The sequence below is a fragment of the Streptomyces sp. NPDC047108 genome (assembly GCF_040643575.1).
Lineage (GTDB): Bacteria > Actinomycetota > Actinomycetes > Streptomycetales > Streptomycetaceae > Streptomyces.
The window spans coordinates 112,205-224,881 of record NZ_JBEYUP010000008.1 but is presented as its reverse complement, the minus strand read 5'-3'; the positions used below and the strand labels follow the sequence as shown (position 1 = coordinate 224,881).

The window sequence follows — 112,677 nt, the reverse complement described above, 5'->3', positions numbered from 1 at the left end:
AGGTGCACGGCCCCGGCGACCGGCCCGCAGGCGAGCGAGAGCGGTACGCAGAGGGCGAGGGCGATCAGGGCCGCGTTCCGTACGAGCCGTACGGGCACCGCGCCCGAGGCCACCGGTTTGGCGGAGCGGCCCGCCGCCGCGTCGCGTGCGGCGTCGATCGCGTCGTTGGACCAGCCGACCGAGAGCTGGCCCGCCGCCACCGCGCCCGCCACGAGGGCGCATCCCGCCCCGCTCTGCCCCGCGCTCACCGCGAGTCCGGTGGCCATGACGGTCACCGCGGCGGCGGGCACGGGGTGGCAGGCGGCGGACAGGGCGGCGGCCCGCCGGAGCGCGCCCCTCACAGGGCGACTGCGGGCCACGTCGGGTGACGGTACGTCATGGATACGGAGGTCGTCGGAGGCCACCGGAGGATCGTAAGGACCGTGAGCCCGGCCGGAGGTGAGGCGGCGTCGGACACTCGTCGTCCCTACGTCATCGGGAGCGGGAGTCCCCGCGCCCCGGACGGCAACCGGAGCCGGTGAATACCATCGTCGCGGCCCTCCCGGCGGGATGTTGCCCCGGACGAGTGACCGACGGCATGGCCCGCGAACAGGCGGGGGAATCCGTTGACGTCGATCCATGCCGCCCCATCGGAGAAGCCGGATGAGCCGTATCGCCGCCGTGCACGGGGTCCTGGCACCGCACCGCCATCGGCAGCGCGAGATCACCGACCTCATGGCCCGTACCTGCCTGCCCGACGGCGCGGACCGGGCCGTGCTCGACCGATTCCACACCTCCGCCAAGGTCCGCACCCGACACACCGTGCTGCCCCTCGACGCGTACGCCGGGCTCGACGGATTCGGGGAGGTGAACGACGCGTTCATCACCGCCGCGGTCGAGCTCGGCGCCGAGGCCGTCGACGGCGCGCTGCGCGCGGCGGGGATCGCGCCGCGCGAGGTGGACCTGCTGGTGTTCACGTCCGTGACGGGCATCGCGGCGCCGTCCGTCGACGCCCGGCTCGTCGGGCGGCTCGGCCTGCGTCCGGACGTCAAACGCCTCCCTGTGTTCGGACTCGGCTGTGTCGCCGGCGCCGCCGGGCTCGGCCGCCTCCACGACTACCTCCGCGGCTGGCGGGACCATGTCGCGGTGCTGCTCTCCGTCGAGTTGTGCTCGCTGACGTTCCAGCGCGACGACCCCTCCCCCGCCAACCTCGTCGCCGGCGGGCTGTTCGGCGACGGCGCGGCCGCGGCCGTCTGCTGCGGCGAGGAGCGGGTGCCGGCGCCCGGTGGCCCGGTCGTCGTGGCGACGCGCAGCCGCCTCTACCCGGACACCGAACAGGTCATGGGGTGGGACATCACCGGCAGCGGGTTCCGGGTGGTGCTCGACTCCACGGTCCCCGACGTCGTACGGCAGCACCTGGCCGACGACGTCGACGGCTTCCTCGGCGACCACGACCTCAAGCGCCACGACATCGCCGCCTGGGTGTGCCACCCGGGCGGCCCGAAGGTGCTGGAGGCGGTCGCCGAAGCGCTCGACCTCCCGGACGGCGCGCTGGACGTCACGTGGCGGTCCCTGGAGCGGATCGGCAACCTGTCGTCCGCCTCCGTCCTGCACGTCCTGCACGACACGCTCGCCGACCGGCGTCCGCCACCTGATACCCCCGGGCTGCTGCTCGCCCTCGGCCCCGGCTTCTGTTCCGAACTCGTGCTGCTGCGCTGGTAGTTGAGGGGACGCCATGATCTGGTACACGGCTCTGGTGCTCGGCGTCGCTGCGGAGCGCATGGCCGAACTCGTCCTCGCCCGCCGCAATGCGCGCTGGAGCCTGGCGAACGGCGGATCGGAGTCCGGGCGTTCGCACTATCCCGTCATGGTGCTGCTGCACACGGCCCTCCTCGCCGGCTGCCTCCTCGAAGTGTGGGTAGGGCAAGGGGAGTTCGTGCCACTGGTCGGCTGGGCGATGGTCGGGGTCGTCCTGGCGGCGCAGGGCTTGCGCTGGTGGTGCATCGCCACGCTGGGCCGCCAGTGGAACACGCGGGTGATCGTGGTGCCGGACCAGCCGCTGGTGACGGGCGGGCCGTACCGCTGGCTGCGCCACCCCAACTACGTGGCGGTGGCCGCCGAGGGCACCGCCCTCCCCCTCGTGCACGGCGCCTGGGCCACCGCCGTCGTGTTCACGCTGTGCAACACCGTGCTCCTCAGCACCCGCATCCGCTGCGAGGAGGCCGCTCTGGCGGCCGCGAAGGGCGCCCGCGCGTGATCGACGTGCTGGTGGCGGGCGGCGGCCCGGCCGGTCTGGCCGCGGGCGTCCACGCGGCCCTCGCCGGTATGGAGGCGGTGGTGGTCGAACCCCGGGCCGTACCCGTCGACAAGGCGTGCGGCGAGGGCATCATGCCGAGCGGCGTGGCGGCGCTGCGGGCGATCGGCGCGCCCGTCGACGGCCACGGTCTGCGCGGCATCCGCTACCTGGACGCGCGCCGCTCCGCCGACGCCCCCTTCCACGGCGCCCCCGGTCTCGGCGTCCGCCGGACCGTGCTGCACGCCGCTCTCGCGCGCCGCGCCCGCGAACTCGGCGTCCGCGTGGTGGAGGGCAAGGTCGACGGAGCGGACCAGGGCGAGGGGTGGGTGGCGGCGGCGGGACTGCGGGCGCGCTGGCTGATCGCGGCGGACGGCCTGCACTCCCCGCTGCGCAGGTCGCTCGGCCTCGACCTGCCGGACCCTGCGGCGCCCCGCCGCTACGGCCAGCGGCGCCACTACCGCGTCCGCCCCTGGACGGACCACGTCGAGGTGCACTGGTCACCCCGCGGCGAGGCCTATGTGACGCCCGTGGACGAGGACTTGGTGGGGGTCGCCGTCCTGAGCCGGGAGCGGTGCGGTTACGCCGAACACCTCGCGCGCTTCCCGCGCCTGGCTCCGCTGCTCGACGCGCGCCCCGCCACTCCGGTGCGCGGCGCGGGCCCGATGCGCCAGCGCGTACGGGGCCGGGTCGCGGGGCGCGTCCTGCTCGTCGGCGACGCCGCCGGCTACGTCGACGCGCTGACGGGTGAGGGCATCGCCCTCGCCCTCGCCTCGGCGGACGCGGCCGTACGCTGCCTGGTCCGCGGGCGGCCGGAGGTCTACGAGGGCGCCTGGCGCAGGCTGTCCCGCCGGCACCGTGCGCTCACCTGCGCGCTGCTGGGGCTGAGCGGGCGGGCGGGGACGGCGCGCCTGATCGTGCCCGCGGCCTCCGTGCTGCCGCCGGTGTTCCGCGCCGCGGTACGCGCCCTCCAATAGCAACCCGCCCCGCAGTCCCCGGACTCCGGCCTCCCCGCGGACACGGCGGCGCGCATCCGCGAGTACATCGCGGCGCGCGGCGGACTCACGGCACCGTGACGCCGGGGCCGGCCGGGACGCCGTCCCGTCAGCGGCGTGGCAGCCGGTGCACCTCGACCTGGCCCAGTGCGCCGCCCGTCACCTCGGCGGTCATGTACGTGCAGTACGGCTGGCGCCTTCGGTCCGTCGGCGAGCCGGGGTTGAGCAGGCGCAGCCCGCCCTCGGCCGTGGTGTCCCACGGGATGTGGCTGTGCCCGAAGACGAGCACGTCCAGGTCGGGGAAGCGGGCGGCGCAGCGCCGCTCCCGCCCGCGGGACGGACCGGTCTCGTGGACGACGCCGAAGCGCAGGCCGTCCAGTTCCGCGTACGCCACCTCCGGCAGCCGGGTCCTCAGTTCGGCGCCGTCGTTGTTGCCGTACACCGCGATGAGCCGCTTCGACCGCGCTTGGAGGAGGTCGAGCGTCGCGGCGTCGATCCAGTCACCGGCGTGGACGACCACGTCGGCCGCGTCGACGGCGGCGAGGAGCGGGGCCGGAAGGACCTTGGCCCGGGAGGGGAGGTGGGTGTCGGAGGTCAGCAGCAGATGCACGCGCCCACGGTAGAACGGACGCCGCACATGCGTCCGCGAAGCGCGGGGAACGGTCACCGGGCGGGGAACGGTCACCGGGCGGCGGCCGCCCGTCCTCTGTTCCCTGCGCTCGTCCGGCGACCGGATGAACACCGCGCCCGGCGGCGGCCGCCCTGCGCGGCGCAGCCGCGGCGCGTGCCGGTCCTTCGGTGATGATGGCGGACATGGCGTCCACCGGCCCCGACCGCGCGTACGGTCCGCTCCTCGACAGCAACGTGCATCTGTGGGACCAGGCCGAGAACCCCGTCTTCTGGCTCTCGGACCGCACGATGCTCCGGCACGTCATCGGCGACTACGACGACCTGCCCGACCGCTACACCCTCACCGACTACGAGCGCGACACCGCCGGCCGTGGCGTGACCGGTGTGATCTGGTCGGACGCCGGTGCCGCCGACCCGATCGCCGCGGCCGCCCGGGTGGCGGGCGAACAGGGCGCAAGGGGCGGACACGGGCTGGTCAAAGGGCTGGTCACCCTCGGGGACCCCACCTCGCCCGGATTCGCCGACCTCCTGCGCCGCTGCCGTGAGGTGCCGCTGATCACGAGCGTGCGGGTGCGACTGGCCGGGACCCTCGCGGCCACCGCCGCGGCCGGAGGCGTGTCGTCCGCGGGCGATGCCCATCTCGTCCGTTCGCATCTGGCGCTTCTCGCGGAAAGCGGCCTGGTCGCCACCCTGGAGGCCACGGGCGACCAGCTCGGCGAGGTGGCCGCGATCGTGGAGCAGCACCCCGGGCTCCGCGTGGTCGTGGACCACTTCGGCTGGCCGACCGACCTCGGCCCCTCCGGGCGCCGGGAGCATATGGCGCGGCTGGCCCGCATCGCCCAGCATCCGAACGCCGCGACCCGCATCGACGCCCTGGGCACGGTCTTCGGCAACTGGACGACGGGACAGCTCCGTTCCTGGCTGCCGGCCGTCGTCGAGACCTTCGGTCCGGACCGCTGCATGCTCGGTTCGGACCTTCCCGTCGAGCATCTCCGGTCCGGTTTCGACGCGGTGTACGAGGCGTACGACACGGTCTTCTCGGACCTCTCCGCGGCCGAGCGGAGGCGGTTGTTCCACGACACCGCGGAAGGCTGGTACACGCCCGCCTGAGCTGCGGGGAAAACGGTTTCGTTGCACGCTTGAGCAACCGGCGCCCCTGCCCCGTACCTCTTCACAGCCGGCCGAATGGACCGGCCGAGAGGAGAGGAGCCCTCGTGTCCGTGCAGCGGAGCCCGGCACAGCCCGTCCTGGTGGAGCCCCGGAAGATCGTGGTGGACGGAGAGGTACGGGAAGTCTCCGTCCCGCCGCTCGCACCGCCGGCCGCCACCGGCAGTCTCGCCGACATTCCCTTCGACAACGCGGCCGAGGCCCCGGCCGACGTCGTCCTCAGCAGGAAACAGCCGGACGGCACCTGGCGGGACGTGACCGCCGCCGAGTTCGCCGCCGAGGTGCTCGCCACCGCCAAGGGCCTGATCGCGCACGGCCTGCAACCCGGCGACCGGCTCGCCATCATGGCCCGTACGACCTATGAGTGGACGCTCCTGGACTTCGCCGCCTGGGCCGCGGGGCTGATCACCGTCCCCGTCTACCCGACGTCGTCGGCCGAGCAGACGCGCTGGATCATCCGGGACACCGGGGCCGTCGGCTGCGCGGTCGAGGGGGTGGACGAGGCGCTGCTGATCGACGCCGAACTCGACCGGCTCCCGGGCTTCGCCCATCTCTGGCAGTTCGACGCGGGCGCCATCGACGAACTCGCCCAGGCGGGGCGGCACATCCCCGACGGCGAGGTGGCGGCCCGCCGCGCCGCGCTGTCCCCCGCGTCGGTCGCCACCCTCATCTACACCTCGGGAACCACGGGCACACCCAAGGGCTGCGTGCTCACGCACGGCAACTTCCTGGCCGAGGTGGACAACGCGATCGAGCTGCTGCACCCCTGCTTCCGGTCGGTGACCGACGAGCCCGCGTCCACGCTCGTCTATCTGCCGCTCTCGCACGTCTTCGGGCGGATGGTGGCCGTCGCCTGTCTGAGGGCCCGCGTACGGCTCGGGCACACCCCGAGCCTCAAGACCGAACCCCTGCTGGCGGACCTCGCCGCCTTCCAGCCGACGTTCCTCCTGGTCGTGCCCTACGTCCTGGAGAAGGTCTACAACACGGCGCGGGCCACGGCCGAACGCATCGGCCGCGCCGCCTCGTTCGACCGTGCCGCGCGGATCGCCGGGCGCTGGGGCGAGGCCCATGAGGCGGAGGAGCACGGCACGGGCAGCGGCCCCGGCGTCGGGCTACGGGCGGCCCGCGCGCTCTACGACCCGCTGGTCTACCGCCGGATCCGCGCGGCCCTCGGCGGCAAGGTCAAGTACGCCATCTCCGGCGGCTCCCCTCTCGGTCACCGGCTCGCCGCCTTCTACGCGGGTGCGGGCATCGAGATCTTCGAGGGCTACGGCTTGACGGAGTCGACGGCCGCGGCGACCGTCACTCCTCCGCTGAAGCCGCGCCTCGGGACGGTCGGCTGGCCGCTGCCCGGTACGGCGGTCCGGATCGCCGACGACGGTGAAGTCCTCGTCCGGGGCGGCCAGTTGTTCTCCGGCTACTGGAACTCCAAGCTGCGCGCGGCCGTGCCGTTCACCGTCGGGCTTCCTCCGTCCTCGCCTTCGCTGGAGTCCGACGCCGACGCCGCGCTCCTGGACAACCGTCAGCAGTGGTTCCCCACCGGTGACATCGGCGCGCTGGACGCGGACGGCTATCTCACCATCACCGGACGCAAGAAGGAGATCATCATCACCGCGAGCGGCAAGAACGTCGCTCCGGCACCGCTCGAGGACCGGCTGCGGGCGCACTCGCTGGTCGGCCAGTGCATCGTCATCGGTGACAACCGGCCGTACATCATCGCCCTCGTCACGCTCGATCCCGACGGTCTGAAGCACTGGCAGATCATCCGCCGCAAGGAGCACCTGTCGCGGGAGGAGCTGGCCTTCGACACCGCCCTGTGCGCCGAGGTGCAGCAGGCGGTTGCGGAGGCCAACGCGTCGGTCTCCCGCGCCGAATCGATCCGCCGCTTCAGCATCCTGCCCGTCGACTTCACGGAGGAGCGCGGGCATCTGACGCCGTCGATGAAGGTCCGGCGCGAGGCGATCACCCGGGACTTCGCCAAGGAGATCGAGGCGCTCTACGAACCGTAGGGACGGTACGCGGTACGAGCCCCGGGGTGCGCGGCGTTCCGGCCCCGGGGGCACGAGCGGGGCCCGCCTGCCCATCGGCCGGCGGGCCCTGCCGTTCAGCCCGTCAGAGCCCGCACCGGCCGCTGCGGCTCCTCGTAGTCGTACACGGGAGGCGCTTGATAGAGCGTGGCCTGCAGCGCGGTCATCAGCCGCTGCACGTCCTCGTACGGCCTGACCACGAGGCGCAGGAACTGGCTGCTGCTGCCCAGCTTGTTGCCGCATTCCCGGATGAACACCCCGTGCTCGGCGAGGAGCCGGTCGCGCAGCATCGCGCCGTCGACACCGTCGGGGAGCTTGACCAGGAGGAAGTTGCCCTGGGAGAGGAAGACCACGACACCGGGGAGGCCGGCGAGGGCGAGGGACATGTTGGCCCGGTCGCGCGAGACCAGGGTGAGGCTGTTCCGGTAGGGCACGGCGTAGTCCCTCAGCATGAAGACCACGGTCTCCGCGAAGGAGTTGAGGTTCCACTTGGGGAGGGCCTTGCGGACGGTGCCCGCGAGCGCCGGGTTGGCGACCATGTAGCCGAATCGGATGCCGTGCAGCCCGAAGTTCTTGCCGAGGCTCTTCAGCACGATCACGTCCGGCCGGATCGCCGCCTCCGATGCGACGGACGCGGACCGCTCGGCGTCGACGAAGTCGATGAACGACTCGTCGATGACGACCAGGTCCAGATCCACCAGCTCGTCGAGGAGCCAGAGGATCTGCTGCCGCCTGAGATAGCCGCCGTCGGGGTTGTTGGGGTTGCACACCACGGCTACGCGGGAGCCGCGGCGGCGGATGAACTTGACGTACTCCTGGAGGTCGAGCGCGAAGTCCTGGTCCTCGCGCAGCGGGAACATGTCGACCCGTTTCCCGGTCTCCATCGGCTGGTCGGTCCAGCGGCCGAAGGTGGGGATCGGGACGGCGAGGCTCTCCTTGACGAGCAGGTGGTCGATCCAGGTGATCAGCTCCGTGGAGCCGTTCCCCATGGCGACCGTCTGCGGGTTCAGTCCCAGCACGCCGCACAGTTCGGCGGTGATGGTGTCGGTGTCGCTCGGGTAGTACGTGAGCGTCGACTCCAGGGACTCCCGCAGCCGCGCGAACATCTCCGGGGTGGGGAAGTAGGGGTTGCACGGGATGCAGAAGTCGAGCCGCTCCTGCGGCTCACCGCGGCCGGGCGGCCCCGACCGGCTGGCGCCGGAATCCGGCGCCAGCCGGTTGAGCATGGCCCAGGACGGGCTGTGCGCGGTGCTGCGCAGCAGCCCCATGTCGAAGGGCTGGGACACCGTCCGGTCCCTTACGGCAGCAGCCCGCCGTCGGCGGCCTCGCCGCCACCGGCCTCGTCGCCACCACCGATCTGGTCGCCACCGGCCTGGTCGCCGCCGGCCTGGTCACCACCGGCCTGGTCACCACCGGCCTGGTCACCCGCGCCGGCCTCGCCGCCGCCCTGACCCGCGCCGCCGGCGCCGATCTCGGCACCCGTGGCCTCCAGGGCCGTGGTCACCGGCTGGAAGAAGGTCTCGCCGCCCTGCGTGCAGTCGCCGCTGCCGCCGGAGGTGAGGCCGACCGCCGCGTCGCCGGAGAACAGCGAACCGCCGCTGTCGCCCGGTTCGGCGCAGACGTCCGTCTGGATCAGACCGTTGACGATGTCGCCGTTGCCGTAGTTCACCGTGGCGTCGAGACCGGTGACGGTGCCGGAGAAGACACCCGTGGTGCTGCCGCTGCGGGTCACCTCCATACCCACGCTCGCCTCGGCGGCCTGCGTGATCTCCTGCTGGGTGCCGTCCTGCAGGTCGACCGAGCTGGGTGCCTCGGTGTTGGGGTCGTCGTAGGTCACGAGGGCGAAGTCGCTCTCGGGGAACTGCGAGTCCGCGACCGTGCCGAGCGGCTCCTGGCCGCCCTGGTCACTCGTCCACGTCTCCGAAGCGTTGCCGCAGTGGCCCGCGGTGAGGAACGCCGGCGCGCCCTGCACGGTGACGTTGAAGCCGAGCGAGCAGCGGGAGCCGCCGCCGAAGATCGCGTCGCCGCCCTCCGCGAACGGCTTGAACTCACCGGCCGACCGCTTGACGGAGACCATGCCGCCCATCTTGTCGGTCGCCGAGGTGAGGGTGTCCCACTTGTCTCCGGTGACCGTTCTGTCGGCGGTCACCACGACCTTGTTCGTCTTCGGATCGATGGACCAGGCCGTGCCGGGCACGGAGGCCGTGGAACCGAGCGTGCGGGTGGCGCCCCGCAGCTCCGCGGTGCTGTTCTCGACGACCCGCGCGACGGCGCCCTTGGCCTGGGCGGCCTCCGCCGACTTGTCGTCCAGCACATTCATGACCAGGCGGTCCTTGCCGCCGTCGTAGTACCAGCCGGCTGCGTCCTGCCCGAGGTCCTGGGCAAGGGTGGAGCCCAGCAGCGCCGCGGCCCGGGGAGCCAGAGCCTTGGGGCTGGGCTCGTCGTCCGTGCTCGCGTTGGCGTTGGGCAGCAGGATGGCGGCTGCCACAACGGCGATCGCGCCGGCTCCGGCTATCGCGCCGGTCCGCTTGTTCACGCGTCGGTGGTTCAACTCACTGACCTCCAGTGGGGGACGAGTCGTGCCCCCACTCATACGGACGAGAACCGCCAGATCTTCAATCCGAACTGAAATCCGCTCTTCGGGCCGCCGTGCGGGGAGCTGGACGGCCCGGCTCCGCACCGCCGCGACCGCGCGGAGGACCAGCCCCGCGCAAGGCGTCGGCCGGCCGACGGTTTCGCGCACGCGGCCCCCTACCCACCGCTCCGACGGCGGCCCGAAGAACCGGTGTGTGGACGGCATCTGGCGGTCCGTCACCCGTACGACGCGCAGGACGCGCCAGGGCCGGGCCGACGTGCCTACGTTGCCCGCAAGGCCCGCCGCGAGAGAGCACGGAGCGCTCACTGTGAGAAGACCGATGGCCGCGATCGCCGCCGGCGTGATGGCACTCGCCCTTGTCCCGACGACGGCGACGGGTGCGGGTGCCGCACCCGCCCCGACGCCTTCCGCCGCACCGGCCGGGTACGACGCCACGCGCTGCGGCAACACCTCGTCGCGCACCCTGCTGACCTTCGACGACTGGCCGTACGCCGACCCGGACCGCGCGACGCGCATCGGCGCGGACCTCCACGCGCGCAAGATCCGCGCCGCGTTCTTCCTCATCGGCGAGTACGCCGGCCGCCGCCCCGACATCGTCACCACCCTGCGGGAGCAGGGCCACTGGGTGGCCAACCACTCCTTCTCTCACCCGCATCTGCCCGTGCTCTCCGACGACGAGGTCGACATGGAGATCCGCAACGGGGTGCGGAGCAATCTGCTGCGGCCCCCGTACGGCGCGTTCGGCCAGCGGGAGGAGTCCGCGGCAGCGGCGCTCGGCTACCGCATCTGCACCTGGACGGTCGACACCCTGGACTGGGAGAAGCCGGACGGCGACGCCTTCCGCAGCGTCGCGAGCATCCGCTCGATCGTGCGGAACGCGCCGGTGGAGGACAAGTACGGCGGCGTCGTCCTCGGCCATCTCGACTACAACTTCCCCGACGCGGTGCCCGGCATCATCGAGGACCTGGAGAAGGACGGTTACCAGCTCTGCGCGAACAACGGCCCCGTCGCCGCCGATGCGCCGCTCCCGCTCGACTGCGGCTGACGCGTCCTTCCCGCTCTCCGCCTTGCTCGAATCCGGCTCGCCGGAGACACCGACCCGTACGGGCGTGCCGGACTGGACCGCCGCGGAACCCCCGCCGAGGCTGGAGCGGGACGGACCGGAACGGCAGGAGCGCGCACGTGGCGAGACGGACCGAACCGCGCAGGGCCCAAGGGCGCGGCGTCATGCGCTGGGTGCGGCTGCTCCCCCTCCCGATCCTGCTCGGCGGCGCCGCGGTGGACTACTTCACCTCGCCCGAGTTCAGCGGTGCGGCCTTCTACTCGGCGGCGCCGATGGCCGGGGCACCGGTCCTGTCCCTGCCCGCGCTCGTCCTCACCGGCCTGGCCGCCTGCGGAACGGACGTCGTCCTGCTCCTGCACTTCGACTCTCTGGACTCGCCGGGCGGCCGCAGCGAACTGGCGTCCGTGGTGACGGTCTCCGCCGTCGCGATCGTCATCAACCGTCTGCTCTACCGCAGTGACGTGCGGCTGCGCTCTGCGCGCATGATCGCCCTGGCCGTGCAGCGCGCCGTCCTCCCTCAACCCCCGCCCCGCGTGGGCACGCTGAGGATCGCGGCGCGCTACGAGGCCGCCCATTCGGGTGCCCGTATCGGCGGCGACCTGTACGCGGTCCAGGACACGCCGCACGGGGTGCGCGGCATCGTCGGGGATGTGCGCGGCAAGGGGCTCGAAGCCGTCGAGACGCTGGACGTCGTGCTCGGGGCGTTCCGCGAGGCAGCGGCGAGCGAGCGCACCATCGCCGATCTCGCGGGACGTATCGAACGGTCCCTCAGGCGGGAGGCCGCGCAGCGGGTGAACCTCGACGAGGTCGAGGGGTTCATCACGGCCGTGCTGACCGAGATCCCGCACGACGGCGGCGAACTGCGGCTGTTCAACCGCGGCCACCCCGCCCCGCTGGTCCTCTTCGAGGGCGGGGTACGCCGCGCCGATCCGTCGCACCCCGAACTGCCGCTGGGGCTGGGCGGGCTGATCCCCGAGCGGCCCCTCGTCGACACGGTGCCCTTCCCGGACGGCGCGACACTGCTGCTCCATACGGACGGACTCACCGAGGCCCGGGATCGTGACGGGAGCTTCTACGACCCGGTCGCCGGACTCACCGGCCACGACTTCCGGGACCCCGACGCGTTGCTGTCCGCCCTGCTGGCGGACGTCCTCCGGCACACGGGCGGGCGCACGAGCGACGACATGGCGCTGCTGGCGATCCGACGCGGTGGCGCGGGCGGATGACAGCACGTCAGAGGACCACCCGTTCGGTGGTGTTATGCCGTTTATGTCTTGTGGCGGGCTGGAATATGCATATGCGCCATGTGGTGCAAGGAGTAGGAGAGAACACGATGTCCACAGTCCTGAACAAGCGCAGCGCGCGGCTGACCGCGGGCTCCGGCGCCTTCGCAGCGGCGATCGCCCTGGGCGGCTCGCTGCTCGTCGCGACCCCGGCACACGCCTACCCGCCTCCCGCCCCCGCCCGGCCGTACGGCACGGTGATCACCCCGTCCGGCGTGAACGAGCGGCAGTACCCCAGCACCGACTCGTCGGTGCGCGGCTTCCTCAAGTACCGGTCGCAGGTGGGCCTCAAGTGCAAGGTCCGCGCGCAGAACATCAACGGCAACCAGATCTGGTACCTGCTGCGCGACCGGCCGAACTGGGTCTCGGCGAAGTACGTCGACAACACGGGGTTCGTGAAGTACTGCAAGGACGTGCAGCGCAGCCCGCTCAACGACACCGAGCAGTCCAAGGCCGCGATGGGCTGAGCACCGGCCCCGGCGGCGGCACCTCACACCGGAGCCACACCCCGCCGGAGCGGCCCGTAGCCCTGACGGAGCGTCCTGCCGTCAGGGCTACGGGCTTGTCCGGGCACCGTCCCGGCCGGTGCGCGGAGCGGCCGGCGCACGGGCCCCCGGCCGTCGGTCAGCCGGTGAGCTGCCAGCTCATGGTGTTGTCGGCCGCGACGAGAGCGGCCAGGACGATCAGGTCGGCGACGCCGAGCCCCATACCGAGCAGCGCGCGTCCGCGCCGGTCCGTGCCCCGGGCGAGCGCGATGCCGCCCAGGACGAGAGCGCAGGGTCCGAGGATCAGGTTGAAGGCCAGCAGGCCGACGAGCCCGAGGACGAACGAGGCGACGGCCATGTCGTCGGCCTGGCGGCCGCGCGTGGCCGGGCGGCGCCCCACGGTGGCGGAGAGATTCACGGTTCAGCTCCCTTGCTGGTGGTCGACGGCACCGGCCAGGGGTCGCCTGCCGTGTGCGATGCGCTCGCGGATTCCGAAGGCGAGCAGCCAACCGCCGATGACGGTCGCGACGATGAGGGTGACCGGGAGCGGGAGGTGGGCTGCGGCGCCGACGAGGACTCCCAGGAGAAGGAGGGCTGCGACTACGAACAGCATGTCCGGCCTTTCTGTGGAAAGCCTCGAAGGATTCTTGGTGAACAGTTGGAGTTACAACTGTTCACTGACTCGATAGTACAGTAGACCAGCCCGGAGAACGGTTGTTTACTGAATGGCATGAGTCACACCTCCGGGGTCCGGCAGGCCCAGAAACTGAAGACCCGTCAGGCGCTCCTGGACGCCGGGCTGCACCTGCTGGAGGAGCAGAGCCTGAGCAGCCTCGGACTGCGCGAGGTCACCCGCGAGGTGGGCGTCGCCCCGGCCGCCTTCTACCGCCACTTCCGGGACATCCCCGACCTCGGTGTCGCCCTGGTCCACGAGTCCTTCAGCAGCCTGCACACCGCGATCCGGGCGATACTCGCCGAGCAGGAGGAGACCGGCGGCCGCATCGACAGCGCCGTCGACGCCATCGTCCGCTACGTACGGGACCACCGCCCCCATATGCGCTTCATCGCCCGCGAGCGCCATGGCGGCGTACGCGACGTACGCGAGGCCATCGCCGCCGAACTCGAACGGTTCACGGACGAGGTGGCCGGATCGCTCTCCCCGCGCCCCGTGTACGCGGGCTGGACGGCCGGCGACATGAGGATGCTGGCGGAGCTGTTCGTGGACCACATGGTGACCACGGCCGCGGCGCTCCTCGACGCCGGACCGGGTGCGTCCGCGGACACCGGGCCGGATGCGCCACCCGTCGACCGGCCGCACGTGTCCGCGGATGAGGTGTCCGCCGCGGAGGAGCGGATCGCGGCGACCGCGCGGCGTCAGCTCCGGCTGATCAGCGTGGGCTGCCGCCACTGGCAGAGCGGATGACGGCCCCGACCCCTGCCTTCGTACATTCCTCAACTTCCTTGAAAACAAGGGTGGTTGAGGGCTGCTTCCGGCCCCGTCCGCCTCCTAGGATGTCGGCCCCGCGGCCGTTTCGAGGCGGCCGCATGTGATTCCTGTGAGGGCTGATGGACCAGGGCGGCGAGCCGTTGTCCCGCGATGTCGACACCACCGTGCCCAGTGTGGCCCGGATGTACGACTACTTCCTCGGCGGGAAGGTCAACTACCCCTCAGACCACGAGGCCGCGGAGAAGCTGCTCAAGGTGGTGCCCAGCACCCAGGTCCTGGCGATCAACAACCGCCGGTTCCTCCAGCGGGCCGTACGCGTCCTCGCCCAGGAACACGGCATCCGGCAGTTCGTCGACCACGGCTCCGGGCTTCCCACCCAGGACACCGTCCACCGGATCGCCCAGCGCGTGGACGAACGGTCACGGGTGCTGTACGTCGACAACGACCCGATCGTCCACGCGTACGGCCGGACGCTGCTGGAGGAGAACGAGAACACCGCCGTCCTCCAGGCCGACTTGCGCGACACCGACGCCGTCCTCGGCAGTCCCGAGGCGCGGCGGCTGCTCGACCTCGGCCGGCCGCTCGGTGTCCTGTTCGTCTCGGTCCTGCACTGCATACCCGACCGCGACGACCCGGCCGGACTGATCCGGCGCGTCGCCGAACGGGTCGCACCCGGCAGCGTCTTCGTCATCTGCCAGCTCGTGAGCGAGGACCGGTCGACGCGGGACTCCGTCACCGACTTCATGAACACCAGCACGCACGGGAACTGGGGCCGGGTGCGCCAGGAGCACGAGGTGCGGCGCTACTTCGACGGGCTGGAGATCCTGGACCCGGGTCTGGTGGAGGTGTCGACCTGGCGGCCCGACGGGGACCGCACCCTGAAGCAGCTCACCCGCGAATGGATCGAGTGGGGCGGCATCGCGGTCAAGCCCTAGGAGCCCCCGCGCTGGCGGGAGTTGAGGCGGTCGCCTCGCCATGTCGGGTCTTGGAGCGGACAGTTGGACACCACGGAGGCCCGTCCGGCGTGATCCGCCGGACAGGCCCCTGGTCCGGAGAAGGGCTCAGCGCTTGAGCCAACGCACCTGCTTCCGCTCCAGGACCGTGAGCTTCGCGGTCTCCCCGCAGCTGGTGCAGAGCGGGGCAGGCCCTTAGGCCGCCTCGTCGTCCGACGGGGCCGTGGGCAGCGCCCGCCAGAAGCGGTGCACGATCTCCCGGAACCCCGAGTGGGCGGGATAGCCGACCGCATGACGAACGGCCCACTCCTCCACGGCCGTTCGCTCCTCCGCGGGCCCCGAGGCATGACCGCAGGTCGTGCACTCCATCTCGAACACGACGGACGGGGCCTCGGGAGCCGGTTCACGCACCATCGACCAGCCGCCACGGCCGCCGTCGGTGGTGTGCACGCTCACTGCGGCCTCCTCGGCGACGGGCTCGTACCGCGGCCCACCGTACGCCCCCGTTCCACCGGACGCCCGCAGTCCGCCGTACGTCCCCGGTCCGCCGCACGACCGTGATCCGTCGTACGCCCGTGATCCGTCGTACGCCCGTGGTCCGCCGTGGGGGCGGGGCTCACATCCTCGGGTGAGACCTCCCACTCGCGCCCGCCTTCGGGGCGCCGCAGGTAGACGCGACCGCCCTGGGCGTCCATCACGATGCCGACACGGCCGTGCCGCGCATCGAAGGCCAGTTCACCGACGACCGGCGCCTCACGTGGCCTGAGCATCCCGCTGACGGCTGTTCACTCCCCTGGCATGCGGTTACCGGTGGGTTCCTGACTTCTTGTCACTATCCCCGCATCCGACCATCAACTGCAAGTGCGTCTGCATGAACACTTGCAATTGCACGCGGGGGCGGATTGAGTGCTCCCTGACCCTCAACACCCCACCCCCCGAGGACCGGTCACCGTGCACGACTTCGAGAACGGCATACCCGCGACGCAGATCAGCGGCGTCGAGTGGACGAAGAGCACCTACAGCAACCCCAGCGGCAACTGCGTAGAACTCGCCCGGCTTCCCGGCGGCGACGTCGCACTCCGCAACTCCCGCGACCCGGGCGGGCCTGCGCTCGTGTACACCCGGGAAGAGATCGCGATGTTCCTTCATGGCGCAAAGGACGGCGAGTTCGACGGCATGGTCGGCCAATCCTGACCGTTCAGTAGGGATTTACAGAGCGCTGCTGTACGAGTCGGCCCCGCGGGTGGAACACTGTGCTCTCACCTCAGCACTCAGGGGAGTCAGTATGACCGCCGCTCAGCCCAACCATGAGCGTCGTCCGATCCAGCGCTATCTCGAGCACGCGCGCAGCGGGCCGACGGCCCTCCGCATCGTGCTCGGCACGCAGCTTCGGAAGCTACGCGAGGCGAGCGGCATCAGCACCAAGGTCGCCGCGGACACGATCCGCGGCTCTCACGCCAAGATCAGCCGACTCGAACTCGGCCGCGTGGGCTTCAAGGAGCGGGACGTCGCCGACCTGCTCACGCTGTACGGCATCAACGATCCCGAGGAGCGTGCCGACTTCCTCGCGCTCGCCCGGCAGGCGACCGCGCCCGGCTGGTGGCACCAGTACTCCGACGTGCTGGCGCCCTGGTTCGAGACCCACCTGGGCCTGGAAGAGGCAGCCTCCGTCATCCGTACCTTCGAGAACCAGTTCGTGCCCGGTCTGCTGCAGACCGAGGCGTACGCCCGCGCCGTGACCCAACTCGGACACCCGCGGGCGACGTCCACCGAGATCGAGCGCCGCGTCAGCCTGCGCCTCGCGCGGCAGGAGCTGCTAGGGCGGGAGGACGCTCCCCGGCTCTGGGTCGTCCTCGACGAGGCGGTGCTCCGGCGTCCGATCGGCGGCCCCGAGGTGATGCGGGCCCAGCTCCACCATCTCATCGAGATGACCCAACTCCCGCACATCACACTGCAGATCGCGCCGTTCAGTCTCGGTGGCGTGGCGGCGGCGGGCGGACCGGTCACGATCCTGCGCTTCCTGGAGCCCGACCTCCCCGACGTGGTCTACCTGGAGCAGCTCACCAGCGCGCTGTACCTGGACAAGCGCGACGACGTGGACAACTACCTGTCCGTGATGGACCGGCTCAGCGCCGAGGCCGAACGGCCCGTGGCCACCCTGCCGTTCCTGGTGAAGATGCTCGACGAGCTGGACGCACGCCAGGGCTGACGCCTCTCCCCCATCCCCGCCTGCGCCCGGCTACTGTTCCCTTCGTCCCAGTTTCACCGAAACACAGGCGCGGTGGCCGCGGCTGGCGTAGAACACGTTCAACCGCCGCCACCTGCGGCCGGGGAGCGATGCACGCGAACAGTGGGGGGCACTGGCGATGAGCGACAAGGGCGGGGAAAGCAGCGGCAGACGGAGAACCAGGCGGGTGCTGTGGGGGGCGCTGATTCTGCTCTGCGCCGGCGTCCTGATGGCGGGCGGCACCGGGTGGTGGGCCCTCGAGCACTACACGGGCAAGGTGAACCGCGTTCCGCACGCCTTCCCCACCGGCGTACCGGCGGATCAGCAACCGGCCCCGAACCAGGGCGGGCAGAACTTCCTGCTCGTCGGGGTCGATTCCCGCTCGGAGCTGCCGACCACCGGGACGAATGCCAAGGCGCCGCCGTGGAAGCCCGGGGCGCAGCGCAGCGACACGATGATGCTGGTGCATCTGCCGTCGAAGGGCTCCACGGCGTACGTGGTCTCCCTGCCGCGGGACACCTGGGTCACCGTGCCCGGCCACGGCAAGGCCAAGCTCAACGCGGCGTTCTCCTGGGGCGGTCCGCCGCTGCTGATCGACAGCGTGCAGCGTCTCACCAAGGTGCGCGTCGACCATCTCGCCGTGATCGACTGGAGCGGGTTCCGGAAGCTGACCGACGCGGTGGGCGGGGTCGATCTCTCCGTGGGCGGCGCCCCTGCGCGGCACATGAACGGCGAACAGGCCCTCGCCTACGTCCGGGAGCGCCACGATCTGCCCCGCGGCGACCTCGACCGCACCCACCGCCAGCAGAACTATCTGCGCGCGGTGCTGTCCAAGGTCCTCTCCGGCGACAACGCCTCGCATCCGCTGCGCACCAAGCGCCTGCTGGACCGGCTGACCGAGACCGTCAGCGTGGACGACCGGCTCTCCGACGACGGGCTTCGGGATCTGCTCTGGGACGCGCGGAGCCTGCGCGCCTCCCGCATGACCTTCATGAACGCCCCGGTCGCGCGTACCGGCATGATCCAGGGTCAGTCGGTCGTCCTGCTCGACGGGCGGAAGGCCGCGGCGCTGTGGAAGGCGCTGCGCGAGGGGACGATGGACGACTACGTCGCCGAGCACTCCGTCGACCGGCTCAGGCCCGTCGTGCAGTAGCCACGCCCCGTACGCCCTGCCGTACGCCCCGTACGCCCCGTACGCCGTGATGCAACGGCCCCCGCGGCCCGGTGCGGGCCGCGGGGGCTGTGAGGGTGGTGGCGTGAAGAAGCGCCAGGAGTGACGTCAGTCCGCGGGCTGCTCGGTGCGGTCACCGCCCCAGAGCGTGTGGTAGCTGCCCTCGCGGTCGGTGCGCCGGTAGGTGTGGGCGCCGAAGTAGTCGCGCTGCCCCTGGGTGAGGGCGGCGGGCAGGCGCTCGGCCCGCAGCGCGTCGTAGTACGCGAGCGCGGCGGAGAAGCCGGGGGTGGGGATGCCGCGGACGGCGGCGGTGGAGACGACGGCCCGCCACGCCTCCTGGGCGTTGCCGATCTCCTCGGCGAACTCCTTGTCGGCGAGTAGGGTGGGCAGGTTCGGCTCGGCAGCGAAGGCGGCGCGGATGCGGTCGAGGAAGGCGGCCCGGATGATGCAGCCGCCGCGCCAGATGCCGGCCACGGCACCGAGGTCGATGTCCCAGCCGTACTCCTGGCCCGCCGCGCTGATCATGTTCCAGCCCTGCGCGTACGAGACGACCTTGGACGCGTAGAGCGCCTGCTCGACGTGGGCGGCGAAGGCGTCGCCACCCTGCTCGCCCAGCGTGCCGCCGGACGGCCCGGGCAGCGTACGGGCGGCCTCGCGCAGTTCCGCGTGGCCGGACACCGAGCGGGCGAAGACGGCCTCGGCGATACCGGAGACGGGGACGCCGAGGTCGAGAGCGGTCTGGACGGTCCAGCGGCCGGTGCCCTTCTGCTCGGCCCGGTCCTGGACGACGTCCACGAACGGCTTGCCGGTCTCGGCATCGGTGTGGGCCAGGACCTCGGCGGTGATCTCGATGAGGTAGGAGTCGAGGCGTCCGTTGTTCCAGGAACGGAAGGTCTCGGCGATCTGCGCGGGCTCGTATCCGGCGACGTGCCGCAGCAGGTCGTACGCCTCGGCGATGAGCTGCATGTCGGCGTACTCGATGCCGTTGTGGACCATCTTCACGAAGTGGCCGGCGCCGTCCGCACCGATGTGGGTGCAGCAGGGGGTGCCGTCCTTGGCCTTCGCGGAGATGTCCTCCAGCAGGGGGCCGAGCGCGGCGTAGGACTCCTTCGAGCCGCCGGGCATGATGCTCGGACCGTGCAACGCACCTTCCTCACCACCGGAGATGCCGGTGCCGACGAAGTGGATGCCGCGCTCGCGCAGCGACGCCTCGCGGCGGCGGGTGTCCTCGAAGTGCGCGTTCCCGCCGTCGATGATCATGTCGCCGGCTTCGAGCAGGGGCGCGAACTCCTCGATGACCGCGTCCGTGGGACCGCCCGCCTTCACCATGATGACCAGGCGCCGTGGCCTCTCCAGCGAGGCCACGAAGTCCTCGGCGGTCTCCGCCGGCACGAAGGTGCCCTCGTGGCCGAACTCCTCAACCAGGCTGCGTGTCCGGGAAGGAGTGCGGTTGTGGACGGCCACGACGTGACCGTGGCGCGCGAAGTTCCGGGCCAGATTGCGACCCATCACGGCCAGGCCGGTGACGCCGATGTGTGCCGACGCTGTGGACATGTCTCAACTCCGTAGATGAATGGCGCCGATGCGAGCAGCGGCTGTTCGAACTCTTGATACGCGAGTATGGTGCGCGGCGCTCAGCGGGCCGCGACGCCCCCTGGCGATGTGCGACGCCCGTTCACCACCACTCGTCGCGCTCCTCGGAGGCGACCACGTGCACCGCGGCCTCCTCGGCGGACGCGGCGGCGCCGTCGATGCCGATGTCCTGCGCGACGAGATCCTTCTCCTCGTCGGAGTGGGCCCCCTCGTCCGGGGCCACGAGCCGGCCGGCCCGCTCCTCCCCGACCTCCTGGTCCAGCGGCTCGCCCTCGCCGTCCGGCAGGTCCCCGACGCCGTCGCCGTCGGGCGCGCTCAGGTCCGGCGTCTCCCGGGACAGACGGCCTTCCAGGCTCTCCCCGTCGTGCTGCTCCCCGGCCGTCGTGCCGCAGGTCTCGACGGCCCACGGCCGTTCGGGAGGGGAGTAACCCTCCTCGTAGACCTCGGGCACGCCTCGTGTGTCGAGGGTGTCCTCGGGCTCCAGGAGACTCACGTCGTCCTGCTGCTCCGAGCCGTCCGGCTGGTAGACCTCATCACCCATCATGCTGTCGCTCATCGTCGGCCTCGCTGACTTTGCCGCCTTCCGGATGGGTGCTCGCGTTCCCTTTCCAGCATGGCTCAGTCCGGTGCGTGGGGCCAAGGCGGGGCGATCCGGCGGCCGAGGCCGTACGCCGCTCCCGTCCGCACCCTGCCGGATCAGCCCTCAGCGCTCCGCGTCCGACGAGCAGGTGGAGTCGGTGGCCGCCTGGACGAGGTTCCTCTCCAGACGTTCGAGGGTGTGCAGGGCGGCTGTGCGCTCGTCGTCCGTGAGACCGGCCGTCGAGATCTCTTCGAGTTGGCTCCAGACCTGCTCGACCTGACGACGCAGGGCATGGCTCGCTGCCGTGGGCTCGATGAGTGACGCGCGCTTGTCGGTGGGGGAAGGCCGACGGCGGACGAAGCCGGACTGCTCCAGGCGTCGGACGGTACGGGTCATGGTGGCCGCGTCGGAGTCCATCAGCCGTACCAGGTCGATCTGCCGCTGGGGACCCAGTTCCCACAGGTGCATCATGACCAGCTCCTGGCCCGGGTGCAGGCCGATGCGGCGCAGCAACTGGCCGGCGAACATGCGGTGCAGACGGGCCAGGCGGAAGATCGCGTGACTGACAGGCCCGCCGCCGGCCGCCGCCGGCACGGGCACGGTGGCTTGCTGCCCCGTCACCACGGGCTCGTCCCCGGTGCCTGGCGTGGGCGGTGCCATCACTTCCTCCCCTTGACCGCTCGGCTCCCATTTACTGCTTGGTCAAGGTAACCCTACCGCCTGCTGGCAGCCAGATGGGCCTCTCCGATATCTCCTCGGATGAACCCAGCTCAGAGCCCATTCCCTCCACCGTTCCCCGTCCTGTGTCGCGCTTCACACATGAGCCTCGGGAACAGATCCGGGTTAGTTACCTGTTCGGACAAGTGATTTACTTGTTCAGACAGGCATCTGCTTGTCGGTCCGGGCGCCCCGTCGTGCCCGTGCCGTGCAGCACCACCCACCCCGAGGGAGCTCACCATGACCACCGCGACCTCCGCGTTCGATCCGATCGACCTGGGCGGCAGGCGCCTGGCCAGCCGCATCGTGATGGCGCCGATGACCCGCAGCCGTGCCTACGGGACCGGCGCCGAGCCGACCGAGCTGATGGCGACGTACTACGCGCAGCGCGCCGCGGCCGGGCTCATCGTCACCGAGGGCATCCAGCCGTCGCCGATCGGCCAGGGCTACCCCGACACCCCCGGCCTGCACACCGCCGCCCAGGTGCGGGCGTGGCGGAAGGTGACCGACGCCGTGCACGACGAGGGCGGCGTGATCTTCGCGCAGCTCATGCACACCGGGCGGATCGGCCACCCGAGCCTGCTGCCCGACGGTCTGGCGCCGGTGGCGCCCTCGGCCGTGACCGCCGCTGGCCGGGTCCACACCCACGACGGGCCCCAGGAGTTCGTGACGCCGAAGGAGCTGAGCGAGACGGAGATCCGGCAGACCGTCGCCGACTTCGCGGATGCGGCGCGCAACGCGATCGAGGCCGGATTCGACGGCGTGGAGCTCCACGGCGCCAACGGCTATCTGATCCACCAGTTCCTCTCCGACCACACCAACCGGCGCACCGACGCCTGGGGTGGTGGCATCGAGGGCCGGATCCGCTTCGCGGTCGAGGTCGTCACCGCCGTGGCGGACGCGATCGGCGCAGAGCGCGTCGGCCTGCGGATCTCACCCGGAAACGCGTACAACGACATGTCCGAGTCCGATCCCGGCGAGGTCTACGAGGCGCTCCTGGCGCGGCTCGCCGGATGGGACCTGGCCTATCTGCACCTGATGGAGGGCCCCGACGCCGAGCTGACCCCGCGGCTGCGCAAGGCGTGGCCCGGCACGTTCGTCCTCAACCCCTTCACCTACCCGGACACCACCGGCCCGGGCGCGCTGAAGCTGGTCGAGGACGGGAGCGCGGACATGGTGGCGTACGGAGCGCTGTTCCTGGCCAACCCCGACCTGCCGCGCCGCCTCGCCGCCGGCGGCCCGTTCAACACACCGGACCGGTCCACCTTCTACGGCGGTGACCACCGCGGCTACACCGACTACCCCGCCCTTCCCGGCCCCACCGGCTGACGCCCCGGTCTGTCGCCGACAAGACCTCTACCTGGGAGTTCCTGATGTCCACAGCGATCACCTTCTCCGAGTACGGCACGCCCGACGTGCTGCAACCGTCGGAGGTCAGCCCTCCGGAGCCCGGTCCCGGCCAGGTGCGCATCCGCGTGCGGGCCGCCTCCGTGAATCCCCTCGACCTGAAGATCCGGTCCGGGCTGATGGCCGGCACCATCCCGGCCCGCTTCCCCGTGACCCCCGGCCTGGACGCGGCCGGTGTCGTCGACGCCGTCGGCGAAGGAGCCGGCGCGTCCGTCGGCGATGCGGTGCTCGGTGCGACCACCGGCGGCAGCTACGGCGAGTACGCCCTGCTCGACCGGCCGGTGTCCAAGCCCGACGCCCTGCCCTGGGACGTCGCCTCCTCACTCGTCACGGTCGGTCTGACCGCCGCCCGGGTCCTGGCGGAACTGGATGTCCGGGCCGGGCAGACCCTGCTCGTCCACGGCGCCGCGGGCAGCGTGGGCATCATCGCGGCCCAGCTCGCCGTCGCCCGGGGCGTCACCGTCGTCGGAACGGTCGGCGAACACGACATCGAGCGTCTCACCACACTCGGAGCCTTGGCAGTCAGCTACGGCGACGGCTGGGTGGAGCGGGTAAGGGCCGCTGCGCCGCAGGGAGTCGACTCGGTCTTCGACGCCTCGGGCGCCGGCGTGCTCGCCGACTCCGTCGCCCTGACCGGCGACAGCGAACTCGTCGTCACCATCGCCGACATGGCCGCCGCGCGGCACGGTGTCCGTTTCAGCGCGGGCGGCGGCGATCGCTCCGGAGAGTCCCTGGCGGAGCTGGTCGGCCTGGCCGCCACCGGAGGACTCACCGTCCCGGTGTGGCGCACCTACCCCCTCGCGGAAGCCGCGAGGGCGCACGCCGACCTCGAAGCCCACCGCAACCGGGGCAAGGCCGTCCTGCTGCCCTGAGATCCGGTGCCGCCGCCCCGTCGAGGCGGGGCGGCGGCCCGCCCACCGGACCCCGCACGACCGAGGGCAGGAGAACAGACTCACGACGCGAGAGGAAGCAGCAGCATCTGCCGCCGTCGCCGGGCGAGAGGGCAGCCCCTCACCGCCTACGCAGGTGTGCAGCCGCAGCTTCGGCGCAGGACCAGCGAGGCGCGTGCCGGAGGCTGGGGGGAGACGCCGTTGAGGAGGAGGTCGACGGCCTGCTGAGCCATGGTGCGCAGGGGTTGTTCGGTGGCGGTGAGGGCGGGGGCGGTGTAGGCGGCGTCGGGGGTGCCGTCGAGGCTGATCAGGGCGAGTCGTTCGGGAACGGGGAGTCCGGAGGCTCGGGCTCCGGCGAGGACTCCGATGGCTTGTTCGTCGGTGGCGGCGATGAGCGCGGAGGGCATGGCGTCCTCGCTGATCAGACGCCTGGTCATGGCCGCTGCGTCGGCGCGCGCGTACTCGCAGCGCAGGAGGGGGGCGTCGGCGCCGGCGAGGGCCGTTTCCCAGGCGGCGCGGCGTCGGCCGACCGGGCCGGCGTCGTGCGGTCCGGCGAGGAAGCCGATGCGGGTGTGCCCGTGGCTGCGCAGGTGGGCGACAGCCTGCTGGACGGCGGCGTCGTTGTCGGCGTCCACGTCCACGACCTGCCCGTTCTCGGGCCGGTGGTGGACGTATACGACGGGGGCGCCGGCTCGCTCGGCCTGGGCGGCGACGTCGACGCCGCCGTCCGCGGAGACGATGATGAGCCCGTCGGCCTGGGCGGCGAGGAACTTGTCGGCGAGATGCTTCTGCCGGTCCGGGGAGTACCCGGCGTTGCCGATCAGCGTGAGCTTTCCGTGCTGGTCCAGCGCCTGCTCGATGTGCCGGGCCAGTGCTCCGAAGTAGGGGTTGGAGGCGTTGGTCAGGATCAGGCCGACCACGCCTGTGGTGCGGGAGCGCAGGGCCCGGGCGATGCGGTTGGGGCGGTAGTCCAGCTCGGCCGCGGCTGCTAGGACCCGCTCGCGGGTCCTGGCAGCGACCGGTCGGGGTCCGTTGTTCATCACATAGCTGACCACCGCCGTCGAGGTCCCGGCCGCGCGGGCCACGTCCGTCAGCGTGGGCGCCTTGTCTGCTCGCTTCGTCATAACCCTTGCATCCTCTCATCTAAACGATTAGACAGGAAGGGTGAACGGATTCTCCCCAGGCCGGGTGATGGCCTTCGGCTCGGTGAACATCGACCGGATTCTGCGCTGCCCCGTCCTCCCCTCCCCGGGCGAGACGGTGCTGGTGACCTCCCTGACGGAGGGCTTCGGCGGCAAGGGCGCCAATCAGGCCGTGGCCGCCGCCACCGTGGGAGCACCTACGCACTTGGTGGCCAAGGTCGGTGGTGACGCCGCCGGGCTCAGGGCACTCGCCAACCTGCGCGGCGCCTCGGTCGACGTCGACACGGTGATCACCGACGTGTCCGCGCCGACCGGTCAGGCGCTGGTCATGGTGGACCCGGACGGCGAGAACAGCATCGCTGTGATCAGCGGCGCCAACGCCCTGCTGTCGCCCCAGGACGTCACCGATGCCCTGACGGTTCTTCACCCACGGGCCGCGGATGTGATCCTCACCAGTGGCGAGGTCCCCCAGCCCTGCTTCCTGGCGGTCGCCGACCGTCTTCCGCCGGGCACACGGTGGGTGCACAACGCGGCCCCGGCCGGGATTCCGCCCGTATGGCCGGAGCATCACCGGCCGCTGCTCGTGGTCAACGAGGTCGAGGCCCGGCAGCTCACCGGAGCCGCCGACGCCCGGGACGCCGCCCGAACCCTGGCGCAGGCGGCCTCGGGTGCAGTGGTCACGCTCGGCGGTGACGGGGCGCTGGTCGCCGAGGAGGGACGGTGTGAGCACATCCCCGCCCCTGCCGTGACCGTCGTCGACACCACCGGCGCCGGAGACGTCTTCTGCGGCGTGCTCGCGGCAGAACTCACCCGGGGCCGCTCCCTCGCCCGCGCGGCAGCCACCGCCACAGCCGCGGGCGCATTCGCGGTCACCGCACTCGGAGCCCGAGGCGGCCTGCCCCGCCCGCGCGACCTCGTCCGCCTCCAGGCCCGCTGACCGCCACGGATTCGCACCCTCATCTCGCACGACTCGCACGACTCGCACGACTCGCACGAACGGAGCACGGCCATGCCTGCCCTTCCCTTGATCATCGACACCGATACCGGATCCGACGACGCGGTCGCGCTGCTGCTCGCCGCCGCCAGCGGGCTGGGTGACATCCGGGCGGTGACCACCGTGGCGGGCAACGTGCCCGTGGAGACCGGCACCCGCAATGCGCTGATCTTCCTGGAGACCGCGGGCCGCACCGGCATACCCGTCCACCCCGGCTGTGCCCGGCCGATGACGCGGACGCTTTCCGGCGCGCAGCACGTGCACGGCGAGGACGGCATGGGTGACATCGGCCTGCCCGACCCGGTCACCGCCTGCCAGGACACCCACGCGGTCGAGGTGCTGCTGTCGCTCCCCCGCGCTCGCCCGGGGGAGCTGACCCTGGTCACGCTCGCGCCGCTCACCAACATCGCCGCCGCCCTGCTGCGGGACCCCGAGCTGTTCACCAGCTACCGGCACGTGTACTGCATGGCCGGCGCCGCCGACTTGCGCGGCAACATCTCACCGACCGCCGAGTTCAACGTCTGGGCCGATCCCGAGGCCGCCCGGATCGTCGCCCGGGCCGCCACACCGGAGAAGGTCACGTGGATCGGCTGGGACGTCTCCCGCAAGGACGCCGTCATGACCGATGCCGACCAGCGGCGCCTGGAGCAACTCGGCACCCCGATGGCGACGTTCGCGCACCGCATCAACCGCACCGTGGCGGACTGGGCCCGCGACGTCACCGGACTGGCGGGCTACGACCTGCCCGACCCCGTCGCCATGGCCGTGGCGCTCAAGCCCGACCTGGTCACCGAACAGGAACAGGCCCACGTCGACATCTCCGTCACCGACGACACACGCGGCCAGATGATCATCGACCGGCGCGTGTCCGCTCCTTCCCCCAACATCACCCTGGTCCGCCGCGTCGACGAAACCGGCTTCAAGAAGCTCCTCTTCGACACCGTCGCCGCACCCGTTCCGGCCGGCCCGCCACGCGCCGACTCCGCTCCTTCCGCCCGGTGAACCGGACCGACGTCATCGGCACCCTCACCGGGCGGACCCCGCGCTCCTCCTCGCACCCCCAACCGCCGACGGGGAACACGGCACACCCGGACCAACTACCCACTGATCCCGACGCATTCGCCTAGGTGCCCAGTACTTCCCCGAGGTCGTAGCGGACCGGTTCCTCGAGCTGCGCGTAGGTGCACGACTCCGGTTCGCGGTCGGGGCGCCAGCGGCGGAACTGGGCGGTGTGCCGGAAGCGGTCCCCCTGCATGTGGTCGTATGCCACTTCCAGGACGCGCTCGGGCCGCAGCGGCACCCAGGACAGGTCCTTCGTACCCGTCCAGCGGCTCGGCGCACCGGGCATCCGGCTGTTCGCGTGTGCCTCCTCCTGCGCCCACTCCGCCCAGGGGTGGCCCTCCAGGGTGGGCATGCGCAGCGGCTCCAGTTCGGTCATGAGTTCCTCGCGGCGGCGCATCGAGAAGGCGGCGCAGACCCCGACGTGCTGGAGGCGGCCGTCGGTGTCGTTGAGACCGAGGAGGAGGGAGCCGACCACCGGGCCGGACTTGTGGAGCCTGAGGCCCGCCACGACGCAGTCGGCCGTCCGTTCGTGCTTGACCTTGACCATGACGCGCTCGTCGGGGCGGTAGCCCAGCTCGGGCCGCTTGGCGACGACGCCGTCCAGTCCCGCGCCCTCGTACTGCTGGAACCAGCGCTGGGCCACCTCGTGGTCGTCGGTGACGGGCGCGGTGAACACCGGGTCCGCGGCGTCGCGCAGGGCGCGGGTCAGCCCGTCCCGCCGCTCGCGGAACGGGGCGTCCATCAGGGAGGTGTCGCCGAGCGCGAGCAGGTCGAAGGCGACGAAGCTCGCGGGGGTGGTCTCGGCGAGCATCCGTACGCGGGAGTCGGCTGGGTGGATGCGCTCCAGGAGCGGGTCGAACTCGAGACGGCCTCCGCTGATGATGACGATCTCGCCGTCGAGCACACAGCGCGGCGGCAGGTTCTCGCGGAACGCGGTGACCAGCTCGGGGAAGTAGCGGGTGAGCGGCTTGCCGGTGCGGCTGCCGATCTCCACCTCGTCGCCGTCGCGGAAGACGATGGCGCGGAAGCCGTCCCACTTGGCTTCGTAGTGCATGCCGGTCGGGATCTTCGCCGCGGACTTGGCCAGCATCGGCTTGACCGGAGGCATCACCGGAAGGTCCATGCCTCCTCATTGTGGTCGGGGCGGCGGTCGCGCGCCTGCCGGAACGGCCGTACCCCCCGGAAAATCGGCCTCACGGCCGGGTGCGGAGGGCCGCGGACCGGCCTAGCGTGGCCGTATGCGAGAGACGGTTGAGCTCACGGTGGGCGAGCGCGCGGTGCGGCTGTCCAACCCGAACAAGGTGTACTTCCCGGAGCGGGGATTCACCAAGCTCGACCTCGCGCGCTACTACATGGCGGTCGGCGACGGCATTCTGCGCGCGCTGCGCGACCGGCCGACGACCATGGAGCGCTACCCGGACGGCGTAGAAGGCGAATCGTTCTTCCAGAAGCGCGCCCCGAAGAACCTCCCCGAGTGGATCCCCACGGGACGCATCGCCTTCCCCAGCGGGCGGTACGCGGACGAGATCTGCCCCACCGAACCCGCGGCCGTCGTGTGGGCGGCGAACCTCGGCTGCCTGACCTTCCACCCCTGGCCTGTACGGCGCGAGGACACCGAGCACCCCGACGAGCTGCGCATCGACCTCGACCCGCAGCCGGGCACGGACTACGGCGATGCGCTGCGGGCCGCCGAGGAGCTGCGCGACGTCCTCGACGGGCTGGGGCTGCGCGGCTGGCCGAAGACCTCCGGCGGCCGCGGTCTGCACGTCTTCGTCCCCATCGAGCCCGCCTGGACCTTCACCCAGGTACGGCGGTCCGCCATCGCCATCGCGCGGGAACTGGAGCGGCGTGCCCCCGAGCGGATCACGACCTCCTGGTGGAAGGAGGAGCGCGGCGAGAAGATCTTCGTCGACTACAACCAGACCGCCCGGGACCGGACGATCGCCAGCGCGTACTCGGTACGCCCCAAGCCCAACGCCACGGTGTCGGCGCCGCTGCTCTGGGACGAGCTGCCGGACTCACGACCCGAGGACTTCGACCTGGCGACGATGCCGGTGCGCTACGCCGAAGTCGGCGATGTGCACGCCGACATGGAGGAGCACGCGTTCCGTCTCGACGAGGCGCTGGAGCTGGCCAACCGGGACGAGCGGGAGCACGGTCTCGGCGACCTCCCCTACCCGCCGGAGCACCCGAAGATGAAGGGCGAGCCCAAGCGCGTACAGCCCAGCCGCGCCAAGCACTGAGCGGCGCGGCCGGGCCGGACGGTGTACGAGGGGGCGTCCCGCCTCCTCGTACACCGGGACATCAGAGGGGCGTCAGAACTGGGGTTTTCTGGCCACGCACAGCGCCCAGATGACGAACGCGTCCAGGGCCATCAGCACGATCGCCCAGAACGGGTAGTACGGGATCGACAGGAAGTTGACGATCAGCGCCAGCCCTGCCAGCGCCACACCGCCGATACGGGCCCAGAGCGCGCCGGTGAAGAGGCCGAAGCCGACGAGGACGGCCAGTGCACCGATGACCAGGTGGATCCAGCCCCACCCCGTCACGTCGAACTCGAACGCGTAGTTCTGCGTGGTGACGAAGATGTCGTCCTCGGCGATGCCCATGATGCCCCGGAAGACGCTGAGCAGGCCTGTCAGGATCAGCATGACGGCGGCGAACACCACCAGTCCGGTGGCCAGCCCCTCGCGCTGAGTTCCGTGCTGGGGAGGGCCGGGGGCGGCGGTACGGCCTTCGGTCATTCCGCTCATGGTGCTACCTCGATTCCTGATGGGACCGAGAGGGTCCGGGAGAGGGGGTCAGCTCAGGATCCGTTCCTTGGCGCGGGCGTACTCCTCCTCCGAGATGTCGCCCTTGGCCTTGAGGTCGGAGAGTTTCGCGAGCTCCTCGGCCGTGCTCGTGCCACGTCCGGAGGCCTCCTTCACGTACTGGTCGAAGGCCTTGCGCTGTTCCTGGGCGTGCTGCGCCTCGCGGATGCCCATCTCCTGGCCCCGCGCGACGACGTACACCAGCACACCGAGGAAGGGCACGATGAGCACGAACAGCAGCCAGGCGGTCTTGCCCCAGCCGTTCATGTCCCGGTCGCGGAAGATGTCGACGATGACCCGGAACAGCACGGTGAGCCACAGCACCCACAGGAAGAACCACATCACGGTCCAGAAGACACCCAGGACCGGATAGTCGTAGGCAAGGTTCACGAAGCCGTCCATGTCTCCTCCTGCCACTCGTGTCCGATCACAGCGTCTGCCTACCGGGGCCCGGGGTCCTCACCCTTCGCGGGTGAAGTCGCCCGGCGGGGCGGAAGGCCGGTGGTGCCGGGGTTCCCCGGGTCCGAGTTGAGGGCCCGGGGAGGCGGCCATACCGTGGAGACATGGGCGAAAGACGTGGTCCGCGCTCCACGGGGGTGCGGATTCCGTCGGAGAAGATCACGGTTCCCGGGACGACTCCCACCCTGATCACCCGGGAACGGCTGCATGCCGCCCTCGACGCGGCGGCGGCCCAGCCCGTCACCCTGGTCTGCGCACCCGCCGGATACGGCAAGACCATGCTGCTCTCCGCATGGGTTTCCACCACCGGCTCCCCCGTGGCCTGGGTGCGCGTCGACAGCGACGACAACGACCCCCGCCACCTCTGGCACGCCGTACGGTCGGCGCTGCTGGCGACCGGGGCCGTACCGGAACAGGCGCTGGCCGCACTGGCCGTGCCGCCCGGCGACATCGCGGCACCCGCGGCGCAGGCGCGCGTCGTCCTCGTCCTCGACGGGCTCGAGGCCCTGAACGACCCGCTCGCCCTGCACGGCCTGGAACTGCTGATCCGCCACCAGCCAGCGTGGCTGCGGCTGGTCCTCGCCTCCCGCCGCGACCCTCCGCTCCAGCTCTACCGCCTCCGGCTCGCCTGCCTGCTGCACGAGATACGCGAGGAGGAGCTGCGCTTCACGGAAGGAGAGGCGGCCGAGTTGCTGCGGGGATACGGGCTGGAGCCCGCGCCGCGCGATCTGACACGGATCATGCAGCTCACCGAGGGCTGGCCGGCCGGACTCCGGCTCGCCGCCGTCTCGATGCGGCTGGCGCCCGACCCGAGCGCCTTCGTCGCCGGGTTCAGCGGCGACGAGCGCAGCGTGGCGGACTACCTGGCGGGCGAGATCCTCTCCCGGAGCCCGCCCGCGGAGCGGGAGTTCCTGCTCCTGACGAGCGTCTGCGAACGGCTCTCCCCCGACCTCGCCCGGGTCCTGACCGGGCGGGACGACGCGGCCGCGGCGCTCGACCGGCTCTACCGGGGCAACGTCCTCATCGGCCGCACCGGCCCCGGCGGCGCCTGGCACCGCTGCCACCCGCTGCTGCGCGGCCATCTGTACGCGGAGCTGCGGCGCCGCCACCCCCGTACGGTCCCCGGGCTGCACCGCACCGCCGCCGACTGGTACGAGGCCCATGACCTGCCCGTCGACGCCGTACGGCAGGCACTCGCCGCGTCCGACCTCGCGCGCGCCTCGACGCTCATGGAGCGGCACGGCACCGGGCTGGTGATGTCCGGCCGCGGCGGGACCGTACGGCGGCTGCTCGGGGAACTGCCCGAGGCCGCGATGGCCGCCGAGCCCGGCCTGCTGCTGGCCGCTGCGCTCGCGGACCTGGACGCGGGCGACGTCGTCAGCGGCAGCCGCCATCTCGCTCTGCACGCGCGGACGGACCCGCACCCCACCGATCCCCAGGTGCGGGCGCTGCGCCAGATCGCGCGGCTCAAGCGGGCGCGGATGGACGGCAGTCTGTCGGAGGCGCTGCACATCGCCGAGCGGATTCCCCTGGCCGTACTGGAGGGTGACGACCTGTCAGCGCTGGCGATGGCGGACCGCGGCATGGTCCACGTCGAGCTGGGGCATCTGGGGCAGGGCAAGGCCGACCTGGAGTCGGCGCTCACCATCGCCGTACGGCGCGGCCTGGACCACCTGACCGCGCAGTGCATGAGCTGTCTCGCCGCGGTGGCTGCCGCGGAGTGCAGCTTCGCGCGCGCCGCGCACCTCGGCGAGGAGGCCGCGGCCTTCGCGCTGGCCCGCGGCTGGGAGCGGACGGCGCTGTGCGCTCCGGCCTACGAGGCCGCCGCCTGGGCCGAGTTGCAGCAGGCGGACTCCGCCCTCGCCGAGCGCTACTCGCGGCTGGCCCGGCAGTCCGTCCGTGGACAGGCCGATCCCAGCATGGAGTTCGGCGCCCGTATGGTCGGGGCGGTCACCGCCTACGAGCGCGGCGAGCGGCACCAGGGGCTGCTCGATCTCCGCCGCGCCTGGGCGGGGTGCGCGGACCGGCCGCTCATGCCGGAGCTGGTCGCCTTCGGCGCGGTGGCGGAGGTCGAGATGGCGCTGGCCTCCGGACGCCACCCGTGGGCGGTGGAGGCGCTGGAGCGCGCCCGCGTCCGGCTGGACGACAGCGCGGAGACCACCGTCCTGGAAGCCGCCGTGCTCGCGGCCCGGGGGCAGGGCGAGGCGGCACGGTCGGCTCTGCGAGCGGCCCTGGACGGATCGGCGGAACCGGTCGTCGTCAGCACGCTCATCGAGGCCTGGCTGCTGGAGGCGCGGCTGTGCGCGACGTACGGCGAGGAGCCCCGCGCCGCGCACGCGCTGCGGGAGGCGGTGGCGCTCGCCGGACCCCGCCAGGCCCTGCGGCCCTTCCGTGTCTCGGCGCCCGGCCTGCGCAAGCTGCTCGTCCGCTCGCTGCCGGGCGCAGGACCGCTCGAACCGTTCGCGGCGGAGGTCCTGCGGATCATGCCCACCGGCGGGGAGACCACCGCGGCCGTGTCCCTGACGCCGCGGGAGACGGCCCTGCTGCAGCAGCTCCCCTCGCTCCACACGCTGGAGGAGATCGCGGCGGACCTGTTCGTCTCCGTCAACACCCTGAAGACCCATCTGCGCAGCATCTACCGGAAGTTGCAGGTGGGCAGCCGCCGCGACGCGGTCGCGGCGGCGCGCGAACAGGGCCTGCTGTGACGGCCGTACGGCTGCTGTGACGGCGCGGCCGTCAGAGAGACCGGGCCGGTGTTGCCCGGTCTCTCTGCCGCCCCGTCAGGCGGCCAGCGGTGGCGGTGTCGTCGGTGCGCCGACCGCGGTCCGCTCGGCCCGGTTGAGCATGGCGTCGAGCGTGATCGCTGCGTCGATCAGCCCCAGGTGCGTGAACGCCTGCGGGAAGTTGCCCAGTTGCTCGCCCGTGATGGCGACCTCCTCGGAGAACATCCCGAGGTGGTTCGCGTAGGTGAGCATCTTCTCGAAGGCCAGCCGTGCCTGATCGAGCCGGCCCGCACGGGCGAGCGCGTCGACGTAGTAGAACGTGCAGAGGGAGAACGTCCCTTCGGCGCCGCGCAGACCGTCGGGCGAGGCCGACGGGTTGTAGCGGTAGACCAGGCTGTCGGAGACCAGCTCCTCGTCCATGGCCGAGAGCGTGGAGACCCACATCGGGTCGTGCGGGGCGAGGAAGCCGACGGTGGACATCCGCAGCAGCGAGGAGTCCAGCACGTCGCTGCCGTAGTGCTGCACGAACGCCTGCCGTTCGGGGTTCCAGCCCCGCTCCATGATCTGCTGGTAGATCAGATCGCGTTCGGTGGTCCAGCGTTGCAGGGACGCGGGGCGGCCGCGCTCGGTGGACAGCCGCACCGCCCGGTCGAAGGCCACCCACGACATCAGCCGGCCGTACGTGAAGTCCTGCCGCCCGCCGCGGGTCTCCCAGATCCCCTCGTCGGCCTGGTCCCAGTGCTCGGCGAGCCAGTTGATGATGGTGCTGAGCGAGGTCCATGCCTTGTGGTCGAGCTGGATGCCGCGCTGGTCGGCGAAGTAGATACTGTCCAGCGCCTCGCCGTAGATGTCGAGCTGGAGCTGGTCGGAGGCTGCGTTGCCGATCCGTACGGGGCGCGAGCCGCGGTAGCCCTCCCAGTGGTCGAGCACGTCCTCGGTCAGATCCGAGGAGCCGTCGACCCGGTACATGATGCTCAGCGGGCCCTCCTTGCCCCCGGCCTGCTCCGAGACCCGGTCGCGCAGCCAGCCGATGAACGCCCCGGCCTCCTCGGTGAAGCCCAGCTTGAGCAGGGCGTAGACGGAGAAGGAGGCGTCACGGATCCAGGTGTACCGGTAGTCCCAGTTCCGCTCGCCGCCGAGCTGCTCCGGCAGCCCCGCCGTCGGCGCGGCCACCAGCGCTCCGCTCGGGGCGTACGTCATCAGCTTCAGCGTGATCGCCGACCGCTCCACCGCCTCGCGCCAGCGGCCGATGTACTGCGAACGGCGCAGCCAGCTCCGCCAGTAGTGGACGGTGTCGTCGAAGAGCTTCTGGAACTCCGCGGTACCGATCTCGCGGGGCGGCCCGTCCGCGAAGGACTCCAGCACCAGCCCGCGCTGCTGCCCGGCCTTGAGGGGGAGCCAGGCCTGGATGCCGCCGCCCCCCTCGGTCTCGACCCGGTTGATGCGTGCGGGGCGGGAGTCCTCGGGCTCCCGCACGGTGTGGACGGTCAGCTCCATGCCGTCGCCGGAGAAGACCGCGCCACGCTCGAAGGCATGGATCTGGTGCGGCTTGCGCCCGTAGTCGAACCGCGGGATCAGCTCCACGGCGAACTCCATCTCGCCCCGTACGCAGCGCAGCATGCGGACGATCCGGTGGTTGCGGGTCGCCGTGCGCTCCGTGGAGACGGGCATGAAGTCGACGACCTCACCTGCGCCGTCCTCGGTCATGAAGCGGGTGATGAGGATGGCGGTGTTGGGGTGGTAGAGCTGCTTGACGGAGTACGTGTCCTGGACGGGGCGTACGCGGAAGTGGCCGCCGTTCTTCGCGTCGAGCAGCGAGCCGAAGACGCTGGGCGAGTCGAAGCGGGGGCAGCAGTACCAGTCGATGGTCCCGTCCGTGGAGACCAGGGCGGCCGTCTGCAGGTCCCCGATCAGTCCGTGGTCGGCGATCAGCGGGTAGTCGTCCATGCGCTTACCGTCGCCACGCGGGGGCGGGCACGGCTTCACCCGGGAGGGGTGAGATCGGGCGGACGGCCCGGTGCCGCCGTTCGCCCTTCGTGAGGGTCCCGGACCGGACTCCCCGCCTCCCTGCGCGGCAAAATGTGATCTATTGGGTAATTTGCCACTGAGCATGCTGGATGTCCGGTTCTCGATGAGGAGGTTCCGGGATGGGCGACGCAGGGTCCGCACTGTGGTTGTCGGAGGCGTTCGCGGCCATGGCGGAGGCCCTGCACGGGCAGCCCTCACGCGACCAGGTCCTGCAGGAGATCACCGAGCTGGCCGCGACGACCGCGGACGGCGCCCAGTACGCCGGTATCACCCTGCTGCGGCGCGGCAAGCCGCTGGAGAGCCCCGCGTACACCCATCCGCTGGTGCAGGCCGTGGACCTCGCCCAGGCCGAGGCCGGTGAGGGCCCCTGCCTGCAGGAGAGCGGCGACGCCGACGGGGCCGTGGTCAGGATCGAGGACATGTCCGGAGAGGGGCGCTGGCCCCGGTTCGCGCGCGAGGCGGCGCGTCTGGGCGTCGGCTCGATGCTGAGCTGCCGCCTGACGCAGGAGCGGGACGTGTCGGGCCGCCTCAACCTGCTCTCCGGCGAGCCGGGCGCCTTCGGCGTGGAGACCGCCAAGACCGTGGCCGTGCTGGCCACCCACGCGGCGATCGCCCTCTCCGCCGCGACCGCCATCGAGAACCTCTCCAACGCCGTCGCCAGCCGCCAGGTCATCGGGGAGGCGACCGGCATCCTCATGGAGCGCCACCGGGTGCCCTCACGCGAAGCCTTCGGCATGCTGGTGCGAGCGTCCCAGAGCCTCAACGTCAAGCTGCGCGAGATCGCCCTGCACGTCGTCTCGACGGGACAGAACCCGGCGGAGCTGGGCCCTGCGGACTTCGCGGGCGCGGCCCGGTCGTAGGAGGTACGCGATGGAGCCGGTGGCAGCCCTCGACCGGATCGCGTTCCTCCTCGAACGCTCCGGTGCACCCACCTACCGCGTCCGCGCCTTCCGCACGGCTTCGGGTGTCGTGGCGGACCTGCCGGCCGAGGAGGTGGAACGGCGCGCCAGGACCGGCGCGCTGGAGTCCCTCAAGGGCGTGGGCCCGAAGACCGCCAAGGTCGTCGTCGAGGCCCTGAGGGGCGAGGTGCCGGACTATCTGGCGAAGCTGGAGGCGGAGAGCGAGCGGGAGCGGGAGCCGCCGGAACCGGGCGCGGCCGCGATGCGTTCGGCACTCCGCGGTGACTGCCATGTGCACTCGGACTGGTCGGACGGCGGCAGCCCGATCGACGTGATGGCGCGGACCGCCGCCGAGCTGGGCCACGACTGGACGGTGCTCACCGACCACTCCCCCCGGCTGACGGTCGCCCGCGGCCTGTCGGCGGACCGGCTGCGCGAGCAACTCGACGTGGTCGCCGCGCTGAACGAGGAGCTGGCCCCGTTCCGGCTGCTCACGGGCATCGAGGTGGACATCCTCGCCGACGGCTCGCTGGACCAGGAGCCGGAACTCCTCGACCGGCTCGACCTGGTGGTCGCCTCAGTGCACTCCAAACTCCGCATGGAACGCCCGTACATGACGCGGCGTATGGTCGCCGCCGTGCGCAATCCGCTCGTCGACGTCCTGGGGCACTGCACGGGACGGCTCCGCAGCAGCCGGCCGGAGTCGCAGTTCGACGCGGACGCGGTGTTCGCCGCCTGCGCCGAGTCGGGGACGGCGGTGGAGATCAACTCCCGCCCCGAGCGCCTGGATCCGCCCCGCAGGCTCCTGCGGGAGGCCGTGGACGCCGGGGTGTTCTTCGCGATCGACAGCGACGCCCATGCTCCGGGGCAGCTCGACTGGCAGATGAACGGCTGTGCCCGGGCGGCCGAATGCGGCGTCCCGGCCGAACGGGTCATCAACACCTGGCCGGAACAAGGGCTGTTGACGTGGACGCGCACACGCGAGGCCCCGTCCGACGCATGACCGGAACGACGTCCCGCACGTGACCGCGTCGACGTCCCGCGCGTGACCGGACGGACGTTGCGCTCATGGTCGACGCCCAGCGCAGGACCGCGTCGACGTCTCCGCGCACGACCGGGCCGACGGCCGCCCTCAGCACCTCGGCCGCGTTTCGGCGATTCGTACACTTGCCGGTCGTTATCACCATGTCGGGCGAATCCCTGAGGTACGGCCATGTTCCGCACCTGCGCGGACAGCAGATGTGATCAGCTTGGTAAGGCATCGCAGACACGCTGGTGAGGTGCTGCGGCGTCCCGCACGACTCCTGTCCCGGCCGGAGGAGACGACCCGCGGTCACGGCGAGGGCCCTCCCGCTGCATCACGGGACTGCTCCAGGCGCACCCCCCTGCTGCCCGCTCCTGGCCGGGACAGGAGCTGTCACCCCGTCAGAACCGCCGCGCACGACGGTGACCGGGCCTCACCGGCCCGGCGGCAGTTCGAGAAGTCTGCCGAACTCGCCTTCGCAGGCGAGGCGTTCGAGTTGGTCGAGCGCGTCCCGTGCCTGCTCCGCGGCCACCGGGTCACGCTCGGGGAGGCCGCTCTCCAGGAACTCGTCCTCGTCCAGGCGCAGCACGGTCGCGCCGTCCGCCGACACCCACAGGTCGAGATACAGATCCGCGGCGACGAGCGTGTCCCGGTGCGGGTCCCGCTCGACGCGGGCGGGGCGGGTGACATCGCAGTACCACCCCTTGAGCCCGCCGTCCGCGCTCCGCACCTCCTTGACCGAGTACCAGCGGTCGCGCCAGTAGTGCTCGGTGAAGACGTCGCCGTGCGTGAACCGTACGAATCCGAAGTCCCGCTCGGTGGCGCCGGCCCAGGGCGCGCGGACGACCGCGTGCGTACCGTCGTCGCCGGTCACGATCGCCGGATAGGACACGTCACGGGGATGCTTGACCAGCCGGACGGTCACCTCGCTGCCCGGGCGCAGACGGTCGCCGGAGGGGCGTTCAGGATGCTGCATGCCCACAGCCTGGTGCACGGCGCGGGGCGGCAGCCACGCAATTGTTCCCCCGTGCCCCTCTCCCTGTGCGCTCGGCTCCTCGCCCCCGGCGCTACGGGTCGGCGGTGCCGCGGTCCGGTTCACCTCTCCGCGGAGAGCGACAGCGGCAGGTCGTCCAGCGGCTGGTCGGTGAAGAACCGCAGCAGCAGATCGGTGAACTCGTCCGGGGGTTCCAGCGGAATCATGTGACCCGCCGCTTCCATGACGGCCACGCGAGCGCCGGGCAGCGCGGCCGCCATCTCCCGGCCGTGGCCCGGCGAGGAGAAGCGGTCGTGCTCATCGTGGACGAACAGGGTCTCGACGGGCGGCGGCACCGGGACCGGGTCGTACAGCGGATGCCGCAGCAGCCGTTCGGTGTTCTTCACGAACCGGTCGGCCTGACCCGGTGTCATCTGCTCGAACTGCCGCTCCAGCAGCCGGTACACCGCACCGCGGCGGCGGATCAGCGCCCGGTCGGCGAGCGGCGCGAACAACTCGGCGGCGCGCCGCGCGAACTCGTGATGGTCATTGCCGCGCAGCAGTTCCACACCGGAGCTGAACGACTCGCGGAGCTGCCGCGGCAGCGTCCGCCGCGTCCCGACGAGAGCCAGGCGAGCGACGCGGTCCGGGTGGCGCTGCGCGAAGCGGAGACCGATCACGCCCCCGTAGCAGGCGCCCATGACATTGGCCGTACGAACCCCGGTGGCGTCGAGGGTGTGCCCGACGGCGTCGGCGAGGAAGTCCATCCCGTACTGCGCCGGGAGAGCGTCGGCCCCGCCCCAGCCCGGCAGGTCCACCGTGACGACCGTGGCGATCCGCGCGAGCCGGGTCTCGTGCCTGGCCCAGGCGTACTTGTCCTGTGCGGCCCCGCCGAGGAGCAGGATCGGCACGGTACCGGGATGGGGCTGCCGCAGCACCCGGCAGTCGTACCGGAACCCGCCGAAGGACAGCCTGCTCAGCTCCGCCTCCGGCCGCCCGGGCCCGCACCGTTCATCGGCGGGCGGGCGCGCGGGGCGCGCGGTGTCGGCGGACTCGGACACGGGGCCGACGATCAAGAGATGCTCCAAGCCAAGGGGACAACTCCGGCGATCCGTACCCGGTTACCGCGACAAGCGCGGGGAACGTCACTCGTCCAGCCGCGTGCCGTCGGCCCGGCCGCCACTCGTTCGTGAGCAGACCGAAACCTCACCGCCACGGGCACGTTGAAGGAGCGACGGCCGGTCGGCGGCGCCACTGCCGACCGACGTGAGCGGGCAGGGCGGGAAGGGCCGGAGCAGCCCCCGGCCCTCCTGCCCCGCCCCCTGTGGCGCCCGTTCCTTCTTCCGGCGGGCGCCACAGGTGTGTCTACCGGTTCGGGGCCGTACGGGTTCCCGGGCGGGACTCGTGCCGCGGTGTACGTGCTCCGGGGCGTACCTGTGCCGGGCCGGCCGGCGGCGGGCGTCACGCCGTGGAGGTGTACGGCGACAGTTCCAGCAGGCGCGTACGGGCGGCCTGCAACCGGTGGGCGAGGATCTCCGCGACCGTACGCATGACGACCAGCCCCAGCGCCGGATCGTCCTCGCACAGCGATCGCACCTGCGCCCCGTCGAAGGCGTACGTCCTCACCGGGCTCAGGGCTTCGGCCCCGAAGTCCCATTGGTAGGGCGGGAACAGCCAGGACCAGCCGAGCAGATCGCCAGGACCGAGCGTGGCCACGGCCGCGCGGCGCCGGTCGGCCACGCGCAGATCGAGGGTGACCGCCCCGGAGCGGATGATCCAGAAGCCGGTCGCCCTTCCCCCCTCCCGGAAGATCTCGGCGTCCTGCGGGAAGGACACCTCCCGGGCGAGTTCCATCAGGCGGTCGCGGACGTCGACCGGAAGAGACCGCAGAAACCGGGGCGCAGTAGTCATGAGCGCGAGCCTCCTCGCCTCCGAAGCCACTGCCAGGGCCGCCGGGCGACGAGCACCTGGTTACCCCTATTGGACCCACGATCCTCCGCCGCCGCCATCCCGGCCCGCCGGATCCGGGCGGGCGCGGGGCGGCCGGGCCCGTACGGGGGCGGGCTCACGCCGGAATCAGGGCGGATGAAGGGAGCCCGGGTACGGGAATCGGCGGGGATCAGGCGCCGGCGTAGGTCCCGAAGCTCCAGAAGACGCCCTCGGGATCACGGACGGTGAAGCCGCGGGAGCCGTAGTCGGTGTCCTCCAGGCCCTGGACGACGACGGCTCCGGCGGCCGTCGCACGGGCGTAGGCGGCGTCGGGCTCGTCGGTGACCACGTAGACGGATCCGGTGCCCGGGGGCAGGGCGCAGATGACGCTGTCCTGGCGGATGCTGCCCAGCATGATGCCCGCGCCGTCGGGGCGGCGGAGCTCGGCGTGGACGACCTCGTCCTCGGTCTCACCGGTGTAGAGCGCCGTCGTCTCGAATCCGAGGGCCTCGGTGAGGAAGCGGATGGCGGCGCGGGCGTCCCGGTAGGTCAGGGTCGGCCACAGCGTGGTGGGGGTAGGCGGACGGGTGCGATGGCGTTCGAGCGTTTCGTCGGTCATACGGCCAGGATGCGCGGCGGGACGCGACCGTGGCTTGGACGAATGGGAACTCGGCAGGCCGGGAGACGGGCACGGGTTCCGTCGCGGCCGGACGGGCACGGGTTCCGTCGCGGGCCGGGAACGCGGGATTCCGTCGTGGCCGGGAGACGGGCACGGGCTCCGCGGCCGGTTCCCGCGGACCAGCGGCCGGTCCCCGCGGACCATCGGCCGGTCCCCGCGGACCATCGGCCGGTCCCCGCGGGCCAGCGGCCGCTCCCCGCGGGCCAAGAGGCACCTGCGTTCGCCGTATCAGGCGGCCTCGGGGCCGAACTCCACCGGCGGGAGATCCCCGGCGGCGAGCCAGGCCGAGGGCGGCATACCGGCCAGCTCGCGCCAGTCACGGGCCAGATGCGCCTGGTCGTAGTAGCCGCAGGCAACCGCCGTCTCGGTCAGCGTGGGCCGCACCGGACCGCTCAGCAGGCGCTTGGCGCGCTCGAAGCGGACGACCCGGGCGGCGTCCTTCGGCGTCAGCCCGAACTCGGCCGCGAAACGCGAGGTCAGGTGGCGGCGGCTCCACCCGACGTCGGCCGCGAGCGCGGCGATGCCGACAGCGCCTCCCGTGGCCCGTACGCGCCGCCAGGCCCGCTCGACCTCGGCAGCCGGGGCCGGCGCCTCGCCGCGGACCGCCCGCCCCAGCACCTCGTCGAGCACGGCGAACCGGCTCGCCCACGAGTTGCTCTCCGCCATCCGCTCCGCCAGCTCCCGGGCCGGAAGCGGCCCCAGCAGATCGGAGAGGTCGGCGACGGTGCGGGCGAGTCCGGCGGCGGGCAGCCCCAGCAGCCCACGGCACCCCAGCGGGGACAGTTCGAGCTGTACGCCGTACTGGTCGCCGTGGTGGGCGATGGCGACCGGCCGCGTGTCCAGCCCTCCGGCCAGCGCCTCGTACGCCGTGACGGGTGCCCCGGGGGCCCGGCCGACGCGTGTGGGCTCGTCGAGGCTGATGACCACCGTCAGCCAGGCCGACGGCAGGCCCACATGGATGCCCGGAGGGAACCCGAGGTAGCGATAGCCGAGATACCGCCGCACATATGGCCGCACCGCGGGCGCCGGAAGCCCGGCGGCGGCGTCGACGGTCGGCGGCGTTGCGGCCATGGCGTCAGCCTAGGACGGGGCACCGACAGACGCCGGGGGACGATTCGGCCCCCGGCCGGGACCGGCCCCGGTGCCCGTGTTCCGCTGGGAGGCCGCGGGGCGGGGTACGCGTCGTAGAGGAAGATCGTTCGACGTCCGGGACCGAGGACTGCCCGAGGAGCGGCCCGCATGGAGTGGTTCGGAGACACCGGTTACTGGTTCGGCAGGCTCGTCTTCCAGCGCTCGCTGGCGGCGCTCTACCTGGTCGCCTTCGTCGCCGCCGCCCTCCAGTTCCGCGCGCTGATCGGTGCCCGCGGGATCCTCCCGGTGCCGTCCTTCACCGCGCGTGTGCCGTTCCGGCAGTCGCCGAGCGTCTTCCACGTCCACTACTCGGACCGGTTCTTCGCCGTCCTCGCGTGGAGCGGCGCCACTCTCGGCGCCGCCCTGGTCGCCGGTGCGGGCGACGCCGTGCCGCTGTGGGCGTCGATGCTGCTGTGGTTCGCGCTCTGGCTGCTGTATCTGTCGATCGTCAACGTCGGCCAGACCTGGTACGGATTCGGCTGGGAGTCGCTGCTGCTGGAGGCGGGCTTCCTCGCCGTCTTCCTGGGCAACGACAGCACCGCCCCACCCGTCCTCGTGCTGTGGCTGCTGCGCTGGCTGGTCTTCCGCGTCGAGTTCGGCGCCGGACTGATCAAGATGCGGGGCGACCGCTGCTGGCGGGACCTGACCTGTCTCTATCACCACCACGAGACGCAGCCGATGCCCGGACCGCTGAGCTGGTACTTCCACCGTCTGCCGAAGCCGCTGCACCGCGTCGAGGTGGCCGCCAACCATGTGGCCCAACTCGTCGTCCCCGTCGCCCTGTTCACCCCGCAGCCGGTGGCGGGCATCGCCGCCGGGCTCATCATCGTCACCCAGCTCTGGCTGGTGGCGTCCGGGAACTTCGCGTGGCTGAACTGGGTGACCATCGTCCTGACGCTGCCCGCGATCGGCGGCGCGCCCACCGCCGACGCGCTCGGCCTGCCCTCACCGCCGGAGACCGCACCGGCGCCCGTGTGGTTCGAGGTACTGGTGATCGCGGCGGCCACACTGATCGTCGCGCTCAGCTACTGGCCCGCCCGCAACCTCCTCTCGCGCCGCCAGCAGATGAACCGCTCGTTCAATCCGCTCCATCTGGTCAACACCTACGGCGCGTTCGGGAGCATCAGCCGTACGCGCCGCGAGATCGTGGTGGAGGGGACCGACGAGCCGGAGGTCACACGGGACACGGTGTGGCGGCCGTACGAGTTCAAGGGCAAACCCGGCGACCCGGCGCGGCTGCCGCCGCAAGTGGCGCCGTACCACCTGCGCCTCGACTGGATGATGTGGTTCGCGGCGCTGTCGCCGTCCTACGCGCAGTCGTGGTTCCTGCCGTTCGTGGAACGGCTGCTGCGGGGCGACCGGGCGACGCTGAAGCTGCTGCGCCGCTCGCCGTTCCCCGACGAGCCGCCCACGCACATCCGCGCGCGGCTCTACCAGTACCGCTTCACGACGTGGCGGGAGCGGAGGGAGACGGGCACGTGGTGGCACCGGGAGCCGGTGGGCGACTTCCTCCCGCCCGTGGCCCTGGACCACGACGACCGCACCCCCGCGGGGCGCTGAGCGGACGCCCCGGGCCGGGCCCGCCCCTGAGGGACCCGCGCATCGTCCCGGCCCGCCTCAGGACGCGGGAGCGCCCCGACCCGCGCTCCGCCGTCGCGCCCGGCTCACGGCCACGGCGACGAACGCGGCCGGCGCGAGCAGCAGCCCGGCCCCCACGGTCGCCATCCAGGCGGGCACGCCCCCGACGGTGAGCAGTTCACCGTTCCACACCACGGTGCGGTACGGGGTGTCGCGATCCGCGCGGCGCAGTTCGTGATCCCCCGCGATGTCCCGCGGCTCCGGGAACCGCTGCGTCGTCGCCGTGAGGAAGGTCGTGCGCCCGGAGGCGAGTTCGCGCAGTGGCGTCTCTCCGACGCCGGGTCCGCGCTCCCCCGCACCGGGTCCGCTCTTCCCGGCATCGAGGCGTCCCGCCCACGTCACGGCGGGCGGGCGTCCGCCGATGGCACCGCGGGCCTCCATACGGTGCGGTGCGAGCACGAACAGCTCAAGGAACTGGGGGGTCTTGGCGAGCCGCGACAGCCGCATCGGATAGACGAGCCGGTCGGAGGCGAAGGTCAGGTGCAGCGGGTCCAGCTCCCCGCCGAGCGTGGGCCGTCCGGCGGACGAGGACGACCCGCCGCCGCCCTGCCCCTCCGCCGGTACGAGCCGGACGGCGACGTACTCCCACTTCTCCCGGACGTACGGTTCGAGCCCTTCGGCCAGCCGGTCGGACAGCTCGAAGCCGTTGTCCTCGAGCCAGCCGCTCAGGGCGTGGGGGTCCGTCGCGGTGAGCCGTGCGACCTCGAAGGGGCCCAGCCGCTCGCGTCCGACGACACCGACCGGTGGTGCGGACGCGCCCGCGGCACCGCCGGGTGCCGCTGCGGTGCCGTCGTGCCTGTCGAACGGCCAGTCGCCCTCACGCGGCCAGAAGTGGTGGCGGGTCCGCCGGACGGGCGCGGTGACGCGGCGCAGCTCCGTGAACAGCGCGCGGTCGCCCAGCCGGGCCGTGGCCCGGTGCGGCACGGGCATGATCCAGGCGGCTTCCGGCGCAGTGCCGTTGACCGTCAGGCTCATCACGATCTGTTCGGTACGGCCGTCCCAGACGACCGCCGAGGTCTCACGCTCCACCCCCAACCATGATTCGCCGTCCGTCACCATCGCGCCGCAGCCGCACGCGTAGGCCGGACGGATCAGGGAGCCGACCTGAGTGAGCATCAGCAGTACCGCCACCAGCAACGCCCGGCGCCACGCAGGCGGCGCCCCTCCCCCGATGCACCGCACCCGACCGTTCCCCCGTTGTCATCGCTGTCGTGCTCCCGCTCGCGCCCCGGCGGGGCCGCTCCCGCCACCCGGCGGACACAGCTTCCGACGATCACCACCGCGATCCGGTTCCACGCCGCGGGATCCCTCGGTACCGCCGGTCGGCTGAACACCCGTGACATCAGTGGCCGATCCGGGGACACGGGCTACGCGCAGCGACCACGGCAGCGAGCCGTGCCCCGAGAGAGGCGGTTACGACATGGCAGAGTTCCTCACCGACATCGAGACCATCAGGGAGCGGGCCCGCACCGAGATCGACAAGGGCCCGGTGACGGATGTGTACGGCGCCGACATCGACCGGGTGCTCCAGGTGCTCAACGAGGCGCTGGCCACCGAGATCGTCTGCACGCTGCGCTACAAGCGCCACTACTACACGGCCACAGGGCTGTACTCGGAGCCGGTGGCGGCCGAGTTCCTGGAGCACGCCCAGGAGGAGGAGCACCACGCCGACATGCTGGCCCAGCGCATCGTCCAGCTCGGCGGCGAACCGGACTTCAACCCCGAGACGCTGACGACCCGCGCGCACGCCGAGTACGACTCCAGCCCCGACCTCATCGAGATGATCAAGGAGGATCTGGTGGCCGAGCGCGTGGCGATCGCCGCGTACACCGAGATCGCCCAGTGGATCGGTGCGGGTGACCCGACCACGCGGCGCATCTTCGAGGACATCCTCGCGCAGGAGGAGGAGCACGCCGACGACATGCGGGCGCTGCTGGAGCGGATCCCCCGCGACAAGCCGGGCGTCTGACACCGGGGCACAGGGTCCGGCGGCCCGCGGGGCGGGCCGCACGACCGGACGGGGGCGGCGCGACCGGCGTCCACCGGTCGGCCCGCCCCGTCCCTCACATCCGCCGGCGGAAGGGGCGGAACGGGCCGCGCCTCATCCGCAGCAGCAACACGCCCCCGCACAGCGCCACGACCCCGGCCCCGCCGGCCAGCCACACCGCGCCGCCCCCGCCGGGCACATGAGCGGTCACGTCGTTCGCCATGCCGGCCTCCTCCGCACGGGGTGGGTGCACCGCGTGCGGAGCCGCCACGCTGGGCGGACTCTGCAGGCGGCCGACGGCGGAGACCCTCCCCGCGGAGGCGAACCCCCAGTCGAGCAGCGAACGGGCCTCCTCGTACACGGCGTTCGGGACGCCCGACTGGGGATTCATGACGGTGGCGACCAGCGTCCGCCCGCCCCGCTTCGCCGCGACGACCAGGGTGTTGCCCGCGTGGCTCGTGTAGCCGTTCTTGACGCCGATGAGCCCGCGGTACGGGTCGAGGCCGGGCGCCCCGGTCAGCAGGCGGTTGGTGTTCTGGATCTGGAAGTGGCGCTTCACCGTGCCGTTCGCCTTGCGCCCCTCGGGGAACTCGGCGACCTCGGTGGAGCTGTAGCGGACGAAGTCGGGGTTGGCGAGACCCGCGAGGGCGAAGAGGGACAGGTCGTACGCGGACGAGACCTGACCGGGGGCGTCGTACCCGTCGGCCGAGACCACGCGGGTGTCGTAGGCGCCCAACGCCTTTGCCTTGGCGCGCATTTGGGCGATCGTCTCGGTCATCGACCCGTTCATCGAGGCGAGGGCGGACACCGCGTCGTTACCCGAGCGCAGGAACACCCCGCGCCACAGATCGGAGACCCGGTACGACTTGCCGGGCTGGATGCCGACCTGGCTGCTGCCCGCGCCGAGGCCGGCGAGGTCGGCGTGGGTGACCTTGTGCAGCGCGGTCTGCGGCAGGTTCGGGAGCACCGTCACCGCGAAGAGGGTCTTGAGGGTGCTGGCCGGTGCGAGCCTGCGGTGCGCGTCCTTCGCGGCGAGCACCTGCCCCGTCCGGGCGTCGGAGACCATCCACGACAGGGACGAGAGCTCCGAGGGGATTTCCGGTGCGCCCTTGCCCGGCAGCACCTGGATCCCGGACCGGCTCAGCAGAGGGCCACCGACCGCGGCCGGCACGGCGTGGTGCTGTCCCTCGCCGTCCGCATGAGCCGGTGCCGCAGGACCGGCGACCACCAGACACGCGGCGGCGACCGCCGCCGCGCCGGCCCGCGTGTTCAGTCCAGACATCGTGTCCATATCCGCACGGTAGGAAGGGTTGACGGCGGGTGCCGCGTGTTCCTGCTCCATCCGGGGATCACCCGACGCACCGTCAGTTCTCTTGTCCCGTAAGAGAACTGACGGTTCTCGACGAGAGGACGGATCAGATCGGGGCGAGGAGCGGCCCCAGCCCCGAGGGCGTGGCGGAGTCCGCGACCCAGCGGACGGCACCGTCCAGCACCGAGGTGTGCGGCGAGTCGACGAGATGGACGGACATGCCCACAGTGCGGCTCAGGTGCTCGCACAGTCCGCCGAGCAGCGCCCCGCCTCCGGTCAGCACCAGACCGCGGCCGACGATGTCGTCCGCGACGCTCGCGGGGCAGCGACCGATGACGGCGCTCACGGATGAGGCGATCCGTCTGACCTCCGGGGCGACGATCCGCAGGAGGTCCCCTGCCGAGAGGATCGCGGTCTTGGGGAGGTCGTTGATGCGGTCCCGCCCGCGTACGTCCACGCATGTCGTCCGGCCCGTGGCGGCCGCACGGCTGAGGCGGATCTTGAGCTCCTCGGCCGCCTCGAAGCCGAGGGCGAGGGTGTGCTCCTGGTGGAGATAGTTGCGGAGCGCTTCGCAGAACGCGTCGCCGGCCGTGGTGATGGACTCGGCGGCGACGAGGTTGCCGAAGGCGAAGGCGGCGACCTCGGTCGTGCCCCCGCCGATGTCGACGACCATCGTCCCCGTCGCGTCCCACACGGGAACCCCGGCGCCGATGGCGGCCAGTGTCACCTTCGGCAGCAGGTGGACCGAGCGCGCGCCGGCGAACTCGAACGCCTCCTCGACGGCCCGCTGCTGTACCGCGGTCGCCTGTGCCGGGACGCCCGCCACGACGCGCGGAGGCAGCCAGGACCGCAGCCGGCCGCGCCTCTGCTGTCCGATGGCGTGCCAGAGCAGCCGGGTCGCGGCGTCGAAGTCGGTGATGACTCCGCGGCGGATGGGGGTGACGGTCTCGATGGCGGGGGGCGTACGGCCGGCCATCCGCTTGGCGGAGTCGCCGACGGCCACGATCTTGCCGGCCCGCGTGTCCACGGCCAGCATCGAGGCGCCCTGGAACGACGCCCCTCGGGGACCGCGCATCCGGGTGCAGGAGGTGCCGAGGTCGACGGCCAGATGGGTCGTGCCGAGAGCCTGAGGCAGAGGCATGGGGGGTCCTTTCGCCACTGGCGACGAGTTGTCGCTCCAGACTCGGTCCGCGGCCCGTGCCCACCCGTGCACCACCCGCCGCCCTCCCTCGAAAGAGTGTGACGATCCGCTCGTCGTATCCGCCGTCCAGCCGTCACCGGGTTTCACATCGGTACGCGATGTCTGGCCGGCCTCTTGGCCGGGACCCGCCGCGGACCGACACTGAAGCCATGACGCAGCGCGCGCAGCTCACGGGACTCCTGGACCGGCTGGCGATCGACGACCTGATCACGGGATACGCCCGTGCTGTCGACGACGGCGACTGGCCGGCCTACCGGGCGCTCTTCACCCCGGACGGCCGCGCCGACTACCGCGGGTCGGGCGGGATCGAGGGGCCGGCCGCCGGTGTCTCGGCGTGGCTGGAGGAGACCATGCGCCTCTTCCCCGTACGGCAGCATCTGATCGTCAACCGGCAGGTCCGTATCTCCAGCGTGGACGGCGAGGCCGGGGACAGTGCCGAGGTCCGGGCGGACTACATCAATCCGATGCGTCTGGACACGGCTCGTACGGACGGCGAGCGGGCGGACGCGGGCCATGCCCTCATGGCGCCGAACTTCACCTCGGGCGGCCGGTACACCTTCGGTCTGCGCCGCACGGACGCAGGATGGAAGGTGCACGAAGTCGTGGTGCACGAGAAGTGGCGCCGGGCCTCGGAAGACCTCGTACCGCACCCCCGCTGACGCCCCGTCGGGCCGCGCCCCAGCGGTTGCGGGGTCTCCCGCGCTCGCCCATAGATGGCATATGAGCGTGATCCACCGATGTGTGTCGATCGCGGCTGCCGCCGGGGCCGTCGCAGTGGCGCTCACCGCCGCGCAGGCCCTGGGGGACGCCGAACCCGGCGGCCCGGGTGCCGTGTCGGCCCCCGAGCCCGTCGACCCCGCCCCGGCACCCACCGCCGAGCAGCTGTCCTTCGACTTCGGCGACCAGGCCCTCACCCAGTCGATCGGCACCCCCCGCGCGGGGATCTGCTATCCCCTCGGCGACGGCTCGGCGACCGCCTTCCGGAACAACACCGAACTCAGCGCCGAACTCCACCCTTCCCCCGGCTGCGGCGGATCCCCGGGCACCACCCTGAAGCCGGGCGGGAAACGCACGGACGGGCCGCGCAGCGCGAGTGTGGTGTTCGGCGTCGCAGGCGCGGACCCGGCATCGCCCGGCACGGACTCATCCGCGCCCGCGAGATGACCGGCCGCCGTGCCACCGCGGCCCGGCGGCTGGGTCGATGACGTGTACGAGGGAGCGCCGGTGCGGGTGAGCGCGGAGCCCCGAAGGTGACCGGACCGCCCGGACGGCGTTGGTCGACTGTGACAACGATGCAGCTTCGACGGGTGACGGCTCGGCGCAGGACCCTGATCAGGCCGTCGGATGGTGAAATGGTTCCCCTGCTCGCGGACGCTCCGATCTACGCGGCTCTGGCCCGGAGCTGGGCGGCCGCGGGCAAGGCTGTGCCGGGGCAGTACGATCGCGAATGGATCAACCTGACGCGCCGGCCGGCCTGGCCCGACCGCTGAGCGGTGATGTACGGCCCGTGGCGTACGGCGCGCCGGGAACCGTCGGCCGTGCTCGCGCACGGCCGGGGTGACATTCACCCGCACCACAGGAGGGATTCATCGTGGCCACGACGCGCACCGCGCACACGGTCTGGGACGGCAATCTGCTGGAGGGCAAGGGCACCGTCTCCTTCGACTCCTCGGGGATCGGCGACCACCCGGTCTCCTGGCCCGCGCGCGCCGAGGAACCGAACGGGAAGACCAGCCCCGAGGAACTGATCGCGGGCGCCCACTCCGCCTGCTTCTCGATGGCCCTGTCGAACGGTCTCACCAAGGCCGGCACTCCCCCCACGCAGTTGCGGACGCAGGCCGAGGTCACGTTCCAGCCCGGCACCGGCATCACCGGCATCCACCTCACGGTGCAGGGTGAGGTACCGGGCCTCGACGAGGCGGCGTTCACCTCCGCCGCCGAGGACGCGAAGGCCAACTGCCCGGTGAGCCAGGCACTTTCGGGCACGACCATCACGCTTACCGCGAAGCTGGTCTGACACCCGGAGCCGGACCGGTCCGGGGCGGCACGGTCCGTGAGCCCCGTACGACGGTCCGGCCCGTAAGCCCCGTACGAACGGGGAGATCCGCGTGACGCGACAGGCGCCGCCGACCGGTGATCCGGCCGGCGGCGCCTGTGCGGGGGCGTCGCGCCTGCGCGCTCTCAGAGGCGGACGCCCTTGCTCGCCAGGTACGACACGGGGTCGATGTCCGAGCCGTACTTGGCCGTCTTGCGCACCTCGAAGTGCAGGTGCGGGCCGGATGACCGGCCGGTGTTGCCGGAGTAGCCGATCAGGGTTCCGGTCGCCACGCGCTTGCCGGGCTTGACGAGCACCTTCGAGAGGTGGGCGAAGAGGGTGTAGCGCCCGTCGTCCATGCGCATCAGGACCATCGTCCCGTAGTCGCCTCCGCTGCCGGCCTGCTTCACGACACCCGACCCGACGGAGCGGACCGGGGTACCGACCGGCACAGCGAGGTCCACGCCCGTGTGGTGCCCGGCGATCCAGTCGCCCGGGATGCCGTACGCGGCGGAGACCTCACCGGAGGTGATGGGCTTGGTCCAGGCGCCCTGCGGTCCTTCGAGCGGTTCGTCCGAGGTCTGCTCCGCGTCCTGCTCCTCGGTCTCCTGCTCCTCGGTGCCCTGCTCCTGCGCGCCCTCCTCCTCGTCCGTCTCCTCACCGGTGACGTCGGCGGGGTCCTCGGGGCCGGAGTCGTCCTCCATGCCGTAGCCGCCGACGTAGGGCAGCCCGTCGGGGAAGAGGTCGCGGACGGGGTCGTAGTCGTCCGCCTGGGATTCCGGCACCCAGGGGCTGTCGGGGAAGGCGTCCGTGGCGGTCACGCGGGCGTTCGCGGGCGGCGCCTGCCGCTCGGGGCCGAGCAACTGGTGCGCCGGGGGCGGCTCCTGGCTCCGCGCCCACGCCGTACCGGCGGCGGGCACGAGGCCGAGCGTCCCCGCGACACCACCGCACACGAGGAGTCGGCGGACGTAGCCGCGACGTGCGGTGCTGCGGCGGGTGCCGGGAGATTTTCGGCGACGTATGTCTACGGGGCTCACGGGGGTGTCCTTTCCGTACGGGGACGGGGTGGCCGGGTCCGCGGCGGGCCCGGCGGCGCCCCTCGCACGCCGCGGGCCTCCGGCCCCCGGACGACCGCTGGGGTCCGTGTCCGGGGGTCGGAGGCCGGCGACTGCGGAGGCCATGTGCTCGCGACTCAGACGGGGTTGCCGATCCGGCGGCGGACGGTGGCGTCCGGACCGGCCGGAACGACGGCCTGGGCGGCGGTCGGCGGACGCGATGCGGTACGCATGGAGACCTCCTCCGGCACGGCTGCTGGGGTGCCTCGCCGCGACGGGGCGGCGTCCGCGCCTGCCCCCATGCCACCCCGACACCCCGTCAAGCGCACGCGCCGCGACGGCGGGAGACGTCCCGCCAACGGAGCATCAGGTGTCCCGCGAATGCCGCAACGGCCCAGGTGACGAGCGCAACCGACGGCCCCGCGCAAAGACCGCCCCGGCGCCCCCCATCGGGTGAGCAGGTGCGCGTCGGAGGAGACGGGGCGAGAGGGCGGGCCGCGCGGGGCAGGGCGCAGGGCCGGGTGCTCCGCGCGGATGCGGTGCGATGCTGGAGAGATGGACGGCGCGGACGACACACGCGGCGCGGACGGCTCGTACGAGGAGTGGCACTCCCGGCCGACGGGAGCGGTGCTCTGGACGCGCACGGCCGACGACGGGCCGCACCGCGTCCTGCCCGACGGCTGCACCGACCTGATCTGGCTGGACGGCGAGCTGATCGTGGCGGGCCCCGATACGCACGGGTACGTACCCGCCGCCGTCCCCGGTGCGCACTACGCCGGTCTGCGCTTCCCGCCGGGCCGCGGCCCCGACTTCCTGGGCGTGCCGGCGGACGAGCTGCGCGATCTCCGGGTCCCGCTGGGCGCCATCTGGCCGGGCGCGCAGGTCCGGCGCCTGGCCGAAAGCGTGGCGGACGCGGCGGACCGTACCGCCGCGCTGGAGAGGATCGCCGTGGACCGGCTGGCGGAGACTCCGCGCCCCGACCCGCGCCTCGCGGTCGTGGTGGCGGGCCTGCGCGCGGGCGAGCCGGTGTCGGCGGTGGCCGCGGGCGCCGGGCTCGGAGAGCGCCAGCTCCACCGCCGCGCTCTGGCCGCCTTCGGCTACGGGCCGAAGACGCTCGCACGGGTGCTGCGGATGAACCGCGCGCTGGACCTGGCCCGTAGCGGGACGCCGTTCGCCGAGGTCGCGGTGGACACGGGGTACGCGGACCAGGCCCACCTCGCCCGTGAGGTCAAGGCCCTGGCCGGAGTGCCGCTGCGCGAACTGCTGGTCTAGGCCGTTCCGGAGCGGGACGGCACCGCCGGCCGGCGCCGGACGGGCGTTCGTCGCGGCACCGCGCCGGGGGCGGTCGTCCGCGTCACGGGACAGAGTGAGGGGTGTCGCGCCGCCGGGCCGGGCGCCGGTGTCCCGCACGCGCGCGCGGCGGCCAGCGGCGGACGCGGCCGTTACGGGTTCGGGGCAGCCGGCAGCGGGGCGAATAGGTCGACGCCGTTGCCGTCGGGATCGAGGACGGCGGCGTAACGCATCCCCCAGAACGCGTCCCAGGGCTTGAGGTGCCCCTCATGGCCCGCCTCCACGAGGGCGTCGTACGTCCGGTCGACATCGGCGGGACCGTCGCAGGCGAAGGCCAGCGAGACGCGTCCGCTGTCCCGCGGCGGTGTCCACGACGGGTCGAAGGAGCGGACGGTGTCCTCGGTGTCCCAGGCGATACGCAGCCCGCCGGGCAGTGCGGCCTCCACGTGCGGCTCGCTGTCGGCGTCGCTGGGGATGTCGAGGCCGAGCCGGCGGTAGAAGGCGAGCGATGCGGCCATGTCGGAGACGACGAGGCCGATGAGGTCGAATCGAGGTGCCATGACTCCACCGTAGGCAGCGGTCGGGCAGCGGTCTTGTACGAATCGGACGCCCCCGGCGATCAGCCGGACCGCCCCCTTCCCCGGCCACCGTCCGCGCGCGGTCTCCCCGGAGCCGAACCGCCGACGACGGCGGCGGGCATGTGAGCGGCAGCCGCCGGCGCGGCTGCCGCTCGGGAGGCGGAGAGGTCACCGGTGGGGTGGCCGGATGCCCTCCGCAGTGTCACGTCTCGCGGCCGGCCCTCATGGCCGCGCCCGCGATGATCAGGCCGAGGAGGCACACGACCGCGCCCACGACCACGTTGTTCCAGATCATCCCCGTGTCGGGGAAGCGGGTGACCACCCAGGGAGCAATGATCAGCCAAGCCCCCAGCGGGGCCAGAGTCCAGCCGAGCCCTCCTATCCTCTCCGGCACGGCGGCCAGTCCGACGGCCATCAGCGCGATGGCGATTCCGAGAACGAGGTTGTTGAGTGTCAGCTCGGGGCGGGCACTCGAGAAGTGCACCGTCCAGGGGGAGATGGCGCAGTAGACGCCTGCGAGGAACGCCAGTCCCTCGATGGCGGGCGCGCTCCGCCCTTCGAGCATGTGTGCGTACCGGTCCCGCATTTCGTGTACGTCCGGGTGCGTGGAGATGTCACCTGGGCGATGCGAGAGGTCGGCCATTCCTGCTCGCCTCCTTCGGTTCATACACCGTTGATTCGCGCAGTACCCGGTCAAGGGCAAGCAGTTCCATTGTGCTCTTTGGAGTGCTTTATCGGTAGATTCCGCTTCAAATACTTCGAACCTGCGCAGCACGGGGCCGGCTGAGGATCACAACCGACCGGTAGCGCGCCGCCGACCGGCCCGTACGGACACCTCCGGAACCGGCTCGGAACCGTCCCGGGCGGGGGCGCGTTCCGTGCCCAACAGGCGCGTACGGGGCGGGATCACGGCCATCGTCCCTGCCGTATGGGGGAAACTGAACCCATGTCTACTCCGCGCCGCGCCTGCCCCGTCTGCCGCCGTCAGATCGCCGTCGTCGGGGGCCGGCTGGCCCGGCACGACCCTCCGGGCCGGCGGACGGTCCTGGAGTTGATCTCGTGTCCGGGGTCGCGGCGCCTCACGCCGGTCGGCGACAGCCAGCCGCCGCTCATCGACCTCGACGCCCCGCCCTTCCCGGGCCAGATGCCGCTCTTCTGACCCCCGCCGGACAGCCGTCCTGGCTCCGAGGGCAGCGCGTACGGCCCGGTCCGGCCGCGCGTACGGCGCCCGCCCTCCCGGCGCGTCACTCCGCGCCGAAGCGCTTCAGCAGCTCGTCCTTGCCGAACATACGAGCCGTGTCCACGGCGGAGGGCGTGCCGGACCGCGGGTCCGCCCCGGCCGCGAGCAGCGCGTGGATCACCTCGTCCTCCCCCTTGAAGACCGCCCCGGCCAGCGGCGTCTGGCCGCGGTCATTGGTCCGGTCCGGGTCGGCGCCGCGGCTCAGCAGTGCCTCCACGACCTGCGCGTGACCGTGGTACGCGGCGAGCATGACGAGCGAGTCGCCCTTGTCGTTGGTGAGGTTCGCGGGGACCCCGGCATCGACGTAGGCGGCCAGGGCGGCGGCGTCGCCCGACCGCGCCAGGCCGAAGAGCTTCGTGGCCAGGTCGACGACCTCGGGGTCGATCCGGTCCTTGCCTTCACCGGTCTCCGGAGCACCCATCCGGCGATCCACCTCCCGCAATCCACGTGCACGTCCGGGTGATTCGTCAGCCTACTGCCGCGTCCCCGCACCGGACGGGACCACCTGCGGCGATGATCGGTTCCGCCCGGTACCACGGCCGCACGGGGGTCGGACCGATCGACCAACCGGGCCATTTCCATGACAAATCGCCCGTTTGCACCTTTCCCGTCCCGGATACATGCTGCGATTCTCAAGCCACTCATGGTGACGGAGAACGTCCCCCATCACTCAGGAGAACCGCATGATCCTGTCCATCTCCGGCGTCGTCCTGCTCGCCATCATCGTCTTCCTGTTCCTCAGGAAGGACGGGCTCAAGGCCTCGCACGCCGTCGTCTGCGCGCTCTTCGGCTTCTTCCTCGCGGGCACGGCCATCGCGCCCAGCATCAAGGCGGGCAGCGCGAGTCTCGCCAGCCTCCTGGGCGGCATCAAGTTCTAGGCCGCACGTTCCAGGCCGAACCCTCAGCCCGCGCCCTTCCGCCGCCGCGCATCCGCGCCGCAGCACGCCCGTAGCAGGCCCCCTCCTCAGGCATCAGGAGAACGACCGTGGCCCGGCGTCCACTGCCCCGCATCCTCACCGCCAGCGCGCCGATCGCCCGTGGACGCTCCTTCGCGCGCACGACGGCGGACAGCGTCACCGACGTCCTGCATCCCCTGATCGTCATCGGGCGGGGGATGCGCCGGCTCGCCGCCGCGGGCCGGCGCCGCTGGTCGGCGACGCCGAGCGAGCGGCGCGGCACCGCGTCCCTGACCGTGGTGGCCGGTGTCGTGGCCGTCGCCCTGCTGCCGTACGGGCCCATCGTGGCGCTGGTCGCGCTGATGGGCGCCGCGGCCTGGGCGGGCCACGACCGCACCCCGGCCGCGTCCGGCCCGGGTGAGCCCGAACTCCAGCGGCTGCGCGTGATCTACGAGGCCCTGGTCCCGTACTTCTCCACCTCCGACGACCCCAGCCCGCTCTACGCCCACGGCGCCGAGTGGCAACAGGCGCTGTCCGCCTACGAGTTCGACGAGGACGGACGACTGACACGCTGTCAGCTCGCCTACCCGCCCTACTTCACGGACGGCGAGCCCGAATCCCGCGCCCGTATCGAGCAGTTGCTGTACGCCAAGTGCGGGCGGGACCGCGAGTACCGGTTCGCGTGGGACGAGGAGGCCAACGAGCTGTCCCTGACCGTGCTGCCGCCGCTGCCCACCGACATCTGTGCCCAGCGCTTCGTCACGGCACCCGGGGAGACCGTGCTGGGCTTCACCGACGAGGGCGAAGTCCAGCGCACCGTCCCGGTGTCGGGCGCGGAGGAGCGGCGCGACGCCCCGCCCGTGGTGTGGCGGACCGGTCCGCGCTCCACCGAGCCGCACCTGCTCGCCCTCGGCCACAACGCAGCCGGTGTCACCACGCTGCTGCGTTCCATCGCCCTGCAGGCCCTCCCCCACGGCGACGTGCTGGTCGTGGACGGCAGCGGCGCGGGCGAGTACGCCTGCCTGATCGGGCGGCCCGGCGTCCTGGCCGTGGAGTGCGGTCCCGGTGGCGTCCTGGCATGCCTGGAGTGGGCCGCCAACGAGACCGAGCGCCGGCTGGTCTCCGCCAACCGCGCCCGCCAGGCCGGGCTTCCGGCACCCGACGACACGCGCCGCGCGCTGTGGATCCTGCTGGACCGGCCCGCCGCGCTCTCGCTCCTGGCGTCCGCCGAGGGCCGCCGGGATCCGCAGGAGCTGCTGCAGGTCCCGTTGCGCCACGGCCGTGCGGCCGGTGTCACCGTCGTCGTCGGTGAGCAACTCGACCACCTGGAGGCGCTGTCCGAGACCGTGCGCTCGCACACGCGGGCGCGCGTGGTCCTGGGGTCGGCGGATCCCGGGCAGGTGCGCGCCGCGCTGGGCGCTCCGCCGCACACCACACCGGTCCCCGGCATGCCGCCCGGTCGCGGTTACGCGCGTCTGGGTTCCGGCCCCGTCCACCGTCTCCAGGTGCCCGACACCCCGGACCCGTACGACGACAACGCCGACGAGGCGAACCGCCGCGCGGTGCTGGAGCTTCTCCCGGACCGTCCCGACACCGTTCCTCCCGCGGCCCGCCGGGCGGATGCCGGGGTGGACGCCTGCCCCCCGAATGGACCCACCCAGCGCGCGGACGCGGGCCCCCGGAGCACACGATGAGCCGGATGCAGGCCTTCACGGCCGTCCTCCACACCCCGAGAAGGCGGGAATTCAATGGCTGAGAACACCGGACAGGCTAAGTCCAAGAGATCGGCACTGGTCGGGGAACTCTGCGCCGAGTTCGCCGGGACCATGGTCCTGATCCTTTTCGGTTGCGGCGTGGTCGCGCAGGTGGTGGCGGGCGGTGCGCTGACGGATCCTCCGGGCGGCCTCGGCGACCACGACAGCATCGCCTGGGCGTGGGGCCTCGGTGTCACGCTGGGCATCTATGTCGCGGCGCGGCTCAGTGGCGCGCACATCAACCCGGCGGTCACCCTCTCCCTGGCGGCGTTCAAGGGCTTCCCGTGGAGCAAGGTGGCGCCCTACGCCCTCGCGCAGACGGCCGGCGCGTTCGTCGCCGCCCTGCTCGTGCGCTGGAACTACACCGAGGTGCTGGCAGGCGCCGACCCGGGGCACACGCTCAAGACCCAGATCGTCTTCTCCACGCTTCCCGGCAACGGAGGGCTGCCGGTGAGCGAGTGGGGCGCGTTCCGGGACCAGATCATCGGTACCGCGATCCTGGTGATGCTGGTCTTCGCGGTGACCGACCTCCTCAACACCCCGCCCGGCGCCAACCTCGCCCCCTTCATCATCGGTCTCGTCGTGGTGGCGATCGGTATGGCCTGGGGTACGGACGCCGGCTACGCGATCAACCCCGCCCGTGACTTCGGCCCGAGGCTGGCGAGTTTCATCACCGGCTATCACGATGCCTGGCGGGATCAATACGGAAATCTGTACTTCTGGGTGCCGATCGTCGCTCCGCTGATCGGCGGTCTGATCGGTGCCGCGTTCTACAAGTTCGTCATCGGCCGCTTCCTGACCGTGCCCCCGCCGCAGGAGCCGGGCCGGGTCCCCTCGCCCGAGGGCGAGCAGGTCTGACCCGACTGCCCGGCAGGGCCCAGGAAATCCCGTACGACCTTACGAGAGGCGGCAGCGATGCCAGAGTTCGTCGGTGCGGTGGACCAGGGAACCACCAGTACCCGTTTCATGATCTTCGATCACTCGGGCAACGAGGTGGCGAGGGATCAGCTGGAGCACCGTCAGATCCTGCCGCGCGCGGGATGGGTGGAGCACGACCCGGTGGAGATCTGGGAGCGCACCAACACGGTGATCCAGAACGCGCTGCGGAACGGCGGTCTGCAGGCCTCCGACCTGGTCGCGATCGGCATCACCAACCAGCGTGAGACCACCGTCATCTGGGACCCGCGGACGGGCCGCCCGTACCACAACGCCATCGTGTGGCAGGACACGCGGACGGACTCGATCGCGGCGGCCCTGGAGCGCGAGGGCAAGGGCGACGTCATCCGGAACAAGGCGGGTCTGCCCCCGGCCACGTACTTCTCCGGTGGCAAGATCAAGTGGATGCTGGAGAACGTCGACGGTCTGCGCGAGGCCGCGGAGTCCGGCAACGCCCTCTTCGGCACCACCGACTGCTGGGTGCTGTGGAATCTCACCGGCGGGCCCGACGGCGGCATCCACGCCACCGACGTGACCAACGCCAGCCGGACGATGCTGATGAACCTGGAGACCCTCGACTGGGACGACGAACTCCTGGGCTTCTTCGGTGTCCCGCGTGCCATGCTGCCGCGCATCAACCCCTCGGCGCACGCCGAGGCGTTCGGCCGGACGCGTTCCTCCCGGCCGCTGCGCACCGCCATCCCCATCGCCGGAGTGCTGGGCGACCAGCAGGCCGCGACGGTCGGCCAGGTCTGCTTCACGCCGGGCGAGGCGAAGAACACCTACGGCACCGGCAACTTCCTGCTGCTCAACACCGGTACGGAGCCGGTCCGTTCGCAGTCCGGGCTGCTGACCACCGTGGCCTACCAGTTCGACGGCAGCCCGGCCGTCTACGCGCTGGAGGGCTCGATGGCCGTCACCGGCGCGGCCGTTCAGTGGCTCCGCGACCAGTTGAAGATCATCGGCAACGCGGCGGAGAGCGAGAGCCTGGCGCGGTCGGTGGAGGACAACGGCGGTGTCTACTTCGTCCCGGCGTTCTCCGGCCTCTTCGCGCCGTACTGGCGGTCCGACGCGCGCGGCGCCATCGTCGGACTCACCCGCTACAACACCGGCGGCCACATCGCCCGGGCCACGCTGGAGGCCATCTGCTACCAGAGCCGCGACGTGGCCGACGCCATGGAGCGGGACTCCGGAGTACACCTCGACGTCCTCAAGGTGGACGGCGGTGTGACGGCCAACGACCTGTGCATGCAGATCCAGGCGAACGTCCTCGGCGTGCCGGTCAGCCGGCCGGTCGTCGCGGAGACCACCGCGCTCGGCGCCGCCTACGCGGCCGGGCTCGCCACCGGCTTCTGGCAGACCCAGGAGGAACTGCGGTCGCACTGGCAGGAGTCGAAGCGCTGGGAACCGGAGTGGAGCGAGGAGCAGCGCGCCGAGGGCTACGAGGGCTGGAAGCGCGCCATCGATCGCAGCCTCGACTGGGTGACGGTGAAATGACGCCCCGTCATCTGGCGTAGACGTCGCGACCGCCGCCGGTCGCCCGGGCCCAACGCCCGTGCGACCGGCGGCCGTTGTTCATGCAGGCCGGACGGCGGGCGTCAGGCCACCAGGCTGCGAGGCGTGTCCGCGGCGGCGGGCGCACCGGTCTCCACCAGGTGCACCGCGGCGGCGAGCCGGCCGGCCGCCGTCTCCGCCAGAGCGCCGCCGACGGTGAACGGCAGCCGGACGTACCCCTCGAAGGCCCCGTCGACGCCGAACCGCGGCCCGGACGGCACCCGGACGCCGAGCCGCTCCCCCGCCTCCGCGATCCGCGAGCCGGACAGCCCGCCGGTGCGGGCCCAGAGCGTGAGGCCGCCGCTGGGCACGGTGAACTCCCAGCCGGGCACATGGCGGCGGAGGGCGGCCACGAGGTCGTCCCGGTTCGCGCGTGCCTGCTCGCGGCGGATGTCACCGGCCGCGTCCCAGCCGCCGTCCCCCAACAGCCAGGTCACGGCGAGCTGTTCGAGGACGGGCGAGCCGAGGTCGGCGTAGGCGCGGGCGGCGACGAGGCTGCGGATGACATCGGGCGCGGCACGGACCCAGCCGATCCGCAAGCCCGCCCAGAACGCCTTGCTCGCCGAGCCGACGGTCACGACGGTGCTCCCGGCGGGGTCGAACGCCGAGACGGGGCGCGGCAGCCGGGTCTCCGGGTCCAGGCGCAGCTCGGACATGGTCTCGTCGGCGACCAGGACCGTGCCGGCCGCGCGGGCCGCGGCGACCAGCTCCCTCCGCTGCTCCTCGCTCGCCAGCGCCCCGGTGGGGTTGTGGAAGTCCGGCATCACGTACGCCATGCGCGGCGCCGCGTCCCGCAGCACCTGCCGCCAGGCCGGGATGTCCCACCCCGCGAGGCCGTCGGCCATGGCGACCGGGACGAGCCGGGCCCCGGCGTCCCGCATGAGCTGCAGCACATTGGCGTACGACGGTGCCTCCACGGCCACCCGCTCGCCGCGGCCCGCGAAGAGATGGCAGATGGCGGCGACGGCGCCCATCGCGCCGGTGGTCACCATGATCTGTTCGGGCATCGTCGGGATGCCGCGTGCGGTGTAGCGGTCGGCCAGGGCCTGGCGGAGGTCGGGGAGTCCGGCCGGGTAGTCGCCGTGGGTGCGGGCGTACGGCGGGAGGGTTTCGAGGGCGCCCTGGAAGGCCCGGCCGAGCCACGGCTCGGGGGCGGGCAGGGCCGCGCACCCGAGGTCGATCATCGACTCGGCCGCCTCGGGCGGAAGGGGGTCGAGTCCGCGGGTCGGCAGCGGGCTGCCTGCCGGGACTGCGGTCCAACTGCCCGCTCCCCGGCGCGACTCGAGGAATCCCTCGCCGCGCAGCGCCTCGTACGCGGACGCCACCGTCGTACGGCTGAGGGACAGCGCGCCGGCCAGCTCGCGCTCTGCGGGCAGGCGGGCCGCCACGGGAACCCGGCCTTCGAGCACGAGCAGGCGTACGCCGTCGGCGAGCGCGCGGTACGCGGGCGGCCGGCGGCCCGCTGCCGTCTCCCGCGCTGTCAGGGTCTGGGAGCGGAGCAGCCGGGCGAGCTGCGCGGCACCCACCGCCGAGGTCCAGTCACCCATCGCTTCGGTCCACCTTCCCGTAATTGGCCATGGAAGCAGTCCACTCCCGTGCCCCAGAGTGACATGGGTCAGGCCACTTTCACCACAGGGCTCCGCAAGGCACCGTGAGACATCCGCACCGCGGGGCGCAGCGCAGGGCACCGTGAGACATCCAGGGGAGGGACCGTTGTCGGCACAGAACCGGCCGCCCGAAGGCGGCGCGTCGCCGGAAGAGGTCAGGCCGCGCGGAGGGTGGCGGGCGCGGCGCGTACCCCGGCGCCTCGTCCAGCTCTACGCCGGTCTCGCGCTGTACGGAGCGAGCGCGGCGCTGCAGGTGGAGGCGGCGTTGGGGCTCGGCCCGTGGGACGTGCTCCACCAGGGGATCTCGGAGCGCACCGGACTGTCGATCGGCGTGGTGTCGATCATCGTCGGCGCGCTCGTCCTGCTGCTGTGGGTCCCGCTGCGCCAGCGCCCCGGCCTCGGCACGGTGTCCAACGTGGTCGTCGTCGGCGCCGCGATGGACGCCACGATGGCGCTGGTCCCCGATCCGCAGGCGCTCGCCGTCCGCATCCCGCTGCTCGTGGCCGCCATCGTGCTGAACGGCGTCGCGACCGGGTTCTACATCTCGGCGCGGTTCGGGCCCGGTCCGCGCGACGGCCTGATGACCGGCCTGCACCGGCGTACGGGCCGCTCCGTCCGCCTGGTCCGCACCGGCATCGAGGTCACCGTGCTCACCTCCGGCTTCCTGCTGGGCGGCTCGGTGGGCGTCGGCACGGTGGCGTACGCCCTGTGCATCGGCCCGCTCGCGCAGATCTTCCTGCGGGTGTTCACGATTCCGCTGCCCGAGGACCCGCCGTCGCCGGTGGTGGCTCGCAGCGGCCGGAGGCGGGGCGCGATACTGCGGCGGTGACCGCACCGCACCCCTTCCTCGACCACCCGGCCCCGATCCCCTTCGCCCACCGCGGCGGGGCGGCGGACGGCCTGGAGAACACGACGACCGCGTTCCGGCGCGCGACCGACGCCGGCTACCGCTATCTGGAGACGGACGTCCACGCCACGGCCGACGGCACGCTCGTGGCGTTCCACGACACGACCCTGGACCGGGTCACCGACGCGACGGGGCGGATCGCGGATCTGCCGTGGTCGGAGGTGCGGCAGGCGCGGGTGGCCGGGTCCGAGCCGGTGCCGCTCTTCGAGGAGCTGCTGGAGACGTTCCCCACCGCCCGCTGGAACGTCGACGTCAAGGCGGAGGCGGCGGTGGCGCCGCTGACGGAGCTGGTGCGGCGGACGGGCGCGTGGGACCGGGTGTGCGTCGGCTCGTTCTCGGAGGCGCGTGTGGTCCGCACGCTCCGGCTGGCCGGCCCGCGGCTGGCCACCTCGTACGGTTCCCGTGGTGTGGCCGCCCTGCGGCTGCGCTCGTACGGGCTCCCGGTCCCGCTGCGGCGGACCGGCGTCGCGATGCAGGTGCCCGAGCGCCAGGGGCGCGTCCGCGTGGTGGACCGGGCCTTCCTGCGCGCCGCGCACGCTCGGGGCCTCAAGGTGCACGTGTGGACGGTCAACGACGCCTCGCGGATGGAGGCGCTCCTCGACCTCGGCGTGGATGGCATCATGACCGATCGGATCGACACGCTGCGCACCGTACTGACCGATCGCGGGCTCTGGGCCTGACCCTCCTCCCCCGCACCCGGACCGAAGCTGTGCGGCCACGGGGAGGACGAGGGGACCGCATGGGGACCGACACCATCAGCGGCGAGGAGGCGGGCAGACCCGCCGCCGAGCGCCGGCGCGAGCAGCGCGGCTGGTACGTCTACGACTGGGCGGTCTCGGTCTACTCGACGAGCGTGGTCACGGTCTTCATCGGCCCCTACCTGACGGCGGTCGCGCGGGCCGCGGCGGACGCGGACGGCTATGTGCACCCGCTCGGACTGCCGGTCCGCGCGGGCTCGTTCTTCGCCTACGCGGTGTCGGCGTCGATCCTCCTGGCGGTGCTGGCGATGCCCCTGGCAGGCGCGATCGCCGACCGTACGGGCCGCAAGAAGCCGCTGCTGGCGATCTTCGCCTATCTGGGTGCGGGGGCCACGACGGGGATGTTCTTCCTCGACGGGGACCGCTATCTGCTGGGCGGCGTGCTGCTGATCGTGGCGAACGCCTCGCTGTCGGTCTCGATGGTGCTCTACAACGCGTATCTCCCGCAGATCGCCGAACCGGACGAGCGGGACGCGGTCTCCTCGCGCGGCTGGGCGCTGGGTTACGCGGCCGGCGCGCTGGTGCTGATCGCCGACCTCGTCCTGTACTCGGGACACGAGAGCTTCGGAGTGTCGGAGGGGACGGCGGTCCGGATCTGCCTGGCGACGGCGGGGCTGTGGTGGGGCGCGTTCGCGATCGTTCCGCTGCGCCGGCTGCGGGACCGGGCCGTGGTGCGCACGGGCGGCGAGAGCGCCTCGCTGGGCGGGGGCTGGCGGCAACTCCGGGCCACGCTGCGGGACATGCGCCGCTATCCGCTGACGCTGATGTTCCTGCTCGCGTATCTCGTCTACAACGACGGTGTGCAGACGGTCATTTCACAGGCGTCGGTCTACGGCTCGGAGGAGCTCCGCCTCGGTCAGACGACGCTGATCACCGCGATCCTGCTGGTGCAGGTGCTGGCGGTGGCGGGCGCGCTCGGAATGGGCCGGCTGGCCCGCCTCTACGGCGCGAAGCGCACCATTCTCGGCTCGCTCGCGGCCTGGACGCTGACGATCGGCACCGGATACTTCCTGCCGGCGGGCGAACCGGCGTGGTTCTTCGTCCTGGCGGCGGCGATCGGCATGGTGCTCGGCGGGAGCCAGGCGCTGTCGCGGTCGCTCTTCTCGCATCTCGTGCCGCGTGGCAAGGAGGCGGAGTACTTCTCGGCCTACGAGCTGAGCGATCGCGGGACGAGCTGGCTCGGGCCGCTGCTCTTCGGACTGACCTACCAGCTCACCGGCAGCTACCGGGATGCGATCATCTCGCTCGTACTGTTCTTCGCGGTGGGATTCGCCCTGCTCACACGGGTTCCGGTGCGGCGCGCGGTGGCCGCGGCGGGCAATCCCGTACCGGACCGGATCTAGGCACGATTTAGGGTCCGGGGCCGAAGGACGGTAGTGTACGCCCTTGGCTCACCGGATGGACCGTTACTGCACGCTGAAGAAGCGGAAGCGTTGGGTGACATCTGCTGCCAGATGTGACAAACCGGGCGCTGGTGGGTACAACAAGGGGCGGCACGACGGGCGACGCATGTCCCGGAACGGGAATCTTCACCGCCGACCGGACGTTGACCGGATGACGACGACAGCGACACCTGTCCTGTGGGCGACAAGCCCGGGAGGCACGATTCATGAGTGAGCGAGCTCTCCGCGGCACGCGCCTCGTGGTTACCAGCTACGAGACGGACCGTGGCATCGATCTGGCCCCGCGCCAGGCGGTGGAGTACGCATGCCCGAACGGCCATCGATTCGAGATGCCGTTCTCGGTAGAGGCGGAAATTCCGCCGGAGTGGGAGTGCAGGGCCTGCGGCGCCCAGGCACTCCTGGTTGATGGCGAGGGCCCTGAGGAGAAGAAGGGCAAGCCCGCGCGTACGCATTGGGACATGCTCATGGAGCGACGGACGCGTGAGGAGCTCGAGGAGGTGCTGGCCGAGAGGCTGGCGGTCCTGCGCTCCGGCGCCATGAACATTGCCGTGCATCCGCGCGACAACCGCAAGTCCGCCTAGCGCACCCGCGGCGCGGACCGCACAAGAGCACAGAGCGAGGCCGCGGGCTGGGGCGACACCGATGGTGTCCGCCGCAGCCCGCGGCCTCGTCGCGTATGCGGACGGGGCGGTGCGCAGCGCGGTGGCGAGCTTCGCCCGCCACCGCCCGGACCGGCCGAGGGCCCCGGGGATGCGGGGCGGTGGCCCGGACCCCCGGGGTGGGGCCTGACGACTCACCCCCGCGGAACCCGGCGGCTCACTTGGCGAGGGGCTGGGTGAAGCGCAGCAGATTCCCCGCGGGGTCACGGAACGCGCAGTCGCGGACGCCGTAGGGCTGGTCCATCGGCTCCTGCAGCACGTCACCGCCCGCGGCGTTGATGCGCTCGAAGGTCGCGTCGCAGTCCTGCGTCGAGAAGATCACGCCGCGCAGCAGCCCCTTGGCCATCAGCTCCGCCATGGCCTGCCGGTCGGCCGGTGAGGCGCTCGGGTCGGCGACGGGCGGTTCCAGGACGATGTTCACATCCGGCTGCGAGGGCGCCCCGACCGTCACCCAGCGCATCCCCTCGAACCCGACGTCGTTACGGACCTCGAGGCCGAGGACGTCGCGGTAGAACGCGATCGCCTTGTCGTGGTCGTCGACGGCGAGGAAGCATTGAGAAAGCGTGATGTCCATGCCGTTCACGCTACGGCCGCGGGGTGGGGCTCGCTTCTCCGTTCCTGACCGGTCGCGTATGGATCTTGGCGATGCATGCCGGGACGGCGGATCCGTGATCATGGCTCCGGGCCCGGTAGGCGCTCGGGCTCTCGCCGACCAGCTGAGTGAAGCGCGAACTGAACGACCCGAGGGACGTACAGCCGACCGCGAAGCAGACCTCCGTCACCGACAGGTCTCCGCGCCGCAGCAGCGCCTTGGCGCGTTCGATGCGGCGGGTCATCAGGTAGCTGTACGGGGTCTCGCCGAAGGCGGCGCGGAAGCTGCGGGAGAAGTGGCCCGGTGACATCAGGGCGCCACGGGCGAGGGCCGGGACGTCGAGCGGCTCCGCGTAGTCGCGGTCCATCCGGTCGCGGGCTCGCCGCAGCCGGATGAGGTCGTCGAGATCCTGCCGTCTCACCCGACGATTTTCCCACAGCGGCCGCGGCCCGAGATGCCGTTACGGCGTTGCTGGGCCCGGGGGCGCCGTACCGGAGGGTGCCGGGACCGATCAGGATTCGAGAAGCGCCGGTCCCCGGGCTCTGCCTAGCCTGACCGCCCAGGCAAACGGTTCTTCCGCCCTGTGCGGCCCCGGTCGGGCCGATTCGCGCCGGAGAAGGAGAACCGGACGTACTGTTCGAAGCATCTCGGATCGAGCCACGCGACGCCGGTTCACGGCCACGAGGCAGGCGCGCCCTACAGATGGAGACACGATGAGCAAGGCCACGAGGGATGCGCGGTCGTCCGCACGGCACGCAGCCGACAGCCACGAACTGATCCGTGTGCACGGCGCGCGCGAGAACAACCTCAAGGACGTCAGCATCGCGATCCCGAAGCGCCGGCTGACGGTGTTCACCGGCGTCTCCGGCTCGGGCAAGAGCTCGCTGGTGTTCAACACCATCGCCGCCGAGTCGCAGCGGCTGATCAACGAGACCTACAGCGCCTTCCTGCAGGGCTTCATGCCGACGCTCGCGCGCCCCGAGGTCGACGTCCTCGAAGGGCTCACGACGGCGATCATCGTCGACCAGCAGCGGATGGGCGGCGACCCCCGCTCCACGGTCGGCACCGCGACCGACGCCAACGCGATGCTGCGGATCCTCTTCAGCAGGCTCGGGAAGCCGCACATCGGCCCGCCGAGCGCGTACTCCTTCAACGTGGCCTCGGTCCGGGCGAGCGGGGCGATCACCGTCGAGCGCGGCGCCAGGACCAAGGCCGAGAAGGCCACCTTCAACCGCACCGGCGGCATGTGCACGCGCTGCGAAGGCCGGGGCGCCGTCTCCGACATCGATCTCACCCAGCTCTACGACGACACCAAGTCGATCGCCGAGGGCGCGTTCACCATCCCCGGCTGGAAGTCCGACAACGTCTGGACCGTGGGGATCTACGCGGAGTCGGGCTTCCTCGACCCGAACAAGCCGATCCGCAGGTTCACCAAGAAGGAGATGCACGACTTCCTCTACCGCGAGCCGACGAAGGTCAAGGTCAACGGCGTCAACCTCACCTACGAGGGCCTGATCCCCAAGATCCAGAAGTCGTTCCTGTCCAAGGACAAGGAAGCGATGCAGCCGCACATCCGGGCGTTCGTGGAGCGGGCGGTCACCTTCGCCACCTGCCCCGACTGCGACGGCACCCGGCTCAGCGAGGGGGCGCGGACGTCGAAGTACCAGGGGATCAGCATCGCCGACGCCTGCGGGATGCAGATCAGCGACCTGGCCGCATGGGTCCGCGGCCTCGACGAACCGTCGGTGGCGCCGCTGCTCACCTCGCTCGGGCAGACACTGGAGTCGTTCGTGGAGATCGGCCTCGGGTACCTCGCGCTCGACCGGCCCGCGGGCACGCTGTCGGGCGGCGAGGCGCAGCGCGTCAAGATGATCCGGCACCTCGGCTCCTCGCTCACCGACACCACGTACGTCTTCGACGAGCCCACCGCGGGCCTGCACCCCCATGACATCCAGCGGATGAACGATCTGCTGCTGCGGCTGCGGGACAAGGGCAACACCGTGCTCGTCGTCGAGCACAAGCCGGAGACGATCGCGATCGCCGACCACATCGTCGACCTCGGCCCGGGCGCCGGCACGGAGGGCGGCACCGTCTGCTTCGAGGGCACCGTCGAGGGGCTGCGGACCGGCGGCACCATCACCGGCCGCCACTTCGACGACCGTGCCTCGCTCAAGAAGGCCGTACGGACGCCCGCCGGCACCGTTCCCATCCGCGGCGCGTCGACGCACAACCTGCGGGACGTCGACGTCGACGTCCCGCTCGGCGTGCTCGCCGTCGTCACGGGCGTCGCGGGCTCCGGCAAGAGCTCGCTCGTCCACGGGTCGCTGGTGAAGGGTTCAGGGGCCGCCGACGCTGGGGTGGTGGCGGTCGACCAGAGCCCGATCCGTGGCTCGCGACGGAGCAACCCGGCGACGTACACCGGGCTGCTCGACCCGATCCGCAAGGCGTTCGCCAAGGCCAACGGCGTGAAGCCGGCGCTGTTCAGCGCCAACTCCGAGGGCGCCTGCCCCACCTGCAAGGGCGTCGGGGTCATCTACACCGACCTGGCGATGATGGCCGGTGTCGCCACCACCTGTGAGGACTGCGAGGGGAAGCGGTTCGAGGCGTCGGTGCTCGACCACCACCTCGGCGGCCGGGACATCAGCGAGGTGCTGGCAATGTCGGTGGCCCAGGCCGAGGAGTTCTTCGGGGACGGCGAGGCCCGCACGCCCGCCGCGCACCGCATCCTCGAGCGGCTCGCCGACGTCGGGCTCGGCTACCTGCGCCTCGGCCAGCCGCTCACCACGCTGTCCGGGGGCGAGCGGCAGCGGCTCAAGCTGGCCACGCACATGGCCGAGAAGGGCGGCGTCTACGTTCTCGACGAGCCGACCGCCGGTCTGCATCTCGCCGACGTCGAGCAGCTCCTCGGGCTGCTCGACCGGCTTGTCGACTCCGGGAAGTCGGTCATCGTGATCGAGCACCACCAGGCGGTCATGGCGCACGCCGACTGGATCATCGACCTCGGCCCCGGGGCCGGCCACGACGGCGGCACGGTCGTCTTCGAGGGCACGCCCGCCGACCTCGTCGCCGCCCGGTCCACGCTCACCGGCGAACACCTCGCCGCGTACGTCGGCGCCTGACCGGACCACGGGCCGCGCTCGCCGCCGGACTCCCCCGGCGGCGAGTGCGGCGGGGGTCTAGTGCTGTGACCGGGAAGGTTTGCCAGGAAGCTCGCGGCGTCCGGTGCGGTGCATCGCAAGGCGGAGGATCATCCTCGTACTGGGCGTACTCGGATGACTCCGACAACGCAGCGAGGTGCCGTGCCGGGCGTCGCGAGCCGGTGAACCTTCCCGGTCACAGCACTAGCGCGTCAGCGGAGGGCGCTGGTCGTCGTCGGACGGGGGGTCGCCGCCCGGCCGGTCCTCGCGCACGACCTCCCCCGGGACGACCTTTCCGTCCGGCCGGTGCATCCGCGCCTGCTGGTAGGCATGGCCGAAAGTCCCCGGTCGCGGCACCGCGACACGGCGGCTCAGCGCCCGTTCCAGCCCCCGCCGCAGCACCGCTCGCGTCGGCGGGAAGATGCACAGCAGCCCGACCGCGTCGGACACGAATCCCGGCATCATCAGCAGGAGCCCGCCCAGCATGGGGAGGGTGTGCCCGGCGTTGTCACCGTTTTCCTGCCCCTCGTCGATCGGCCGGCCCTCCGCCGCGGCCGCCTGCGCCGCCTGGACGTTCTCCGCCAGCCGGCGCCAGGCCCGGCGGCCCGCGCGCTTGATCACGTATCCGCCGAGCACGGCTCCGCCGAGGAGCAGCAGGAGGACGGTGAGGGCGCCGACGGCGTCCGCCACCACGGTCAGCAGCCAGATCTCCAGAACCAGCCAGGCGGCGATGGCCAGGGGGACGAGGGTGCGGGCGCGGGAGCGCCGGGGGCGGGTCGGGGGTTGCTGGGGCGGCGAGCCGGTCGTCATGCCTTCCAGTGTGCATTGACCCGCTTCTCTCGGGTACGCGGGCCTGCGGATCACGCCCATGACCCGTACGGCATCACGGAGCGCCCGAACCCGGGCGCGGAAGGAGTGGATCTCATGAACTGGCGCCAGAGCGCCGCTTGCCGTGACGAGGACCCCGAACTCTTCTTCCCCATCGGCACCACAGGCCCCGCCGCCACCCATCAGGCGGAACAGGCGAAGGCGGTCTGCAACAGCTGTCCGGTACAGCAGGAATGCCTGGAATGGGCTCTGGAGAACAACCAGGACTCCGGAGTGTGGGGCGGAATGGACGAGATGGAGCGGCGCGCCCTGCGCCGTCGTACAGCTCGCCGCGCCGCGCGGGCGCGGAGCTGACCCCCGGGCCGGCACGGAGGCCGTGGTGCCCCCACCCGCCAGGGGCGGTGTCGCCCGTACGAGGGCCGGGCCGGTGAACTGCCCCCGCGCGTATGCCGGTTGGCCATCGACCCGGCGGCTCGCTCTTGCGGAGAACTGTCCTCCTGCCGGGTCATACCCCGGCGATCAGCGGGTACCCGACGGATCCGGCGGCCGGGCGCACCGGCTGCCCGGCACGATCTCCGCGAGCGAGTGAGGATGGAGGCATGAGCGAACGTCCAGAGGAAGGCGCCGGCGACTCCGACCAGGTCCCCCGTGACATGCCGGACCAGCAGGCGGGCGGTGCCAGGACGCCCGAGCAGTGGTACGCGGAGGACCTCGACCGCAACAAGGAGGAGGCCGAGGCGGAGCTCGCGGAGAACGAGCACGAGCTGCCCGACACCGACGAGGCGGGCACGGGCCGTCGTGACACTGGGAGAACCGAGGACGGCGACGAGGAGAGCCCGCCGCCGGTCGAGCCCACCGACTGACACCGGCCGTCCCCACCGGGAGTCACGGCGAGGACGGCATGGAACCGCCCGGGAAGCCTGAGCTTCCCGGGCGGCTGTGTGGTGCGGCCGGTACGCCGCTCGCGCGGCTAGGGGTGTGTGCGCCCCTGGAGGACGGTGATGCTGCCGCTCCCCCCGGCCCGCTTGTTGGCGGCGTCCGCTTCCTTCAGGGTCACGAAGTCGCGTATGACACCGTTCGGAAGCGTGAGCCGGTACGTGGTCGACCTCCCCGGCGGCGCGGATGGCACCGGCGCCGCGGGGGCAGCGGGTGTCGCCGGTGCCGCTGACGGCACCGGGGTCGCCGACGGGCGCGCTCGCCCTCCGCAGTTGCATCCCATCGCGGAACTCCTTCACTGGTTGAGGTGGTACGGGAGGGCCTCCGATCAGTCGACCCAGGTGGAGGCCACTCCCGCGAGGTAGGACAGGGTGAGGACCATCGCCACGGCCTGGAAGCCCGCCGTGTGACCGACGAGCAGCGCTGCCGGGGCGACTGCGGTGGAGACCCAGATGCTGGTGCACCAGCCGCAGGTGATCAGGTTGGCGGGGCCTGAGTCGTCCCCGAACCGGTCGGCGATCCAGGTACGAAGTCCCGCCGCGAGGGTGTCCTTCGTGAGGAACCGCGTGATCCGGCACACGGTGCCGAGTGCGAGGAGGAAGACTGCAAGGCTCATGAGAACCGCCTGGAGGTCGGGCCTGGGCCCCGGCCGGAGGGCTGACCGGGGCCCAGTGCTCTGCGAACCGGCTTACAGGTAGGTGTAGTTCACCGGGTTGCTGCTACCGGACGGCGAGTGAGCGACGACGTTCACGTTGCCGGGAGCATGCGGCGGGGCGATGACCGTGATGACCGAGGTCAGCGGTACGGACACGATCGTTGCGGGGACACCTCCGAAGGTGACGGAGGTGACGGTGTTGAGGTTCGACCCGACGAGCGCGACGGTGTTGCCGCCGTTCCTGGAGCCGAAACCGGGGAGGGCGAAGGACAGGGTCGGAGGCGGTGCGGGGCTGTTCACCGTCTGGAGCCGGGGCGCCGAGTTCGACGTGTTGAAGCAGGTGCTTCCGTTGTAGACCGCGGTCAGGGTGTGGATGCCGGCCGAGAAGGAGGAGGTCGTCAGCGTCGCTGTGCCTCCCGCCAGTGCCACCGTGCCCAAGGGCAGGAGTCCGTCGAAGAACGTCACCGTGCCGGTGGGGGTTCCACTGGCCGGTGCGGTCGCGGTGACGGTTGCGGTGAGTGTCACCGTCTGACCGGTCGTCGACGGGTTCGGTGCCGAGTTGAGCGTGGTGGTGGTGTTGCCCTTGTTGACCACCGCGACCGTGGTCCCCGTGGACCCGGACGCGCAGGCGCTGCCGTTGTAGACCGCGCTCAGCGAGTGAACACCGGCGCCGAGGGCGGAGGTGGACAGGGTCGCCGTGCCTCCCGACAGGGCCACGGTCCCCAGCGGAACGGCGCCGTCGAAGAACGTCACCGTGCCGGTCGCGGTCCCGCTGCCCGGCGCGTTGACCGAGACGTTCGCGGTCAGGGTCACCGACTGGCCGCACACCGACGGATTCGGCGTCGCGGTCAGACTGGTGGTGGTGGAGGCCGGGTTGACGGTCACGGTGGTGGTACCGGTCGAACCGGACCGACAGGCGCTCCCGTTGTAGACCGCGGTCACGGTCCCGGACGCCAGCGTGGAGGTCGTGACGCACGCCTGACCGGACGCGTTCAGCGCCACCGTCTGGTTCAGCCCACCAGGACCGGTGAAGGTCACCGTCCCCGTCGGGACACCGCTGCCGGGGGCGTTGGTCGCCACGGTCGCGCAGACGGTCACCGTCTGACCGCACACCGACGGATTCGGCGTCGCCGTCACACTGGTCGTCGTCGAGGCCGGGTTCACGGTCACGGTCGTGGTACCGGTCGAACCGGACCGACAGGCGCTCCCGTTGTAGACCGCGGTCACCGTCCCGGACGCCAGTACGGAGGTCGTGACGCACGCCTGACCGGACGCGTTCAGCGCCACCGTCTGGTTCAGCCCACCAGGACCGGTGAAGGTCACCGTCCCCGTCGGGACACCGCTGCCCGGAGCGTTGGTCACCACGGTCGCGCAGACGGTCACCGACTGACCGCACACCGACGGATTCGGCGTCGCGGTCACGCTCGTCGTGGTGCTCGCACTGTTGACGGTCACGGTCGTCGTACCGGTCGAACCCGCGGCGCAGGCACTGCCGTTGTAGACCGCGGTCACGGTCCCGGACGTCAGCGCGGAGGTGGTGAAGCACGCCTGACCGGACGCGTTCAGCGCCACCGTCTGAGTCACTCCACCAGGACCGGTGAAGGTCACCGACCCGGTCGGAGTACCGCTGCCCGGCGCGTTGGTCACCACGGTCGCGCAGAGGGTCACCGACTGACCGCACACCGACGGATTCGGCGTGGCACTCACGGTGGTCGTCGTAGCGGCCGGGTTGACGGTCACGACGACGCTGCCGGTCGACGGCGCCGCGCAGGGGCCGCCGCTGTAGACCGCGGTCACCGTGCCGGACGTCAGCGCGGAGGTGGTGAAGCACGCCTGACCGGACGCGTTCAGCGCCACCGTCTGAGTCAGACCGCCGGGACCGGTGAAGGTCACCGACCCGGTCGGAGTACCGCTGCCCGGGGCGTTGGTCGCCACGGTCGCGCAGACGGTCACCGACTGACCGCACACCGACGGATTCGGCGTCACGGTCACACTGGTCGTCGTCGAGGCCGGGTTGACGGTCACGGCCACGCTGCCGGTCGAGGTCGCCGCGCAGTCGTCGCCGCTGTAGACCGCGGTCACGGTGCCCGACGCCAGCGCTGTGGTCGTGAAGCACGCCTGGCCGGAAGCGTTGACGGCGACGGTCTGGGTCAGCCCGCCGGGACCGGTGAAGGTCACCGACCCGGTCGGAGTACCGCTGCCCGGAGCGTCGATCGTCACGGTCGCGCAGACGGTCACCGACTGACCGCACACCGACGGATTCGGCGTGGCGCTCACGGTGGTCGTCGTCGCGGCCTGGCCGACGGTCACGGCCACGCTGCCGGTCGAAGGCGCCGCGCAGCCGTCACCGTTGTAGGTGGCGGTCACGGTCCCGGACTCCAGCACCGTGGTGGTGGTGCAGGCCTGGCCGGCTCCGTTGAGCACCACGGTCTCGGTCAGCCCGCCGGGACCGGTGAAGGTCACCGTCCCGGTCGGAGTACCGCTGCCCGGAGCGTCGATGGCCACCGTCGCGCAGAGGGTGACCGATTGGCCGCACACCGACGGGTTCGGTGTCGCCGTCACACTCGTGGTGGTCGCGGCCGAGTTGACGCTGACGGCCACGGTGCCGGTCGAGGTCGCCGCGCAGTCGTCGCCGCTGTAGACCGCGGTCACGGTTCCGGAGCCCAGCACGGTGGTCGTCGTACAGGCCTGGCCCGACGCGTTCACCGGCACGGTCTGGTTCAGCCCGCCGGGGCCGGTGAAGGTCACCGTCCCGGTCGGAGTACCGCTGCCCGGGGCCTGGATGGTCACGGTCGCGCAGACGGTCACCGACTGACCGCAGACGGACGGGTCGGGTGTCGCCGACACCACGGTCGTCGTCGCGGCCTGGTTGACGGTCACGGTTGTGGATCCGGTCGACGTCGCGGCACAGCCGTCGCCGCTGTAGACCGCGGTCACGGTCCCGGACTCCAGCACCGTGGTCGTCGTACAGGCCTGGCCCGACGCGTCCAGCGCCACGGTCTCGTTCAGCCCGCCAGGCCCGGTGAAGACGACCGACCCGGTGGGTGTCCCGCTGCCCGGGGCGTTGATGACCACCGTCGCGCACACGGTCACCGACTCACCGCACACCGACGGATTCGGCGTCGCCGACACCGTCGTGGTCGTCGCGGCCGAGTTGACGCTCACGGCCACGGTGCCGGTCGAAGGCGCCGCGCAGCCGTCACCGTTGTAGGTGACGGTCACGGTCCCGGAGCCCAGTGTCGTGGTGGTCGTGCAGGCCTGGCCGGTGCCGTCGAGAGTGACTTCCTCGTTCAGCCCGCCGGGACCGGTGAAGATCACCGTGCCGGTGGGTGTCCCACTGCCCGGAGCGTCGATGGCCACCGTCGCGCACACGGTCACCGACTCACCGCACACCGACGGATTCGGCGTCGCGGTCACACTCGTGGTCGTCGGGGCCGAGTTGACGGTCGCGGTGGCGGTGCCGACCGAACCGGTCACGCAGGTGTCGCCCGCGTAGGTTGCGGTCACCGTTCCGGTGGCCAGCGAGGTGGTGGTCAGACATGCCTGGCCGGTGCCGTCGAGCAGCACGGTCTGGTTCAGGCCGCCCGGACCGGTGAAGACGACCGACCCGGTCGGAGTGCCGCTGCCCGGGGCGTTGGTCACCACGGTCGCGCAGACGGTCACCGACTCACCGCACACCGACGGATTCGGCGTGATGGACACCGTCGTCGTACTGGACGCGGGGTTGACGGTCACGGAGGCTGTGCCGGTCGACGTGGCGGCGCAGTCGTCGCCGCTGTAGACGGCGGTCACCGTCCCGGTGGTCAGGGTGCTGGTGGTCGCACAGGCCTGGCCCAGGGCGTCGAGCAGCACGGTCTGGTTGAGACCGCCGGGGCCGGTGAAGGTCACCGTGCCGGTCGGAGTGCCGCTGCCCGGGGCGTTGGTCACCACGGTCGCGCAGACGGTCACCGACTCACCGCACACCGACGGATTCGGCGTCACGGTCACACTGGTCGTCGTCGAGGCCGGGTTGACGGTCACGACCGCGCTGCCGGTCGAGGTCGCGGCGCAGTCGTCACCTTCGTAGACGGCGGTCACGGTCCCGGACTCGAGAGCGGTGGTCGTGAAGCACGCCTGGCCGGCGCCGTCCAGCGTCACCGTCTGGGTCAGACCGCCAGGAGCCGTGAAGGTCACATCCCCGCTCGGAATGCCACTGCCCGGGGCGTTGATCACCACGGTCGCGCACACCGTCACCGACTCGCCGCACACCGACGGATCCGGCGTCACCGACACGGTCGTCGTGCTGGATGCCGGGTTGACGGTCACTGACGCGGTACCGGTCGAAGCGGACGCGCACGCACTGCCGTTGTAGGTGGCGGTCACGGTCCCGGACTCGAGAGCGGTGGTCGTGAAGCACGCCTGGCCGGCGCCGTCCAGCGTCACCGTCTGGGTCAGACCGCCAGGAGCCGTGAAGGTCACGTTCCCGGTCGGAATGCCACTGCCCGGGGGGCTGATCTCCACCGTCGCGCAGACGGTCACCGACTGACCGCACACCGACGGATCCGGTGTCACCGACAGCGCGGTCGTCGTCGCGGCCGGGTTGACGGTCACGGACGCGGTACCCGTCGAAGCGGCCGCGCACGTGTCGCCGCTGTACGTGGCCGTGATCGTTCCCGTGGCCAGGAGGGAGGTGGTCAGGCACGCCTGGCCCGAAGCGTCCAGCGTGACTTCTTGGTTCAGCCCGCCGGGGCCGGTGAAGACCACTGTGCCGGTCGGGGTGCCACTGCCGGGCGGGGCGATCGTCACCGTCGCGCAGACGGTCACCGACTCGCCGCACACCGACGGATCCGGCGTCACCGACACGGTGGTCGTGCTGGATGCCGGGTTGACGGTCACCGTCGCCGTGCCGGTCGAACTCGCTGCGCAGTCGTCGCCGTTGTAGGTGGCGGTCACCGTCCCGGTGGTCAGCGCGGTGGTCGTCGTACACGCCTCACCGAGGGCGTCCAGGAGGACGGTGTCGGTGAATCCGCCGGGGCCGGTGAAGGTCACTGTCCCGGTCGGGGTACCGCTGCCGGGTGGCTGGACCGTCACCGTCGCGCAGACGGTCACCGACTCACCGCACACCGACGGATCCGGCGTCACCGACACCGCGGTCGCCGTCGAGGCCGGGTTGACGGTCACCGTCGCGGTACCCGTCGAACCGGCCTCGCACGCACTGCCGTTGTAGGTGGCGGTCACCGTCCCGGTTTCCAGGACCGAGGTCGTCGCACACGCCTGGCCCGTACCGTCCAGCCCCACCGTCTGGGTGAAACCGCCAGGACCGCTGAAGGTCACTGTGCCGGTCGGAATGCCGCTGCCGGGCGCCTCGACCGTCACCGTCGCGCAGACGGTCACCGACTCACCGCACACCGACGGATCCGGCGTCACCGACACCGCGGTCGCCGTCGAGGCCGGGTTGACGGTCACGGCGGCCGTGCCGGTCGACGTGGCGCCGCAGCTGTCGCCGTTGTAGGTGGCGGTCACCGTCCCGGACACGAGCGTCGTGCTGGTGAAGCACGCCTGGCCGGTGCCGTCCAGCGCCACCGTCTGGTTCAGACCGCCGGGACCGGTGAACGTCACCGTTCCCTCGGCGATGCCGGTGCCCGGCGCCTCGATCACCACCGTCGCGCAGACGGTCACCGACTGGCCGCAGACCGACGGGTCCGGGGTCACCGACACACTGGTCGTCGTCGCGGCCGGGTTGACGGTGACCGTTGTCGTGCCGACCGAGCTGGCCGTACAGGTGTCGCCGGCGTAGGTGGCCGTGACCGTTCCGGTGGTCAGGACGGAGGTGGTCAGACACGCCTGACCCGCGCCGTTCAGCGCCACGGTCTGGTTGAGTCCGCCGGGACCGGTGAAGGTCACGTTCCCGGTCGGTACTCCGCTGCCCGGTGCCTGGACGGTCACCGTCGCGCAGACGGTCACCGTCTCACCGCACACCGAAGGATTCGGCGTCGCCGACACCGTCGTGGCACTCGACGCCGGGTTGACGGTCACGGAGGCGGTGCCGATGGAACTCGCCGCGCAGTCGTCGCCGTTGTAGGTGGCGGTCACCGTGCCCGTGCTCAGCGTGCTGGAGGTCACGCAGGCCTGGCCGCTGGCGTCCAGCGCGACGGTCTGGTTCAGCCCGCCGGGACCGGTGAACGTGACCGACCCGGTCGGGGTCTCGGTGCCGGGCGCCTCCACGGAAACGGTGGCGCACACGGTCACCTCCTCGCCGCACACGGACGGGTCGGGGGTCACCAACACCACGGTGTTGGTGGTGGCAGCCGTGACGATGTGGTTGTGGAGGAGGGAGGACGACGGGTCGAAGGTGGCGTCGCCCGAGTAGAGGGCGATGGACCCGTGGGTGCCCGCGGGCATGCCGGACACGGTGTGGGTGGCCGTCCCCGACGCGTCCAGGGGAACGGTCGTGGGCGGTCCGTCCTCGGTGATGATGAAGGTGACGGTGCCGGTCGGCGTCGCCGTCTCCGGTGGTACCGGAGTCACTGTTGCGGTGAAGACAACGTCAACGCCACATACGGATGGATTGGGTGTCGAGGTCAGAGTCGTGGTAGCGGTTGCCATGCTTGGCCCCTTCCGCGGGATCCGCACAAACGCGAGTGGGCGCGCCATTGCCCGTGGACGCGAAGTCGCACGGAGAAAGGGATGGTTGACGCAATGTCGGCGCGTACGAAGTCAGCCTCCCTCCCCGTCGAGGGGAAGTGGCCGCCCACCTGTCGATGCCTCCAGTAGGCAGCTCGGCGGACCGAGTGGGCTAGATGGATGCATTCCTCATCACCCGCCTGGCGCAGCGCACTTGGGCGCATTCTTCAGCGCACGGAGTTGCGCCGTTTCGCGCCAAGCGGACAGCGCCACGGAGGAAATGGGAGGGAATAGGCGTCCCGGAATACGGATGACGCAGCACCACGGGCCCGGATCGCCGGGGTTGCCCGGCCGTCGAGCGGTGCATCGGCCCTGGCGCGCAGCAGCCGTCGAGCGTCCGGGAATTGGCCGAGCGCCGCGCGCGCCCGTCCTGTGCGCGCCGCACGCCCCCGGCCCGCGGAATGCCGGAGACACCGGGCGCGAAGAGCGCGGAGGCCGCTTCCGCCGGTCCGGACAGCGGGTATCCGGTACCGGAGTGCCTTTACGTCAACGCTGGCGCAGGACCGGAAATGACGCGTGCGGCTCGCGGGGAGCGCACCATCTCGCCACTCGCGACCGATGGTTGACCGTGCGGAGGAAATCTCCTCTGCAATTGCGGGGATTCGGCTGCCGGATGGTCGCATGCCCGCATCCGTTCACCACCCCCTCGCACTCCCCCGCACGCTCCACGCATGGCGATGCTTTACCCACGGCCGAGGGTGCATCGGCGCCAACCAAAGCATGTGTCGTATGAGCATGACGCACGGGGTGCGTTCGGCATTCCCCGCCCCGGAATGCCGTTGCGGAAAAGGAACGGCGCCCGCCGTAACACAGCAGGGCGCCGTCACCACGCATGACCGGTGGGCGGCGGCGCACGGCGCGTTCCGCGCGGTCCCGCCCATGTCGTCCGCGGTACCGCAGACAGGATCTAACGTCCGCGCTTGCGCCCCAGGACGCGGTCCGCCCGCTCGCCGACGCCCCACGCCGTGACCCGCCACAGCGCCTCGACGACGATGTCGCGGCTCATCTTGCTGTCGCCGCGCTCGCGCTCGATGAAGGTGATCGGCACCTCGACGACGCGGAAGCCCGCCTTCACCGCGCGCCGGGCCATGTCGACCTGGAAGCAGTAGCCCTGGGACGCGACCTCGTCGATACCGAGCCGCTCCAGGGTCTCCTTGCGGAAGGCCCGGTAGCCGCCGGTGATGTCCCGCAGGGGCAGGCCGAGCATCAGCCGCGAGTACGTGCTGCCACCGCGGGAGATGAACTGGCGCGACGCGGGCCAGTTGACCACGCGGCCGCCCGGGACCCAGCGCGAGCCGAGGACGAGGTCGGCGCCCTTCAGCGCGGTGAGCAGCCGGGGCAGCTCCTCGGGCTGGTGCGAGCCGTCGGCGTCCATCTCCACGAGCACGCCGTAGCCGTTGCCGATGCCCCAGCGGAAGCCCGCGAGGTAGGCGGCGCCCAGGCCCTCCTTGCCCTTGCGGTGCAGGACGTGCACGTGGTCGTCCGCGGCGGCCAGCTCGTCGGCGACCTTGCCCGTGCCGTCCGGGCTGTTGTCATCGGCGACGAGGATGTGAGCCTCGGGCACCGCGGACCGCACCCGGCCGACGATCGGCTTGATGTTCTCGGCCTCGTTGTAGGTCGGGATGATCACCAAGACCGAGCCGAGCGGCCCGTACTGCCTCTCAACGCCCTCGTTCACTGCTGCCCCTTCGCTTCCGTGCGTCCCCGTGACCTGTCACGACGCGCGAGCACGACCGCTCCCGCGCAGGACAGGAGCCCCACCATAGCGAGCGCCCACTCCGGGCCGGCGCCGACGCGGTCGGCGACGGTCGTGTGATCACGCAATGGGAGGCGTGCGGTGAGGACGTCCCGGGTGAACTCCTCGGTCCGCTGGTCGATCGTGCCGTCGGGGGACACGATCGCGCTGATCCCGCTCGTGGCCGCCGTGACGATGGCCCGGCCGTGCTCGACGGCGCGCAGCTTGGACATGGCGAGCTGCTGATCGGGCTGCCCGGTACGGCCGTAGGTGGCGTTGTTGGTCTGCACCACGATCGCGCGGGCGCCGTCGTTGACCGTGTCACGGACGATCTCGTCGTAGGCGATCTCGAAGCAGATGACGTCACCGAGCCGGGCCGGCCCGGTCTGGAGGACGCCGTTGTGGTCGCCGGGGTAGAAGTCGCGCGGCACCCGCTGAAGCCGTGAGATGACTTTGCTGAGCTGGTCACGGAAGGGCACGTACTCGCCGAAGGGGACCGGGTGCTGCTTGGTGTACGAGGCGCCGGGGCCGGTCTTCGGATCCCAGACGATGCCCTGGTTCTCGACGTACCCCTCCTTGGTCGGGTGGTCGACCAGGGCGCCGACGAGGACGGGCACGCCGACCGCCTTCACCGCCTCGTCGATCCGGGCCTTGGCCTCGGGGTACTGGTACGGGTCGAGGTCGGAGGCGTTCTCCGGCCAGATGACGAGATCCGGCTTCTCCTTGCGGCCCGCCTTCACGTCCTCGGCGAGGTCCAGGGTGGCCTCGACGTGGTTGTTGAGGATCATCATGGGGCGGCCCAGGAAGTCCATCCCGGCCTGCTGGACGTTGCCCTGGACGACCGCGATGTTCACATGGTCGTCGGCTGCGGTCGGGACGGGCACGGTGAGCCCGGCAGCGCCCACCGCGACCGCGAGCGCCAGCGCCCCTCCGGCGGGGAGGGCCGCCCGCACGGTGCGGGGTGCGTGGCGCAGCCGCCAGGCGGCGACCGCGGCGGCGGCGAGCAGGGTGCCGCTCAGCGCGACGGCGAAGGTGACGAGCGGGGCGCCGCCGAGGGCGGCCAGCGGTGTGAAGGGCGAGCCGGTGTTGGCGAACGCCAGGCGGCCCCACGGGAATCCGCCGAACGGCACGCGGTCGCGCGCCCACTCCTCAGCCACCCACAGGCATGCGGCCCACAAGGGCCAGAGCGGCAGCCGGGAAGTGAGGGCCAGGCAGGCGCCGAGCGCGACGAGGAACAGCGCCTCGATGAGGGCGAGGCCGAACACCGCGTCGTAGCCGACCACATGGAGCCAGCGCAGCAGGACGAAGAAGAACGGCAGCCCGAACGCGAGCCCGGTCCAGGCGCCTTGGCGCGGCGTCCTCCCGCGGGTCAGCAGGCTGAGGGCCGCGACGGCGAGCAGGGACAGCGGCCACAGGCCGTACGGCGGGAAGGCCGCGGCGAGAGCGACACCGGCCAGGGCGGCGAGCCCGGTGCGGGGCGCCTCGCGGCGCGCGAGCCGGTACAGGCGTACGGCGCGGCCTGGACGCGCGACGGCGGTCGCACCGCCGGCCTCGGGCGAGGCCGTGCCGCCTGAGGCCGTCCCGGGCTCCTGGGCTTCCGGCTCCCGGGCGTCCGGCTCCTGGGCGTCGGGACTCACGTGCCCCGACGTCTCCGAGCTGGACCCGTCGGAGACGGACGCCTCGGCGCCGGACTGCTCGGGGCCCGACTCCTCGGGTTCCTGGGCGTCGTCGGCCCGGGCTTCCGCGGACCGCCCGTCCCGCGCCTCGTGCGCCTCGTCGTCGGCGGACCGGCCCGCGCGGGCCTGCGTCCCTCCCTGGGTGTCCGCCGCCTGGCCGGCGCGCGGCGCGCCTCCGGAGGAGTGCGCGGCGGTGGTGTGGGGGCCCGGTGGCAAGGTCGCGGCCTTCCTGCAGGTCGAGCGGTGCTGTGAAGCGACGGTACATCGCCGCGCCGGGGATCCGGACCCCGGGCCGGACCCAGCCACCGGACTCACATCTTCCGCTTTCTCCGTCCACCAGGACAGCGACGGGGGCTCCTCGTGGATCCGAGGGAAGTCCGAGCGGAGAGGGCACCGCGGGAACGGGCGGTAGGCCGTGACGAGGAGGACCGGCAGCGGGCTCGGCCGGTCCGGCGTCCGCCGCGAATGCGGGGACCTTCGGAGGGCACCTTCAGCGGGAATCGCCAGGGACGTTCACTACGGATGGGGGCCCGGCGCCCTTCGGGCCGACCTGGGACCCGCTGGCTGCGGGTCGACCGAAAGCCGTTGTCTACTGGACGCCCGGGCCCCACCCGGGTCACACCTGCCGGCCGGTCGGAACCTTCCTTCGCCCCCGTGGCGCGGGCGCTGGACCTGGCTCCCAGTGGTGGCGCACCTTGCGGCGCACCGCCCCATGGCCCAGCGGCGTTCGGCGACTGCGTGGAAATTCCCCGGTCGGACGTCCTGTGGTGGACTCCGCCGAACCTACCGGCCGTCGCCCGCTTTCTGTCAACAGCCGTTTGACCTGCGGAAATTCAAGGATTCGGCAGGTCAGTGGCAAAGATCCGCAGGTAGCGCGACAGGCTGCGAACCCAAGGTTCCGCGTCGCGCCACCCCGGTACGTCACTCGTTCGGCCGTGCGAAGACCGTGTGTCCGCCCACCACGGTGCGCAGGACTTCCGGCAGGTCGGTGCCCGGGGTGAGATCGGGCAGCCCGGGTGTTCCCGAGCGCGGGTCGGTCGACCAGCGGGCGACCCGTTCGTCCGGTGCCTGGACGACGAGTTCGCCGGTGCGCCACACCACGTAGTCGGCCGGAGCGCCGGGCACGAGCGTGCCCGCGTCGTCGCGTCCGACGGCGCGCCATCCGCCACGGGTGTGCGCGGTGAAGGCGGCCCGCACCGACACTCGGTGTTCGAGGGTGCGGTGGAACGCGGCCGCCCGCACCGTGCCCCACGGGTCGAGCGGGGTGACGGGGCTGTCGGAGCCGAGCGCGAGCGGGACGCCGGCGCGCAGCAGGGCGGCGTACGGGTTGAGGGTGCGGGCCCGCTCGGGGCCGAGCCGCCGCGCGTACATCCCGTCCTCGCCGCCCCACGCGGCGTCGAACGCGGGCTGGACGGACGCGGTGAGGCCCAGCTCGGCGAAGGCCCCGATGGTCTCGGGGTTGAGCATCTCGGCATGTTCGACGCGGTGACGGCTCGCGCGGACACGGTCGAGCCCGAGCTTCCGCGCCGCTTCCCGTACGCCCTCGACGACGTGTGTGACGGCGGCGTCGCCGATGGCGTGGAAGCCCGCCTGGAGCCCCGCTTCGGTGCAGGCCGCGACGTGGTCAGCGACCGCACGGGCGTCGAGGTAGGCGGTGCCGGTGTGGTCGGCGTCGGCGTACGGGGTGTGCAGGCAGGCGGTGTGCGACCCGAGGGCGCCGTCCACGAAGAGGTCACCGGCCGCGCCGATCGCCCCCAGCGCGCGAATCCGCGCCGCGTCCCGCGGACCCGCGACCTGCTCGGCCCAGTAGCCGAACACGCGCGGACCCGGCTCACCGGCGGCGAGCGCGAGCAGCCCGGCGAAGTCGTCCTCACCCGAGATGTCGGGCCCGGCGCACTCGTGGACGGAGCCGATGCCGAGGGACGCGGCGTGGCGGAGGGCGGCGCGCTGGGCCTCTGTGCGCTGCCCCGGGGTGAGGGCCCCGTGTGCGGTACGGCGTGCGGCGTGGTGGTCCGCGCCGGTGAGCGGCGCGTCGGGGTGGCCCGCGAGCCCGGGGACGAGCGCGAGCAGCGCCGAGGTCACCACGGCCGAGTGCACATCCACGCGGGTGAGGTAGAGGGGCCGCCCGCCCGTCGCCTCGTCCAGTTCGGCCCGGGACGGGGGCCGCTGCTCGGGCCAGCGCGCGGCGTCCCAGCCGTGGCCGAGCAGGACCCGGTCGCCTGGGTGCGCGGCGGCGTGGCCGCGTACGAGGTCGAGCGCCTCGGCGAGCGTACGGGCGCGCGTGAGGTCGAGGCCGGTGAGGGCGAGCCCGGTCGCGGTGGTGTGCACGTGGGCGTCGGTGAAGGCCGGGGTGACGAGCGCACCGTCGAGCCGGACGACCTCGTCGACGCCGTCGGCGAAGGCGTCCGCCGCCCCCTCGGAGCCGACCCAGGCGACCTGGCCGCGCTCGACGACCATGGCGGTGGCGAAGGGGTCGGCGGGGCTGTGGACGGTGCCGCCACGCAGCAGCACCGTGCGGGGGACGTCCTGGTTCGCGGGGCTCTCGCTCATGACGGCCAGTTTCTCCCGTCCGCGACGGCGGTCGCCGCGCGGGGGTCCGGGAGACGGGCGGGGTTCGGCGAGCCGGGTCAGATCCGGGGCGGCCGGGACTCGTACGGGGTGGACAGCACGACCGTCGTCCGCGTGGAGACGCCCGACCGGGAGCGGATCCGGGTGAGCAGGTTCTCCAGCTCCAGCGGCGTGCCGACCCGCACCTTGAGGATGTAGTTCTCGTCGCCCGCGACACTGTGGCAGGCCTCGATCTCGGGCACGTCGGCGAGGCGGTCCGCGATGTCGTCGGGCGCGCTGGGATCGAAGGGCTTGACCGAGATGAAGGCCGTGAGCGGGAGGCCGACGGCCTCGGGATCGACCACGGCCGCATAGCCGCGGATGATGCCGCGCTGCTCCAGACGGCGGACGCGCTGATGCACCGCCGACGTGGACAGGCCGGTCGCCTTGCCCAGATCGGTGTAGCTCATGCGCCCGTCCTTGACGAGCAGTTCCACGATTTGCCGGTCCAATTCCTCCACAGCGCAAAAACCTACAGCGAGCTGGTTGCCTCGGCATACCTGGGCTCCGGAGGCCGGCCACGGACGCGTACATCACATGCGTACGGCATCTACGTACGAGACGGGTCCCCACATGTGCTTTCCCGCCACGACCCGGACCGGTGGGCTGCGGGTCAGTCCTCCGGGCCGGGCGGACGAGCCCCGGGGCTGACGCACAGCAGGATGACGGTCCGGTCGGGGTGAGTGCTGGCGCCGACCTCGTCGACGGAGAACTGGCTCTTCAGCTCGTTCGCGACCCGCTCGGCGTCGCCTGCCCCGGTTGCGCGCAGCACGGTGGTGATGTCCCCCGCGTCGGGCGGCGCCAGGTCGGCGGAGACGGTGACGGACGACCTGCGGGCCTCGACGGTGCACCACCAGCGTTGGGGCGTCCCTGCCGCGTCCCGCATCACGCCCTGCACCGCGGCCTCCTGCGGCGGGGGGAAGCTCTGCCCGATGGCGCGGAGGACGGTCTCGGCGGCGTCCTGGCTCCCGTCGTAGAGCTCCACGCTGACCTGTCCGGGCTCGGCGCCGGTCATCAGGGACTCCGATCGTGCTCGGGCGTCACCCCACGAGGGCTGTGTGCGCAGTGGAAACGGTGCCGTGCCCAGCGTACGCACGCCCGCGCCCCGTTCGCCCCGTTCATCCGGATCCGGAGCGGCGACGCGGTCGCACGGCGCCACGGCGGCGCGGCCGCAGGGCGTCACGCCCGGAGGCGCAGCGAGGGGGCGGCCGGGTGGAGTCAGGACGCGTCGGGGGGCGGCATCTCCAGGGCACCGGCCAGCTCCGCACGCGAGGTGACCCCGAGTTTGGCGTAGGCGCGCTGGAGGTGGTTGTCCACGGTGCGGATGGAGAGGACCAGGCGCGCCGCGATCTCCTTGCTCGTCAGCCCCCGGGCGGCGAGCAGGGCGATCTCCTGCTGACGTCCGGTCAGCGGCATGGCCGAGTCCAGCCACGCGAGCCCTGGTGTCCGCGCGCCCTCGCACTGGGCGGCGAGCTTTCTGGCACGTACGGACATCGCATTGGCGGAGCGGAAGTCCCCGAGGCGGCGGTGCGCGGAGGCGGATGCCGCCGCGCACTCGGCCGCGGTGAGGTACGCCCCCATGTCCTCCAGGTCGGAGGTCGCCTCCGCGAGCTTCAGCGGGTCACGGTCGGCCAGGGCGGCCGCGTGCTGGGCGCGGGCGCGGACGAACGCACCGTCGCACAGCTCGGCCAGCTCGGCCAGGCGCGTGACCGTGCCGCCCGGATCGCCCAACCGCGCGATCTCGGAGAGGAGTTGGGCCTCCATGGTCCACAGCCCCTGCTCCCGCGCGTCGGACGCCGCGTCCCGCAGCACCTCCCGCGCGGACGTCAGGTCGCCCCCGGCCGCCATGCGCCATGCGGGCGCCACGCGGGCGTCCGGGCGCACCCACCCCGCGGTGGTCAGATCGCTCAGCTCCGACAGGGCGCAGTCGGCCGCGTCCACGTCGCCCAGCAGGGACTCGGCGAGGGCGAGACCGGCCACGGACAGCCGCCGCTGCGCCGTGAAGTGGTGCACGGCGCTGACCTGCGCCGCCTCGGCGTACCAGCGGCGCGCGCTGGCCGCACGGCCCGCGAGGTGGTGGCTGCGGCCCAGGTTGAGGGCGAGCCAGGCCTGCGGGATGGGGGCGCGGTCGGCGACGGCGTCGCGGTAGCCGCGCTCGGCCACGGCGACGGCGTCGTCCAGCCGTCCCGCCTCGCACAAGGCGTAGACGCGCGAGATGAGTTGGGAGGAGGGATGGGACACGGCCACCAGGTCGGTGACCTCCGCGTGGGCTCGGTAGGCGCTCTCGGACAGGTCCAGGGCCTCGGCGGTGCGGCCCACCTCGGCGAGCGCGGCGGTCCGAGCGAGCGCCCCCATGACGCGGCTGCGGGGGTCCATGCCGTCGAGCCCCTCCAGGAGCTCCAGCGCCCGGTGCGGGGCGCCGCCGAACGCCTTGACGGTGGCCTCGGAGACGTTCAGCGCGTCACGGGCCGGCGGGGAGGTCAGCGACTCCCGGGCGCGGTCGTTCACGTCCAGGGCCTCACGGATGCGCAAGGTCCCCCAGAAGAGGTTCTTGACGCGCTGCAGTACGCCGAGGAGGCGTTCCTTATCCGTCTTCGCCAGGGTGCCCGCCCGCTGCAGCACCCCGTCGGACTCCTCGAACTCGCCCAGTTCGTACAGGGTTTCACCGAGCAGCAGGCACGCCTGGAAGCTCTCCTCCTGAGCGAGGGCCGCCCTCGCCAGACGTGCGGCGTGCTGGTAGTCGAAGGCGTAGCGGGCCAGGGACGCGGCGCGGAGCAGCAGCGCGGGGTCGGCGGCGCCCGTGGCCTCCAGGCGCCAGGTCGCCACACGGAGCGGGTCTCCGCGGCGGCGGCAGCCGGAGGCTTCCAAGAGTTCGGACTGGGCGAGCAGCAGCCTGCGGCGCCGCAGGCCGGGGATGCGGCGCCGCAGGACCTGCCCGTGGAGGGGATGGGCGAGGTCGACGGAGTGCCGCCCGCCGTCCGTACGCACCTGGACCAGCCCGCGGGTCTCCAGGCGCTCGAGGGTGGCGGAGGGTATCTGCGCCTCGGCGATGCGGAGTTCGAGCGGACCGGTCAGGGCGAGGATCTCCAGCGCGTCCCGCTCCTCGGGCCCGGCCGAGCACAGGCGTACGTCGATGAGGTCGGCCAGCGCTCCGGTGCCGACCGGCAACTCCCTCAGGCGGGACACCCCGTTGTAGGCGTTCAGCGTGCCGGCCGACATCGCGCCGAGGAGAAGTTCCCGCAGATACAGCAGATTTCCGCCGCTCGCCGCGGAGAGCATCTGCAGCGTCTGCCCCTCGACGGGGCCGCCGAGCACCTGCTCCAGCAGCTCCTCGATGTCCACCTGCCCGAGGTGTCCGAGGGAGATCCGGCGGACCCGGTCACCGCTGTCGAGGGACCGGACGGCGGCCGTGCGCGGCTCGCCCTCGCGCACGGTGGCGATGAGGAAGAGGTGCTCGGTCTGCAGGAGCTGGCTGATCAGGGTGGCCGAGGTGGTGTCGAGGAGATGCAGGTCGTCGACGAGCAGGACGTAACGGCGGGTCCCCTTGCCCGACCGCAGGGTGACGATCGCCCGCGCGAACGCGGCGACGGGGTCGTCGGCGACCGGCTTGCCGGGCAGCAGGTGGGCGACCGCCCCGAGGGGGATGGCCGCCGCCGCGGCGCTCGCGACCGCCCGGCCACCGGGGTGTCCGGCACCCAGGGCCCGGTCCAGGCATTCCTCCGCCAGCCGCGTCTTACCGACTCCGGCCTGGCCGTGAAGGATGACGGCTTGGCACCGGCGGTCGGACAGTCCGGCCGCTACGGCGCCGAGCTCACCGCTTCGCGCGACCAGCGGCCAGCGTGCAGCGGCGGAGGCGTAGGGGGATCTTGCGACGCTCACGACGCCCTCAGCATAGGTCCGGCAACTCCCTCGGTGAACCCTGCGGTGCGAGGCCATGTGCCGTCATCACGGTCGATGTCCGGCGTCGGCCTCCCTGATGCGGGTGGGGCTGGCGGGGCGCAGGTGGAACCCCGTTCCACCGTCAGTGGTATACGGACACGGACGGTGAGTACACCACTGTGCGAGATATGGGTATTTCTTGCTCACGACCCGGGGGCGGTCCGGTGCTTCCGTGGAAGGGCAAGGTCGAGTCGAATCCCCTCGCAGGGGAGGACATGACAGTGGACATACCCGGACCCCGAGATTTCGAGGTTCCACACCATCCCGAGGCCTCCGCGCTCGCCCGTACCCGTACGCGTGCGGCGCTGGAGCAGTGGGGCGTGGACGGTGAGACGACGCACCACGCGGTACTGGTGGTCTCCGAGCTCGTGGCCAACGCCGTGTGCCACGCCAAGCCGCAGGTGACCGTAGAGGTGGGACACGAGTGGACGGCGTCGGGCCCGGTCGTGCGGATCACGGTCGCGGACGGAGGGCCGCTGGAGTGCCCCGTCGTCCCGCCGGAAGGGGACCTGGACGAACGAGGCAGGGGGCTGCGGATCGTCGAGGCGATCTGCGACGAGACGGGTGTGGGGTGCTCGGACGGCCGGCATGTGCGCTGGGCCGTAGTCCCCGAGACGTGAGCGGGGGCGGGTGACCCTCCGTAGACGTGAGCGGGGGGGGGCGGGTGACCCTCCGGAGACGTGAGCGTGGACGTGGAGATGACGCGGACGTGGGGACGGGCGTGGCGAGGGGCGGGGAGAGGGCGTGACCTGCGGGGCTGGGGGCGGCGCGGAGGCCGCGAACGGCCCGGCCCGTGACGCGCCCGGACCGGTCCGGGCCCGGGCGAAGCGCATGTGACGAACGCCACACGATCCGCCAACTGTCCGTCGGAGTGCCGCGATTACCCGGCGCACGGTCAGGGAAATGCTTGCTGTGGTCGAGGCCGCGGTGCCTTGTCGGCCCACACCTAGGGGGAGTTACTCCATGCGCAGCCTGAAGCGTTCCGGTCGCAGCGACCGCACCCGGTCCGTCCCGGTGGGCACGGTTCCCGACATCGCGGAGTTCGCCGCGGCGGACGGGAGCGACGAGGACGGTACCGACGAGACGTTCGAGATGTTCCGTGTCATGTGCCCCGACTGCGCCCGGCCGATCGCGATGCTGGCGGAGGAGACGGTCCTGCCGGAGCACGCGCTGGTCCGCACGCCGTGGAACCCTTTCGGTCTCACGGTCTGCACCGGCACCGGGCGCGCCGTCGGCGAGGCAACGCCGGCCGACGCGTCGCTGAAGGCGCACGAGCAGGACGCCGCCGCCCTGCTGCTGACCCTCCCGGAGGGCCTGGACTGGCGCATGCAGCCGTTCTCGCACGTGGGCGGGCCGGGGTCGCATCCGCTGCGCAGCCTGCCGCAGGTGGGGCATCAGGCCGCCTGACCGTCACCTGGGCCCCGTCCGAAAGCCGACCGGCCCGCCTGCTCGTACCTCCTGCCTGCTGTCCCGCCCTGCCTGCTGTCCCGCCGGTCCTTTCCCGTCGGCTGCCTGTGCGGGCCTCGTCGCCACCGCGTGACGCCTCGTAGCACCGTGCGCTCCTGCCCCGTGCGCCACAGCGGCCACGGAACACTCCCCCACGCTCCCATCTGCCGTCGCTCCGGGCATTGTCCGCGTCCGCGGGCAGGGGCAACATGCATGAGGAGTGAGGACGGAGCCGCCCATGCATGAGTCCGCAACGGAGGCCTTCACCCCGCACCGGCAGGGTGACCGCTCCGTGGCCGACCGCCTCCTGAGGGTGCTGGAGGCCTTCGACCTGGAGCGCCCCGCACTCTCGCTCACCGACATCAGCCGCAGGGCCGGTCTTCCGCTCGCCACGGCGCACCGCATGGTCTCGAAGCTGGTGAGCTGGGGCGCCCTGGAGCGCGACGACTCGGGCGAGTACCACATCGGGCTCCGGCTCTGGGAAGTCGGAGCGCTCGCGCCCCGCGGGATCGGCCTCCGCGACGCGGCGCTGCCCTTCCTCGAAGACCTCTACGAGGCGACTCACGAGAACGTACATCTCGCGGTGCTCGACGGTACGGACACCGTCTACGTCGAGCGTCTCTCCGGCCGTTCGGCAGTCGGCGTACTCAGCCGGGTCGGCGCCCGCTGGCCGCTGCACGCCACCGGCGTGGGACTGGTCCTCCTCGCCCACAGCTCACCGGAGTTGCAGGAGCGCGTGTGCGCGGGACCGCTCCGCGCCTTCACCCCGCACACCATCACCGACCCGGCGCTGCTGCGCCGCACCCTGGCGGAGGTCCGCCACCGCGGCTGCGCGATCAGCGAACGGCAGATCACCGACGACGCCGTCTCCGTCGCCGCGCCCGTGAGGGGACCGCATGGGGACGTCATGGCCGCGGTGTCCGTCGTGGTCCCCGTGGACGACGCGCGGACCCGCACGCTGGTGCCCGCGGTGCAGGTGGCCGCCCGGGGCATCTCGCGCTCGCTGGACCGCCCCGGCGCACTCGACGGCCGTACCGGAGCCTGACGCCCCGGCACGGCTCCCTCCCCGCGGCGGCCCCACCACCCGTCGATCCGCCGATCCTCCATCGGTCCTCCATCAGCCCTTCCATCAGATGGAAGGGCTGTTGCCGCCGTCCACCGGCGCTCGACAGGTTGGGAGGTCGCCGAGTCGCGGCGGTGCGGGACACCGCCGCAGACGGACAGGAGCCTCCATGCCCTTCGCCAGGAACCAGTGGTACGTGGCGGCGTACGGCCGGGACGTCGGACGGGAGCTGCTGGCCCGGACGATCCTGGGTGAGCCGCTCGTGCTGTACCGCACCGAGCAGGGCGAGGCCGTCGCGCTGGCGGACCGCTGCGTCCACCGCCGCTACCCGCTGTCCGAGAGCCACCTGGACGGGGACAACATCGTCTGCGGCTACCACGGGTTCACCTACGAGCCCGGGGGCGCCTGCGTCGCCGTGCCCGGGCAGAAGCGGATCCCGCGCACCGCCCGCGTCCGCTCCTACCCGGTCGTCGAACAGGACTCCTTCGTCTGGGTCTGGGTCGGCGACCGCGAGCCGGGCCTGTCGGACTCCGTTCCGCGGGCCCCGTGGCTCGCGAACCCGGCGTGGCGGACGGTCTCGGGCATGGAACCGCTCGACGCCCGCTACGAGTTGCTCGTCGACAATCTCCTCGACCTCTCCCACGAGACGTATCTGCACGGGGGCTACATCGGCACCCCGGAGGTCGCGGAGACGCCGATCACCACCGAGGTCGACGAGGAGGCGGGGATCGTCCGCGTGAGCCGCCGCACGGACGACGCCGCGTGCCCGCCCTTCTACGCCGAATCCACCGGCATCACCGGGCGGATCACGCGCTGGCAGGACATCGAGTACTCCGCTCCGTGCCTGTACGTGCTGCACAGCCGGATCGCCCCGGTCGGCGTGCTGCCGGGCCCGGACGGCGAGGACGACGACGCGTTCCATGTGGAGGTCGTCTACGCGATCACCCCGTCGACCGAGACCACGACGTACGACTTCTGGGCCGTGGCACGCGACTTCGCCCAGGACGACAAGGACGTCAGCCGCGTCCTGCACGAGCTGAACCGCACCGTGGTCATGCAGGACGTCGACGCCCTCACCGTCCTCGAACAGGTCATCTCCTCCGAGCCCGAGGGCTACCAGGAGTTGAGCATCAACATCGACACCGGCGGCCTGGCCGCCCGGCGCATCCTCGAGCAGCTCTGCTCCGAGGGTCCCCGCCCGCGTCCGGCCACCGGGAACCCGCCGCACGCCGCGCACGCCCACGGCCGGTCCGGGGGTGCCGACGCGGGCGCCGGGTCGGGGATCCGTCCGGCGGGAGCCACCACGCCATGACGAAGACCGGGACGACCGTCTACCGGGTGCGCTGGATCCCCGGCACCGACCGGCTGCTGGGGACCTGCCACTGCGGCGCCACGCGCGAGGCGTCGGACCCGATCGAGCTGTGGACCTGGCTGCTCGGCCACCCGTACGGGCACTACCCGGTGCCGCCCGCGCGGGTGCCGTCGTGAACGGAGAACCACCGCCGGAGGAAAGGGAGTCCGGGTCCGCGGACGCACCCGGACACACGGATGCCGACGCATCCGCCGCGCGAGCGCGCACGAGGTGGACGGTGCGGACGGTCAGAGGTCCAGAACCGCCTGTACGGGGAGGTGGTCGCTGGGGAACTGGCCGTCGCGAGCGAAGGTGTTGATCGCGGCGTAGGGCGTAAGGACGCCCCGGGAGGTGAGGATCCAGTCGATCCGGTCGCCGTCCGGGACGAGCGGCCGGTAGCCGTGGAAGGTCGCGAACTGCGGGCTGCGCTCGACCGCCGTGTCCCAGGTGTCCACCAGCTTGCCGCCGTTCAGCAGGGCGTCGTAGACGGGGTTGCCGTGGGCGGCGACGTTGAAGTCCCCGGTGACGATGCGGGGCAGGGTGGGGTCGAAACGACCGAGCCGCTCGGAGATCAGGGCGGCGGACCGCTCCCGTGCGTGCTGTCCGACGTGGTCGAAGTGCGTGTTGAGGGCGTAGAAGCCCGCTCCCGTACGCCGGTCCCGGAAGCGGACCCAGGTGACCATGCGCGTGATCTGGCCACCCCAGGTGTTGGAGCCGATCACATACGGGGTGTCGGACAGCCAGAAGTGGTCGTACTCGAGCGGCGTCAGGCGGGAGGTGTCGTAGAAGACCGCCATGAACTCGCTGCGGCTTCCGCCCTCGCGCCCGGTGCCGATCCAGTCGTACCGCGGCCCGAGGTCGGACTCGATGTCCTGGAGCTGCGCGTACAGCCCCTCCTGGGTGCCGAGCAGATGAGGCCGCTCGAACCGCAGCAGCTCCCGCATCACGGGGCGGCGCTCGGCCCAGGAATTGGGACGGGTGTCGGAGGCGTAGCGGAGGTTGAACGTCATGGTCCGCAGCTCGCGGTCGCCCTCCCCGAAAGCCGGGCGGGTGACCTCCTCCGGCTCGGCGTACTCCGACGGGACGGACGCCCATGACGGCCCGGCCGGTGCGGAGGCGGGCCCGGCGGCGCGCGCCTCGGGCGCCGCGTGCGCGGCGACGGGGAGGGAAAGGGCGGCCGCGGCGGCGGCTCTGATGCCGCTGCGGCGCGTGAAGGGGGTTGCGGTCATGGCGTCTCCAGGGGTGGTCCGGTCTCGGCCAGGATCGGTCACAGGAGAGTCTCAGACGCGCACGTACCGGGGGAAGTGGGCGATACGGGACGGATGTTGAAACACCTGGTGACGTGGAGAAACTTCGCGGTTCCCACCGTACGGCGCCCGCATGCGGACATCCGGCGGCAACACCCCGGGACATCCGCCGCAACACTTTGCTTCAACAATCTGTTCAAGCGGCCCCTCGGTGTCCCACAATCGGGCCCACGTTTCGGCCACCCGCCCCACGTTTCGCCACCCGCGTCGAGGAGTCACCATGTCGACAGCAACCCAGCGATTCCTGCCAACCGGCTCCACCCATCCCGTCGACGAGGTCCCGTCCGCCGGCCGGCTCGGCGCGTTCGGCCTGCAGCACGTGCTGGCGATGTACGCGGGCGCGGTGGCCGTCCCCCTGATCGTCGGCGGCGCCATGAAGCTCCCGCCCGCCGATCTGGCATACCTGATCAACGCGGACCTGCTGGTGTGCGGGCTCGCCACGATCCTGCAGTGCGTGGGCTGGTGGCGGTTCGGCGTCCGGCTGCCGATCATGCAGGGGTGCACCTTCGCGGCGGTCTCGCCCATGGTGCTGATCGGCACCGGGGGCGGCGGGCTGACGGCGATCTACGGATCCGTCATCGTCGCCGGTCTGGCGATGATCCTGCTCGCACCGGTCTTCGGACGCCTGCTGCGCTTCTTCCCGCCCCTGGTCACCGGCACCGTCATCCTCATCATCGGGCTCTCGCTGCTGCCGGTGGCCGGGAACTGGGCCGCCGGCGGCGCGGAGGCGCCGGACTTCGGGGCACCTAAGAACATCGCGCTGGCGGCCGGCGTCCTCCTCACCGTTCTCGCGGTCCAGCGCTTCGCGCCGGGCTTCCTCGGCCGGGTCGCGGTCCTCGTCGGGATCGTCGGAGGCACCGCCGTCGCGATACCGCTGGGCTACACCGACTTCGGCGGCGTGGGCGACGCGGGCTGGCTGGGCGTGAGCACCCCGTTCCACTTCGGTGCCCCCACGTTCGAGGGTGCGGCGATCGTGTCGATGCTCGTCGTCGCGCTGGTGACGATGACCGAGACGACGGGCGACTTCATCGCGGTCGGCGAGATGACGGACCGTCGGGTCGAGCCGGTGCGGCTCGCGGACGGACTGCGCGCCGACGGCTTCTCGACCGTGCTCGGCGGCGTCTTCAACACGTTCCCCTACACCGCGTACGCCCAGAACGTCGGCCTCGTCGGCATGACCCAGATCCGCAGCCGGTGGGTCGTCGCCGCGGCGGGCGGCATGCTCGTCCTGCTCGGGCTGCTGCCGAAGCTGGGCGCCGTGGTCGCAGCGATCCCGGCACCGGTGCTGGGCGGCGCCGGCCTTGTCATGTTCGGAACGGTCGCGGCGAGCGGCGTCCGCACCCTGCTGGGCGTGGACTTCCGCGACAACCACAATCTGACGGTGGTGGCGGTCTCGGTCGCGGTCGGGCTGCTGCCGGTGGGCGTGCCGGAGATCTACGCCAAGTTCCCGGACTGGTTCCAGACGGTGATGGACAGCGGCATCAGCGCGGGCTGCCTCACGGCGATCGCCCTGAACCTGCTCTTCAACCACCTTCCGGGCCGGCACGGAACGGCCGCGGAGACGACTGCGGAGACGGCGGCCCCGGACACCGGTACGGAGCCGAAGACCGCGAGCGCACCCACGGAGGGCCGGTCGGCCTGACGCCGCGTCGGATACGGAGGCGGTCCGGGCCCCGCGCGGACCGCCTCCCGCCAACGGCGCGACGGGACGCGCGGGCGACGGAACCTGAGGCAGAGTCAGAATCGTGCGCCAGGAGGCGTTCGCGGACGTGATCCACCCCGTCTCACTCGTCCGGTGGCCGCCGCAGGAGTGGCATGAGGAGCGCGGAACCTCAACTCCCCCTAATGTCCGAACCGAGGGGGTTGTCATCTTTTGCGCTCAATGAAAGGAAAACTCATGTCCTTGTCCGTTCGGCGATTCCTCGCCGTCGCCGGTCTCGCCGTCGCCACCGCAGTCGCACCCCTGGCGGGCACCGCCTCCGCCGCCCCGGCCCCCGACCACGACGCCACGGCGAAGAAGGACAGCAGCCACAAGGACTGCAAGCACGCCAAGGAGCACAAGAAGCACGACGAGAGCAAGGACAAGACCAAGGACCACAAGGGTCACAAGGACAGCGCCAAGCACGAGGGCACGAAGAACGACAGCAAGAAGCACGAAGGAAAGAAGCACGACAGCAAGAAGCCCGAGGGCAAGAAGGGCGAGAGCAAGAGCGAGCACAAGGACGAGTGGAAGAAGCACCACGAGGACGCCTGGAAGAAGCACCAGGAGGCCAAGGGGAAGTACGAGCACAAGGACCACGCGAAGTCCGAGCACCACAAGGACGCGGAGAAGAAGGACCCCAAGGCCGACGCCAAGAAGGAGCACAAGGCCGAGGCGAAGAAGGAGCACAAGGCCGACGCCGCCAAGGACCACAAGGCTGACGCCAAGAAGGACTCCAAGGCCGACCCGAAGAAGGAACACAAGGCCGACGCCGCCAAGGACCACAAGGACGCGTGGGTCGCCGAGTGGAAGAAGCACCAGGAGAAGACCTGGAAGCACGAGGAGAAGAAGGACGAGAAGGCCTACGGCAAGAAGGCGTACGACACCAAGGCCGTCGAGATGAAGGACGACGCGAAGAAGGACGGCCAGAGGGACGATCTCATCGAAGAGCTGCTGGAGCTCTTCGCGCTCGACTTCTTCGACTACGACCTCTGAGCCGCCCCCGACGCCGGGACACGCGACCGCATCCGCCCGCGCCGGCGACTCCCCCGTCACACACCTCGCACGTCACCGGTGGCCGGGTCCCCGAGGGGCCCGGCCACCGGCCGTACGCCGAGGCCCCCGAGCGCACGCCGCCTAGCGGCTCTCCGGCCCCGCCACATGCCGGGCCACGACCATCCGCTGGATCTGGTTCGTGCCCTCGACGATCTGCAGCGCCTTCGCCTCGCGCATGTACCGCTCGACGGGGAAGTCCGCCGTGTAGCCGTATCCGCCGAGGAGTTGCACCGCGTCGGTCGTCACCTGCATCGCGGCGTCCGAGCAGAACAGTTTCGCCATCGCCGCCTGCTTGCCGTACGGCTTGCCCGCGTCCCGCAGCCGTGCCGCCGCGAGATACAGCGCCCTCCCCGCCTCGATCCGGGTCGCCATGTCGGCGACCATGAACCGCAGCCCCTGGAAGTCGGCGATCGGCCGCCCGAACTGCTGCCGGTCCGCCATGAAGACCACCGCCTCCTGAACCGCCGCCTGCGCCAGCCCGACCGCGCAGGCGGCGATGCCGAGACGGCCGGAGTCGAGCGCGGCCAGGGCGATCGCGAAACCCTGGCCCTCGTCGCCGATGCGGCGCGCGTCCGTGACACGCACGCCGTCGAGGTGGATCTGCGCCGTTGGCGACCCCGTGAGCCCCATCTTGCGTTCGGGCGCGGCGGCCGAGAGCCCCGCCGCGTCGCCCGGTACGAGGAACGCGGTGATTCCGCGCGCCCCTTCGCCGCCCGTCCGCGCGAACACGGTGTAGAAGTCGGCGACGCCGCCGTGGGTCGTCCACGCCTTCGTGCCGTCGAGGACCCAGTCGCCGCCGTCGCGCACCGCGCGCGTGCGCAGCGCGGCGGCGTCGGAGCCCGACGTGGGTTCGGACAGGCAGTACGCGCCGAGGAGCCCGCCGCCGAGCATGCCCGGCAGATGCTCGGCCCGCTGCTCCTTGGCGCCGAAGGCGGCGAGGGCATGGCAGGCGAGCGTGTGCACGCTGACGCCGAGGCCGACGGTGAGGCGGGCCATGGCCAGCTCTTCGAGGACCTGGAGGTAGACCTCGTACGGCTGGTCGCCACCGCCGTACTCCTCGGCGTAGGGCAGGGCGAGCAGTCCCGACCGGGACAGCAGCGCGAAGACGTCGCGGGGGAAGTGGCCCGCGGCCTCCTGCTCGGCGGCGTGCGGGGCGATCTCGCGCTCGGCCAGCTCGCGTACGAGCGCGAACAGGTCTCCGGCCTCCTCGGTGGGCGCCTGGCGTTCCACCGGATGCGGGGCATGGTCGGGCATGCCGGGCTCTCCTCCCGGTCGGGGCTGCGGGGTGCGCGCCCGGGGGGACGTGCGTCGCCGGGGCGTGCTGAGCCGATGCTGCCGCTCCGGGGCCCGGAACGGTCCGACCCGTGGCTGTGGCGCTGGGACTGTGCCCGTTCGGCGGACCCCACGACCGTACGGCGGAACGACCTCGCGGCAGCGCGCCCGTACGACGGGAGGTCCGCGACCCCGTAAATTGGTCCGAACCATTGACGCAGTGGTCTAGTCCTTCTACGGTTCCGGCAACCCCTGAACGCGTGCATGCCAACTCGGAGTTCGCTTCCCGCCCCCTCCCCCACCGAGGAGACCCCCATGCCCGGTCCGGACCGTCCCCCCGCTCGCATACGCGTGCTCGTCGCCACGCTCGCCGCCGTCTGCGTCACCGCGCTCGCCGCCACCTTGGCCCCGGGCCCCGCCTCCGCCGGCGAGGTCACCCGGAAGGCGACCGCCGGCAGCGGGACCGCCGGCGCCGAGGCGGCCGGCGACAAAGTGATCGGCTACTTCACCGAGTGGGGCGTCTACGACCGCAACTACCACGTCAAGAACATCGAGACGTCGGGCTCCGCGGACAAGCTGACCCACATCAACTACGCCTTCGGCAACGTGCAGGGCGGCAAGTGCGCGGTCGGCGAGGCGTTCCCCGCGTACGAGAAGGCGTACACCGCGGACCAGAGCGTCGACGGCGTGGCCGACACCTGGGACCAGGACCTGCGCGGCAACTTCAACCAGCTCCGCAAGCTCAAGAAGCTCCACCCCGACCTCAAGGTGCTGTGGTCCTTCGGCGGCTGGACCTGGTCCGGCGGCTTCACCCAGGCGGCGCAGAACCCCGCCGCCTTCGCCGAGTCCTGCTACGACCTGGTCGAGGACCCGCGCTGGGCCGACGTCTTCGACGGCATCGACATCGACTGGGAGTACCCCAACGCCTGCGGGCTCAGCTGTGACAGCAGCGGCCGGGACGCCTTCGGCAACGTGATGCGGGCGCTGCGGGCGAAGTTCGGCGACGACCTCGTCACCGCCGCCATCACCGCCGACGCCTCGTCCGGCGGCAAGATCGACGCCACCGACTACGCCGGGGCGGCCCAGTACGTCGACTGGTACAACCCGATGTCGTACGACTTCTTCGGCGCCTGGGCAGCGCAGGGGCCCACCGCCCCGCACTCGCCCCTCACCTCCTACGACGGCATCCCGCAGCAGGGCTTCACGACCGACGACGCGATCCGGAAGCTGACCTCCCTCGGCATCCCCTCCGAGAAGCTGCTGCTGGGCATCGGCTTCTACGGCCGCGGCTGGACCGGCGTCACGCAGAAGGAGCCGGGCGGTACCGCGACGGGCCCCGCGCCCGGCACCTACGAGCAGGGCATCGAGGACTACAAGGTCCTGAAGGGGAAGTGCCCGGCCGGGGGCACCGTGGCGGGCACGGCGTACGCCCACTGCGGCGACCAGTGGTGGAGCTACGACACCCCCGCCACCATCGCCGGAAAGATGGACTACAAGAACCGGCAGAACCTCGGCGGCACGTTCTTCTGGGAACTGAGCGGTGACACAGGCGACGGCGAGCTGATCAAGGCGATCGACTAGCGCGACCGGTCTCTCCCCCCGGCCCCGCGCACCGTGCCGGTGCGCGGAGCCGCGGCACGTCCCGGTGGGTCAGGTACGGGTGGGGGTGGGTCAGGTCTCGGTGAGTCAGGTACGGGTGGGTCAGGTACGGGTGGGTCAGGTCTCGGACGGGCGCCACTCGATCATCAGAATCGTGGCGTCGTCGCTGAGTTCTTCCTTCTGGTGCTCCAGGATCGCGTGGATGAGCAGACGCAGCACTTCGGGAGCGCGCGAACCCGCCGCGGTGGCGCGGATGATGAAGTCGGTGAACCGCTCGAGGCCGAACTGCATTCCGCCCGAACCGCGCGCCTCCACGACGCCGTCGGTGTAGAGCAGCACCCGGTCGCCCGGCTGGAGGTTCATGGTGTGGACCGTGCGCTCGTGGTCGGCCAGGCTCGACGGCAGTCCCATCGGCGGCTGCGCCTCACGCTCCAGAGCGCCTTCGAGGACGCGGTGATTGCGGATCAGGAGCGGGGACGGATGCCCGCAGTTGCACCAGCGCAGCTCACCGGTGGCCACGTCGAACTGGATGAAGACGCCGGTGCAGAACTGGTCGGGGAGCCAGCGGGCCAGGGCGTGGTCGACCGTTCCGACGAGTTCGGGCAGATCCGCGCCCGTGCGGCGGGCCGTGCGGCAGCCGGCCATCGCCACCGACGAGGCGAGCCCGGCCGCCAGGTCGTGCCCCATCGCGTCGAGGATCGTCGCGTGCAGGGTGTCCTCGGTGAACGAGTGGTCGAAGGCGTCGCCGCCCAGCTCGTACGCGGGTTCCAGGACGGCCGTGGACACCACGCGGTCGCTGCCGATCGTCCGCGGGGGGAGGTAGGCGCGCAGCAGCTCTGCGGCGAGTGCCATCGGCTCGGTACGGGTCCGGCGCGTGATCGTGTCGCTGTAGGCCCGCTTGGAGGTGATCACCATGGCGAGGAAGTCGGCGAGTGCGCGGCAGCGCCACAGCTTCAGCCCGTCGAGCGTCGCGACCTGGACCCCCAGGACGCCGAGCCGTTCGACGCCGTCGATGAGCGGCAGCCAGGCCGTGAGCCCGCCGGAGAGGTCGTCACCGACGCGCAGTGATTCGGTGCGGTAGGCCCATCCGGCGAGGCTGGAGTCGACCTCGAGGGACTCCCCGCCGTCGAGCGGCATGAGCTGCCGCTGCTGCAGGTCGGCCAGGTAGACCCGGGCGTCGTCCATGCCGAGCGCCTTGACGTGCCGGTTCACGACCGCGGAGAGGTCCGTCGGGGCCGCCGACTGGACGTGTCGCACCAACTCTTCGAGAAGACGTTCACCTGCCCCCGCGGGCATGTTTGCATGGGCCACGTGATCACCTCCTCCCTCCGGATGGCGAGTCTCCACGATCCGTACGGCTACACCTGGGCCGCTCGGCACTGGTGGGAGGAGACTGGTGACGTGCACCCTGACGTACAGCACGCGTCACGGCCGCTCCGGCGGCACGGACGCACCCGCCACGAGCCGAGGAGTGTCACCCGCTCATGACCGTGCCTCCGGAATCCCCCGTCGTTCTCGACACCGCCTTCTTCCTGCGCTGGCTCGACGGCGCCACGCAGGTGATCACCCAGGAAGCGGACCAGCTCACCGAGCTCGACTCCGCCATCGGGGACGCGGACCACGGCATCAACCTGCGGCGCGGCTTCACCTCGGCCTCGGAGGCGGTGACGTCGGCGCCCCCGGACACGCCGGGCGCGCTGCTGAAGGCGTTCGGGACCCACCTCACCCGTACGGTCGGTGGCGCTTCGGGGCCGCTGTACGGAACCGTGCTGCGGCGGGCCGGGCGCGCACTGGGCGACGAGGTGACGGTGAGCCCACAGGCGCTCGGCGACGCCCTCGCCCAGGCCGTCGCGGGCGTGCAGCGGCTGGGCGACTCCGGCCCCGGTGACAAGACGATGGTGGACGCGCTGGCTCCGGCCGCCGAGGCGTACGCCGCCTCGCTGCAGAGCGGCGGGCAGCTCCGGGACGCCCTCGCGGCGGCGGCCCAGGCCGCCCGCGACGGCGCCGAGGCGACGATCCCGATGCAGGCCCGACGAGGCAGGGCCAGTTACCTCGGTGCGCGGAGCATCGGCCATCAGGACCCGGGCGCCACGTCGTCCGCCCTGCTGATCACGGCGCTGCACGAGGCCGCCACCGGGCACGCGGGCGAACCGGAGGCGGCTTCCGGCACGGCCTCGGGGGCGGTCGATCCGGCCGGCGACCGGGCGGCGGGCGACGGGAGTGGTGAGGCGTCGGACCCAAAAGGTGAGGAGCAGGACGAGGAGGCCGAGCCGAACAACGCGACGGGCGGTGGTGGGCCCGGCCCACGCGTCGGTGTCGTCCTCGTCTCGCACAGCAGTGAACTGGCCGTCGCCACAGCGGACTTGGCCAAGGCCCTGGTCGGTTCGGGCGACCCCGCTCCGATCGCCGCGGCGGGCGGTGTCGAGGGCGGCGGCATCGGCACGAGTTCCACGCTGGTCCGCGAGGCGGTCAAGGCGGTGGACGGCGGCCGCGGCGTCGTCGTGCTGTGCGACATGGGCAGTGCGGTGCTGACGATGAAGGCGCTGCTCGCGGAGACCGGGGAGGGTGCGCTGCCGAAGGACGTACGGATCGCGGACGCCCCGTTCGTCGAGGGCACGGTCGCCGCTTTGGTGACCGCGTCGACCGGAGCGGACCTCGACACCATCATGGCCGCCACCGACGACGCCCGCACCTACCGCAAACTCTGAGGCCGGACAGGCTTTCTGACGTCACCTCAGCACGGTTCGACCACCCCGTCACCCGATGCGTCAGCGCTTGATGCGCAGGCTGCGCAGCCGGTTGAGCGCGGCGGCGACCTCGTGGCGGCGCGGCACCGCGCAGTCGTCCTCGTGGACGGTGAGCAACTCGGCCGCGCCGCGCACGAGTTCACGGTCCAGCCGGTCCAGTGCCTCGGCCAGCGTCCGGCCGCCGTCCAGGTGGCCACGGCGCACCAGGAGTTCCAGGGCGAATCCGGTGCCCGTGACGTACGCGCGGTCGGGCATCTGCTCCACCGCCCGTACGTCCACGTGCTCCTCACCGAAGGTCAGTTCGTCGGTGCCCCGGGCCCGTACACGCGAACGGCCGCGGGCCCGGGAGTCGACGGACGCGGGGTCGGGGGTGCGGTGGCTGACAGGCGGGAAGGCGTCCGCCTCGGCCTGCCGGCCGGTCGGGACCCGGGCCAGTTCGTGCGCCCGTGCGGTGACGTCGGAGGGCCGGTAGGCGTCCATCATGACGACCTGGTCCGCGACGTCCATGTAGTCGCCGGAACCACCCATGACCAGGACCGTGGACACCCCGTGGTCGCGGTGGAGCGAGCGGACGAGGTCGACGAACGGGGTCAGGGGCTCGCGGTCCTTGGCGACGAGTGCCTGCATCCGTGCGTCACGGATCATCAGGTTCGTGGCGGCGGTGTCCTCGTCGATCATCAGCGTCCCGGCGCCCGCCTCGACCGCCTCCACCAGCGACGCGGCCTGCGAGGTGGATCCGGAGGCGTTGTCCGTGGAGAAGTCGGAGGTGTCGGCGCCGCTGGGCAGATGGCTGACGAAGGCGTGCACGTCGACCCGTTCGACCCGGCGCCCGTCCTCGGCGCGGATCTTGACGGTGTCGCCGCGGGAGACCACCAACTCCCGCCCGTCGCCCGGCACATGGTCGAACACCCCCGCTTCCAGCGCCCGCAGGAGGGTGGACTTGCCGTGGAAGCCGCCGCCGACGATCAGGGTGACGCCTTCGGGCACGCCCATGCCCGTGACCCTCCCCGCGTTCGGCAGCTCCACCTCCGTACGGAAGGCGTCGGGGGAGACGAACGGCACCGTGCCGGGTCCGGTCAGCGGCCGGTCGTCCACGCCGCTGCGGCGCGGCAGGACGGATCCGTCCGCGACGAACGCCACCAGGCCGCGCGGCTTCAGCGACCGCCGCAGCGCGTCGGCGTCCTCGACGGTGTCGACGAAGCGGCGCACCGCGGCCGCGTCCAGCGAGGCGTGGCGCAGGGCGCGTTCGACGACCCGCGGGAGCAGGCGGCACAGGATCTCGTCGGCGGCGCGGCCGTCGATCCGCCGCCCGCGGCCCGGGAGTTCGACGCCCAGACGGACCGTCACGGCCCCCACCTCGTCACCGACGTCACCGGTCCTGTCGCCGCCGTCGCCGATCCGGCAGGAGGAGCGGTCGAGCACCTCCTGGCCGCCGCGGTCGATGTGCACCGGTCCCCGTCCGGCCACGGCGGCGGCCTGCCGTGCCAGATATCCGGCGAGGGCGCGGCGGCGCACCGCGCTGTTCCTCAACTCCTCCGGAAATCCGGCGTGTTCGGCGGGTACGTGCAGGGCGAGGCGGGCGGGCGGCGCGTACGGGTCGGCCTGGCCACGGACCACCTCCAGGGTGAAGCCCGCCATCTGCCAGGCGCCGCCGAGCGACTTGTACCGGCCGTAGGACGCACCGTCCAGATGACGCAGTTGCTCGGCCAGTCCCGTGCGCATGGGCTCCCTCGTTCCGTGAACATCCCTTTGCGACGAGCCTAGGCCGTATCTTCTGGATCAGCGCGGGACGGTGCCGCACGCCGAGACCGCGGCCGATCGCCCGCGCCCCGGCCCCATGGTGCGCCCGGCCTCGGTCACCGTGAGGCCCGGGCCGCCACCGCGAGCCGGTCCTGCACGACCGGGTGGACGCGTCAGACCTCGAGCCGGTCGTGGAGGACGAACTCGCACCACACGCTCTTGCCGCTCCCCCGGGACTCCACGCCCCACACGTCCGCCAGCCGGTCCACCAGCAGCAACCCGCGCCCCGAGACGCCGGTCTCGCCCGGCTCACGGCGGCGCGGCCAGGCGCTGGAGGAGTCCTGCACCTCGACCCGGAGCCGCCGCTCGGCGCCGCCGGGCATACGGGCGGTGACCACGGCCCCGCTGTCGGTGTGCATCAGGGCGTTGGTGATCAGTTCGTCGGCGACCAGCTCCACCTCGTCGGCCCGGCCTCCGGCGCCCCAGTCCCGTACGGCCTCGCTGATCATGTGCCGGGCCAGGCTGAGGGCCTCGGGATCGCCCTGGGCGATGTGCTGGTGGACCCGGCGGCCGATCTCCGGGATGGGCTCCCCTTCCCGGCGGAGCAGGAGCATGGCCATGTCGTCGCCCCCGGTCCGCTCCCCCATCGCCGCGCTGAGATGGTCGGCGAGTTCCTCGACGCCGTGCGGGCCGTCGGCCGCGGCGGCCGCCAGGATGCGCAGTCCGTCGTCGAGGTCCATGCCCGGCTGCTCGACGAGCCCGTCGGTGAACAGCATCAACGTTTCGCCGGGGTCGAGGACGACGCGGGTCACCGGGTAGTCGGTCTGCCCGAACGCCGCCGATGTGCCGAGCGGAAGACCGCCGGCCGCCTGGACCGGGCGGCAGCCGCTGACGGGGTTCCGGATCATCGGCTCGGTGTGCCCCGCCCTGACCACCTGCACGCTCCCGACCGCCGGGTCCACCTCGGCGTACAGGCAGGTCGCGAAGCGGTCGGTGTCCAGCTCGTGCAGGAAGGTCGAGGCGCGGGCCATCACGGTGGCGGGCGCGTGTCCCTCGGAGGCGTACGCGCGCAGGGCTATGCGGAGCTGGCCCATGACGGCGGCGGCGTGCGTGTCGTGCCCCTGGACGTCGCCGATGACGGCGCCGACCCGGCCGCCCGGCACGGGGATCACGTCGTACCAGTCGCCGCCGACCTCGCGGCCGAAGCGGGCCGAGCGGTAGCGGACGGCGATCCGCGCGCCGGGGAAGGTCGCGATCCTGCGCGGCAGCATCGCCGTCTGCAGGCCCTCGGCGATGTCGTGCTCCTGGTCGAAGAGCATGGCCCGCTGGAGGCCCTGGGCGATGCTGCTGCTGAGGGCGACCAGGAGGTTGCGCTCCTCGGGGGTGAAGTCGTGCTTGCCGCGGTAGAGCAGGCCGATCGCACCGAGCGGGCGGGCCTGGGCGATCAGCGGGAGGTAGGCGGCGGCCGAGACGTCCAGCGGTTCGACGTACGGCCAGAGCCCCGGGTAGCGGCGGGAGAACTCCTCGGGCGAGGTGATCAGGCGCGGGGTGAGCGTCCGCACCACCTCGCTCATCGGGTACTGCTCGTCGACCCGCGTGTACTCCAGCTCGGGCACCCAGCTCCCGGCCTGCCCCTCGGCAACGATGTGGATCCGGCCGTTGTCCATCAGGCCCAGGACCAGGCTGACCGCGCCGAGGCGGCCCAGGCCCTGACCGCCGCCGAGCACGTCGATCACGTCCTGGACGGTGATCGCATGGGCCAGGGCTGCCGTGGTCTCGTCGATCACGCTCGTCTGCCGTCTTCGCTCCTCGTTGAGGGCGATGCGCTCGGCCGAGTGGGCCAGTTCCTGTGTGGCGTCCCGGATGATGCCGAGGACGCGGACGGCATGGCCGTCGTCGCCGCGGTGGATGTGGCCCTGGGTGTGGGTCCAGCGCAGGGACCCGTCGCGGCAGCGGATGCGGAAGTACGCGCCGTACGTGGTGCCGTCGCCCTTGATCGCATGGGCGACGACGGCGTCGAGGCGCTCCGCCTCCCCGGACGGGACGCGGGCGGCCAGAGTCGCCGGGTCGCCGTCGTACTCGTCCGGCGCCATGTCGAACACCTCGAGCGCCGGGGCGTCCATGTGCATCCGGCCGCTCTCGAGATCCCAGTCGAAGCTGCCCATGCGGTTGAGCGCGAGATTGATGTCCGCGCGGACGGGCCAGTCGGCGGGCAGCGGGGCGGCGGGGGCCGGGGTGGTTCCCCGATCAACCATGTCGCCCTCCTGGTACGGCACACGGACCTGAACGGTGCGCCGTCTACTGCGCTCGGCCACTCAGCGCAACTCTGTCACTCTTTGTGCGATTTTTCGAAAGGTACAGGCCGGAACTGATCGTGTCGGCTCTCGGTATGTACGCGGCGGAGGGGTCGGCAACCCTGGGTTGCCGACCCCTCCGCCGCCCTTCCGGTCCCCCACCGAGCTTCCGGTCTCCGTGGTTGACGTCCGGCCGGTGCGGGCGCCTACTTCTCGGCGCCGACCTTCTTGCCGTCGGGCGAGACGGCGAACCATGCGCCGCCGACGCCCTGGCCGTTGGTGTCGCCGGGCTTCTCGTCGCCCGTGTACCAGTACAGGAGCCAGCAGTCGATCGCGAGCTGCTCGTCACCGTCGGGGCGGGTGAACTTCGAGAGCAGCTTCGGGTTCACGCCCTCGACGTCGTCCTTGGAGACCGGCTTGGCGGGCTTCCACGTGTCGAGGCAGGAGCCGGTGCAGTTGGACTTCATCGGCCACGCCGAGTCCTTGTTGAACCGGTAGAGCGTACGGCCCTTGCCGTCCCGCAGGATCTTGCCGAGCTTCTCGTCCTTGAAGGCGGACAGGGCCGCCCTCTCGCCGCCGCCCGCTCCCACTTCGCCGCCTCCGCCCTCGTCGGCTCCGTCGGCGGACGCCTTCTTGCCCTCGGGCGACGCGGCGTACCACGTGCCGCCCACGCCCTCGCCCTTGATCTGCCACGGCTTGGTGTCCTTGGCGTACCGGTACATCGGCCAGCCGTCGACCGTCAGTTGCTGGGTGCCGTCGGCGCGCTTGACCTCGCCGAGGAGGGACGGGTCGATGCCGGCGGCGGAGGACACGTCGTCGGCGGGGACGGGGGGCCAGGCCTTGGCGCAGTCGCCCTCGCAGTTGGTCTTCGGCGGCTTGGCCGTGTCCTTCTCGAAGCGGTAGAGCGTGAAGCCCTCGCTGTCGGTGAGGACGGAGCCGAGCTTCTTGTCGTCACCGATCATGAGCTGTCCGGCCGGCTTGCCCTGGGCCTTCTTGCCCTGCGGGTCCGCACCGCCGTAACCGCCGCCGTTGGCCTTGTCCTGGCCTCCGTAGGCCGCGTCCGCCTGCCCGGCCGGTTGTGCCGCCGCGGGCTGCGACTGCGACTGAGCCTGCTGGGAGCCGCAACCCGCTGTCAGCATGACCGCCACCGCTGCCACCGCGATCGAGGCGCTCTGCCACTTCCTCATCGTCCACTCCTGCAATCGGCTGCCCGTTCCGGCGCGGGTGTGCGCCTCTGACGGCGTTATGTACGGGCGGTGGAGCACGGCGTGTTCAAAGGCGGGGCAACAATTTTTCCGCCGCGGTACGCAGGGTGACCGTTCGGGAAGCCCACGGGTGCGGGCACGGGCCGGTCGCCGCGTACCGGCGCAGGCGTCAACCGCAGCCGTGGACCCCGATGTTGGGACCGAGGACTGACGTTTTGTCAGAAGCCCTGGGTGCGGGGCGGGTCGGGGACGGGGGGCGGGGACGGGGCGGACCAGGAGCGCGGACGCCGACGCACCGGGGCCCCCGGAGCGGCGCCATCGGCCGGACGGGGGCCCCGGGGGCCGGACGGCTCAGGGCTCGCGGCCGAGGAGCGCGACCAGACGGTCCTGGACGGGCGCGGCGTCCTGCACCTTCACGGCGGGACCGAAGACGCCGTAACCGCGCCAGGCGTCGGCCCGTGGCTCGATGTACGCGTAGACCTCGGAGGCGAGGTCCTGCTCCAGCGTCGCGTCGTCACCGATGCCGCGGGCCAGATCCCAGGCGTGCACGGCGAGATCGGTGACCATCTGCCAGGCGTACTCCTCCGCGGGGGTCGGCCCGCCACTGGTGTGCACCTCGCTCTCCAGGGCGCCCGGACGGTGGAACGCGGCCTTCGACTCCACCGCCGCGGTGTCCCACGCGGCCACCGGGTCGTCGCCGAGGACATCGCCGTCGAACCGGTCGCCGACCTCGGCCAGGGTCGCGCCGCGCAGCAGCCACGGGGCCCACAGGTGCTCACCCACGAGGTGGTTGACCAGATCGCGCACCGACCAGTCGGCGCACGGCGTATCCGCCGGCCACTGGTCGTCCCGCACGCGGTGCACCCGCCGGCCGAACTCCTCCAGACCGGCGTCGAACGCGTCGAGCAGTTCCATGAGGTCACCGACTTCCGGCGGGAGGCGGCGCCGGCTCGGGCTGCGGTTCGGGCCCGGGGGCCGGCGGTTCGGGTGAGGCCGGCCCCGGCGGCACGGGCGGGATCGGGTCCGGCTCGGGGATCGGCACGGGACCAGGACCTGGCCCGGGACCGGGTCCCGGACCGGGCCCGGGCCCCGGCGGAGGCGTCGGAGCCGGGGGGACGGGGTCGGGTCGGGGTGTGGTCATGGTGAACCTCCCGGGCATGGTGGAACGGCGTGCGGCAGTTCCCCGCACGGCCGCCGGGTACCCCGTGGCCACGCGTTCAGACCGCCCCGGCCCGTGGCACCGCCCGAAAGTGCCACGATGATCTCCCCCGGAGGACTGACGCGGCGTACCGGCGTACTCCTGACGTGGTACGCGCGGTGAGCACCGGGGACCGACGACAACTCCCCTGGTTCTCGGAGATCGTTGGGCCATGATGATCCGTACCCGCTCGCACCGGCCGGCCGGGCGATGAGCCCCCTGACGCTGTCGGTGCTGCTGTCCCTGGTGTCGGCGGTCTGCTACGCCGCGACCGCCATCGTCCAGGAACAGGTCGCCGCCACCGGTCCGCCGCAGCGCCTCGGGCTGCTCCGGCGGGGCGCCTGGTGGGCGGCGGTGGCGCTGAGCGGCGCCGGCGCGGGGCTGCACGTACTGGCGCTGGGGGCGGGGCCGCTGGCGATCGTCCAGCCGCTGGGTGTGCTGACCATCGTCTTCGTCCTGCCGATGGCCGCCCTCTGTGTGGGCCGCGAGGTGACGGCGGCGGGGCGGCGCGGGTCCCTGATGGTCGCGGCCGGGCTGGCCGGACTCCTCCTGCTCACCGGTGCTTCGCGGTCGCGCGTCCTGTCCGGGTCTGAGCAGCTCGCCCTTGCGGTGACCACGGCGGGCGCGATCGGCGTGCTGGTGCTGGCCGGGTGGCGGGCGCGACGGCCCGCCGTACGCGGTCTGGCGCTCGCCGCGGCGGCGGGCGTCTCCTTCGGGGTCTCGTCGGTGTTCGTGAAGACGGTTGCCGAGGCGTGGTCGACGTCCTCGTTCGCGGACGCCCTGCCGGGCCTCGGCGTGATCGCGGTGCTCGCGACCACGGGGCTCGCCACGTCGCAGGCGTCGTACCGCGGGGCCGGGCTGACGGCGCCCCTGGCGACCGTCACGGTCGTGAACCCGATGGTGGCCGCGACGATCGGCATCGTGCTGCTCAACGAGGGCATCCGGCTCGGCGCGGCCGGAGTCCCGGTGGTCGTCGCGGCGGGGGCGCTGACGGCCTGGGGCCTGGTGGTCCTGACGGCCGACGGCGCGGCACGGGAGCGGTCCGCGGCGGACGCCGCGCCGCGGCGGACGGCCGAGCCGGTCACGGCGACCGAGGCGGTCTCGCCCACCGTGGGGATCGAGGCGGTCGCGCCCGTCGTGGGGATCGAGGCGGCCGAGGAGTGGGGGGCGCGTGTTCCGTATCCCGCCATGGCCTCCGCCGGTGTGCCGCTGCCCGACCAGCGGTCCGCACGGGTCACCTCGCCGGAACCGCGGCGCTCCGAGGCTCCGCTGCTGACGGCCGGCTGACGGGCCCGAGAGGCCGCGGCCAGCGCTCGCCCGCGGGACTCCGCGGGCCCCGCCACGCCCGGCCCGTGCCCGGATCGCCGCGTCACCCGCGGCCGGTCCGGGCAGGAAACGGGCCCCGGTACCGGCCGCGCGGGCAGGGTTCACGCCGCCGGAAGCACTTCTCCGCTCGCTGATCTGCGGCGATCTCCGACGAGAAACGGGCACAAACGGTCGCGATCGTTACCGCTTCGAACCTGGTCACCGCAGATATGGGCTTGTTAAATCAACACGCAAGCCCGAACGGTCATCGCTCACCACAGCAGCGAGGCCCGCAGAGCAGGACCCGCAGCGAGGGAGGTACGCCGTGGACGCCGAGGAGCGCAGAAGGGCCATGCTCGAACTGGCCCGGCGCACGGGCTCCGTCGACGTCGCCAAACTCGCTGCGGACTTCGGCATCTCCAAGGAGACCGTACGCCGGGACCTCGGAATGCTGGAGGACCACGGACTGGTCCGGCGTACGCACGGGGGCGCCTACCCCGTGGAGAGCGCCGGGTTCGAGACGACCCTCGCCTTCCGCACCACCATGCACGTCCCGGAGAAGTCCCGGATCGCCTCCGCCGCGGCGGAGTTGCTCGGGGACGCCGAGACCGTCTTCGTCGACGAGGGCTTCACGCCGCAGCTCATCGCCGAGGCACTGCCCAGGGACCGGCCGCTGACCGTGGTGACGGCGTCCCTGACCGTGGCCGCCGCGCTCGCGACGAGCGAGCAGATCACCGTGCTGCTGCTCGGCGGGCGGGTGCGCGGCGGCACGATGGCGACCGTCGACCACTGGACCGTGCGGATGCTGTCCGGCTTCGTGATCGACCTCGCGTACGTCGGCGCCAACGGCATTTCCCGCTCCTACGGCCTCACCACCCCCGATCCGGCCGTCAGCGATGTGAAGTCGCAGGTGATGAAGGTGTCCCGGCGCCGCGTCCTCGCGGGCGTGCACACCAAGTTCGGTGCCGTCAGCTTCTGCCGGTTCGGGGAGGTGGGTGACCTGGAGGCCATCGTCACCGACACCGGCCTCCCCTCCTCCGAGGCGGGCCGCTACTCGCTCCTCGGCCCCCAGGTCCTGAGGGTGTGAGCGGCACGCGCGCCTGACAACTCCACCCGCTCCACCCGACGACCGCCACGACGCGCGGTGGCCTGGTTCCGTACGCCCGGAAACGGCCGCACGCCCGTCAGGGCCCCCCGACGGCCCTCCACCGGCCGCCGGTCCGACCGACCCCGGCGTCACGGACCCCGTGACCCGCCCACCCGATCCCGACACAGGTGTACGGAGAATCTCATGCCGATCCAGCGACGAAACGGCATACGCGCGACCCTCGCGGTCGCCGCAGCGGGGACGCTCCTCGCGGCGTGCGCCGGAGCCGGCGGCTCCGGCTCGTCCGGCGGTGACACCCTCAACGTGCTCATGGTGAACAACCCGCAGATGGTCGAGTTGCAGAAGCTCACCGCACAGCACTTCACGAAGAAGACCGGCATCAAGGTCCGCTTCACCGTGCTGCCGGAGAACGACGTCCGCGACAAGATCAGCCAGGACTTCTCCAACCAGGCCGGGCAGTACGACGTGGCCACCATCAGCAACTTCGAGGTGCCCTTCTACGCCAAGAACCAGTGGCTGCATCCGCTCGACGACCACATCGCGCGCGACAAGGGCTTCGACCAGAAGGACATCCTGGAGCCGGTGAGCGAGTCGCTGACCGCCGACGACGGCAAGGTCTACGGCCAGCCCTTCTACGGCGAGTCCTCCTTCCTCATGTACCGCAAGGACGTCTTCGCGGCGAAGGGCCTCAAGATGCCCGAGAAGCCGACGTGGAAGCAGGTCGCGGCCCTCGCGGCCAAGGCCGACGGCGCCGAGCCGGGCATGAAGGGCATCTGTCTGCGCGGGCAGCCCGGCTGGGGCGAGGTGATCGCGCCGCTGACCACGGTCGTCAACACCTTCGGCGGCACCTGGTTCACCAAGGACTGGCAGGCGAAGCTCACCGCGCCCGAGTTCGTCAAGGCGACGAAGTTCTATGTCGACCTGGTGCGCGGCCACGGCGAGTCCGGCGCAGCCCAGGCCGGATACGCCGAGTGCCTCAACAACCTCACCCAGAGCAAGGTCGCCATGTGGTACGACGCCACGGCCGCGGCCGGCTCCCTCGAAGCCTCCGACTCGCCGGTGAAGGGCAAGATCGGCTACGTCCAGGCGCCGGTGGAGAAGACGGAGAGCTCCGGCTGGCTCTACACCTGGGCCTGGGGCATCCAGAAGGCGTCCGAGAACAGCGACAACGCCTGGAAGTTCATCTCCTGGGCCTCGGGCAAGGAGTACGAGGAGCTGGTCGGCAAGGAGATCGGCTGGCAGAACGTCCCCGCGGGCAAGCGCGCCTCCACCTACGCCAACCCCGAGTACAAGAAGGCCGCATCCGCCTTCGAGGCGGTCACCCAGAAGGCCATCTCCAGCGCCGACCCGCGTGACCCGGGCACCCAGCCGCGTCCGACGATCGGTATCCAGTTCGTCGACATCCCGGAGTTCACGGATCTGGGCACCAAGGTCTCCCAGGAGATCAGCGCCGCGATCGCCGGCAAGCAGACCGTCGAGAGCGCCCTGAAGAAGTCGCAGGCGATGGCCGAGAAGGTCGCCGAGGAGTACCGGAACCGATGACGACCACACTCCCCGTACGCCGCCCGCCCGGCGGGCCGCCGGGCACCGCGGCCGCCTCGGTAAAGCGCAGGCCCCCCGGCCTCAGGGCCTGGGCCACGCGCGCCCCGCTGCTGCCGGCGCTGGTGTTCCTGATCGTCGTCACCCAACTGCCCTTCGCGGCCACGCTGGTGATCTCGCTCTTCGACTGGAACTCCCTGTCCCCCGGCAACCGCCACTTCGCGGGTCTCGAGAACTACGCGACCGTGGCGACCGACGCGGAGCTGCGTGACTCGGTCCTCACGACCATGCTGCTGACCGCGGCCGTCGTCGTGACGAGCGTGGTGATCGGGCTGGCGCTCGCGCTGCTGCTGGACCGTACGTTCTTCGGCCGGGGCGCGGTGCGCACCCTGCTCATCGCCCCCTTCCTGCTGGTGCCGGTGGCCTCGGCCCTGCTGTGGAAGCACGCGCTCTACAACCCGGAGTACGGGCTGCTGAACGGTGTCCTCAACTGGCTGGGCGTCGGTCCTTCGGACTGGATCTCCGAGATGCCGCTGCTGGCCGTGGTGGCGTCGCTGGTCTGGCAGTGGACGCCGTTCATGATGCTGATCCTGCTGGCCGGACTGCAGAGCCGGCCCGCGGAGATGATGGAGGCGGCGCGCCTCGACGGGGCCGGAAGCCGGCAGATCTTCCTCTATCTGACGCTGCCTCATCTGCGCCGCTACCTCGAACTCGGCGTCCTGCTCGGCTCGATCTACATCGTGCAGAACTTCGACGCGGTGTTCACGATCACGAGCGGCGGCCTGGGCACGGCCAACCTGCCGTACACCATCTACCAGACCTTCTACCAGGCCCACGAGTACGGGCTGGCCTCCGCCGCCGGGGTCGTCGTCGTGATCGGCACCATCGTGATCGCGACGTTCGCCCTCCGGGTGGTCTCCTCCCTCTTCCGCGAGGAGGTGTCCCGCGCATGACCGCGACGACCGTACCGACCGCGTCCCTCCCCCCGGCCGCGCGCCGCGCCCGCCGCCGGTCGGCCGCGCTGGGTCTGCTGGCGTGGCTGATGGGCATCGCATTCAGCCTGCCGGTGCTGTGGATGGTCCTGACCTCGCTGCACTCGGAGGCGGACGCGGCGACCAACCCGCCATCGCTCGCCGCCTCCCTCACCCTCGACAGCTACCGGGAGTTCTTCGGCGCGACGGGCGGCGCGAGCCCCTGGCCGCCGCTGATCAACTCGGTCTCGGCGAGCGTGTTCTCGACCGTCCTCGTACTGCTGCTGGCGCTGCCGGCGGCGTACGCGCTGTCGATCCGGCGCGTCCGCAAGTGGACGGACGTGCTGTTCTTCTTCCTGTCCACCAAGATGCTGCCGGTGGTGGCGGGCCTGCTGCCCATCTACCTGTTCGCGAAGAACACCGGCCTGCTGGACAACGTCTGGCTGCTCGTCATCCTCTACACCTCGATGAACCTGCCGATCGCGGTGTGGATGATGCAGTCCTTCCTCGCGGACGTACCGGTCTCCATCATCGAGGCCGCGCAGATGGACGGCGCCCGGCTGCCGACCGTGCTCGCCCGCGTCGTCGCCCCGGTCGCCGGTCCCGGTATCGCCGCGACCGCACTGATCTGCTTCATCTTCAGCTGGAACGAGATGCTCTTCGCCCGGGTCCTCACGGGCGTGACCGCGCAGACCGCTCCGGTGTTCCTGACCGGCTTCGTCACCAGCCAGGGCCTGTTCCTGGCCCAGCTGTGCGCGGCGTCGGTCGTGATTTCCCTGCCGGTGCTCGTCGCCGGATTCGCCGCCCAGGACAAGCTGGTCCAGGGCCTGTCGCTAGGAGCCGTCA

Annotated in this window: 101 protein-coding genes and 1 pseudogene (2 of these 102 only partly in view); 55 read left to right on the top strand and 47 right to left on the bottom strand. The window is 72.0% G+C overall.

Going from position 1 to position 112,677, the window contains the following annotated elements; genetic code table 11:
* On the bottom strand, positions 1-404 hold the start of the coding sequence (locus tag ABZ822_RS18910; protein WP_360854803.1) for a UbiA family prenyltransferase. Its footprint begins 493 nt before the window's first position; only the first 404 of its 897 coding nucleotides appear in the window; the start codon lies at positions 402-404; the stop codon falls past the left edge of the window.
* Positions 405-642: 238 nt separating this feature from the next.
* On the opposite strand from ABZ822_RS18910, the gene ABZ822_RS18905 reads away from it, so the two are divergent.
* The 3 genes from ABZ822_RS18905 to ABZ822_RS18895 are packed head-to-tail and all read left to right on the top strand — an operon-like array spanning position 643 to position 3,249.
* Positions 643-1,701, top strand: a complete 1,059-nt coding sequence (locus ABZ822_RS18905; protein ID WP_360854800.1) for a 3-oxoacyl-[acyl-carrier-protein] synthase III C-terminal domain-containing protein — start codon at positions 643-645, stop codon at positions 1,699-1,701.
* 13 nt (positions 1,702-1,714) lie between these two features.
* Positions 1,715-2,236 (top strand): isoprenylcysteine carboxyl methyltransferase family protein, encoded by a 522-nt coding sequence (locus ABZ822_RS18900; RefSeq protein WP_360854797.1) that lies wholly within the window; start codon positions 1,715-1,717, stop codon positions 2,234-2,236.
* Positions 2,233-3,249 carry an NAD(P)/FAD-dependent oxidoreductase gene (locus tag ABZ822_RS18895; RefSeq protein WP_360854794.1) on the top strand — a complete coding sequence of 339 codons (1,017 nt, stop codon included), beginning with the start codon at positions 2,233-2,235 and terminating at the stop codon, positions 3,247-3,249. Before ABZ822_RS18900 ends, ABZ822_RS18895 begins: the two co-directional genes overlap by 4 nt.
* 127 nt (positions 3,250-3,376) lie before the next feature.
* Here ABZ822_RS18895 and ABZ822_RS18890 read toward each other — a convergent pair whose 3' ends face one another.
* The gene (locus ABZ822_RS18890) at positions 3,377-3,877 is read right to left on the bottom strand and encodes a YfcE family phosphodiesterase (protein ID WP_360854791.1); all 501 of its coding nucleotides are present in this window, start codon (positions 3,875-3,877) and stop codon (positions 3,377-3,379) included.
* 203 nt (positions 3,878-4,080) lie between these two features.
* On the opposite strand from ABZ822_RS18890, the gene ABZ822_RS18885 reads away from it, so the two are divergent.
* The gene (locus ABZ822_RS18885) at positions 4,081-5,007 is read left to right on the top strand and encodes an amidohydrolase family protein (protein WP_360854788.1); all 927 of its coding nucleotides are present in this window, start codon (positions 4,081-4,083) and stop codon (positions 5,005-5,007) included.
* A 104-nt stretch (positions 5,008-5,111) separates the two neighbouring features.
* The gene (locus ABZ822_RS18880) at positions 5,112-7,073 is read left to right on the top strand and encodes an AMP-dependent synthetase/ligase (protein ID WP_360854785.1); all 1,962 of its coding nucleotides are present in this window, start codon (positions 5,112-5,114) and stop codon (positions 7,071-7,073) included.
* 95 nt (positions 7,074-7,168) lie between these two features.
* Here the strand turns inward: ABZ822_RS18880 and ABZ822_RS18875 are convergent, their stop codons facing one another.
* A complete protein-coding gene (locus ABZ822_RS18875; RefSeq protein ID WP_360854782.1) occupies positions 7,169-8,377 on the bottom strand; it encodes a histidinol-phosphate transaminase in 1,209 nt (402 codons plus the stop codon).
* 11 nt (positions 8,378-8,388) lie between these two features.
* Positions 8,389-9,642 (bottom strand): S1 family peptidase, encoded by a 1,254-nt coding sequence (locus ABZ822_RS18870; RefSeq protein WP_360854779.1) that lies wholly within the window; start codon positions 9,640-9,642, stop codon positions 8,389-8,391.
* 352 nt (positions 9,643-9,994) lie between these two features.
* Between ABZ822_RS18870 and ABZ822_RS18865 the strand changes: the two genes are divergently transcribed.
* From ABZ822_RS18865 to ABZ822_RS18855, 3 genes are all read left to right on the top strand, one after another.
* A complete protein-coding gene (locus ABZ822_RS18865) occupies positions 9,995-10,732 on the top strand; it encodes a polysaccharide deacetylase family protein (protein WP_360854776.1) in 738 nt (245 codons plus the stop codon).
* Between the two features lie 137 nt (positions 10,733-10,869).
* Entirely contained in the window at positions 10,870-11,976 is a 1,107-nt protein-coding gene (locus ABZ822_RS18860; protein ID WP_360854773.1) for a PP2C family protein-serine/threonine phosphatase, read from the top strand.
* Between the two features lie 107 nt (positions 11,977-12,083).
* Entirely contained in the window at positions 12,084-12,500 is a 417-nt protein-coding gene (locus tag ABZ822_RS18855) for an SH3 domain-containing protein (protein WP_360854770.1), read from the top strand.
* Positions 12,501-12,657: 157 nt separating this feature from the next.
* Here ABZ822_RS18855 and ABZ822_RS18850 read toward each other — a convergent pair whose 3' ends face one another.
* The gene (locus ABZ822_RS18850; RefSeq protein ID WP_360855100.1) at positions 12,658-12,876 is read right to left on the bottom strand and encodes a DUF4190 domain-containing protein; all 219 of its coding nucleotides are present in this window, start codon (positions 12,874-12,876) and stop codon (positions 12,658-12,660) included.
* A gap of 63 nt (positions 12,877-12,939) precedes the next feature.
* A complete protein-coding gene (locus tag ABZ822_RS18845; protein WP_360854767.1) occupies positions 12,940-13,131 on the bottom strand; it encodes a hypothetical protein in 192 nt (63 codons plus the stop codon).
* 117 nt (positions 13,132-13,248) lie between these two features.
* On the opposite strand from ABZ822_RS18845, the gene ABZ822_RS18840 reads away from it, so the two are divergent.
* Positions 13,249-13,941 carry a TetR family transcriptional regulator gene (locus tag ABZ822_RS18840; protein WP_360854764.1) on the top strand — a complete coding sequence of 231 codons (693 nt, stop codon included), beginning with the start codon at positions 13,249-13,251 and terminating at the stop codon, positions 13,939-13,941.
* Between the two features lie 143 nt (positions 13,942-14,084).
* A complete protein-coding gene (locus ABZ822_RS18835) occupies positions 14,085-14,900 on the top strand; it encodes an SAM-dependent methyltransferase (RefSeq protein WP_360854760.1) in 816 nt (271 codons plus the stop codon).
* Positions 14,901-15,113: 213 nt separating this feature from the next.
* On the opposite strand, the gene ABZ822_RS18830 is transcribed toward ABZ822_RS18835, so the two are convergent.
* A complete protein-coding gene (locus tag ABZ822_RS18830; protein ID WP_360854757.1) occupies positions 15,114-15,374 on the bottom strand; it encodes a hypothetical protein in 261 nt (86 codons plus the stop codon).
* Complete coding sequence (locus tag ABZ822_RS18825) at positions 15,371-15,688, bottom strand: hypothetical protein (protein WP_360854754.1); 318 nt, start codon at positions 15,686-15,688, stop codon at positions 15,371-15,373. The genes ABZ822_RS18830 and ABZ822_RS18825 overlap by 4 nt, the downstream gene beginning before the upstream one ends.
* Before the next feature lie 181 nt (positions 15,689-15,869).
* On the opposite strand from ABZ822_RS18825, the gene ABZ822_RS18820 reads away from it, so the two are divergent.
* The 3 genes from ABZ822_RS18820 (at position 15,870) to ABZ822_RS18810 (ending at position 18,298) form a co-directional block, all read left to right on the top strand.
* Positions 15,870-16,112, top strand: coding sequence for a DUF397 domain-containing protein (locus ABZ822_RS18820; RefSeq protein ID WP_360854751.1), 243 nt, complete (start codon positions 15,870-15,872; stop codon positions 16,110-16,112).
* A gap of 91 nt (positions 16,113-16,203) precedes the next feature.
* Positions 16,204-17,127 (top strand): helix-turn-helix transcriptional regulator, encoded by a 924-nt coding sequence (locus tag ABZ822_RS18815; RefSeq protein WP_360854748.1) that lies wholly within the window; start codon positions 16,204-16,206, stop codon positions 17,125-17,127.
* A 157-nt stretch (positions 17,128-17,284) separates the two neighbouring features.
* Positions 17,285-18,298, top strand: a complete 1,014-nt coding sequence (locus tag ABZ822_RS18810) for an LCP family protein (protein ID WP_360854745.1) — start codon at positions 17,285-17,287, stop codon at positions 18,296-18,298.
* Between the two features lie 126 nt (positions 18,299-18,424).
* Here ABZ822_RS18810 and gndA read toward each other — a convergent pair whose 3' ends face one another.
* The 3 genes from gndA to ABZ822_RS18795 form a co-directional block, all read right to left on the bottom strand.
* Positions 18,425-19,870, bottom strand: coding sequence for an NADP-dependent phosphogluconate dehydrogenase (gndA, locus tag ABZ822_RS18805; RefSeq protein ID WP_360854742.1), 1,446 nt, complete (start codon positions 19,868-19,870; stop codon positions 18,425-18,427).
* A gap of 121 nt (positions 19,871-19,991) precedes the next feature.
* A complete protein-coding gene (locus ABZ822_RS18800) occupies positions 19,992-20,465 on the bottom strand; it encodes a DUF5709 domain-containing protein (protein ID WP_360854739.1) in 474 nt (157 codons plus the stop codon).
* 147 nt (positions 20,466-20,612) lie between these two features.
* A complete protein-coding gene (locus ABZ822_RS18795) occupies positions 20,613-21,149 on the bottom strand; it encodes a MarR family transcriptional regulator (protein ID WP_360854736.1) in 537 nt (178 codons plus the stop codon).
* A gap of 297 nt (positions 21,150-21,446) precedes the next feature.
* Between ABZ822_RS18795 and ABZ822_RS18790 the strand changes: the two genes are divergently transcribed.
* Both ABZ822_RS18790 and ABZ822_RS18785 read left to right on the top strand, forming a co-directional pair.
* Entirely contained in the window at positions 21,447-22,535 is a 1,089-nt protein-coding gene (locus ABZ822_RS18790) for an alkene reductase (RefSeq protein ID WP_360854733.1), read from the top strand.
* Between the two features lie 44 nt (positions 22,536-22,579).
* Entirely contained in the window at positions 22,580-23,485 is a 906-nt protein-coding gene (locus tag ABZ822_RS18785; protein ID WP_360854730.1) for an NADP-dependent oxidoreductase, read from the top strand.
* Between the two features lie 146 nt (positions 23,486-23,631).
* Here the strand turns inward: ABZ822_RS18785 and ABZ822_RS18780 are convergent, their stop codons facing one another.
* Entirely contained in the window at positions 23,632-24,627 is a 996-nt protein-coding gene (locus tag ABZ822_RS18780; RefSeq protein WP_360854727.1) for a LacI family DNA-binding transcriptional regulator, read from the bottom strand.
* Between the two features lie 40 nt (positions 24,628-24,667).
* Here ABZ822_RS18780 and ABZ822_RS18775 point away from each other — a divergent pair, with 40 nt between their 5' ends.
* Complete coding sequence (locus ABZ822_RS18775) at positions 24,668-25,582, top strand: ribokinase (RefSeq protein ID WP_360854724.1); 915 nt, start codon at positions 24,668-24,670, stop codon at positions 25,580-25,582.
* A gap of 72 nt (positions 25,583-25,654) precedes the next feature.
* Positions 25,655-26,641: a nucleoside hydrolase gene (locus ABZ822_RS18770; protein ID WP_360854721.1), complete on the top strand. Its 987-nt coding sequence runs from the start codon at positions 25,655-25,657 to the stop codon at positions 26,639-26,641.
* Between the two features lie 121 nt (positions 26,642-26,762).
* Here the strand turns inward: ABZ822_RS18770 and ABZ822_RS18765 are convergent, their stop codons facing one another.
* Positions 26,763-27,824, bottom strand: coding sequence for an ATP-dependent DNA ligase (locus tag ABZ822_RS18765; protein ID WP_360854718.1), 1,062 nt, complete (start codon positions 27,822-27,824; stop codon positions 26,763-26,765).
* 115 nt (positions 27,825-27,939) lie between these two features.
* On the opposite strand from ABZ822_RS18765, the gene ligD reads away from it, so the two are divergent.
* On the top strand, positions 27,940-28,944 hold the full coding sequence (gene ligD / locus ABZ822_RS18760; RefSeq protein WP_360854715.1) for a non-homologous end-joining DNA ligase: 1,005 nt from the start codon (positions 27,940-27,942) through the stop codon (positions 28,942-28,944).
* Positions 28,945-29,016: 72 nt separating this feature from the next.
* Here ligD and ABZ822_RS18755 read toward each other — a convergent pair whose 3' ends face one another.
* Together ABZ822_RS18755 and ABZ822_RS18750 are read right to left on the bottom strand one after the other, a co-directional pair.
* Positions 29,017-29,445, bottom strand: a complete 429-nt coding sequence (locus ABZ822_RS18755) for a hypothetical protein (protein WP_360855097.1) — start codon at positions 29,443-29,445, stop codon at positions 29,017-29,019.
* 57 nt (positions 29,446-29,502) lie between these two features.
* The gene (locus tag ABZ822_RS18750) at positions 29,503-29,913 is read right to left on the bottom strand and encodes an SHOCT domain-containing protein (RefSeq protein WP_360854712.1); all 411 of its coding nucleotides are present in this window, start codon (positions 29,911-29,913) and stop codon (positions 29,503-29,505) included.
* Between the two features lie 161 nt (positions 29,914-30,074).
* On the opposite strand from ABZ822_RS18750, the gene ABZ822_RS18745 reads away from it, so the two are divergent.
* Positions 30,075-32,675: a LuxR C-terminal-related transcriptional regulator gene (locus tag ABZ822_RS18745; RefSeq protein WP_360854709.1), complete on the top strand. Its 2,601-nt coding sequence runs from the start codon at positions 30,075-30,077 to the stop codon at positions 32,673-32,675.
* A 75-nt stretch (positions 32,676-32,750) separates the two neighbouring features.
* On the opposite strand, the gene ABZ822_RS18740 is transcribed toward ABZ822_RS18745, so the two are convergent.
* A complete protein-coding gene (locus ABZ822_RS18740; protein WP_360854706.1) occupies positions 32,751-34,640 on the bottom strand; it encodes a glycoside hydrolase family 15 protein in 1,890 nt (629 codons plus the stop codon).
* Between the two features lie 200 nt (positions 34,641-34,840).
* Between ABZ822_RS18740 and ABZ822_RS18735 the strand changes: the two genes are divergently transcribed.
* Positions 34,841-35,581, top strand: coding sequence for an ANTAR domain-containing protein (locus ABZ822_RS18735; RefSeq protein ID WP_360854703.1), 741 nt, complete (start codon positions 34,841-34,843; stop codon positions 35,579-35,581).
* A gap of 10 nt (positions 35,582-35,591) precedes the next feature.
* Positions 35,592-36,623: a PHP domain-containing protein gene (locus ABZ822_RS18730; RefSeq protein WP_360854700.1), complete on the top strand. Its 1,032-nt coding sequence runs from the start codon at positions 35,592-35,594 to the stop codon at positions 36,621-36,623.
* 454 nt (positions 36,624-37,077) lie between these two features.
* Here ABZ822_RS18730 and ABZ822_RS18725 read toward each other — a convergent pair whose 3' ends face one another.
* From ABZ822_RS18725 to ABZ822_RS18705, 5 genes are all read right to left on the bottom strand, one after another.
* Positions 37,078-37,620: a DUF402 domain-containing protein gene (locus tag ABZ822_RS18725; RefSeq protein ID WP_360854697.1), complete on the bottom strand. Its 543-nt coding sequence runs from the start codon at positions 37,618-37,620 to the stop codon at positions 37,078-37,080.
* A 119-nt stretch (positions 37,621-37,739) separates the two neighbouring features.
* Entirely contained in the window at positions 37,740-38,678 is a 939-nt protein-coding gene (locus ABZ822_RS18720; protein ID WP_360854694.1) for an alpha/beta hydrolase, read from the bottom strand.
* 400 nt (positions 38,679-39,078) lie between these two features.
* Complete coding sequence (locus ABZ822_RS18715; RefSeq protein ID WP_360854691.1) at positions 39,079-39,528, bottom strand: cyclic nucleotide-binding domain-containing protein; 450 nt, start codon at positions 39,526-39,528, stop codon at positions 39,079-39,081.
* 208 nt (positions 39,529-39,736) lie between these two features.
* Positions 39,737-40,165 (bottom strand): VOC family protein, encoded by a 429-nt coding sequence (locus ABZ822_RS18710; protein ID WP_360854688.1) that lies wholly within the window; start codon positions 40,163-40,165, stop codon positions 39,737-39,739.
* 288 nt (positions 40,166-40,453) lie between these two features.
* Positions 40,454-41,296, bottom strand: a complete 843-nt coding sequence (locus tag ABZ822_RS18705) for a helix-turn-helix domain-containing protein (RefSeq protein WP_360854685.1) — start codon at positions 41,294-41,296, stop codon at positions 40,454-40,456.
* Positions 41,297-41,464: 168 nt separating this feature from the next.
* On the opposite strand from ABZ822_RS18705, the gene ABZ822_RS18700 reads away from it, so the two are divergent.
* Positions 41,465-42,916, top strand: coding sequence for a lipase maturation factor family protein (locus ABZ822_RS18700; RefSeq protein ID WP_360854682.1), 1,452 nt, complete (start codon positions 41,465-41,467; stop codon positions 42,914-42,916).
* A 57-nt stretch (positions 42,917-42,973) separates the two neighbouring features.
* On the opposite strand, the gene ABZ822_RS18695 is transcribed toward ABZ822_RS18700, so the two are convergent.
* The gene (locus tag ABZ822_RS18695) at positions 42,974-44,116 is read right to left on the bottom strand and encodes a DUF2330 domain-containing protein (RefSeq protein ID WP_360855094.1); all 1,143 of its coding nucleotides are present in this window, start codon (positions 44,114-44,116) and stop codon (positions 42,974-42,976) included.
* 298 nt (positions 44,117-44,414) lie between these two features.
* On the opposite strand from ABZ822_RS18695, the gene ABZ822_RS18690 reads away from it, so the two are divergent.
* A complete protein-coding gene (locus ABZ822_RS18690; RefSeq protein ID WP_360854679.1) occupies positions 44,415-44,963 on the top strand; it encodes a ferritin-like domain-containing protein in 549 nt (182 codons plus the stop codon).
* A 94-nt stretch (positions 44,964-45,057) separates the two neighbouring features.
* On the opposite strand, the gene ABZ822_RS18685 is transcribed toward ABZ822_RS18690, so the two are convergent.
* Positions 45,058-46,272 carry a D-alanyl-D-alanine carboxypeptidase gene (locus tag ABZ822_RS18685; protein ID WP_360854676.1) on the bottom strand — a complete coding sequence of 405 codons (1,215 nt, stop codon included), beginning with the start codon at positions 46,270-46,272 and terminating at the stop codon, positions 45,058-45,060.
* A gap of 124 nt (positions 46,273-46,396) precedes the next feature.
* Positions 46,397-47,431, bottom strand: a complete 1,035-nt coding sequence (locus ABZ822_RS18680; protein WP_360854673.1) for a rod shape-determining protein — start codon at positions 47,429-47,431, stop codon at positions 46,397-46,399.
* A gap of 209 nt (positions 47,432-47,640) precedes the next feature.
* Here ABZ822_RS18680 and ABZ822_RS18675 point away from each other — a divergent pair, with 209 nt between their 5' ends.
* The 4 genes from ABZ822_RS18675 (at position 47,641) to ABZ822_RS18660 (ending at position 49,508) form a co-directional block, all read left to right on the top strand.
* Complete coding sequence (locus ABZ822_RS18675) at positions 47,641-48,150, top strand: nuclear transport factor 2 family protein (RefSeq protein WP_360854670.1); 510 nt, start codon at positions 47,641-47,643, stop codon at positions 48,148-48,150.
* Between the two features lie 61 nt (positions 48,151-48,211).
* The gene (locus tag ABZ822_RS18670) at positions 48,212-48,655 is read left to right on the top strand and encodes a hypothetical protein (RefSeq protein WP_360854667.1); all 444 of its coding nucleotides are present in this window, start codon (positions 48,212-48,214) and stop codon (positions 48,653-48,655) included.
* A 188-nt stretch (positions 48,656-48,843) separates the two neighbouring features.
* Positions 48,844-48,981 (top strand): hypothetical protein, encoded by a 138-nt coding sequence (locus ABZ822_RS18665; protein ID WP_360854664.1) that lies wholly within the window; start codon positions 48,844-48,846, stop codon positions 48,979-48,981.
* A 101-nt stretch (positions 48,982-49,082) separates the two neighbouring features.
* A complete protein-coding gene (locus ABZ822_RS18660) occupies positions 49,083-49,508 on the top strand; it encodes an OsmC family protein (protein ID WP_360854661.1) in 426 nt (141 codons plus the stop codon).
* Positions 49,509-49,672: 164 nt separating this feature from the next.
* Here ABZ822_RS18660 and ABZ822_RS18655 read toward each other — a convergent pair whose 3' ends face one another.
* The gene (locus tag ABZ822_RS18655) at positions 49,673-50,446 is read right to left on the bottom strand and encodes a M23 family metallopeptidase (RefSeq protein WP_360854658.1); all 774 of its coding nucleotides are present in this window, start codon (positions 50,444-50,446) and stop codon (positions 49,673-49,675) included.
* Between the two features lie 690 nt (positions 50,447-51,136).
* Here ABZ822_RS18655 and ABZ822_RS18650 point away from each other — a divergent pair.
* Positions 51,137-51,853 (top strand): helix-turn-helix transcriptional regulator, encoded by a 717-nt coding sequence (locus ABZ822_RS18650; protein ID WP_360854655.1) that lies wholly within the window; start codon positions 51,137-51,139, stop codon positions 51,851-51,853.
* A gap of 170 nt (positions 51,854-52,023) precedes the next feature.
* Here the strand turns inward: ABZ822_RS18650 and ABZ822_RS18645 are convergent, their stop codons facing one another.
* Both ABZ822_RS18645 and ABZ822_RS18640 read right to left on the bottom strand, forming a co-directional pair.
* Complete coding sequence (locus ABZ822_RS18645; RefSeq protein ID WP_360854652.1) at positions 52,024-52,431, bottom strand: VOC family protein; 408 nt, start codon at positions 52,429-52,431, stop codon at positions 52,024-52,026.
* Between the two features lie 220 nt (positions 52,432-52,651).
* On the bottom strand, positions 52,652-53,092 hold the full coding sequence (locus ABZ822_RS18640; RefSeq protein ID WP_360854649.1) for an SPW repeat protein: 441 nt from the start codon (positions 53,090-53,092) through the stop codon (positions 52,652-52,654).
* A 303-nt stretch (positions 53,093-53,395) separates the two neighbouring features.
* Between ABZ822_RS18640 and ABZ822_RS18635 the strand changes: the two genes are divergently transcribed.
* Entirely contained in the window at positions 53,396-53,608 is a 213-nt protein-coding gene (locus ABZ822_RS18635; protein WP_360854646.1) for a hypothetical protein, read from the top strand.
* Between the two features lie 85 nt (positions 53,609-53,693).
* On the opposite strand, the gene ABZ822_RS18630 is transcribed toward ABZ822_RS18635, so the two are convergent.
* Positions 53,694-54,110, bottom strand: coding sequence for an ankyrin repeat domain-containing protein (locus tag ABZ822_RS18630; protein ID WP_360854643.1), 417 nt, complete (start codon positions 54,108-54,110; stop codon positions 53,694-53,696).
* Between the two features lie 262 nt (positions 54,111-54,372).
* On the opposite strand from ABZ822_RS18630, the gene ABZ822_RS18625 reads away from it, so the two are divergent.
* From ABZ822_RS18625 to glpK, 4 genes are all read left to right on the top strand, one after another.
* Positions 54,373-54,567 carry a hypothetical protein gene (locus tag ABZ822_RS18625; protein ID WP_360854640.1) on the top strand — a complete coding sequence of 65 codons (195 nt, stop codon included), beginning with the start codon at positions 54,373-54,375 and terminating at the stop codon, positions 54,565-54,567.
* A 107-nt stretch (positions 54,568-54,674) separates the two neighbouring features.
* Positions 54,675-56,279: a hypothetical protein gene (locus tag ABZ822_RS18620; RefSeq protein ID WP_360854637.1), complete on the top strand. Its 1,605-nt coding sequence runs from the start codon at positions 54,675-54,677 to the stop codon at positions 56,277-56,279.
* A 54-nt stretch (positions 56,280-56,333) separates the two neighbouring features.
* Complete coding sequence (locus tag ABZ822_RS18615; RefSeq protein WP_360854634.1) at positions 56,334-57,197, top strand: MIP/aquaporin family protein; 864 nt, start codon at positions 56,334-56,336, stop codon at positions 57,195-57,197.
* 57 nt (positions 57,198-57,254) lie between these two features.
* A complete protein-coding gene (gene glpK, locus ABZ822_RS18610) occupies positions 57,255-58,772 on the top strand; it encodes a glycerol kinase GlpK (protein WP_360854631.1) in 1,518 nt (505 codons plus the stop codon).
* Between the two features lie 101 nt (positions 58,773-58,873).
* On the opposite strand, the gene ABZ822_RS18605 is transcribed toward glpK, so the two are convergent.
* On the bottom strand, positions 58,874-60,376 hold the full coding sequence (locus tag ABZ822_RS18605; protein WP_360854628.1) for a PLP-dependent aminotransferase family protein: 1,503 nt from the start codon (positions 60,374-60,376) through the stop codon (positions 58,874-58,876).
* Between the two features lie 286 nt (positions 60,377-60,662).
* On the opposite strand from ABZ822_RS18605, the gene ABZ822_RS18600 reads away from it, so the two are divergent.
* From ABZ822_RS18600 to ABZ822_RS18585, 4 genes are all read left to right on the top strand, one after another.
* On the top strand, positions 60,663-61,265 hold the full coding sequence (locus tag ABZ822_RS18600; protein ID WP_360855091.1) for a hypothetical protein: 603 nt from the start codon (positions 60,663-60,665) through the stop codon (positions 61,263-61,265).
* Entirely contained in the window at positions 61,262-62,023 is a 762-nt protein-coding gene (locus tag ABZ822_RS18595) for a glycerophosphodiester phosphodiesterase (protein ID WP_360854625.1), read from the top strand. Before ABZ822_RS18600 ends, ABZ822_RS18595 begins: the two co-directional genes overlap by 4 nt.
* Positions 62,024-62,052: 29 nt before the next feature.
* Complete coding sequence (locus ABZ822_RS18590) at positions 62,053-63,444, top strand: MFS transporter (protein WP_360854622.1); 1,392 nt, start codon at positions 62,053-62,055, stop codon at positions 63,442-63,444.
* A 266-nt stretch (positions 63,445-63,710) separates the two neighbouring features.
* Entirely contained in the window at positions 63,711-64,085 is a 375-nt protein-coding gene (locus tag ABZ822_RS18585) for an RNA polymerase-binding protein RbpA (protein WP_055472566.1), read from the top strand.
* Between the two features lie 235 nt (positions 64,086-64,320).
* Here the strand turns inward: ABZ822_RS18585 and ABZ822_RS18580 are convergent, their stop codons facing one another.
* Both ABZ822_RS18580 and ABZ822_RS18575 read right to left on the bottom strand, forming a co-directional pair.
* Entirely contained in the window at positions 64,321-64,737 is a 417-nt protein-coding gene (locus ABZ822_RS18580) for a VOC family protein (RefSeq protein WP_360854619.1), read from the bottom strand.
* Positions 64,738-64,747: 10 nt separating this feature from the next.
* Positions 64,748-65,122 carry a helix-turn-helix transcriptional regulator gene (locus tag ABZ822_RS18575; RefSeq protein ID WP_360855089.1) on the bottom strand — a complete coding sequence of 125 codons (375 nt, stop codon included), beginning with the start codon at positions 65,120-65,122 and terminating at the stop codon, positions 64,748-64,750.
* A gap of 346 nt (positions 65,123-65,468) precedes the next feature.
* On the opposite strand from ABZ822_RS18575, the gene ABZ822_RS18570 reads away from it, so the two are divergent.
* On the top strand, positions 65,469-67,874 hold the full coding sequence (locus ABZ822_RS18570) for an excinuclease ABC subunit UvrA (RefSeq protein WP_360854616.1): 2,406 nt from the start codon (positions 65,469-65,471) through the stop codon (positions 67,872-67,874).
* Between the two features lie 222 nt (positions 67,875-68,096).
* Here the strand turns inward: ABZ822_RS18570 and fxsA are convergent, their stop codons facing one another.
* Positions 68,097-68,702 (bottom strand): FxsA family membrane protein, encoded by a 606-nt coding sequence (gene fxsA, locus ABZ822_RS18565; protein ID WP_360854613.1) that lies wholly within the window; start codon positions 68,700-68,702, stop codon positions 68,097-68,099.
* 114 nt (positions 68,703-68,816) lie between these two features.
* Here fxsA and ABZ822_RS18560 point away from each other — a divergent pair, with 114 nt between their 5' ends.
* Both ABZ822_RS18560 and ABZ822_RS18555 read left to right on the top strand, forming a co-directional pair.
* A complete protein-coding gene (locus ABZ822_RS18560; RefSeq protein WP_360854610.1) occupies positions 68,817-69,074 on the top strand; it encodes a WhiB family transcriptional regulator in 258 nt (85 codons plus the stop codon).
* 245 nt (positions 69,075-69,319) lie between these two features.
* Positions 69,320-69,583 (top strand): hypothetical protein, encoded by a 264-nt coding sequence (locus tag ABZ822_RS18555; protein ID WP_360854607.1) that lies wholly within the window; start codon positions 69,320-69,322, stop codon positions 69,581-69,583.
* A 401-nt stretch (positions 69,584-69,984) separates the two neighbouring features.
* Here the strand turns inward: ABZ822_RS18555 and ABZ822_RS18550 are convergent, their stop codons facing one another.
* The 8 genes from ABZ822_RS18550 to ABZ822_RS18515 form a co-directional block, all read right to left on the bottom strand.
* Positions 69,985-70,272: a hypothetical protein gene (locus tag ABZ822_RS18550; protein ID WP_360854604.1), complete on the bottom strand. Its 288-nt coding sequence runs from the start codon at positions 70,270-70,272 to the stop codon at positions 69,985-69,987.
* A 72-nt stretch (positions 70,273-70,344) separates the two neighbouring features.
* Positions 70,345-76,896, bottom strand: a complete 6,552-nt coding sequence (locus ABZ822_RS18545) for an Ig-like domain repeat protein (protein WP_360854601.1) — start codon at positions 76,894-76,896, stop codon at positions 70,345-70,347.
* A gap of 985 nt (positions 76,897-77,881) precedes the next feature.
* The gene (locus ABZ822_RS18540) at positions 77,882-78,652 is read right to left on the bottom strand and encodes a polyprenol monophosphomannose synthase (protein ID WP_360854597.1); all 771 of its coding nucleotides are present in this window, start codon (positions 78,650-78,652) and stop codon (positions 77,882-77,884) included.
* A complete protein-coding gene (gene lnt, locus ABZ822_RS18535; RefSeq protein WP_360855086.1) occupies positions 78,649-80,214 on the bottom strand; it encodes an apolipoprotein N-acyltransferase in 1,566 nt (521 codons plus the stop codon). Before lnt ends, ABZ822_RS18540 begins: the two co-directional genes overlap by 4 nt.
* 1,092 nt (positions 80,215-81,306) lie before the next feature.
* Complete coding sequence (locus ABZ822_RS18530; protein ID WP_360854594.1) at positions 81,307-82,935, bottom strand: amidohydrolase; 1,629 nt, start codon at positions 82,933-82,935, stop codon at positions 81,307-81,309.
* A gap of 77 nt (positions 82,936-83,012) precedes the next feature.
* Entirely contained in the window at positions 83,013-83,453 is a 441-nt protein-coding gene (locus ABZ822_RS18525) for an Lrp/AsnC family transcriptional regulator (RefSeq protein WP_360854591.1), read from the bottom strand.
* Positions 83,454-83,605: 152 nt separating this feature from the next.
* Positions 83,606-84,007, bottom strand: coding sequence for a hypothetical protein (locus ABZ822_RS18520; RefSeq protein WP_360854587.1), 402 nt, complete (start codon positions 84,005-84,007; stop codon positions 83,606-83,608).
* A 203-nt stretch (positions 84,008-84,210) separates the two neighbouring features.
* Entirely contained in the window at positions 84,211-86,871 is a 2,661-nt protein-coding gene (locus ABZ822_RS18515; protein ID WP_360854584.1) for a LuxR C-terminal-related transcriptional regulator, read from the bottom strand.
* A gap of 275 nt (positions 86,872-87,146) precedes the next feature.
* Here ABZ822_RS18515 and ABZ822_RS18510 point away from each other — a divergent pair, with 275 nt between their 5' ends.
* From ABZ822_RS18510 to ABZ822_RS18490, 5 genes are all read left to right on the top strand, one after another.
* Positions 87,147-87,551 (top strand): ATP-binding protein, encoded by a 405-nt coding sequence (locus tag ABZ822_RS18510; protein ID WP_360854581.1) that lies wholly within the window; start codon positions 87,147-87,149, stop codon positions 87,549-87,551.
* 343 nt (positions 87,552-87,894) lie between these two features.
* Positions 87,895-88,338, top strand: coding sequence for a hypothetical protein (locus ABZ822_RS18505; protein WP_360854578.1), 444 nt, complete (start codon positions 87,895-87,897; stop codon positions 88,336-88,338).
* Positions 88,339-88,615: 277 nt separating this feature from the next.
* Positions 88,616-89,422, top strand: a complete 807-nt coding sequence (locus ABZ822_RS18500) for an IclR family transcriptional regulator (RefSeq protein WP_360854575.1) — start codon at positions 88,616-88,618, stop codon at positions 89,420-89,422.
* Between the two features lie 187 nt (positions 89,423-89,609).
* Complete coding sequence (locus ABZ822_RS18495; protein WP_360854572.1) at positions 89,610-90,752, top strand: aromatic ring-hydroxylating dioxygenase subunit alpha; 1,143 nt, start codon at positions 89,610-89,612, stop codon at positions 90,750-90,752.
* Complete coding sequence (locus tag ABZ822_RS18490; protein ID WP_360854569.1) at positions 90,749-90,928, top strand: hypothetical protein; 180 nt, start codon at positions 90,749-90,751, stop codon at positions 90,926-90,928. Before ABZ822_RS18495 ends, ABZ822_RS18490 begins: the two co-directional genes overlap by 4 nt.
* A 111-nt stretch (positions 90,929-91,039) precedes the next feature.
* Here ABZ822_RS18490 and ABZ822_RS18485 read toward each other — a convergent pair whose 3' ends face one another.
* A complete protein-coding gene (locus tag ABZ822_RS18485; RefSeq protein ID WP_360854567.1) occupies positions 91,040-92,020 on the bottom strand; it encodes an endonuclease/exonuclease/phosphatase family protein in 981 nt (326 codons plus the stop codon).
* A gap of 298 nt (positions 92,021-92,318) precedes the next feature.
* Between ABZ822_RS18485 and ABZ822_RS18480 the strand changes: the two genes are divergently transcribed.
* Positions 92,319-93,740, top strand: a complete 1,422-nt coding sequence (locus ABZ822_RS18480) for a nucleobase:cation symporter-2 family protein (protein WP_360854564.1) — start codon at positions 92,319-92,321, stop codon at positions 93,738-93,740.
* A gap of 255 nt (positions 93,741-93,995) precedes the next feature.
* Positions 93,996-94,793, top strand: a complete 798-nt coding sequence (locus ABZ822_RS18475; RefSeq protein ID WP_360854561.1) for a hypothetical protein — start codon at positions 93,996-93,998, stop codon at positions 94,791-94,793.
* A 141-nt stretch (positions 94,794-94,934) separates the two neighbouring features.
* Here ABZ822_RS18475 and ABZ822_RS18470 read toward each other — a convergent pair whose 3' ends face one another.
* Positions 94,935-96,107, bottom strand: a complete 1,173-nt coding sequence (locus ABZ822_RS18470) for an acyl-CoA dehydrogenase family protein (protein WP_360854558.1) — start codon at positions 96,105-96,107, stop codon at positions 94,935-94,937.
* 333 nt (positions 96,108-96,440) lie between these two features.
* Between ABZ822_RS18470 and ABZ822_RS18465 the strand changes: the two genes are divergently transcribed.
* On the top strand, positions 96,441-97,706 hold the full coding sequence (locus ABZ822_RS18465; RefSeq protein WP_360854555.1) for a glycoside hydrolase family 18 protein: 1,266 nt from the start codon (positions 96,441-96,443) through the stop codon (positions 97,704-97,706).
* A gap of 135 nt (positions 97,707-97,841) precedes the next feature.
* Here ABZ822_RS18465 and ABZ822_RS18460 read toward each other — a convergent pair whose 3' ends face one another.
* Positions 97,842-99,020 (bottom strand): PP2C family protein-serine/threonine phosphatase, encoded by a 1,179-nt coding sequence (locus ABZ822_RS18460; protein WP_360855083.1) that lies wholly within the window; start codon positions 99,018-99,020, stop codon positions 97,842-97,844.
* 188 nt (positions 99,021-99,208) lie between these two features.
* On the opposite strand from ABZ822_RS18460, the pseudogene dhaL reads away from it, so the two are divergent.
* Positions 99,209-99,856: pseudogene (gene dhaL, locus ABZ822_RS18455) on the top strand (dihydroxyacetone kinase subunit DhaL); the annotation flags it as partial.
* Positions 99,830-100,432 carry a PTS fructose transporter subunit IIA gene (locus ABZ822_RS18450; protein ID WP_360855080.1) on the top strand — a complete coding sequence of 201 codons (603 nt, stop codon included), beginning with the start codon at positions 99,830-99,832 and terminating at the stop codon, positions 100,430-100,432. The pseudogene dhaL and the gene ABZ822_RS18450, both read left to right, overlap by 27 nt.
* Positions 100,433-100,492: 60 nt before the next feature.
* On the opposite strand, the gene ABZ822_RS18445 is transcribed toward ABZ822_RS18450, so the two are convergent.
* From ABZ822_RS18445 to ABZ822_RS18430, 4 genes are all read right to left on the bottom strand, one after another.
* On the bottom strand, positions 100,493-102,193 hold the full coding sequence (locus ABZ822_RS18445) for an ABC-ATPase domain-containing protein (RefSeq protein WP_360854552.1): 1,701 nt from the start codon (positions 102,191-102,193) through the stop codon (positions 100,493-100,495).
* A gap of 191 nt (positions 102,194-102,384) precedes the next feature.
* Entirely contained in the window at positions 102,385-104,466 is a 2,082-nt protein-coding gene (locus ABZ822_RS18440) for a SpoIIE family protein phosphatase (protein ID WP_360854549.1), read from the bottom strand.
* Between the two features lie 245 nt (positions 104,467-104,711).
* Positions 104,712-105,692 carry an SCO0930 family lipoprotein gene (locus ABZ822_RS18435; RefSeq protein WP_360854546.1) on the bottom strand — a complete coding sequence of 327 codons (981 nt, stop codon included), beginning with the start codon at positions 105,690-105,692 and terminating at the stop codon, positions 104,712-104,714.
* A 369-nt stretch (positions 105,693-106,061) separates the two neighbouring features.
* Positions 106,062-106,625, bottom strand: a complete 564-nt coding sequence (locus ABZ822_RS18430) for a TIGR03086 family metal-binding protein (RefSeq protein WP_360854543.1) — start codon at positions 106,623-106,625, stop codon at positions 106,062-106,064.
* Between the two features lie 493 nt (positions 106,626-107,118).
* On the opposite strand from ABZ822_RS18430, the gene ABZ822_RS18425 reads away from it, so the two are divergent.
* From ABZ822_RS18425 to ABZ822_RS18405, 5 genes are all read left to right on the top strand, one after another.
* Positions 107,119-108,195, top strand: coding sequence for a DMT family transporter (locus ABZ822_RS18425; protein WP_360854540.1), 1,077 nt, complete (start codon positions 107,119-107,121; stop codon positions 108,193-108,195).
* Positions 108,196-108,565: 370 nt separating this feature from the next.
* Positions 108,566-109,300: a DeoR/GlpR family DNA-binding transcription regulator gene (locus tag ABZ822_RS18420; RefSeq protein WP_360855077.1), complete on the top strand. Its 735-nt coding sequence runs from the start codon at positions 108,566-108,568 to the stop codon at positions 109,298-109,300.
* 204 nt (positions 109,301-109,504) lie between these two features.
* Entirely contained in the window at positions 109,505-110,863 is a 1,359-nt protein-coding gene (locus ABZ822_RS18415) for a sugar ABC transporter substrate-binding protein (protein WP_360854537.1), read from the top strand.
* A complete protein-coding gene (locus ABZ822_RS18410; RefSeq protein WP_360854534.1) occupies positions 110,860-111,813 on the top strand; it encodes a sugar ABC transporter permease in 954 nt (317 codons plus the stop codon). Before ABZ822_RS18415 ends, ABZ822_RS18410 begins: the two co-directional genes overlap by 4 nt.
* Positions 111,810-112,677 carry the 5' portion of a carbohydrate ABC transporter permease gene (locus ABZ822_RS18405; RefSeq protein ID WP_360854531.1) on the top strand. It continues 5 nt past the right edge of the window, so only the first 868 of its 873 coding nucleotides appear in the window; it begins with the start codon at positions 111,810-111,812; the stop codon falls past the right edge of the window. Before ABZ822_RS18410 ends, ABZ822_RS18405 begins: the two co-directional genes overlap by 4 nt.

What these genes read in the sequence shown, in the direction of transcription:
- ABZ822_RS18745 (WP_360854709.1), top strand. Translation starts at nt 30,075, where the DNA reads ATGGGCGAAAGACGTGGTCCGCGCTCCACGGGGGTGCGGATTCCGTCG.
- ABZ822_RS18840 (WP_360854764.1), top strand. Translation starts at nt 13,249, where the DNA reads ATGAGTCACACCTCCGGGGTCCGGCAGGCCCAGAAACTGAAGACCCGT.
- ABZ822_RS18625 (WP_360854640.1), top strand. Translation starts at nt 54,373, where the DNA reads ATGATCCTGTCCATCTCCGGCGTCGTCCTGCTCGCCATCATCGTCTTC.
- ABZ822_RS18560 (WP_360854610.1), top strand. Translation starts at nt 68,817, where the DNA reads ATGAACTGGCGCCAGAGCGCCGCTTGCCGTGACGAGGACCCCGAACTC.
- ABZ822_RS18555 (WP_360854607.1), top strand. Translation starts at nt 69,320, where the DNA reads ATGAGCGAACGTCCAGAGGAAGGCGCCGGCGACTCCGACCAGGTCCCC.
- ABZ822_RS18420 (WP_360855077.1), top strand. Translation starts at nt 108,566, where the DNA reads ATGCTCGAACTGGCCCGGCGCACGGGCTCCGTCGACGTCGCCAAACTC.
- ABZ822_RS18470 (WP_360854558.1), bottom strand. Translation starts at nt 96,107, where the DNA reads ATGCCCGACCATGCCCCGCATCCGGTGGAACGCCAGGCGCCCACCGAG.
- ABZ822_RS18810 (WP_360854745.1), top strand. Translation starts at nt 17,285, where the DNA reads ATGAGCGACAAGGGCGGGGAAAGCAGCGGCAGACGGAGAACCAGGCGG.
- ABZ822_RS18905 (WP_360854800.1), top strand. Translation starts at nt 643, where the DNA reads ATGAGCCGTATCGCCGCCGTGCACGGGGTCCTGGCACCGCACCGCCAT.
- ABZ822_RS18770 (WP_360854721.1), top strand. Translation starts at nt 25,655, where the DNA reads ATGCCTGCCCTTCCCTTGATCATCGACACCGATACCGGATCCGACGAC.
- ABZ822_RS18550 (WP_360854604.1), bottom strand. Translation starts at nt 70,272, where the DNA reads ATGAGCCTTGCAGTCTTCCTCCTCGCACTCGGCACCGTGTGCCGGATC.
- glpK (WP_360854631.1), top strand. Translation starts at nt 57,255, where the DNA reads ATGCCAGAGTTCGTCGGTGCGGTGGACCAGGGAACCACCAGTACCCGT.
- ABZ822_RS18715 (WP_360854691.1), bottom strand. Translation starts at nt 39,528, where the DNA reads ATGACTACTGCGCCCCGGTTTCTGCGGTCTCTTCCGGTCGACGTCCGC.
- ABZ822_RS18690 (WP_360854679.1), top strand. Translation starts at nt 44,415, where the DNA reads ATGGCAGAGTTCCTCACCGACATCGAGACCATCAGGGAGCGGGCCCGC.
- ABZ822_RS18475 (WP_360854561.1), top strand. Translation starts at nt 93,996, where the DNA reads ATGTCCTTGTCCGTTCGGCGATTCCTCGCCGTCGCCGGTCTCGCCGTC.
- ABZ822_RS18605 (WP_360854628.1), bottom strand. Translation starts at nt 60,376, where the DNA reads ATGGGTGACTGGACCTCGGCGGTGGGTGCCGCGCAGCTCGCCCGGCTG.
- gndA (WP_360854742.1), bottom strand. Translation starts at nt 19,870, where the DNA reads ATGTCCACAGCGTCGGCACACATCGGCGTCACCGGCCTGGCCGTGATG.
- ABZ822_RS18845 (WP_360854767.1), bottom strand. Translation starts at nt 13,131, where the DNA reads ATGCTGTTCGTAGTCGCAGCCCTCCTTCTCCTGGGAGTCCTCGTCGGC.
- ABZ822_RS18490 (WP_360854569.1), top strand. Translation starts at nt 90,749, where the DNA reads ATGACGAAGACCGGGACGACCGTCTACCGGGTGCGCTGGATCCCCGGC.
- ABZ822_RS18665 (WP_360854664.1), top strand. Translation starts at nt 48,844, where the DNA reads ATGGTTCCCCTGCTCGCGGACGCTCCGATCTACGCGGCTCTGGCCCGG.
- ABZ822_RS18765 (WP_360854718.1), bottom strand. Translation starts at nt 27,824, where the DNA reads ATGGACCTTCCGGTGATGCCTCCGGTCAAGCCGATGCTGGCCAAGTCC.
- ABZ822_RS18485 (WP_360854567.1), bottom strand. Translation starts at nt 92,020, where the DNA reads ATGACCGCAACCCCCTTCACGCGCCGCAGCGGCATCAGAGCCGCCGCC.
- ABZ822_RS18520 (WP_360854587.1), bottom strand. Translation starts at nt 84,007, where the DNA reads ATGACCGGCGCCGAGCCCGGACAGGTCAGCGTGGAGCTCTACGACGGG.
- ABZ822_RS18630 (WP_360854643.1), bottom strand. Translation starts at nt 54,110, where the DNA reads ATGGGTGCTCCGGAGACCGGTGAAGGCAAGGACCGGATCGACCCCGAG.
- ABZ822_RS18755 (WP_360855097.1), bottom strand. Translation starts at nt 29,445, where the DNA reads ATGACCGAAGGCCGTACCGCCGCCCCCGGCCCTCCCCAGCACGGAACT.
- ABZ822_RS18445 (WP_360854552.1), bottom strand. Translation starts at nt 102,193, where the DNA reads ATGCGCACGGGACTGGCCGAGCAACTGCGTCATCTGGACGGTGCGTCC.
- ABZ822_RS18505 (WP_360854578.1), top strand. Translation starts at nt 87,895, where the DNA reads ATGCGCAGCCTGAAGCGTTCCGGTCGCAGCGACCGCACCCGGTCCGTC.
- ABZ822_RS18410 (WP_360854534.1), top strand. Translation starts at nt 110,860, where the DNA reads ATGACGACCACACTCCCCGTACGCCGCCCGCCCGGCGGGCCGCCGGGC.
- ABZ822_RS18710 (WP_360854688.1), bottom strand. Translation starts at nt 40,165, where the DNA reads ATGACCGACGAAACGCTCGAACGCCATCGCACCCGTCCGCCTACCCCC.
- ligD (WP_360854715.1), top strand. Translation starts at nt 27,940, where the DNA reads ATGCGAGAGACGGTTGAGCTCACGGTGGGCGAGCGCGCGGTGCGGCTG.
- ABZ822_RS18645 (WP_360854652.1), bottom strand. Translation starts at nt 52,431, where the DNA reads ATGGCACCTCGATTCGACCTCATCGGCCTCGTCGTCTCCGACATGGCC.
- ABZ822_RS18510 (WP_360854581.1), top strand. Translation starts at nt 87,147, where the DNA reads ATGACAGTGGACATACCCGGACCCCGAGATTTCGAGGTTCCACACCAT.
- ABZ822_RS18585 (WP_055472566.1), top strand. Translation starts at nt 63,711, where the DNA reads ATGAGTGAGCGAGCTCTCCGCGGCACGCGCCTCGTGGTTACCAGCTAC.
- ABZ822_RS18425 (WP_360854540.1), top strand. Translation starts at nt 107,119, where the DNA reads ATGAGCCCCCTGACGCTGTCGGTGCTGCTGTCCCTGGTGTCGGCGGTC.
- ABZ822_RS18795 (WP_360854736.1), bottom strand. Translation starts at nt 21,149, where the DNA reads ATGGCACCGCCCACGCCAGGCACCGGGGACGAGCCCGTGGTGACGGGG.
- ABZ822_RS18785 (WP_360854730.1), top strand. Translation starts at nt 22,580, where the DNA reads ATGTCCACAGCGATCACCTTCTCCGAGTACGGCACGCCCGACGTGCTG.
- ABZ822_RS18435 (WP_360854546.1), bottom strand. Translation starts at nt 105,692, where the DNA reads ATGAGGAAGTGGCAGAGCGCCTCGATCGCGGTGGCAGCGGTGGCGGTC.
- ABZ822_RS18735 (WP_360854703.1), top strand. Translation starts at nt 34,841, where the DNA reads ATGGGCGACGCAGGGTCCGCACTGTGGTTGTCGGAGGCGTTCGCGGCC.
- ABZ822_RS18500 (WP_360854575.1), top strand. Translation starts at nt 88,616, where the DNA reads ATGCATGAGTCCGCAACGGAGGCCTTCACCCCGCACCGGCAGGGTGAC.
- ABZ822_RS18570 (WP_360854616.1), top strand. Translation starts at nt 65,469, where the DNA reads ATGAGCAAGGCCACGAGGGATGCGCGGTCGTCCGCACGGCACGCAGCC.
- fxsA (WP_360854613.1), bottom strand. Translation starts at nt 68,702, where the DNA reads ATGACGACCGGCTCGCCGCCCCAGCAACCCCCGACCCGCCCCCGGCGC.
- ABZ822_RS18740 (WP_360854706.1), bottom strand. Translation starts at nt 34,640, where the DNA reads ATGGACGACTACCCGCTGATCGCCGACCACGGACTGATCGGGGACCTG.
- ABZ822_RS18635 (WP_360854646.1), top strand. Translation starts at nt 53,396, where the DNA reads ATGTCTACTCCGCGCCGCGCCTGCCCCGTCTGCCGCCGTCAGATCGCC.
- ABZ822_RS18415 (WP_360854537.1), top strand. Translation starts at nt 109,505, where the DNA reads ATGCCGATCCAGCGACGAAACGGCATACGCGCGACCCTCGCGGTCGCC.
- ABZ822_RS18780 (WP_360854727.1), bottom strand. Translation starts at nt 24,627, where the DNA reads ATGACGAAGCGAGCAGACAAGGCGCCCACGCTGACGGACGTGGCCCGC.
- ABZ822_RS18730 (WP_360854700.1), top strand. Translation starts at nt 35,592, where the DNA reads ATGGAGCCGGTGGCAGCCCTCGACCGGATCGCGTTCCTCCTCGAACGC.
- ABZ822_RS18790 (WP_360854733.1), top strand. Translation starts at nt 21,447, where the DNA reads ATGACCACCGCGACCTCCGCGTTCGATCCGATCGACCTGGGCGGCAGG.
- ABZ822_RS18700 (WP_360854682.1), top strand. Translation starts at nt 41,465, where the DNA reads ATGGAGTGGTTCGGAGACACCGGTTACTGGTTCGGCAGGCTCGTCTTC.
- ABZ822_RS18615 (WP_360854634.1), top strand. Translation starts at nt 56,334, where the DNA reads ATGGCTGAGAACACCGGACAGGCTAAGTCCAAGAGATCGGCACTGGTC.
- ABZ822_RS18850 (WP_360855100.1), bottom strand. Translation starts at nt 12,876, where the DNA reads ATGGCCGTCGCCTCGTTCGTCCTCGGGCTCGTCGGCCTGCTGGCCTTC.
- ABZ822_RS18545 (WP_360854601.1), bottom strand. Translation starts at nt 76,896, where the DNA reads ATGGCAACCGCTACCACGACTCTGACCTCGACACCCAATCCATCCGTA.
- ABZ822_RS18650 (WP_360854655.1), top strand. Translation starts at nt 51,137, where the DNA reads ATGGACGGCGCGGACGACACACGCGGCGCGGACGGCTCGTACGAGGAG.
- ABZ822_RS18530 (WP_360854594.1), bottom strand. Translation starts at nt 82,935, where the DNA reads ATGAGCGAGAGCCCCGCGAACCAGGACGTCCCCCGCACGGTGCTGCTG.
- ABZ822_RS18675 (WP_360854670.1), top strand. Translation starts at nt 47,641, where the DNA reads ATGACGCAGCGCGCGCAGCTCACGGGACTCCTGGACCGGCTGGCGATC.
- ABZ822_RS18855 (WP_360854770.1), top strand. Translation starts at nt 12,084, where the DNA reads ATGTCCACAGTCCTGAACAAGCGCAGCGCGCGGCTGACCGCGGGCTCC.
- ABZ822_RS18685 (WP_360854676.1), bottom strand. Translation starts at nt 46,272, where the DNA reads ATGGACACGATGTCTGGACTGAACACGCGGGCCGGCGCGGCGGCGGTC.
- ABZ822_RS18440 (WP_360854549.1), bottom strand. Translation starts at nt 104,466, where the DNA reads ATGGTTGATCGGGGAACCACCCCGGCCCCCGCCGCCCCGCTGCCCGCC.
- ABZ822_RS18480 (WP_360854564.1), top strand. Translation starts at nt 92,319, where the DNA reads ATGTCGACAGCAACCCAGCGATTCCTGCCAACCGGCTCCACCCATCCC.
- ABZ822_RS18900 (WP_360854797.1), top strand. Translation starts at nt 1,715, where the DNA reads ATGATCTGGTACACGGCTCTGGTGCTCGGCGTCGCTGCGGAGCGCATG.
- ABZ822_RS18885 (WP_360854788.1), top strand. Translation starts at nt 4,081, where the DNA reads ATGGCGTCCACCGGCCCCGACCGCGCGTACGGTCCGCTCCTCGACAGC.
- ABZ822_RS18460 (WP_360855083.1), bottom strand. Translation starts at nt 99,020, where the DNA reads ATGCCCGCGGGGGCAGGTGAACGTCTTCTCGAAGAGTTGGTGCGACAC.
- ABZ822_RS18640 (WP_360854649.1), bottom strand. Translation starts at nt 53,092, where the DNA reads ATGGCCGACCTCTCGCATCGCCCAGGTGACATCTCCACGCACCCGGAC.
- ABZ822_RS18430 (WP_360854543.1), bottom strand. Translation starts at nt 106,625, where the DNA reads ATGGAACTGCTCGACGCGTTCGACGCCGGTCTGGAGGAGTTCGGCCGG.
- ABZ822_RS18800 (WP_360854739.1), bottom strand. Translation starts at nt 20,465, where the DNA reads ATGAGCGACAGCATGATGGGTGATGAGGTCTACCAGCCGGACGGCTCG.
- ABZ822_RS18705 (WP_360854685.1), bottom strand. Translation starts at nt 41,296, where the DNA reads ATGGCCGCAACGCCGCCGACCGTCGACGCCGCCGCCGGGCTTCCGGCG.
- ABZ822_RS18825 (WP_360854754.1), bottom strand. Translation starts at nt 15,688, where the DNA reads ATGCTCAGGCCACGTGAGGCGCCGGTCGTCGGTGAACTGGCCTTCGAT.
- ABZ822_RS18575 (WP_360855089.1), bottom strand. Translation starts at nt 65,122, where the DNA reads ATGGACCGCGACTACGCGGAGCCGCTCGACGTCCCGGCCCTCGCCCGT.
- ABZ822_RS18670 (WP_360854667.1), top strand. Translation starts at nt 48,212, where the DNA reads ATGAGCGTGATCCACCGATGTGTGTCGATCGCGGCTGCCGCCGGGGCC.
- ABZ822_RS18725 (WP_360854697.1), bottom strand. Translation starts at nt 37,620, where the DNA reads ATGCAGCATCCTGAACGCCCCTCCGGCGACCGTCTGCGCCCGGGCAGC.
- ABZ822_RS18750 (WP_360854712.1), bottom strand. Translation starts at nt 29,913, where the DNA reads ATGGACGGCTTCGTGAACCTTGCCTACGACTATCCGGTCCTGGGTGTC.
- ABZ822_RS18580 (WP_360854619.1), bottom strand. Translation starts at nt 64,737, where the DNA reads ATGGACATCACGCTTTCTCAATGCTTCCTCGCCGTCGACGACCACGAC.
- ABZ822_RS18815 (WP_360854748.1), top strand. Translation starts at nt 16,204, where the DNA reads ATGACCGCCGCTCAGCCCAACCATGAGCGTCGTCCGATCCAGCGCTAT.
- ABZ822_RS18835 (WP_360854760.1), top strand. Translation starts at nt 14,085, where the DNA reads ATGGACCAGGGCGGCGAGCCGTTGTCCCGCGATGTCGACACCACCGTG.
- ABZ822_RS18680 (WP_360854673.1), bottom strand. Translation starts at nt 47,431, where the DNA reads ATGCCTCTGCCTCAGGCTCTCGGCACGACCCATCTGGCCGTCGACCTC.
- ABZ822_RS18465 (WP_360854555.1), top strand. Translation starts at nt 96,441, where the DNA reads ATGCCCGGTCCGGACCGTCCCCCCGCTCGCATACGCGTGCTCGTCGCC.
- ABZ822_RS18495 (WP_360854572.1), top strand. Translation starts at nt 89,610, where the DNA reads ATGCCCTTCGCCAGGAACCAGTGGTACGTGGCGGCGTACGGCCGGGAC.